The sequence below is a fragment of the Terrisporobacter mayombei genome (assembly GCF_020748465.1).
GTDB classification, from domain to species: Bacteria; Bacillota; Clostridia; order Peptostreptococcales; family Peptostreptococcaceae; genus Terrisporobacter; species Terrisporobacter mayombei.
The window spans coordinates 1-115,343 of sequence record NZ_JAHZMP010000006.1 but is presented as its reverse complement, the minus strand read 5'-3'; the positions used below and the strand labels follow the sequence as shown (position 1 = coordinate 115,343).

At 28.0% G+C, this 115,343-nt stretch carries 106 protein-coding genes, 1 rRNA gene, 1 pseudogene and 1 riboswitch (1 of these 109 running past the window's edge); of the genes and pseudogenes, 89 read left to right on the top strand and 19 right to left on the bottom strand.

Annotated elements, in window-relative coordinates:
- From K0039_RS16415 to K0039_RS16360, 12 genes are all read left to right on the top strand, one after another.
- Positions 1 to 109, top strand: the final stretch of a protein-coding gene (locus K0039_RS16415) for an ATP-binding cassette domain-containing protein (RefSeq protein ID WP_228106154.1). The gene continues 584 nt to the left of window position 1, outside the view; only the last 109 of its 693 coding nucleotides appear in the window; its start codon lies off the left edge, out of view; the stop codon is at positions 107 to 109.
- The gene (locus K0039_RS16410; RefSeq protein WP_228106153.1) at positions 102 to 929 is read left to right on the top strand and encodes a hypothetical protein; all 828 of its coding nucleotides are present in this window, start codon (positions 102 to 104) and stop codon (positions 927 to 929) included. The genes K0039_RS16415 and K0039_RS16410 overlap by 8 nt, the downstream gene beginning before the upstream one ends.
- Positions 930 to 938: 9 nt before the next feature.
- Positions 939 to 2,162 carry a hypothetical protein gene (locus K0039_RS16405; RefSeq protein WP_228106152.1) on the top strand — a complete coding sequence of 408 codons (1,224 nt, stop codon included), beginning with the start codon at positions 939 to 941 and terminating at the stop codon, positions 2,160 to 2,162.
- A 241-nt stretch (positions 2,163 to 2,403) separates the two neighbouring features.
- Entirely contained in the window at positions 2,404 to 3,000 is a 597-nt protein-coding gene (locus tag K0039_RS16400) for a hypothetical protein (RefSeq protein WP_228106151.1), read from the top strand.
- A 137-nt stretch (positions 3,001 to 3,137) separates the two neighbouring features.
- The gene (locus K0039_RS16395) at positions 3,138 to 4,850 is read left to right on the top strand and encodes a [Fe-Fe] hydrogenase large subunit C-terminal domain-containing protein (protein ID WP_228106150.1); all 1,713 of its coding nucleotides are present in this window, start codon (positions 3,138 to 3,140) and stop codon (positions 4,848 to 4,850) included.
- Complete coding sequence (locus K0039_RS16390) at positions 4,850 to 6,013, top strand: SpoIIE family protein phosphatase (RefSeq protein ID WP_228106149.1); 1,164 nt, start codon at positions 4,850 to 4,852, stop codon at positions 6,011 to 6,013. The genes K0039_RS16395 and K0039_RS16390 overlap by 1 nt, the downstream gene beginning before the upstream one ends.
- Before the next feature lie 285 nt (positions 6,014 to 6,298).
- Entirely contained in the window at positions 6,299 to 8,089 is a 1,791-nt protein-coding gene (locus K0039_RS16385; protein WP_228106148.1) for a hypothetical protein, read from the top strand.
- Between the two features lie 5 nt (positions 8,090 to 8,094).
- A complete protein-coding gene (locus K0039_RS16380; protein ID WP_228106147.1) occupies positions 8,095 to 8,727 on the top strand; it encodes a hypothetical protein in 633 nt (210 codons plus the stop codon).
- A gap of 17 nt (positions 8,728 to 8,744) precedes the next feature.
- The gene (locus K0039_RS16375; RefSeq protein WP_228106146.1) at positions 8,745 to 9,407 is read left to right on the top strand and encodes a hypothetical protein; all 663 of its coding nucleotides are present in this window, start codon (positions 8,745 to 8,747) and stop codon (positions 9,405 to 9,407) included.
- Between the two features lie 98 nt (positions 9,408 to 9,505).
- Positions 9,506 to 10,468 carry an ABC transporter substrate-binding protein gene (locus K0039_RS16370; protein ID WP_228106145.1) on the top strand — a complete coding sequence of 321 codons (963 nt, stop codon included), beginning with the start codon at positions 9,506 to 9,508 and terminating at the stop codon, positions 10,466 to 10,468.
- On the top strand, positions 10,446 to 11,228 hold the full coding sequence (locus K0039_RS16365; RefSeq protein WP_228106144.1) for an ABC transporter permease: 783 nt from the start codon (positions 10,446 to 10,448) through the stop codon (positions 11,226 to 11,228). Before K0039_RS16370 ends, K0039_RS16365 begins: the two co-directional genes overlap by 23 nt.
- Positions 11,216 to 11,905, top strand: a complete 690-nt coding sequence (locus K0039_RS16360; RefSeq protein ID WP_228106143.1) for an ABC transporter ATP-binding protein — start codon at positions 11,216 to 11,218, stop codon at positions 11,903 to 11,905. Before K0039_RS16365 ends, K0039_RS16360 begins: the two co-directional genes overlap by 13 nt.
- Positions 11,906 to 11,962: 57 nt before the next feature.
- On the opposite strand, the gene K0039_RS16355 is transcribed toward K0039_RS16360, so the two are convergent.
- Positions 11,963 to 14,122, bottom strand: a complete 2,160-nt coding sequence (locus tag K0039_RS16355; RefSeq protein WP_228106142.1) for a C40 family peptidase — start codon at positions 14,120 to 14,122, stop codon at positions 11,963 to 11,965.
- 248 nt (positions 14,123 to 14,370) lie between these two features.
- Between K0039_RS16355 and K0039_RS16350 the strand changes: the two genes are divergently transcribed.
- The 5 genes from K0039_RS16350 (at position 14,371) to K0039_RS16330 (ending at position 20,844) form a co-directional block, all read left to right on the top strand.
- Positions 14,371 to 14,931: an NUDIX hydrolase gene (locus K0039_RS16350; protein ID WP_228106141.1), complete on the top strand. Its 561-nt coding sequence runs from the start codon at positions 14,371 to 14,373 to the stop codon at positions 14,929 to 14,931.
- A gap of 15 nt (positions 14,932 to 14,946) precedes the next feature.
- The gene (locus tag K0039_RS16345; RefSeq protein ID WP_228106140.1) at positions 14,947 to 16,725 is read left to right on the top strand and encodes an aminopeptidase P family protein; all 1,779 of its coding nucleotides are present in this window, start codon (positions 14,947 to 14,949) and stop codon (positions 16,723 to 16,725) included.
- Between the two features lie 254 nt (positions 16,726 to 16,979).
- On the top strand, positions 16,980 to 18,533 hold the full coding sequence (locus K0039_RS16340; protein WP_228106139.1) for an alpha-glucoside-specific PTS transporter subunit IIBC: 1,554 nt from the start codon (positions 16,980 to 16,982) through the stop codon (positions 18,531 to 18,533).
- Positions 18,534 to 18,566: 33 nt separating this feature from the next.
- Positions 18,567 to 19,892: a 6-phospho-alpha-glucosidase gene (locus K0039_RS16335; RefSeq protein ID WP_228106138.1), complete on the top strand. Its 1,326-nt coding sequence runs from the start codon at positions 18,567 to 18,569 to the stop codon at positions 19,890 to 19,892.
- A gap of 172 nt (positions 19,893 to 20,064) precedes the next feature.
- The gene (locus tag K0039_RS16330; RefSeq protein ID WP_228106137.1) at positions 20,065 to 20,844 is read left to right on the top strand and encodes a MurR/RpiR family transcriptional regulator; all 780 of its coding nucleotides are present in this window, start codon (positions 20,065 to 20,067) and stop codon (positions 20,842 to 20,844) included.
- 163 nt (positions 20,845 to 21,007) lie between these two features.
- Here the strand turns inward: K0039_RS16330 and K0039_RS16325 are convergent, their stop codons facing one another.
- Entirely contained in the window at positions 21,008 to 21,943 is a 936-nt protein-coding gene (locus K0039_RS16325) for an alpha/beta hydrolase (RefSeq protein ID WP_228106136.1), read from the bottom strand.
- 299 nt (positions 21,944 to 22,242) lie between these two features.
- Here K0039_RS16325 and K0039_RS16320 point away from each other — a divergent pair, with 299 nt between their 5' ends.
- The 4 genes from K0039_RS16320 to K0039_RS16305 are packed head-to-tail and all read left to right on the top strand — an operon-like array spanning position 22,243 to position 26,333.
- Positions 22,243 to 24,177, top strand: a complete 1,935-nt coding sequence (locus K0039_RS16320; RefSeq protein WP_228106135.1) for a BglG family transcription antiterminator — start codon at positions 22,243 to 22,245, stop codon at positions 24,175 to 24,177.
- A gap of 19 nt (positions 24,178 to 24,196) precedes the next feature.
- Positions 24,197 to 24,481 carry a PTS sugar transporter subunit IIB gene (locus tag K0039_RS16315; protein ID WP_228106134.1) on the top strand — a complete coding sequence of 95 codons (285 nt, stop codon included), beginning with the start codon at positions 24,197 to 24,199 and terminating at the stop codon, positions 24,479 to 24,481.
- A gap of 9 nt (positions 24,482 to 24,490) precedes the next feature.
- Complete coding sequence (locus K0039_RS16310) at positions 24,491 to 24,937, top strand: PTS sugar transporter subunit IIA (protein WP_228106133.1); 447 nt, start codon at positions 24,491 to 24,493, stop codon at positions 24,935 to 24,937.
- A 28-nt stretch (positions 24,938 to 24,965) separates the two neighbouring features.
- The gene (locus K0039_RS16305; RefSeq protein WP_228106132.1) at positions 24,966 to 26,333 is read left to right on the top strand and encodes a PTS galactitol transporter subunit IIC; all 1,368 of its coding nucleotides are present in this window, start codon (positions 24,966 to 24,968) and stop codon (positions 26,331 to 26,333) included.
- Between the two features lie 49 nt (positions 26,334 to 26,382).
- On the opposite strand, the gene K0039_RS16300 is transcribed toward K0039_RS16305, so the two are convergent.
- On the bottom strand, positions 26,383 to 26,610 hold the full coding sequence (locus K0039_RS16300; RefSeq protein ID WP_228106131.1) for a (2Fe-2S)-binding protein: 228 nt from the start codon (positions 26,608 to 26,610) through the stop codon (positions 26,383 to 26,385).
- 155 nt (positions 26,611 to 26,765) lie between these two features.
- Here K0039_RS16300 and K0039_RS16295 point away from each other — a divergent pair, with 155 nt between their 5' ends.
- The 12 genes from K0039_RS16295 to K0039_RS16240 all read left to right on the top strand — a co-directional run bounded on the left by K0039_RS16295 (position 26,766) and on the right by K0039_RS16240 (position 39,851).
- Positions 26,766 to 27,158 carry a hypothetical protein gene (locus K0039_RS16295; RefSeq protein ID WP_228106130.1) on the top strand — a complete coding sequence of 131 codons (393 nt, stop codon included), beginning with the start codon at positions 26,766 to 26,768 and terminating at the stop codon, positions 27,156 to 27,158.
- Between the two features lie 137 nt (positions 27,159 to 27,295).
- Positions 27,296 to 27,874, top strand: coding sequence for a TerD family protein (locus tag K0039_RS16290; RefSeq protein WP_228106129.1), 579 nt, complete (start codon positions 27,296 to 27,298; stop codon positions 27,872 to 27,874).
- 52 nt (positions 27,875 to 27,926) lie between these two features.
- On the top strand, positions 27,927 to 28,505 hold the full coding sequence (locus K0039_RS16285) for a TerD family protein (protein WP_228106128.1): 579 nt from the start codon (positions 27,927 to 27,929) through the stop codon (positions 28,503 to 28,505).
- 17 nt (positions 28,506 to 28,522) lie between these two features.
- On the top strand, positions 28,523 to 29,152 hold the full coding sequence (locus tag K0039_RS16280) for a TerD family protein (RefSeq protein WP_228106127.1): 630 nt from the start codon (positions 28,523 to 28,525) through the stop codon (positions 29,150 to 29,152).
- A 3-nt stretch (positions 29,153 to 29,155) separates the two neighbouring features.
- On the top strand, positions 29,156 to 31,930 hold the full coding sequence (locus tag K0039_RS16275) for a calcium-translocating P-type ATPase, PMCA-type (protein ID WP_228106126.1): 2,775 nt from the start codon (positions 29,156 to 29,158) through the stop codon (positions 31,928 to 31,930).
- A gap of 72 nt (positions 31,931 to 32,002) precedes the next feature.
- On the top strand, positions 32,003 to 33,571 hold the full coding sequence (locus K0039_RS16270) for a YceG family protein (RefSeq protein WP_228106125.1): 1,569 nt from the start codon (positions 32,003 to 32,005) through the stop codon (positions 33,569 to 33,571).
- A complete protein-coding gene (locus K0039_RS16265; protein WP_228106124.1) occupies positions 33,571 to 34,710 on the top strand; it encodes a toxic anion resistance protein in 1,140 nt (379 codons plus the stop codon). Before K0039_RS16270 ends, K0039_RS16265 begins: the two co-directional genes overlap by 1 nt.
- A 59-nt stretch (positions 34,711 to 34,769) precedes the next feature.
- A complete protein-coding gene (locus K0039_RS16260) occupies positions 34,770 to 35,840 on the top strand; it encodes an HpcH/HpaI aldolase/citrate lyase family protein (protein WP_228106123.1) in 1,071 nt (356 codons plus the stop codon).
- Positions 35,821 to 37,014, top strand: coding sequence for a phosphoribosyltransferase family protein (locus tag K0039_RS16255; protein ID WP_228106122.1), 1,194 nt, complete (start codon positions 35,821 to 35,823; stop codon positions 37,012 to 37,014). Before K0039_RS16260 ends, K0039_RS16255 begins: the two co-directional genes overlap by 20 nt.
- Positions 37,015 to 37,026: 12 nt before the next feature.
- Positions 37,027 to 38,115, top strand: coding sequence for a cysteine protease StiP family protein (locus K0039_RS16250; RefSeq protein ID WP_228106121.1), 1,089 nt, complete (start codon positions 37,027 to 37,029; stop codon positions 38,113 to 38,115).
- 1 nt (position 38,116) lies between these two features.
- Entirely contained in the window at positions 38,117 to 38,905 is a 789-nt protein-coding gene (locus tag K0039_RS16245) for an HAD hydrolase family protein (RefSeq protein WP_228106120.1), read from the top strand.
- Between the two features lie 37 nt (positions 38,906 to 38,942).
- A complete protein-coding gene (locus tag K0039_RS16240) occupies positions 38,943 to 39,851 on the top strand; it encodes a hypothetical protein (RefSeq protein ID WP_228106119.1) in 909 nt (302 codons plus the stop codon).
- A gap of 62 nt (positions 39,852 to 39,913) precedes the next feature.
- Here the strand turns inward: K0039_RS16240 and K0039_RS16235 are convergent, their stop codons facing one another.
- Both K0039_RS16235 and K0039_RS16230 read right to left on the bottom strand, forming a co-directional pair.
- On the bottom strand, positions 39,914 to 40,855 hold the full coding sequence (locus tag K0039_RS16235) for an alpha/beta hydrolase (protein WP_228106118.1): 942 nt from the start codon (positions 40,853 to 40,855) through the stop codon (positions 39,914 to 39,916).
- A gap of 146 nt (positions 40,856 to 41,001) precedes the next feature.
- Entirely contained in the window at positions 41,002 to 41,940 is a 939-nt protein-coding gene (locus K0039_RS16230; protein ID WP_228106117.1) for an alpha/beta hydrolase, read from the bottom strand.
- 215 nt (positions 41,941 to 42,155) lie between these two features.
- Here K0039_RS16230 and K0039_RS16225 point away from each other — a divergent pair, with 215 nt between their 5' ends.
- From K0039_RS16225 to K0039_RS16215, 3 genes are read left to right on the top strand one after another with little or no spacing between them, the layout of a single operon-like run.
- Positions 42,156 to 43,625 carry an NAD(P)/FAD-dependent oxidoreductase gene (locus K0039_RS16225; RefSeq protein ID WP_228106116.1) on the top strand — a complete coding sequence of 490 codons (1,470 nt, stop codon included), beginning with the start codon at positions 42,156 to 42,158 and terminating at the stop codon, positions 43,623 to 43,625.
- On the top strand, positions 43,625 to 44,860 hold the full coding sequence (locus K0039_RS16220; RefSeq protein WP_265589513.1) for an NAD(P)/FAD-dependent oxidoreductase: 1,236 nt from the start codon (positions 43,625 to 43,627) through the stop codon (positions 44,858 to 44,860). The genes K0039_RS16225 and K0039_RS16220 overlap by 1 nt, the downstream gene beginning before the upstream one ends.
- On the top strand, positions 44,857 to 45,219 hold the full coding sequence (locus tag K0039_RS16215) for a DUF1667 domain-containing protein (RefSeq protein ID WP_228106115.1): 363 nt from the start codon (positions 44,857 to 44,859) through the stop codon (positions 45,217 to 45,219). Before K0039_RS16220 ends, K0039_RS16215 begins: the two co-directional genes overlap by 4 nt.
- Before the next feature lie 69 nt (positions 45,220 to 45,288).
- Here the strand turns inward: K0039_RS16215 and K0039_RS16210 are convergent, their stop codons facing one another.
- The gene (locus K0039_RS16210; RefSeq protein ID WP_228106114.1) at positions 45,289 to 46,071 is read right to left on the bottom strand and encodes an SH3 domain-containing protein; all 783 of its coding nucleotides are present in this window, start codon (positions 46,069 to 46,071) and stop codon (positions 45,289 to 45,291) included.
- Positions 46,072 to 46,575: 504 nt separating this feature from the next.
- Between K0039_RS16210 and K0039_RS16205 the strand changes: the two genes are divergently transcribed.
- A complete protein-coding gene (locus tag K0039_RS16205) occupies positions 46,576 to 47,376 on the top strand; it encodes an NAD(+)/NADH kinase (protein WP_228106113.1) in 801 nt (266 codons plus the stop codon).
- A gap of 85 nt (positions 47,377 to 47,461) precedes the next feature.
- Here the strand turns inward: K0039_RS16205 and K0039_RS16200 are convergent, their stop codons facing one another.
- Positions 47,462 to 47,791: a hypothetical protein gene (locus K0039_RS16200; RefSeq protein WP_228106112.1), complete on the bottom strand. Its 330-nt coding sequence runs from the start codon at positions 47,789 to 47,791 to the stop codon at positions 47,462 to 47,464.
- 1 nt (position 47,792) lies between these two features.
- A complete protein-coding gene (locus tag K0039_RS16195) occupies positions 47,793 to 48,089 on the bottom strand; it encodes a DUF2089 family protein (RefSeq protein ID WP_228106111.1) in 297 nt (98 codons plus the stop codon).
- Positions 48,090 to 48,583: 494 nt separating this feature from the next.
- Between K0039_RS16195 and rpsD the strand changes: the two genes are divergently transcribed.
- The 5 genes from rpsD (at position 48,584) to K0039_RS16170 (ending at position 52,223) form a co-directional block, all read left to right on the top strand.
- Positions 48,584 to 49,177 (top strand): 30S ribosomal protein S4, encoded by a 594-nt coding sequence (gene rpsD / locus K0039_RS16190; protein ID WP_228106110.1) that lies wholly within the window; start codon positions 48,584 to 48,586, stop codon positions 49,175 to 49,177.
- 117 nt (positions 49,178 to 49,294) lie between these two features.
- Positions 49,295 to 49,600 carry a DUF1540 domain-containing protein gene (locus K0039_RS16185; RefSeq protein WP_228106109.1) on the top strand — a complete coding sequence of 102 codons (306 nt, stop codon included), beginning with the start codon at positions 49,295 to 49,297 and terminating at the stop codon, positions 49,598 to 49,600.
- Between the two features lie 120 nt (positions 49,601 to 49,720).
- The gene (locus K0039_RS16180; RefSeq protein ID WP_228106108.1) at positions 49,721 to 50,455 is read left to right on the top strand and encodes an ABC transporter ATP-binding protein; all 735 of its coding nucleotides are present in this window, start codon (positions 49,721 to 49,723) and stop codon (positions 50,453 to 50,455) included.
- Positions 50,445 to 51,569 (top strand): ABC transporter permease, encoded by a 1,125-nt coding sequence (locus tag K0039_RS16175; RefSeq protein WP_228106107.1) that lies wholly within the window; start codon positions 50,445 to 50,447, stop codon positions 51,567 to 51,569. Before K0039_RS16180 ends, K0039_RS16175 begins: the two co-directional genes overlap by 11 nt.
- 9 nt (positions 51,570 to 51,578) lie before the next feature.
- Positions 51,579 to 52,223, top strand: a complete 645-nt coding sequence (locus K0039_RS16170; protein ID WP_228106106.1) for a TetR/AcrR family transcriptional regulator — start codon at positions 51,579 to 51,581, stop codon at positions 52,221 to 52,223.
- Positions 52,224 to 52,313: 90 nt separating this feature from the next.
- Here K0039_RS16170 and K0039_RS16165 read toward each other — a convergent pair whose 3' ends face one another.
- Entirely contained in the window at positions 52,314 to 52,775 is a 462-nt protein-coding gene (locus K0039_RS16165) for a DUF2628 domain-containing protein (RefSeq protein ID WP_228106105.1), read from the bottom strand.
- Between the two features lie 23 nt (positions 52,776 to 52,798).
- Complete coding sequence (locus K0039_RS16160) at positions 52,799 to 53,797, bottom strand: hypothetical protein (protein ID WP_228106104.1); 999 nt, start codon at positions 53,795 to 53,797, stop codon at positions 52,799 to 52,801.
- Positions 53,798 to 53,979: 182 nt separating this feature from the next.
- On the opposite strand from K0039_RS16160, the gene K0039_RS16155 reads away from it, so the two are divergent.
- A complete protein-coding gene (locus tag K0039_RS16155) occupies positions 53,980 to 54,894 on the top strand; it encodes a hypothetical protein (protein WP_228106103.1) in 915 nt (304 codons plus the stop codon).
- 112 nt (positions 54,895 to 55,006) lie between these two features.
- On the top strand, positions 55,007 to 56,608 hold the full coding sequence (locus K0039_RS16150) for a hypothetical protein (RefSeq protein WP_228106102.1): 1,602 nt from the start codon (positions 55,007 to 55,009) through the stop codon (positions 56,606 to 56,608).
- 83 nt (positions 56,609 to 56,691) lie between these two features.
- Here K0039_RS16150 and K0039_RS16145 read toward each other — a convergent pair whose 3' ends face one another.
- Complete coding sequence (locus K0039_RS16145) at positions 56,692 to 57,474, bottom strand: CotA family spore coat protein (RefSeq protein WP_228106101.1); 783 nt, start codon at positions 57,472 to 57,474, stop codon at positions 56,692 to 56,694.
- Positions 57,475 to 57,734: 260 nt separating this feature from the next.
- Positions 57,735 to 58,457, bottom strand: coding sequence for a hypothetical protein (locus K0039_RS16140; protein WP_228106100.1), 723 nt, complete (start codon positions 58,455 to 58,457; stop codon positions 57,735 to 57,737).
- An 832-nt stretch (positions 58,458 to 59,289) separates the two neighbouring features.
- Here K0039_RS16140 and K0039_RS16135 point away from each other — a divergent pair.
- From K0039_RS16135 to ybaK, 3 genes are all read left to right on the top strand, one after another.
- Positions 59,290 to 60,090 (top strand): hypothetical protein, encoded by an 801-nt coding sequence (locus tag K0039_RS16135; protein ID WP_228106099.1) that lies wholly within the window; start codon positions 59,290 to 59,292, stop codon positions 60,088 to 60,090.
- 310 nt (positions 60,091 to 60,400) lie between these two features.
- A complete protein-coding gene (locus tag K0039_RS16130; protein ID WP_228106098.1) occupies positions 60,401 to 60,676 on the top strand; it encodes a hypothetical protein in 276 nt (91 codons plus the stop codon).
- A 190-nt stretch (positions 60,677 to 60,866) separates the two neighbouring features.
- Positions 60,867 to 61,349, top strand: coding sequence for a Cys-tRNA(Pro) deacylase (gene ybaK, locus K0039_RS16125; RefSeq protein WP_228106097.1), 483 nt, complete (start codon positions 60,867 to 60,869; stop codon positions 61,347 to 61,349).
- 20 nt (positions 61,350 to 61,369) lie between these two features.
- Here ybaK and K0039_RS16120 read toward each other — a convergent pair whose 3' ends face one another.
- A complete protein-coding gene (locus K0039_RS16120) occupies positions 61,370 to 62,107 on the bottom strand; it encodes a LytR/AlgR family response regulator transcription factor (protein ID WP_228106096.1) in 738 nt (245 codons plus the stop codon).
- A gap of 18 nt (positions 62,108 to 62,125) precedes the next feature.
- The gene (locus K0039_RS16115; protein ID WP_228106095.1) at positions 62,126 to 63,058 is read right to left on the bottom strand and encodes a sensor histidine kinase; all 933 of its coding nucleotides are present in this window, start codon (positions 63,056 to 63,058) and stop codon (positions 62,126 to 62,128) included.
- Positions 63,059 to 63,285: 227 nt separating this feature from the next.
- Between K0039_RS16115 and K0039_RS16110 the strand changes: the two genes are divergently transcribed.
- The 4 genes from K0039_RS16110 to K0039_RS16095 all read left to right on the top strand — a co-directional run bounded on the left by K0039_RS16110 (position 63,286) and on the right by K0039_RS16095 (position 69,439).
- On the top strand, positions 63,286 to 65,859 hold the full coding sequence (locus K0039_RS16110; RefSeq protein ID WP_228106094.1) for an ABC transporter permease: 2,574 nt from the start codon (positions 63,286 to 63,288) through the stop codon (positions 65,857 to 65,859).
- Positions 65,860 to 65,869: 10 nt separating this feature from the next.
- Positions 65,870 to 66,541 (top strand): ABC transporter ATP-binding protein, encoded by a 672-nt coding sequence (locus K0039_RS16105; RefSeq protein ID WP_228106093.1) that lies wholly within the window; start codon positions 65,870 to 65,872, stop codon positions 66,539 to 66,541.
- 279 nt (positions 66,542 to 66,820) lie between these two features.
- Positions 66,821 to 68,236 carry an MBOAT family O-acyltransferase gene (locus tag K0039_RS16100; protein ID WP_228106092.1) on the top strand — a complete coding sequence of 472 codons (1,416 nt, stop codon included), beginning with the start codon at positions 66,821 to 66,823 and terminating at the stop codon, positions 68,234 to 68,236.
- 15 nt (positions 68,237 to 68,251) lie between these two features.
- Positions 68,252 to 69,439 carry a DHHW family protein gene (locus K0039_RS16095; RefSeq protein WP_228106091.1) on the top strand — a complete coding sequence of 396 codons (1,188 nt, stop codon included), beginning with the start codon at positions 68,252 to 68,254 and terminating at the stop codon, positions 69,437 to 69,439.
- 58 nt (positions 69,440 to 69,497) lie between these two features.
- Here K0039_RS16095 and K0039_RS16090 read toward each other — a convergent pair whose 3' ends face one another.
- The gene (locus K0039_RS16090; RefSeq protein WP_228106090.1) at positions 69,498 to 70,115 is read right to left on the bottom strand and encodes a DUF3267 domain-containing protein; all 618 of its coding nucleotides are present in this window, start codon (positions 70,113 to 70,115) and stop codon (positions 69,498 to 69,500) included.
- 110 nt (positions 70,116 to 70,225) lie between these two features.
- On the opposite strand from K0039_RS16090, the gene K0039_RS16085 reads away from it, so the two are divergent.
- Positions 70,226 to 71,125 (top strand): spore photoproduct lyase family protein, encoded by a 900-nt coding sequence (locus tag K0039_RS16085; protein ID WP_228106089.1) that lies wholly within the window; start codon positions 70,226 to 70,228, stop codon positions 71,123 to 71,125.
- A 42-nt stretch (positions 71,126 to 71,167) separates the two neighbouring features.
- Here K0039_RS16085 and K0039_RS16080 read toward each other — a convergent pair whose 3' ends face one another.
- Positions 71,168 to 71,986, bottom strand: a complete 819-nt coding sequence (locus K0039_RS16080) for an alpha/beta hydrolase (protein ID WP_228106088.1) — start codon at positions 71,984 to 71,986, stop codon at positions 71,168 to 71,170.
- Positions 71,987 to 72,236: 250 nt separating this feature from the next.
- On the opposite strand from K0039_RS16080, the gene K0039_RS16075 reads away from it, so the two are divergent.
- The 11 genes from K0039_RS16075 (at position 72,237) to K0039_RS16025 (ending at position 81,982) form a co-directional block, all read left to right on the top strand.
- The gene (locus tag K0039_RS16075; RefSeq protein ID WP_228106087.1) at positions 72,237 to 73,076 is read left to right on the top strand and encodes a fumarate hydratase; all 840 of its coding nucleotides are present in this window, start codon (positions 72,237 to 72,239) and stop codon (positions 73,074 to 73,076) included.
- 10 nt (positions 73,077 to 73,086) lie between these two features.
- Positions 73,087 to 73,641: a Fe-S-containing hydro-lyase gene (locus K0039_RS16070; RefSeq protein ID WP_228106086.1), complete on the top strand. Its 555-nt coding sequence runs from the start codon at positions 73,087 to 73,089 to the stop codon at positions 73,639 to 73,641.
- 45 nt (positions 73,642 to 73,686) lie between these two features.
- The gene (locus tag K0039_RS16065) at positions 73,687 to 74,874 is read left to right on the top strand and encodes an NAD(P)-dependent malic enzyme (RefSeq protein ID WP_228106085.1); all 1,188 of its coding nucleotides are present in this window, start codon (positions 73,687 to 73,689) and stop codon (positions 74,872 to 74,874) included.
- Positions 74,875 to 74,946: 72 nt separating this feature from the next.
- A riboswitch (TPP riboswitch) is annotated at positions 74,947 to 75,047 on the top strand.
- A 235-nt stretch (positions 75,048 to 75,282) separates the two neighbouring features.
- Positions 75,283 to 75,477, top strand: coding sequence for a sulfur carrier protein ThiS (gene thiS / locus K0039_RS16060; protein ID WP_228106084.1), 195 nt, complete (start codon positions 75,283 to 75,285; stop codon positions 75,475 to 75,477).
- A complete protein-coding gene (gene thiF / locus K0039_RS16055) occupies positions 75,470 to 76,276 on the top strand; it encodes a sulfur carrier protein ThiS adenylyltransferase ThiF (RefSeq protein WP_334302541.1) in 807 nt (268 codons plus the stop codon). The genes thiS and thiF overlap by 8 nt, the downstream gene beginning before the upstream one ends.
- 13 nt (positions 76,277 to 76,289) lie before the next feature.
- On the top strand, positions 76,290 to 77,060 hold the full coding sequence (locus K0039_RS16050) for a thiazole synthase (RefSeq protein WP_228106082.1): 771 nt from the start codon (positions 76,290 to 76,292) through the stop codon (positions 77,058 to 77,060).
- 12 nt (positions 77,061 to 77,072) lie between these two features.
- Positions 77,073 to 78,176 carry a 2-iminoacetate synthase ThiH gene (thiH, locus tag K0039_RS16045; protein ID WP_228106081.1) on the top strand — a complete coding sequence of 368 codons (1,104 nt, stop codon included), beginning with the start codon at positions 77,073 to 77,075 and terminating at the stop codon, positions 78,174 to 78,176.
- On the top strand, positions 78,176 to 78,664 hold the full coding sequence (locus K0039_RS16040) for a thiamine phosphate synthase (protein WP_228106080.1): 489 nt from the start codon (positions 78,176 to 78,178) through the stop codon (positions 78,662 to 78,664). Before thiH ends, K0039_RS16040 begins: the two co-directional genes overlap by 1 nt.
- Positions 78,665 to 78,957: 293 nt before the next feature.
- Positions 78,958 to 79,671 carry a rhodanese-like domain-containing protein gene (locus K0039_RS16035; protein WP_228106079.1) on the top strand — a complete coding sequence of 238 codons (714 nt, stop codon included), beginning with the start codon at positions 78,958 to 78,960 and terminating at the stop codon, positions 79,669 to 79,671.
- Positions 79,672 to 79,831: 160 nt separating this feature from the next.
- Positions 79,832 to 80,353 carry a hypothetical protein gene (locus tag K0039_RS16030; RefSeq protein ID WP_228106078.1) on the top strand — a complete coding sequence of 174 codons (522 nt, stop codon included), beginning with the start codon at positions 79,832 to 79,834 and terminating at the stop codon, positions 80,351 to 80,353.
- A gap of 531 nt (positions 80,354 to 80,884) precedes the next feature.
- Complete coding sequence (locus K0039_RS16025) at positions 80,885 to 81,982, top strand: NAD/NADP octopine/nopaline dehydrogenase family protein (protein WP_228106077.1); 1,098 nt, start codon at positions 80,885 to 80,887, stop codon at positions 81,980 to 81,982.
- A 112-nt stretch (positions 81,983 to 82,094) separates the two neighbouring features.
- Here the strand turns inward: K0039_RS16025 and K0039_RS16020 are convergent, their stop codons facing one another.
- Positions 82,095 to 82,937 (bottom strand): CvfB family protein, encoded by an 843-nt coding sequence (locus tag K0039_RS16020; protein WP_228106076.1) that lies wholly within the window; start codon positions 82,935 to 82,937, stop codon positions 82,095 to 82,097.
- Positions 82,938 to 83,155: 218 nt separating this feature from the next.
- Between K0039_RS16020 and K0039_RS16015 the strand changes: the two genes are divergently transcribed.
- The 12 genes from K0039_RS16015 (at position 83,156) to K0039_RS22050 (ending at position 96,175) form a co-directional block, all read left to right on the top strand.
- Entirely contained in the window at positions 83,156 to 83,755 is a 600-nt protein-coding gene (locus tag K0039_RS16015) for a GNAT family N-acetyltransferase (RefSeq protein ID WP_228106075.1), read from the top strand.
- Positions 83,756 to 84,308: 553 nt separating this feature from the next.
- Positions 84,309 to 84,506, top strand: coding sequence for a hypothetical protein (locus K0039_RS16010; RefSeq protein ID WP_228106074.1), 198 nt, complete (start codon positions 84,309 to 84,311; stop codon positions 84,504 to 84,506).
- A gap of 359 nt (positions 84,507 to 84,865) precedes the next feature.
- Complete coding sequence (gene udk, locus K0039_RS16005) at positions 84,866 to 85,480, top strand: uridine kinase (protein ID WP_018592883.1); 615 nt, start codon at positions 84,866 to 84,868, stop codon at positions 85,478 to 85,480.
- Between the two features lie 161 nt (positions 85,481 to 85,641).
- Positions 85,642 to 86,133, top strand: coding sequence for a PH domain-containing protein (locus K0039_RS16000; RefSeq protein ID WP_228106073.1), 492 nt, complete (start codon positions 85,642 to 85,644; stop codon positions 86,131 to 86,133).
- A gap of 14 nt (positions 86,134 to 86,147) precedes the next feature.
- The gene (locus K0039_RS15995; RefSeq protein WP_228106072.1) at positions 86,148 to 87,635 is read left to right on the top strand and encodes a PH domain-containing protein; all 1,488 of its coding nucleotides are present in this window, start codon (positions 86,148 to 86,150) and stop codon (positions 87,633 to 87,635) included.
- Positions 87,636 to 87,746: 111 nt separating this feature from the next.
- Entirely contained in the window at positions 87,747 to 88,226 is a 480-nt protein-coding gene (locus K0039_RS15990; protein WP_228106071.1) for a hypothetical protein, read from the top strand.
- 80 nt (positions 88,227 to 88,306) lie between these two features.
- Positions 88,307 to 88,981, top strand: a complete 675-nt coding sequence (locus tag K0039_RS15985) for an ABC transporter ATP-binding protein (protein WP_228106070.1) — start codon at positions 88,307 to 88,309, stop codon at positions 88,979 to 88,981.
- Positions 88,981 to 91,500 carry an ABC transporter permease gene (locus K0039_RS15980; protein WP_228106069.1) on the top strand — a complete coding sequence of 840 codons (2,520 nt, stop codon included), beginning with the start codon at positions 88,981 to 88,983 and terminating at the stop codon, positions 91,498 to 91,500. The genes K0039_RS15985 and K0039_RS15980 overlap by 1 nt, the downstream gene beginning before the upstream one ends.
- Positions 91,501 to 91,574: 74 nt before the next feature.
- Positions 91,575 to 92,258, top strand: a complete 684-nt coding sequence (locus K0039_RS15975) for a response regulator transcription factor (protein ID WP_331476770.1) — start codon at positions 91,575 to 91,577, stop codon at positions 92,256 to 92,258.
- 3 nt (positions 92,259 to 92,261) lie between these two features.
- Positions 92,262 to 93,296 (top strand): sensor histidine kinase, encoded by a 1,035-nt coding sequence (locus K0039_RS15970; RefSeq protein ID WP_228106068.1) that lies wholly within the window; start codon positions 92,262 to 92,264, stop codon positions 93,294 to 93,296.
- Positions 93,297 to 93,425: 129 nt separating this feature from the next.
- Positions 93,426 to 95,930, top strand: coding sequence for an ABC transporter permease (locus tag K0039_RS15965; RefSeq protein ID WP_228106067.1), 2,505 nt, complete (start codon positions 93,426 to 93,428; stop codon positions 95,928 to 95,930).
- A 110-nt stretch (positions 95,931 to 96,040) separates the two neighbouring features.
- The gene (locus K0039_RS22050) at positions 96,041 to 96,175 is read left to right on the top strand and encodes a hypothetical protein (RefSeq protein ID WP_265589512.1); all 135 of its coding nucleotides are present in this window, start codon (positions 96,041 to 96,043) and stop codon (positions 96,173 to 96,175) included.
- A 23-nt stretch (positions 96,176 to 96,198) separates the two neighbouring features.
- Here the strand turns inward: K0039_RS22050 and K0039_RS23905 are convergent.
- A pseudogene (locus tag K0039_RS23905) lies at positions 96,199 to 96,435 on the bottom strand (DUF2812 domain-containing protein); the annotation flags it as partial.
- Between the two features lie 283 nt (positions 96,436 to 96,718).
- Between K0039_RS23905 and K0039_RS15960 the strand changes: the two are divergent.
- From K0039_RS15960 to K0039_RS15935, 6 genes are all read left to right on the top strand, one after another.
- Positions 96,719 to 97,048, top strand: a complete 330-nt coding sequence (locus tag K0039_RS15960; RefSeq protein WP_228106066.1) for a hypothetical protein — start codon at positions 96,719 to 96,721, stop codon at positions 97,046 to 97,048.
- A 539-nt stretch (positions 97,049 to 97,587) separates the two neighbouring features.
- Positions 97,588 to 98,127, top strand: coding sequence for a helix-turn-helix domain-containing protein (locus K0039_RS15955; protein ID WP_228106065.1), 540 nt, complete (start codon positions 97,588 to 97,590; stop codon positions 98,125 to 98,127).
- A gap of 121 nt (positions 98,128 to 98,248) precedes the next feature.
- Positions 98,249 to 99,313, top strand: coding sequence for a spermidine/putrescine ABC transporter ATP-binding protein (gene potA, locus K0039_RS15950; RefSeq protein WP_228106064.1), 1,065 nt, complete (start codon positions 98,249 to 98,251; stop codon positions 99,311 to 99,313).
- A complete protein-coding gene (locus tag K0039_RS15945) occupies positions 99,303 to 100,151 on the top strand; it encodes an ABC transporter permease (protein WP_228106063.1) in 849 nt (282 codons plus the stop codon). Before potA ends, K0039_RS15945 begins: the two co-directional genes overlap by 11 nt.
- Before the next feature lie 98 nt (positions 100,152 to 100,249).
- Positions 100,250 to 100,930, top strand: coding sequence for an ABC transporter permease (locus K0039_RS15940; RefSeq protein ID WP_265589515.1), 681 nt, complete (start codon positions 100,250 to 100,252; stop codon positions 100,928 to 100,930).
- Between the two features lie 18 nt (positions 100,931 to 100,948).
- On the top strand, positions 100,949 to 102,004 hold the full coding sequence (locus K0039_RS15935) for an ABC transporter substrate-binding protein (RefSeq protein ID WP_228106062.1): 1,056 nt from the start codon (positions 100,949 to 100,951) through the stop codon (positions 102,002 to 102,004).
- Between the two features lie 158 nt (positions 102,005 to 102,162).
- Here the strand turns inward: K0039_RS15935 and K0039_RS15930 are convergent, their stop codons facing one another.
- Positions 102,163 to 102,924, bottom strand: coding sequence for an SGNH/GDSL hydrolase family protein (locus K0039_RS15930; RefSeq protein ID WP_228106061.1), 762 nt, complete (start codon positions 102,922 to 102,924; stop codon positions 102,163 to 102,165).
- 135 nt (positions 102,925 to 103,059) lie between these two features.
- Here K0039_RS15930 and K0039_RS15925 point away from each other — a divergent pair, with 135 nt between their 5' ends.
- From K0039_RS15925 to K0039_RS15890, 8 genes are all read left to right on the top strand, one after another.
- Positions 103,060 to 103,812, top strand: coding sequence for a MurR/RpiR family transcriptional regulator (locus K0039_RS15925; protein WP_228106060.1), 753 nt, complete (start codon positions 103,060 to 103,062; stop codon positions 103,810 to 103,812).
- 94 nt (positions 103,813 to 103,906) lie between these two features.
- The gene (locus K0039_RS15920; RefSeq protein WP_228106059.1) at positions 103,907 to 104,836 is read left to right on the top strand and encodes a 1-phosphofructokinase family hexose kinase; all 930 of its coding nucleotides are present in this window, start codon (positions 103,907 to 103,909) and stop codon (positions 104,834 to 104,836) included.
- A 3-nt stretch (positions 104,837 to 104,839) separates the two neighbouring features.
- On the top strand, positions 104,840 to 106,702 hold the full coding sequence (locus tag K0039_RS15915) for a fructose-specific PTS transporter subunit EIIC (protein ID WP_228106058.1): 1,863 nt from the start codon (positions 104,840 to 104,842) through the stop codon (positions 106,700 to 106,702).
- A 12-nt stretch (positions 106,703 to 106,714) separates the two neighbouring features.
- Complete coding sequence (gene fba, locus K0039_RS15910; RefSeq protein WP_228106057.1) at positions 106,715 to 107,566, top strand: class II fructose-1,6-bisphosphate aldolase; 852 nt, start codon at positions 106,715 to 106,717, stop codon at positions 107,564 to 107,566.
- A gap of 281 nt (positions 107,567 to 107,847) precedes the next feature.
- On the top strand, positions 107,848 to 109,788 hold the full coding sequence (locus tag K0039_RS15905) for a [FeFe] hydrogenase, group A (RefSeq protein ID WP_228106056.1): 1,941 nt from the start codon (positions 107,848 to 107,850) through the stop codon (positions 109,786 to 109,788).
- A 141-nt stretch (positions 109,789 to 109,929) separates the two neighbouring features.
- Positions 109,930 to 110,823 carry a DUF4846 domain-containing protein gene (locus K0039_RS15900; RefSeq protein WP_228106055.1) on the top strand — a complete coding sequence of 298 codons (894 nt, stop codon included), beginning with the start codon at positions 109,930 to 109,932 and terminating at the stop codon, positions 110,821 to 110,823.
- A 204-nt stretch (positions 110,824 to 111,027) separates the two neighbouring features.
- The gene (locus K0039_RS15895; RefSeq protein WP_228106054.1) at positions 111,028 to 114,630 is read left to right on the top strand and encodes an Ig-like domain-containing protein; all 3,603 of its coding nucleotides are present in this window, start codon (positions 111,028 to 111,030) and stop codon (positions 114,628 to 114,630) included.
- A gap of 505 nt (positions 114,631 to 115,135) precedes the next feature.
- Positions 115,136 to 115,343, top strand: a 16S ribosomal RNA gene (locus K0039_RS15890); the annotation flags it as partial.

Below are 115,343 nucleotides of genomic sequence, written 5' to 3'. Positions count from 1 at the left end.
AATACTTCATGAAGGAAAATTGGCATTTAATTTTGATGTAGAAGAAGTTAGACAAAATGAAAATAAGTCTATTATAGATAAGATGAGGGAGGTATATAGGGGTGAGTAGGATTTTAACACTCTATGATATAGAGTTTAAAAGAATCAAAAATATTTATTTCTCTATCTTAGGATTGCTTACAATAAGTAATCTTATCTGGTTTGCTTATAACTTACATTCAGTAGCCAGACAAGTTCAAGAAATTTTGAACGTAAGAGGGGGAGTAGGTTTACTTAAATCAGAAGAGGCATATATGATTATAAAAAATGGAGACTTAATATATTCATTGTATGTTTTATCTTTATTTTTTATGATTTTAGCACTCATATGGTGTTTATATTACACATTAGTAATATGGTATAAAGACTTTTCAAATAAAACAAAGGTAGTTTATACTTTGTTTACTTTACCTTATAATAAGTTTAATATATTCACATCAAAATTAATAACAGCAGTGTCATTTATATACGGTGTATTAGTAACACAGCATATATTGTGGCTTATAGAAATATTCATAATTAAAAGTTTTACTGGTATTAATATTAGTGAAATTATTCATATTATAAATTACAACAACTCAATGAGCTTTCTATTTATGGGATTGCCTATATACCCATTAGAAATATTTATGTACTATGTATTAGGACCTATTTTAGCAGTTATTGTTTTGTTTACAGGAGTATTGATTCATAAATCTTTTGATAAACTAGGTGGATTTTTAGGTTTATCTTATATTACAATTGCTGGATTTGTATATATGTTTATTTCGACTACTTCTATGATATTTGCAGATGAATTGTTAAAAAATCATATTTTATACTATGTAATTATGGGGGCATTATCCCTTATTATTTCTTATAGATTATTAAATAAAAGAATACATGTTTAGGGGGATATTATGAATAAAAAAATTTCAAAGATATTTTTAATTATTGTATCATTAGCCATGATATTAATTATTTTCTCCTTAAGTTTTATTACAAAAGATAAGATAGATATAGAAGATGTATCTGGAGATAGAAGTGCTCTTGGGGATATGAATATTGTTTATCAAAAAAGAAAAGGTATGTATGAAACAGATAATATTATCATATCTAAAGATAAAGAAAAAGTTGAAAAGAATGTAAAAGAAGGTATTACAAGTTTCACCATATCAAAGGAAAATATAGGTAATAGAGAATTATTGCAAATGTCCAATGATAAAAGTAATATTTGTGAAACAGATGATGAAATTACTAATGTGTCTCTTTTAAATACTTATTCACCTTATAGTGGTGATGAAATGACAGTATATATTGATAAAAAAGATAAAAAAAGTTCAAAGATTAAAAATTATGAAATAATAATAGATGATACTATTAATGTAAATGGAGACAGTGTTTATAAAGCTTTACCAATGAGAGATAATGATAATATTTATTTGGCTATTATTTCATCAGTTTATGATGATAGTGATCAAGATGAAAATAAATCACAAGATAGTGAACACGATGTGTATAAACAAACTTATTTAAGTTTATTTAAATTAAATCTATCTTCACAACAATCAAAATGTATTTTAACTAAGTCATATGATCCTAATGAAATGTATACAAATGGTGACGTGGGATTTGTAAAAGATAATGTAGCATATTTTGTTACTCATGTAAAAGATGAAGTAAGTAAAGAAATAAATACATGCTTATTTGGTTTTAATATTATTACTAAAGAAATAAATATAATTAATTTAGGAGTTGAAAATCAAAATATAACTAATTATTCTATTGATGGCAATGAGGTATTGCTTTCTTGCGATGTAGATCCAATAAGTAAAAGAGTCAAGACTTTAGCAGTTGATTTGGATAATAAAAAAATAATAAGCACAAATGAAATAGACGCCAAGTCCAAAGACGATTATAATAGATATATTTTAGAAATGAGACGCTATAATGATAAAACATACCTTATAATGTGTGATTATAAAGAGGATGATTATGTAGATGGTGGAAATGGGTCTCCAGACATGGACTATTATATTTATGTTATAAATGAGAAAAATAATGAAATTTTATACACTGGCAAAATAAAAGAAAAAATTATGTATAATATAGCTTTTGGAATTGTAAAAGATGAAGAACTATAACATAAAAATCCCTTAGAATAATCTAAGGGACTTTATTTTATATGGATAAATAAAGATTATTTTACATATTATTGAAATTTGGTAACATTTCTGTAATTACCTATGTTACTATTTTGTAATTCAAAGTAACAAGTATGTAACTGTAATTTTTCAAGGGGTAATGATATTATAATAGTATAAATAAAAGAAAAAAGAAGAAATCTTAGATATCTTAAAATATATTAGAAGGAAGTGTTGAAAAATGAAAAAAGGAATTATAGCAATAACTTTATTATTAACAGGAGTATTATTAGTAACTCCAATAGCAAATGCAATATCACAAAATGATGAACAAGTAAATGTAAATCCAGTAAAAGTTGAACAAACTTCAAATATTGAAAAAACAGAAGTTGTAAAAGACAATGAATACAAAACAATACAAAAGGAAGAAACTAAGAAACCAGTAAAAGTTGAAACTACAGTTGTAGAAAATAAAAAACCAGTAAAAGAAGAAATGAAGGTAAATAATAAAAAAGAGGAAACTAAAAAAGAAGAAACTACTAAGCCAGCTGATAATACAGTTGTAAAAGATGATAAAGATAAAGAAGAAGTTAAAACAGGAATGACAAAATCACAAGCTGAAGTAATCTTAAATAAATACATAAAAGATGTAGAAAAAGCTGACTTTACATATACATACCAAGGTGACGAAAATGCTTTTAAAGCAATGCAAGAAAAAGGAATAAGAGGATATGTATTTTTACCAAATATAGAAACTGATTTAGCATACTTAGTAGACAAAGATAGTGGATCAATATATTTCTTCCATCCATCAGGATACTTTGAAATATTACAATAAAAGAGATTAATATAAGTAAGAACTTAGTACTAAATAAAGTACTAAGTTCTTTTTTTGTTAAATATGTGAAAATTATATTTATGTTTGCTATAATTTTAGTATGATTTTAGACTAATATTAATCAAGGGGGAGAGCGTATGTGGTTTGATAAATTTAGTAAGAAAAATTGTAAAAATTGTTATGCCTGTGTAAGAGTATGTCCAGTTAATGCCATAGAAATAAAAAATGAACAAGCAAGAATTAGAGAAGAAAGATGTATAGTTTGTGATGCATGCTATTTGGCATGTCCACAAAAAAATAGATTAAGCACATCAGAGGTACCAATTGTAAAGCATTATATAAAAAATAAAGAAACAGTAGTAGCTTCTATTGCACCAAGTTTTGCGGCTATTTTTGGGAACAACAGCCATAAAATACCTGGAGTATTAAAACATTTGGGATTTTCTTATGTAGAAGAAACATTAGTAGCAGCTCAACCTATAATAGATGAATATTTTAAATATATTAATAAAAATGATGGTGAAAATTATATAACAACTCTTTGTCCATCCATAATCAACTTAGTAGAAAAACATTATCCTAATTTAATTGAAAACTTAATACCTGTTATATCAGCTTTTGCTTGTCATGGAAGAATTATTAAAAAAAAGTACGGAGAAAATGTAAAAGTTGTATTTATAAGTCCTTGTCTTGGAAAAAAGGATGAATCAAGATTTGAAAATAGTGTTGATGCAGTGATTACACTAGAGGAACTAAGAAGATGGATAAAACAAGAGAATATTTCTTTTGAAGATATTGAAGAGAGTTCATTTGATGCTATTAGTCATTATAACAGGGTTTTTCCATTTGTGTCTGAAAATACAGATTACTTTTTTGACTCTAGTAAAAATAAAGAAGTAGTATCTGTAGATGGCCCAAATGATTGTAAGAAGACGATAGAGGCAATGGTAAATAAAAGAGTAAGCAATGTAATATTTGATATGAATTTCTGTGAAAGTGGTTGTCTTAGAGGTTCTGGAATTGCAGATGATGGAGCGAGTTCTTATGAAAGAAGAAAAAATATAGAGAATTATAGTAAAAAGTGCGAAAAATTATATAATGATAAAATAGACAACTCTTATGATGAAATACTATCAAAAATAGATTTACATAGAAATTTTCAGTCTAAATATAGTCCTTTAAAAGAGCCTAGTGAAACAGAGCTTAGAGAAATTTTAAAGTCTATGGGTAAATTCGCAAGAATGGATGAGATAAATTGTAAGGCATGTGGTTATAAAACATGTAGAGATAAAGCCAAGGCAGTGTTTAATGGTTATGCTGATACTAGTATGTGTGTTCCATATATGAGGCAAAAAGCGGAAAATAAGGCAAATGTGATTATATCAGCTACACCTAATTTAATTGGCATAGTGGACAAGGACTTATGTGTGGAGGAATTTAATCCAGCTGCACAAAATTTCTTTCAAGTTAGTAATGACGAAGCCAGAGGAGTACCTGTCATTATGTATTTGGATGAAGATAAATTTCAGCAAGCAAGGGATACAAGGAAAAATATTATTGGGGATAAGATAGAACTTCCAGACTACAATGGTGTATTAGATCAAAATATTATATGGCTAGAGGAAAATCAAATTTATATATGGATAGCCAATAATATTACAAAAGAAGAGAATAAGGAAAAAGAATTACAGACAATGAAAATAAACTCAATAAACATGGTTCAAGATGTTATAAATAAACAAATGATGGTGGCGCAAGAAATAGCAAGTCTTCTTGGAGAAACAACAGCAGAGACAAAAGTTACCTTGACTAAGTTGAAAAAACTTATTGAGGAAGAGGGGCATAGATAATGAAATATTATATAGACTTTGCTTATGGGAGCTTATTAAAGTATGGAGAAGAGTTATGTGGAGATAAGGTTGAGTTTTATGCTGATGATGAACAATTTATTGCAGTACTTTCTGATGGAATGGGAAGTGGTGTAAAGGCTAATATTTTAGCAACTCTTACATCAAAAATAGCTCTTACAATGCTAAAGGAAGGAATGAGAATAGAAGATGTAGTTGATACTGTTAGCCAGACACTGCCTATTTGTTCACAAAATAAAATAGCTTATTCTACGTTTACTATGGTAAAAGTGGCGAAAGATGGTATAGCTTATATTGTTGAATTTGATAATCCTACATTATTTTTTATGAGAGGAAAAAACATACTTTCATTAGATTGGAATGAGATAATAATTCATGATAAAAAAATAAGAGAATGTAAGATACAACTCACAGAAAGAGATAGGATAGTGCTTATTAGCGATGGTGTAGAATTTGCAGGAGGAAGAAAAACTTTAAATTATTCTTGGCAATGGAAAGATATCTCAAAGCATTTGTTGAAATTTACTAATGAAAACATGAATGCAAAAACTATTACAAACAACCTGTTAGGAGTTTGCAATCAATTATATTACTTTGAACCAGGAGACGATACTACTGTAGCCACTATAAAGGTCAGCCATGATAGCAATGCAGTTTTATTTTCTGGGCCACCTATCAATAAAAGTAAGGATAAGGAAGTTGTATATGAAATGATGGGAAGTGCAGGAAAAAAAATAGTTTGTGGTGGAACTACGGCAAATATTGTTGCAAGAGAGTTAAACGTAAAATATCGATCTAGTACAGATATTATAGATGAAGATGTTCCGCCAATAGGATATATAGAAGGAATAGATTTGGTAACAGAGGGAGTATTAACACTAAGAAAATCATGTGAGATATTAAGACGATTATTAACTACTAATGATGATAGTTTTTTACATAAAAAAAAGGATGGAGCCACAATGCTGTCTAAAATGTTGTATGAAGATTGTATTCATATAAAAATGATAATAGGAAGATGTATAAATCCAGAAAATATGATGTCAGATATACCAGATGATTTAAGTGCAAGACTTTATGTTTTAAATGAAATGAAAAATATTTTAGTTAAACTTGGTAAGATTGTTGAAGTTGAATACTATTAAAATAATGTGAAAAGTGCTATTTTTAATGATTTAATATCTTTGAAGATAGCACTTTTTTAATGAAGAAACGGATGTTTTAAAAATTAGATATAAATTTTTTCATAGATTAAAAATAATAAGTAATAATAATCAAGTTAATTAAATATAAATTAATATGTGTGTGGTGCTAGCTCAAAAAGTGTCAAAACCTCCAGGAATATATTTGCACCATGCACGCCGATTATTTAGGAGGTGATAATAATAAGAAAATTACTAAAGATAAGTATAGTAGTCCTGTGTTTATTAATGATTAACTTAGTTTACATTAATAAAATTCATGCTCTTCCTCAGGGGGTGGATAGAGTTGAAATTGGTAATTGGACTAAGACGAGAGAAATTAATGAAATAAAGGAGGATGAAAAGAAACTTAACAGCGAGGATTTTAAAAATATCAAAAATATTAATTTTGATGATACTTTAAATCCATTAGAGATATTCACTAATCTTTATACTCCAGGGGACAAATCAATGAGAACTGTAAACATTGTAAATTCATTTAAGCCTGAAGATGAAAGTAAAATTAAGGGAAATAAAGTTCTTAGAACGAGAGTAAGAACTTTTGAACCTATTTACTCATTCAATTATAATACAATACAAACCTGGCTTGAAAGTAGTGTAAGTCCAATTTGGAAAGAAGGATATTTAGAAAGTAAAATTATAACGTGGCCATGTTATGTTGAAGTTTTAAAATATGAGCTTACTGGAGAAGCACCCATAGAATGGAGAATGCTAGAGGGGGAATTTAAGTTAAATAAGGAGCAATTGGAATTAATAAAATCAAAAAAAGTACAACCTGTTATAGGTATTAAAAGTAAAGAAGATTGTCATCTAATATTACCATTTTGTGATTTATTAAATGTTTTTATTAATGGTGAAATAACAGATATTAATTACAGGGCATCATCAGAATCTTATAAATACAAAATAGATAAAACTATTGGTAATTATAACCTTACAAACACTGCAGAGCATAGTAAGTACTGCAATAAGGAAGAAGATAATATTTTGTCTCAGCACACGCGCAATAGACATATCGATTGTAATATTCTAAAACCAACTACTAGTGATAATTATTATAAAATGGTTGGAGATATATCTCAGTATATAAAATCAGGAGTTCGTGATTATAAAATATCCTTATTAATAGGACAACTTGGTAGAATGGGAGAAGACGTTCTTAATTATAATGGTGGGACAAGCCAAATATCATTATTTCTAATTGAAAATCCTCAATTTAAATTTAAAATTAAGCCATATTTATTAAATGAAGATAATGAAAAAGAATACATAGATTCAGATTATAAATTTTCTTACAACGAGAAAGTATTATTTGATGTGGAAATTATAAATGAAAGTAGTGCTTATGACTATAATAATTTAGATATTCGTATGGATTTAATAAAAGAGATAAAAGAAGGAGGAGCAAAGGTTAGTGATGTACTGCAGATAAATAAGAGTGATGCAAAATACAAAGGTATTAATATAAAAGATAGTGTTAGTTTATATTTGAATGATGAAAAATCACCTTGTTCAATCGCTAAATTATCAAATCTAAATAAAGGGGACAAGTTAACTATAAGTAGCTATAAATTTGCTTATACTGTTACAGAGTACAACGCTTTAAAAGAAAAAATTGATTATGATTGCATTCTTCAGTTAAATTATTTAAATAATCACACCCTTTACAAATACACCAATACAAGTAGATTGCAAGTAAAGCCCTTAGAAGGAAGGCTAATAGTTACAGTAAATGGAGATATGGAGAATTACTTTTATTTAAAGCTAAATGGAGAAACAAATTCATCAAATATCAAAGTTAAAAGTAATAAACAATATACTATTTGTAATTTGGATTATGATAAGACATATGAATTGTCCTTGATTAATTCATCTTCATATAAACCAGTTAGTAATCAAAATTTTGTATTAAAAAATGCACCAGGACTTAATACAAAATCCATAATAATAAATACAAATGTAAAATCTAATAATTATTTTACACAAAGGAAGATTGATGAAATTATTATAAACAGGTGATAAATATGAGTAGAAGTAAGAAAAGAAAAAATAAGAGAAGAAATAAAATTAAGAAATCACTATTATTATTAATTGTTATTATTGGAGTGTTTTTTTGCTCTCTTATTGTTTATGGAGAAGATGCTTTTCATGCTATGAAAACTTTTCTTTATGAAGATAAAGCCTTGGAGATAAAAATAAAAATTGAGAAGAACGATGATTTAGAAGATGTAGATTTAAACTTTATAAATGAAGGTAGTTGTAACGTTTATCTGAGAGGCTTTGTTTTTGTTTATCCCAAAATTGAAGGAGATAATGGGACAACTTTAAGCAATTCATCTGTGAAAATTAATTATGGTAATGAGGATAGCTGGTTTGTTAATGAAGATAATTATATTTATTATACTAAACCATTAAAGGTAGGAAACAGAACGGAAAAACCTATGGTTGAAAGTATAGAGATTAATTTAAGTGAAGAAGATAAAAGGATGCTAGGAAGTGGGAAGTTAAGTATAGATGTTGTGATGGAATCTGTTCAAGTAAATAATTTTGCTTATAAACATGAATGGAATATGGAGGATACTGATTTGGAAAGTTATTTTAATAATAAAAAAAATGAAACCTATGAAGGCGATGAGATAATAAAAATAATTAATTAAATAGAGGGGAGATTAAAATGGAAAATAAAAGAAAAACGAAGAGAATTGCTATAGCATTAGCATGTATATTAATACCACTTGGAGCACTTGGATTTGGGTACTTTGTTGGAGGAGATAAGGCGACTGACAAAGAAGTAGCTAATACTTTAACTGTAGATGGTAAAATAGAGGGGACTGTAGTTAATACACAAGATGCAAATACAGATGGAATTGTACCTGGTGACACCATTTCTAAAACTATTAATATTAAACCTAATTCTACTGCGCCTAGTTTACTTAGAGTTAAAATAGAACCAAGTTGGTATAATGGAAATAATAAAACGGAACTTCCAGTATCAAATATTAAGTTTATTTATACTAATAATATTGTAAAAGATGATTTTACTACTAGTGGAAAAGACTATTGGTATAAATGTGATGATGGCTATTTATATTATATGAATTCTGTCACAACAACAGAAGCGATGGAATTAGTTGAAGGAATTAAATTTCTAGGTGGAAGCGATGACACAGATGCAAAAGAGTATCAAGGTAAAAATTTGAAAATAACAGTCACTATGGATATGATTCAATGTAAATATGCTCCATATAAGACAAGATGGGAAGTGCCATCAAGTAGTGAGCTTTATACTAAGCTAAAAGCTTTATGTCCAGAATCAGATAAATATGTTGAAGAATAAATAACTAAATATCATGACTAAAACAAGCCTTATTGAATAATACTACCAATTGTAGTACTATAAAAATAAGGCTTAATAAGTTTTTGAGGAGTGATATTTTGAAGAAAATCTTAATGTTAATACTTTCTATAATTTTAGGAGTAAATGTAACAGGATGTAATATAAATATTTCATCTAAGAATGTTAAAATAATAAGCGCCAGTGGATTACCAGCAGTAACTATGTGTAAACTGGCGAAGGAAGAAGATAAAATTGAAAAAGGATATAAAACTACATATACTTTTGGAAGCGATGAAGAAACTGAAAAAGTTTTATATAATGAAGAATATGATATCGCTTTAGTACCAACGGATATGGCCGCTAAAGTTTATAACAAAAACTCAAACTATGAAATTTGTGCAAGTATAGGACAAGGTTCATATTACTTAGTTACAACAGATTCGAGTATAACAGGTTTTAATAATACACTAGTCAATAAAGACGTAGCTATTTTAGAAAAAAATTCAATGATAGATACTACAGTAAAATCAATATTAAAAGAAAATAATGTGAATGAATCCTTAGTAAATTATAGATATGTGAATAGTGCACCAGAACTTGTTACAGCATTAGCATCTGGAACAGTAAGAACAGGTGTTGTACCAGAAACATATCTTACAACTTTATTATACAAACATAGTGGATTAAAAATTTTAACTTCTACAAATGATGCTTATGATAAAACATTTAATACACAAGGAGGATACCCACAGTTTAGTGTAATAGTTAAAAAAGATTTTGTAAAAAATAATAAAAAATTTGTGGACAAGTTTCTATCAAAAATAAAGGAAAGTATTGACTTTGTAAATACAAACCCATTGCAAGCAGGTGCTTATGGAGAAGAATTTAAAATATCTGTAAAGCCACAGGTATTATCAAAAGCTATAAAGAGATGTAATCTAAAATTTAAAGAAGTTGATGAATTTAAAAAGAACTATGAAGAATTCTTTGCTATACTATATGATTACAATAATGAAGTTGTAGGGGGAAAAGTTCCTGATGATTCAATTTACTACAAATAAGAAAATAAAATTACATCAAGATAAAAATAAAATGCAGGTAGCACTTTCATGTGTTATCCTGTTATTTTTATGGGAGATAATAGCTTTAAGAATAAATAATGATATATATTTACCCACATTGGCACAAGTTTTTGCAAGTATAAAAGAAATTGTATTAGAGGATAGATTTATTTTAGATGTGTTTTCAACTATATCAAGATGTATACTAAGTTTTGTTATGGCATTAGTAGTAGCATTTGTATTAGGAATAATTTCTTATAGTTTTAACATATTTAAAAATTTTTTAACGCCAATAACATCTCTAGCTCGTTCCATTCCGAACATGGTTTTAATAGTTTTAGCATTAATTTGGTTTAATAAAGAAAGCGCACCTTATATTGTTGTATTTATTATGGTGTTTCCAGTTTTATATGATGCAGTTTTAGGCTCAATGAAAAATATAGACAAGGGAATTTTAGAAATGGCTGATTTATATAAAATTAGTAGAAAAGATAAAATACTAAAAATATATTTGCCAGCAATAAAATTTTCGCTAATATCAATTTTATCATCAACCATATCCCTTGGATTTAAAATTGTAATTGCAGGAGAAGTTTATGGACAACCTTTATATGGAATAGGGGCAATGATTCAAAATGAAAAAGTTAATTTTAATACTACAGCTATTTTTGCTTGGATAATAATTATTGTAATAATTTCATCCTTATTAAATCTTATTGAAAAATTACTGTTAAGGAGAGCTTTTATATGGAGACGATAAATAAAGAAGATTTAATATCAATTAATAATATAAACAAAAAATTTAATGAAAAAGTTGTATTTAAGAATTTTAATATAGATTTTTATAAGAATAAAGTTAACTGCATTATTGGAAAATCAGGATGTGGAAAAAGTACATTATTAAACATAATTAGTGGGATTATACCCAATGATAATGAGAATTTTGAAACAATAGAAAAGTATGGAGTAAGTTATATATTTCAAGAGGATCGATTAGTTGATTGGTTAACGGTAGGTGAGAATATTACACTTGTAGTAAAAAAACTTTATAATAAAAAGATGTCAGATGAACTGTGTGAAAAATATTTAGATTTAGTAGGAATAAAAGAATATAAAAATTATTATCCTCAAATGTTAAGTGGAGGACTTAGGCAAAGGGTGAATATCGCAAGAGCTTTTATTTATCCATCAAAAATTGTCATAATGGATGAGCCTTTTAAATCTATTGATGTAATTAATAAAGAAATAATAATGAATAACTTTAAAAAAATCCTAGAAAGAGAAGAAAGAACAGTATTGTTTGTAACACACGATATAGATGAAGCGCTTTTATTGTCGGATAAAATTTATGTCCTGGGAAACTCTCCTATTAATATTAAGAAAATAATAGATAAAAAGGATAATATAGGGAAAATAGATATTTATAAATTAATTTAAAATATAAAAAACTTCTGCAAATAATGCAGAAGTTTTTTAATTAAGATTTATATATTATTAGTCAATTAGATTACCATATAGTACAGGATAATAATTAGAATTAGTTGTATTAGGATTGAAATCGGATACCTTAACGCGTCCAAAACCTTCTGAAACAGAGTCTGTAGACTCTATAACTTTACCTTCACCAATATATATTGCAATATGGTGAACATGATATAAGACACCATCAATAATTTCTTCCCTGCTACAGTGACCATTATTTTCTACACTGTTGCATTTTTCATTGTTAAAGAAAATTAAATCTCCAGGTTCTATGTTATCAAAATCTATATTTTTATTATTATCTAAGACATATTTAGCTTGTCTATTAGAAGTCAAATCATTTATATCACTTACGCCAATAGAGTCATAGCAATAAGCTGCAAAAGTATTACATCTATATTGATCAGGGTTTGTACCATAAGTAATTCCTAATTTACCTAAACCATTATATATTAACTGAGTTCTAATATCATCCTCACGACCATCTATGATTTTCATATCATGTGCTACACCATCTTCATTAAATGTAAAGTTAATATTTGCATAAGTTATAGAATCATTGTTTAACATTTTGTAGCTTTCTTTATTGAAATAGTATAATTTATCCTCAAATGACTGTAATCCAGCTAAAGCATAGGCATATTTGTTGTGGAAATAATATGTATCATTATCAACAGTTTTAAATCCAGAAATAGCTTTATGAGTTATTTCATCATAGTAGTATAATTTTCCACTCATTTCTTTAAGTCCAGAAATTGCAGCACCTGTTGAGTTGTCAAAATAATATCTTTCGTTGTTGAAATTTCTATAACCTCTAGCCATCAAACCATCTTCTTCAAAGTAGTAAAGCTTATTTTCTATAGTTTTAAATCCATTTTTAAATATTCCTCCATCTTCAAAGAAGTAATAACCAGTTTTCTTACCATCTAGATTAAAGATTTGAAGGCCAGTTTCTTGTTGACCACATTTATTGAAGTAATAAAGCTTATTATTTATGCTGGTAAGACCTTTTGCCATGACACCATCTTCTTTAAAATAATAAGTTCTATTATTAATTGTTTTAAACTTATTCTTTAAGACATCTCCATTGTCCAAGAAATAATAAGTATTCTTATCTGAAGTTTCTCTAAGACCGGTTAACATTCTACCAGTAGTTTTAGAAAAATAGTATTTGATGCCATTGATTTCTTTAAGTCCATCTTTGAAAACGTCTCCATCATTTAAGAAGAAATAAGTATCATCCTTATTAACTTTAATAAGACCAGTCAACATTTCACCTGAAGTACTAGAGAAGTAGTATTTTTGATTATTAGCCTCTCTAAGGCCAGTTAACATTCTACCAGTAGTTCTAGAAAAATAGTATTTAGAGCCATTAATTTCTTTAAGACCATCCTTGAAAACGTCTCCATCATCTAAGAAGAAATAAGTATCATCATCATTAATTTTGATAAGGCCAGTTAACATTTCACCTGAAGTACTAGAGAAATAGTATTTTTGCTTATTAACTTCTCTAAGGCCAGTTAACATTTTACCAGTGGTCTTAGAGAAATAGTATTTTTGCTTATCAACCTCTCTGATACCAGTTAACATTCTACCAGTAGTTCTAGAAAAGTAGTATTTAGAGCCATTAATTTCTTTAATCCCACCTTTAAAAACATCTCCCTCATCTAAGAAGAAATAAGTATCATCGCCATTAACCTCTCTAAGACCAGTTAACATTTTACCAGTGGTTTTAGAGAAATAGTATTTTTGCTTATCAACCTCTCTAAGGCCAGTTAACATTTTACCAGTAGTTCTAGAAAAGTAGTATTTAGAACCATTTATGTCCTTAATCCCACCTTTAAAAACATCTCCCTTATCTAAAAAGAAATAAGTTAATTTTTCATCATTAACTGTAATGCTTCTAAGACCGTTTAACATAGCGCCGGTAGTTTTAGAAAAATAATACTTTTTACCTTTGATTACTTTATATCCTGTAATTTTTTCACCTGTTTCTGGACTATAATAATAAGTTTTACCGCCTACATTTACAAGGGCAGAGTATGATGATTCTAAGATTAAGTCAGATTTTGTAGCAAAGCTAGTTACAGTTTCTATACCGATTAATGAAATACTAAGTACTGAAATAGATATTCCTAGAAGTAATATTTTTTTATTTGAAAATTTAGCCATGTACACCTCCATAGTTCATATATATACGAAAAATTCTTATCTAAAAATATTTTACCATATATATTTATTAATGGTAATAAAGTGTAAATAAAAAGTATATTATGTACTAAATAAAATGTGTTTTATAAAAAAATTATATTAATAACCATTTTAATTTAAAAATTTGTCATTATAGTATTATACAGTTGATAATTAATAAATAATATTATAAAATTTGAAAGAGGGTCATTATTAATGGGGAGGTAAACATGGATTTAAGAATAAAAATAGAAAATTATCTACCATGCAACTGTGAAGAAGAAAAAGACAAGGAAATAATGATAAAATATATTAATACTTTTGATGATGTGCTTACTAGAAATAATGAGATAGGTCATTTTACTTCATCTTGTTGGATAGTAAATAAAGATAAAACAAAAGTACTTATGATTTATCATAACATTTATGACTCATGGTCATGGACTGGTGGACATGCTGATGGTGATGATGACTTACTTTATGTTTCGTTGAAAGAAGCAAAAGAAGAAACTGGGATTAAAAATGTAACGCCTTTATCTGAGGAAATTTTTTCTTTAGAAGTTCTTGGAGTAGATGGTCATATGAAAAAAGGTAAATATGTGGCATCTCACATGCATCTAAATGTTACTTATTTACTTTGTGCTGATGAAAATGAAATGACACACATTAAAGCCGATGAAAATAGTGGAGTCAAATGGTTTGACTTAGATGAAGCAGTTGAAGCTAGTAATGAGCCCTATATGAAAAAAATCTATGGCAAACTTAATAAGAAGCTAAAAGATTTAAAATAATAAAGGTGGTTTAATATGATTAATGACAGAATTTCAAAATTAAGAAGTGTTATGAAAGAAAAAGGCATATTTGCTTACATAATTCCATCAGCAGATTATCATCAAAGTGAGTATGTTGGGGAATTCTTTAAAGGAAGACAATTTATATCAGGATTTACTGGTTCAGCTGGTACAGTAGTAATAACTCTAGAAAAAGCTATACTTTGGACAGACGGAAGATATTTCTTACAAGCTGAAAAAGAATTATCAACTTCTTGTGTTGAACTTTACAAAATGGGAGAAGAAAACGTTCCTACAACTTTTGAATACATAGAAAATGTAGTTCCAGAAGGTTCTAAAATAGGATTTGACGGAAGAGCTATAAGTGCAGCTATGGGAGCTGGATTAGAAGCTAGTTTAGCTAAGAAAAATATAACTATATCTTATGAAGGTGACTTATTAGACGAAGTATGGGAAGATAGACCAGCTTTATCTGATGCAAAAGCATTTTTATTAGATGTTAAATACAGTGGAGAAGATTTCACAAGTAAAATAGCTAGAGTTAGAAAAGCTATGCAAGATACTGGAGCAACAACTCATATATTAACAAGCTTAGATGACATAGCTTGGTTATTCAATATGAGAGGTGGAGATGTTAAATATAATCCAGTTGTACTTTCTTATGCAGTAGTTACTTTAGACAAAGCTATATTATTTGTTGACGAAAATAAATTAAATGATGAAATAAAAGCAAGCTTTGGTGAAGAAGTAGTTGAAATAAAAGGATACTTCGAAATAGATGAGTTTGTTAAAACTATAGAAAAAGAAGATGTAGTTTTAGTTGATAGTAATAAAATAAACTATACAATATTAAAAAATATACCAGAAGGTGTAAAAGTGTTAAATGCTATGAATCCTTCAACTATATTCAAAGCAGAAAAAAATCCTGTGGAAATAGAAAACACTAAACAAGCTCATATAAGAGATGGTGTTGCTGTAACTAAGTTTATGTACTGGTTAAAAAATAACATAGGAAAAATAGAAATAACTGAAATAAGTGCAGCAGATAAAATGACTGAACTTAGAAAAGAACAAGGACAGTTTATAGAGCCGAGTTTCGCTTCTATAGCTGGATACGGTGCTAATGGGGCAATAGTTCACTACAGTGCTACGGAGGAAAGTAATACTACTTTAGAGCCAAAAGGATTATTCCTATTAGATTCAGGTGGACAATACTTCGATGGTACAACTGATATAACTAGAACTTTTGCTTTAGGAGAGCTTACAGAAGAAGAAAAATCTAACTTCACATCAGTTGCTAGAGCAATGGTAAGATTATCTGGAGCTAAATTCTTATATGGTGCAAATGGATATTATTTAGATATATTAGCTAGAGGAATCATGTGGGAACAAAATCTTAATTACAACCACGGAACAGGACATGGTATAGGTCATGTACTAAATGTTCACGAAGCTCCAAATGGTTTCAGATGGGATAATAGAAACTTAGCTACATTAGAAGAAGGAATGATAACTACTAATGAGCCTGGATTCTACAAAGCTGGTTCTCATGGAATAAGGTTAGAAAATGAAATGCTTTGCAAAAAAGGTGTTAAAAATGAATATGGTCAATTCATGGAATTTGAATCGATAACAATAGCTCCAATAGATTTAGATGCTATAGATGTTGATCTTATGAAAGAAGATGACAAAGCATACTTAAATGAATATCACAAAATGGTATTTGATACAGTTAGCCCATTCTTAACTGCTGAAGAAGCTGAATGGTTAAAAGGATACACTAGAGCTATATAGCGTTCTATAGATAAATTGAATTTATATGTTAAGAATAAGTCTCTTTAATTAGAGGCTTATTTTTTATACAATAAAATAGGTTATATAATTCAATATTTAAATGTGATAAGTTTCATAAAAAGGGACAAATTCCTACATTTATACCATATACCTAAATACAATTAAAATATTGTATGTAAGTCTATAAAAAGTTAAAATGCTTTAACAAGGGTAGTTTTAAGAATACGAGAACAAGTTTAAAGGAGAATAAAATCATGAAACAAAAAATCCAAAGATTTGGTGGAGCAATGTTTACCCCGGTATTATTATTTGCTTTTGCAGGTATAATGATAGGATTAGCTACAATTTTCAAAAATACTCAAATTATGGGAACTATAGCAGAACCTACAACAATTTGGTATAAAGCTTGGTTTATGATAGAACAAGGATCATGGACCGTATTTAATCAGTTGCCACTATTATTTGCAATAGCGCTTCCAATAAGTCTTGCAAAAAAACAAAATGCACGTGCCTGTATGGAAGCATTCGTAATTTATTTAACATTTAATTATTTTTTAAGTGCATTGCTTCTACAATTTGGACCTGAGTTTGGAATAGATTTCGCTGCAGAAGTTGGGGGAACGAGCGGTCTTGCAATGATAGCAGGGATTAAAACACTAGATACAGGTATGATGGGAGCAATATTAGTATCAGGTATAGTTGTACTTTTACATAATAAATTTTATGATATAGAACTACCAGATTATTTAGGAGCCTTTAAAGGATCAGCATTTGTTGTAATGATAGGATTCTTTGTGATGATACCAGTAGCACTTGGAGTAGCAATAGTATGGCCTAAAATGCAATTTGGTATGATAGGATTACAAGAATTCTTCAAAAACTCTGGAACCATTGGTTTAGGTGCATATGTATTATTACAAAAGTTATTACTACCACTAGGTTTACATCACTTTATATATGCTCCAGTTTTATTTGATTCAGTAATAGTTGAAGGAGGAACAATCGCTTATTGGGCAAATCATTTGAATGAATTTGCGAACTCAACTGCTCCATTAATTCAGTTATACCCTATGGGAGGATTTTCAAATGGAGAATTAGCTAAGGTATTTGGAGTAATCGGTGTTGCTTGGGCATTTTATACAACAGCTAAACCAAGCAAAAAGAAGATAGTACTTGCTTTAATGATTCCAGCAACATTAACATCAATAATGACTGGTATAACAGAGCCATTAGAATTTACATTCTTATTTGTAGCTCCAGTTTTATATGTTGTTTACTCAATATTAGCTGCAATTATGGCTATGGTAATGCTTGCTTTTGGTGTAATAGGGAACTTTGGAACAGGGTTACCAAATATAATATTTATGAATATAATACCTTTATTTAAAAATAGAGAAATGATGTATTTAACTATGTTAATTATAGGTATAGCTTTTACATTTATACATTATTTTGTTTTTAAATTTATGATACTTAAGTTTGATTATAAAACTCCAGGTAGAGAAGATGATGAAGATGAAATCAAACTTTACACAAAAGATGATTACAAGTCTAAAAGCTCATCTGCAAAAGGAATAGATGAAGATTTACTTGTAGATGCATTAGGAGGATTAGATAACATAGTAGAAATATCTAACTGTGCTACAAGACTTAGATTAGCTGTTAAGGATGAAAATCTTGTTAAAGATTTAGATACATTTAAAAAATTAGGAGCAGTTGGCTTAGTTAAAAGTGGTAAATCAATACAAGTAATAATTGGACTTAATGTTCCTAAAGTAAGAGAAAATATAGAAATTTTAATTAGTTAATATTTTTAATAATTATATATAAGGAGTGACAACATGAAAAAATTTTCAATTTTAGTAGCAGGTGGAGGAAGTACATACACACCTGGAATAGTATTAATGTTATTAGATAATTTAGATAAATTCCCAATAAGACAAATAAAGTTTTATGACAATGATAAAGAAAGGCAAGATATAGTTGCTAATGCTTGTGAAATCTTAATAAAAGAAAGAAATCCAGAAATTGACTTCTTAGCGACAACAAATCCTGAGGAAGCTTTTACAGATGTTGATTTTGTAATGGCCCATATAAGAGCAGGAAAGTATGCTATGAGAGAATTAGATGAAAAAATACCTCTAAAACATGGTGTTGTAGGTCAAGAAACTTGTGGACCAGGAGGAATTGCATATGGAATGAGATCTATAGGTCCTATGATAGAATTAATAGACTATATGGAGAAATATTCTCCAAATGCATGGATGTTAAACTACTCTAATCCAGCTGCTATAGTTGCAGAAGCTACTCGTAGACTAAGACCGAATTCTAAAATATTAAATATATGTGATATGCCAATAGGTATAGAACGTCATATGGCTACTATATTAGGATTAAAATCAAGGAAAGATATGACAATTAAATACTATGGTTTAAATCACTTTGGGTGGTGGACAAGTGTTACAGACAAAGAAGGAAAGGACTTAATGCCTAAGTTGAAAGAACATATAGCTCAGCATGGATATAATGTAAATCTTCAAATGTATCAACACAATGATGCAAGTTGGAACGATACATTTATGAAGGCTAAAGATATATATGCGATAGACCCAACAACTTTACCAAATACATATTTAAAATATTACTTATATCCAGATTATGTTGTAGAACATTCAGATATAAACTATTCTAGAGCTAATATGGTTATGGACGGACGTGAAAAGTTTGTATTTGGTGAATGTAAAAAAATAGCAGAAGCTGGAACTAGTGAAGGATGTGAATTACATATAGATGAACATGCTTCATATATAGTAGACTTAGCTAGAGCTCTTGCTTACAATACTAAGGAAAGAATGCTATTAATAGTTGAAAATAATGGAGCTATAGAAAACTTTGATAAAACAGCTATGGTTGAAATACCTTGTTTAGTAGGATGTGAAGGTCCAGAACCATTAACAGTGGGAACAATACCACAATTCCAAAAAGGATTAATGGAACAACAAGTCTCTGTTGAAAAATTAGTAGTAGAAGCTTGGATAGAAGGGTCATATACTAAATTATGGCAAGCAATGACAATTTCTAAAACTGTACCAAGTGCAAAAGTTGCAAAAGAAATATTAGATGATTTAATAGAAGCTAATAACGAGTTTTGGCCAGAGCTAAATTAATAGTGTAAATTTAATAATATATACAATGTAGGACTATCTTAAATTACTAAATAATTATTCATTTATATGATATAAAAATTAGTAATCAAAAGATAGTCTTCTTTATTTTACTATTTAATATATAGTAACTTATTTAAAAATGATATAATCTATATGATAAGAGGTGATAAAAATGAAAATTGATGAACTTATAAATAAATATTATGATAGATTATCTCAAAATGACTTACATATTTGGCAATATATAAATAGTAATAAGGAAGAATGTTGTAATTTGAGTATTCATGAGTTGGCATCTAGATGTAATGTATCAAAGACTACTATTTTAAGATTTGCGAAGAAGTTATCATTAAAAGGGTACAGTGAACTTAAGGTTTATTTGAACTGGGAGAAAAATTCCATAAATGACGAAAATTTAGATGATTTATTTATAGACAATATATGTGAAGGCTGGAAATCATCTATTGATGAGATAAGAGAGAAAGACTTTACAGAGATAAACGAAATGATTTATAAAAGTAAGCGTGTATTTCTATATGGAACAGGAACTTTACAGGTTGGTGTTGCTAAAGAACTAAAAAGGATGTTTTTATATTGTGGCGAGGTTTTTAATATTGTTGAAGGCGGAAATGAGACTGAAATGATTTTAAATAATATAACTTCAAATGATTTACTTATATTAATCTCATTAACAGGAAATTCTGAAAGGGCTGTCAAATTGGCGAAGCAACTATTAGTAAAAAATATACCTTTTGTATCTATTACAAAATTAAAAAATAATGAACTTGCTAGAATGAGCACGAAGAGTATATATATAGCAACTTCTATAGTTGAATTTGGCAATGGAATATTCCATGAAGCTTCAAATTTATTCTTTATATTAGCAGAAATCTTATTTTTAAGATATGCATCTTATAAGAAGAAAATGGATGTATCATTATTGAAATTATAATATTTTAAAATTGATTAAGTGAATTACACAGAAAATAAAGGATATGTTTATTTAGGGGAGAAATGAATATTTTTTTAAAACTAATCTTTAATTAAATATGGCTATGATTTTATAACCATAGCCATTGAGGTTAATTATCAATTTGTATAATTCAAATTGATAATTAAGGAATATATTGTGCTAAAAAATCATTTATTGTAAGCCAATAAAGATAAGGTGCAATTAAATCTGAATTTGCATGTTCAGCACCTTCAACAGTTAATTTTTCCTTTGGAGAATTAGTGGCATTATATAGCTTATCCATCATAGAATAAGGGACAAATTTATCACTATCACCATGAATATAAAGAATAGGTACAGTGGATTTTTTTACTGCATCTAGTGCAGAGGCTTCTTTAAAAGAATATCCAGCTCTTAACTTAGTAACAATATTAGTAACATTTAGGACATAAGAAGCTGGTACGTTTAAATAAGTTTCTAATTCATAACTAAATTCATCCCAAACGGATGTATATGCACAATCAGCTACAATAGCTTTGACATTAGAAGGTAAATCTTCTCCTGAAGCCATTAAAACTGTGGCAGCACCCATAGAAGTACCGTGAAGAACTATTTTAGAATTTGAATTATTTTTAATTATAAAGTTAATCCAACTTATTATATCTAGTCTGTCTTTCCATCCCATACCAATATATTCACCTTCACTTTTTCCATGACCTCTTAAATCTGGAATTAAAACATTATATCCCATTTCATAAAAATATTTTGCTTTAGCACTCATTAATTTACCGCTACCACCATAACCATGTACAACAATTGCCCATTTATCCGTATTATTATTCTGATTTACTATATAAGCATGTAAATTCAAGTTATCATAAGACTCAATATAATTCTCCTTATAATTAGATTCTTTTTCAAGCCATTTTTCATCATCTCGTAATTTATCACCATTATGATCTGCATATACTATATCTTTTGAATAATTTGCATTCACTGCTAGATTATAAAAGAATATTCCTACCAAAGAACTAACCCCTATGGTTCCAATCAACAAGATAAGCGAAAGGGCTATTATTATTTTCTTAATTCTTTTCATACATAATACCCCCATAAAGATTTAAGAAATATATTATCATATGTTGACTAGATTTTGACGTAGTATCATTTGGTATAAGTGATAAATAATGTAATATGACATAGGATATAGGCTTTATCTTTGATTTTCCAGATGATAAAAATCAATTTCTAATCTATTAATTACATGTATAAAAGTAGTAGAATTATAAAGGACATTATTTTGCAAAGTGAGACGACAAATGTCCTTTTATAAGAGAAATATAAAGACTATTTAAAAAAAATACTTATTGATATTATATAAGCATGAGGGAGATAAGAATGATAAAAGCAACAAGTAGACAAAGAGGGATAATAAATGCAGTTATAAGTGCTGATGGGTATATAAATGGAAATGATTTAGCAAAAATAAATCAAATATCTGCAAAAACAGTACAAAGGGAGATAAAGGATATAAATGACTTTTTACAATCATATAACTGTGAAATAATTTCTAAAAGAAGTCATGGATATAAGATAAAATATGACAACTATGATGACTACAAAATGTTAAAAAGTATAGTTGGAGAAATCGATTGTAATTGTGTATACACCTTGGAAGAAAACAGAGTAGAGTGGCTAATTAGAAAACTAGCTTTTCTATATGTGGACAGTGAAACAGAATCAATAAAACAGGATGAGTTATGTGATGAGTTATTTATAAGTTTATCTACTTTAAAAAATGATTTGAAAGTTGTAAAAAGTATATTACATAATTATGATTTAAAATTATCACGTAAAGGAAACTCAGGTGTTTATATTAGTGGTGATGAAGCTAAGTTTAGATATTTTTTATCTGATTATATTGTGCATAAAATAGGCCAAGAAAAATCAGGAACTATTTTAGAAATGATAGATATAAAATCTTCAGAAAGTATTAAATCTATAATAATTGATGTAATAAACAAATACGACTTAAATATTACTGATTTAGGATTTGATAATTTATTCAACCATATAGTTATTACTATTACAAGAATAAAAAATGACAAGATTATCAATGAAGAAAAAGTAAAGCATATACCAGAAGATGAGATTGAATATGAAGCATCATTAAATCTTTGTAGACAAATATGTAAGCTGACGGAAATTGAATTTCCAACAGCAGAGGTTGTGTATATATATCAGCATTTAAAATCTCAAAACAGATTATTTAAAGATGATAATTATTCCATAGATGAAGAAGATAGTAACAATCTAAAAACTATAAGAAAGTCTTTAAAAGAGATTTACTTACAAATAGGTATAGATTTTACTCATGATGAAATCCTGGAAAACGGTCTTCTTGTTCATTTAAAAAGTGTCCTACACAGAATACAATACAAAATGAAAATAAGGAATAATCTGCTAGACCAAATAAAGAAAAACTATGTACTAGCTTACGAGCTAGCAAACTTCTTGGCTAAAGCTATAGAAGAAGATATGAATGTAGAAGTAGATGAGAATGAGGTTGGATTTTTGGCACTACATTTTGGTGGAGCTCTAGAAAGGATGAACATAAAAGGAAGAAAAGATAGACTTCGAGTAATCGTTATATGTGCATCTGGTATGGGAACATCCATACTTCTAAGAAGTAAGTTATCAAATAGATTTGGATCTAAAATTCAGATTTGTGGAGTATATCCATCTTATAAATTAGAGGAGTTAGATTTTAAAGATATTGACCTGATAATATCAACTATTAATCTACAGTACAAAAACTTACCTATTATAAATGTATCACCTATTTTAAGTGATACAGATATGAATAAAATAAATCATTTTATAAGTAAAGGAAATGAAAATTACAAACTAGATATAAAATCATACTTTAAAGATGAAATATTCTCATCAAACTTAAATAAGGATAATTACTTAGATGTGGTAGAATACATGTCCAATAAAATGTATGAATTAGGATATATAGATGAAGTAATGAAAAATTCCTTTATGGAAAGAGAAAAACTTTCATCAACAGAAATAGGAAATATGGTTGCCATTCCTCATGCCATAGTTGGAGAAGTGAAAAAGCCTGGAATTTATGTGGCAATTTTGGAAGAGCCAATAAAATGGGTGTATTCAGAAGTTCAACTAGTAATGATGATAGCCATAAATAAAGATGTGTTTCTAGAACATGAAAATTTATTCCTGGACATATACAACCAAGTTGATGAAATGTATAAAGTAGAAAAAATAATTAATAAAAAAGATTTAAATTATATTAAGAAATTATATTAATTAGAAGGAGATAAGGATTATGAAAAAAATAGTAGTAGCATGTGGAGCAGGAATAGCAACGTCAACAGTGGCAATACAAAAATTAAAAGCTGGATTTGAAAAAAGAGGCTTAGGAGGACAAGTTTCATATACTCAATGTACAGTAGCAGAACTACCAGGAAAAGTTGCAGGACATGATATGGTTGTTACTACAGCTCAATTTAGCCAAAGTGTAGATATACCAGTTGTATCAGGATTACCTTTTATAACAGGATTAGGAGTAGATAAATTAATGGATGATATAGTTGCAAAACTAGGAATGTAGGTGGAATGAATGTTAAGCAAGGACCTAGTATTTTTAGATGCAGATTACAAAACTAGTGATGAATTTTTAAATTCTATAGCAGATGAACTATTAGAAAAAGGATATGTAAAAGAGTCTTTTAAGGATGCAATTTTAAAAAGAGAAGAAGAATATCCAACTGCTATAGGAACTGAAAAATATAACTTAGCTATACCTCATACAGATTCAGAACATGTAAATAAGCCAGGAGTAGCATTTGTAAGATTAAAAAATGAATGTGAATTTAAAGAAATGTGTACTAATAATGATATTAATGTAAATATGGCATTTGTATTATTAGTTACTCAAAAGGAAGAGCAAGTAAGTCTATTATCAAAATTAATGGGATTATTTGGAGAAACTGAATTTTTAGAGAGTTTATATAAGGAGCAAGACTCGTCAGTAATAGTAGAAGTTTTAAATAACAAAATATCATAAATCACAATAAATAGGGGGAATAGTAATAATGGATATATTACAAAGGTTAGTTGACTTAGGTCCTTCAGTAATGATGCCAATAATATTTGCAGTATTTGCAGTATGCTTAGGTGTCAAGTTAGCAAATGCTATAAAATCAGGACTTTTAATAGGAATAGGATTTATAGGATTAAATGCAATAATAACAATATTAACAGAAAATTTAGGACCAGCAGCTGAGGCAATGGTTAAAAACTTTGGGCTAAACTTAAATGTACTTGATGTTGGTTGGCCAGCAGCTTCAGCAATAGCATTTGGTTCAACAGTTGGTGTTTTAATAATACCTTTAGGAATAATAATAAATATTGTAATGTTACTTACAAGAACAACTAGAACAGTAAATATAGATATATGGAATTTTTGGCATTTTGCTTTTACTGGTTCTTTAGTTTATATGCTAACAGGAAGCTTACCAATAGCTTTAGTAATGTCAGCAGTAAATATGATAGTTACAATGGTTCTTGCGGATAGAACTGCTCCATTGGTAGAAAAAGAATTAGGGCTTCCAGGGATATCAATTCCTCATGGATTCTCAGCATCTTATGTGCCAATAGCATGGTTAGCAAATAAAATATTAGACTTTATACCAGGAATAAATAAAATAAAGTTGGATGCAAATGATATACAAAAGAAATTTGGTGTATTTGGAGATCCAGCAATATTAGGAACATCAATAGGTGTAATACTTGGATTACTTGCAAAATACAATGTTAAAGATACTTTAAATTTAGCAGTAGTAATGGGTGCTGTACTTGTGCTTACTCCAAAAATGGCAGCAGTATTAATGGAAGGTTTAATGCCAGTATCTGAAGCAGTACAATCTTTAATTCAACGTAAATTTGAAGGAAAAGCTAAGCTTTACATAGGATTAGACTCAGCAGTAAGTGTTGGTCATCCAGTTACACTAGCGGTTTCACTAGTTTTAGTACCAGTAACATTAATATTAGCTTTAGTAATACCAGGTAATCAATTCTTACCATTTGCATCATTAGCTGGACTACCATTTATGTTTGTTTTAATAACTCCACTTGTAAGAGGAGATTTCTTCAGAGCATTTATAGTAGGTATTATAGTTGTAGGAGCCGGGTTACTAATAGGAACAAGCATGTCTCCATTATTTACAGAAGCAGCATTAGCAGCTAAGTTTGCTATACCAAATGGAGCTACAATGATATCAAGTATTGACTACGGTTCAAGTCCACTTCCATGGTTAATAGTTAAATTAACTGAGTTCAAAACAATAGGAATAGGAGCATTAATAGCTTCAACAGTTGGAATTATGTTATGGAATAGAAAATTAATATTAAAAGAAGATCAATCAACAGAAGAAGTAAATAATTTAGATCAAGCGAATTAATTTCCTCATTTTGATAGAATATAAAAAGTAAGTCTCTTTAATAAGAGACTTACTTTTTTAATGCTTTATAAACTTCATATTCAAGTGAAGCATTACATTTTCCACAAGCAGTTCCAGCTTTTGTAGTTTTTCTAATATCATTTATTCCACTACATCCATTATTTAAAGCATCCATAATGTCATAATTATAAATATTATAACAAGAACAAATCTTTTTAGGTTTATTAGAATTTATTATTTTAAATTTCTTATATTTTTTTATTAATTTACTGAACATAAATTTATCCTCCTAAAGTTTATATAGATATTAAATTTTATACCCAATTATAGTTTTAAACATCAAATTAAATAAATTGTAAATGCATATAATATATATTTCTGCTACATTTATAAATATATTCTATATAAATATTATTAAATGGGAGGGATAATATGAAAAATAGAAATATGGTGATTAATACTGTATATTTTCTTATAGGAGTACTAATAGTATTGGCTATGGGTGAGTTAAGTGAAATTTGTATTAATTTAAAACAAACTTCTTATGATTCTATATATGACTATTTAATAATGTTGGTAGAATTTGGGGGATACATAATTTTAGGTTTTTGGATAGGGATTAAAGATATTTATACTGAGTTCAAGAAAGATGGAAAATGGAAGTTATTAAATTATAGGTTTATTATAATATTCATTTTTGCTATGATATCAATTTCTTCATATTTTATATACTTAAATTTCACTATATTAAATAGTTTAACTTTAGTACTTTTTGCTCTTTCAGGATATATTTTATCTCAATCATTTAAAAAAGTTGAGGAATAGTAAAAAATATTTTTATTTTACCTTATTATTATTTTTTATATAAAAAACTGATAAAAATTCCTAAATTATTTCAAATAACTTATTACCAATGGTATAATAATATTGGTATTACTTACTGAATGAAAGGGGTAGATATTATGGGAATAACATTAGCTAAAGGTCAAAAAGTTAGTTTAACAAAAGGAAATCCAGGACTAAAAAATATTATGGTAGGTTTAGGATGGGATACTAATAAATATGATGGTGGATTTGACTTTGATTTAGATGCATCAGCATTTCTATTAGGAAGTAATGATAAAGTAACACAAGATACTGATTTTATATTTTATAATAATCCAAAGCATTCTTTAGGAGCTGTGGAGTATTTAGGAGATAATAGAACTGGTGAAGGTGATGGAGATGATGAAGAAATATTACTAAACTTATCACTAGTTCCAGAAAATATAAATAAGATTGCTTTTACTGTAACAATTCATGAGGCAATGGAAAGAAGACAAAATTTTGGGCAAGTAAGTAACTCGTACATTAGAGTTATTAATAAAGACAATAATGAAGAGTTATTAAAATTTGACCTTGGAGAAGATTTTAGTATAGAAACAGCAGTAGTTGTAGCTGAAATATATAGACATAATGGAGAATGGAAGTTTAATGCACTAGGGTCAGGATTTGAAGGTGGATTAGAAGCTTTATGCAAAAACTTTGGTATTAATTTATAGAAAGATACTTATTAGATATATAAAATGTATTCGTTAACATGGAGGTTATATAATGGGAATAACTTTAAAAAAGGGAGAAAAAATTAATCTTACAAAAGGAAATCCAGGATTAAAAAATATTAAATTAGGATTAGGATGGGATATTAACAACTTTGATAGTGGTTACGACTATGATTTAGATGTAAGTGTATTCATGGTAGGAGAATCAGGTAGAGTAGAAAGAGATGAAGATTTTGTATTCTATAATAATTTAAAACATATATCTGGAGCAGTAGAACATTTAGGTGACAACAGAACTGGAGAAGGTGATGGAGATGATGAAGAAATCTTAGTTGATTTAAAATTAATTCCTAATCATATACAAAAAATAGCTGTTGCCGTAACAATTTATGAAGCTAAAGAAAGAAGACAAAATTTTGGGCAAGTAAGTAATTCATACATAAGAGTTTTAAATTCTGAAAATGACGAAGAAATACTAAGATATGATCTTGGAGAAGAATTTAGTATAGAAACTGCCATAGTAGCATGTGAATTATACAAATACAATGGAGAATGGAAATTTAGCGCAGTAGGATCAGGATTTGAAGGTGGTCTAGAGGCTTTATGTAAAAATTACGGATTAAACGTATAAAATAGGGGGAAATACTTATGTCAATTAGTTTGAAAAAGGGAGAAAAAATAGATTTAAAGAAATCTAATCCAGGGCTTAGTTCTTTACTAGTTGGGCTTGGATGGGACCCAGTTACTCAAAAAGGAGGAGGGTTCTTAAGTAGTTTATTTGGTGGAGGATCAGCAGATGTAGATTGTGATGCATCAGTTTTTATGCTAAATGAAAAAGGACAAATGAACAATAGCAAAGACTTAATTTATTTTGGAAACTTAAAAAGTACTTGTAAATCTATTGTTCATACAGGTGATAACTTGACTGGAGATGGCGATGGAGACGATGAACAAATTTTAGTGAATTTGAATAAAATCCCATCTAACGTTGATAAACTTTTATTTGTAGTTAATATTTATGATTGTGTAAGTAGAAGACAACATTTTGGTATGATAAAAAATGCCTTTATAAGAGTGGTAGATAGCGATACAAATAAAGAAATAGCAAAATACAATTTAACAGATGACTATAGCGACAAGACAGCTCTTATAGTAGGGACAATATATAGGTACAAAGATACTTGGAAATTCTCTGCAATAGGAGAAGGAACTAGAGACACATCTTTAAGAGATATAAGAGAGAATTTAGCTAGAGTAGAATGTGCATATGGGGTATAAAAAATGAAATTTTTTAATGAAAAACAAGATAAAGTACTAAAAGAACTAGCAGTTACCGTAGAAACAGGGATAGAATCCAAAGAGATTGATTCTAGAAGAAATAAATATGGTTTCAACGAATTTACACCAAAAGAAGAAGGTAGTTTCTTTGATGACTTAAAGGAAGCTTTAAGTGAGCCAATGATAGTAATATTAATTGCAGCAGCAATAATAAGTGCAGTTGTTGGTGAAACGCATGATGCTATAGGTATAATATGTGCCATAGCTATAGGTGTAGGAATAGGAATGGTTACAGAAGGCAAATCTAAAAAAGCGGCAGAGGCACTTTCAAAATTAACAGAAAATATAGAAGTTAAAGTGCTTAGAAACGGAAAAGTACAACAAATTCCTAAAAATGAATTACTTCCTGGAGATATAGTTTATATTGAAACAGGAGACATGGTACCAGCAGATGGAAGACTTATAGAAGCCGTAAACTTAAAAGTTAGAGAAGATATGTTAACAGGAGAGTCTGATGATGTATCTAAAAATGCTGATATTACAATACCAATGGAAAAAATAGAATCAAAAGGTCAAATAATAGAACAAGAGCCTATACCTGCCAAACAAATAAATATGGTATTTGGTGGTACACTAGTTGCTTATGGTAGAGGAACTATGGTAGTTACGTCTATTGGAGATAATAGTGAAATGGGTAGAATTGCTCAAAACCTAAGTGATGAAGATGAAGAAACACCACTACAATTAAAACTTGGAAATCTTGGTGCTATGATTGCCAAAGTTTCTAGTGCAATAGCAGGTTTACTATTTATCTTCATGATTTTTAAAATGGTTATGAACAATACATTAAATATTGATATGTCAGGATTTATGCAATTCTTAGAATCAATAGGACCAGCTAAAACAGCATTTACAGTATGTGTTGCTTTAATAGTTGCAGCAGTACCAGAAGGTTTGCCAACTATGATAAATATGACATTAGCAATAACTATGCAAAAAATGGCTAAAATAAATGCCTTAGTTACTAAAAAAGAAGCTTGTGAAACTATAGGTTCTGTTTCAGTAATATGTTCAGATAAAACAGGAACATTAACTCAAAATAGAATGACTGTAGAAGTAGCATATGTAGACGGAAGATACATAGAGGGAAATGATGGAAATATAAATAGTTTCTTCGAAGAAAACTGTTTAATAAATTCCACAGCTGATATTGAACATAGTGATGGAGAAGTCAAATATTTAGGTAGTGCAACAGAATGTGCTCTGCTTTTATATAATAAAGACAAAGATTATAGACCAATAAGAAGTAATGCAGATGTAACATCTCAAAAACCATTTACTTCAGATACAAAAAGAATGAGCTCATTACTTTCAAATGGTGATTCTCATCTATTGTTAACAAAAGGAGCACCAGAAGTATTATTAGATTTATGTACATTTGTTCAAAAAGGTGAAAACATAATACCTATAACTGAAGAAATAAAAACAGATATATTAAAAGAAATAGAAAAACTACAAGTTAAATCAATGAGAACTTTAGGATTTGCTTATAAGCAAATTTCATCAGGTGATGAAGAGGCTGAAGTAGCTTTAACACTTGAAAATGAAACGATAGATATATCTTTAGAAGAAAACAATCTAGTATTTAGTGGATTTGTAGGTATAAGGGATCCACTTAGACCAGACGTTGTAGAATCAGTAAAAGTAGCTAATCATGCTGGTGTTGCTGTAAAAATGCTTACAGGAGACAACATAATCACAGCAAAATCAATTGGTGAAGAACTAGGATTATTAAAAAATAATATGAGGGCTGTTGAAGCTTCTTATATTGACACATTAAGTGATGAAGAATTAAGAGAAGAAATAAAAACAATATCGATAGTTGCTAGAAGTAAACCAGACAGCAAAATGAGAATAGTATCAGCACTACAATATAACAATGAAGTTGTAGCGGTTACAGGAGATGGAATAAATGATGCTCCAGCTTTATCTAAAGCAGACGTTGGTATAGCAATGGGGATATCTGGAACAGAAGTTTCTAAAAGTGCTGCAGATATTATATTAACTGACGATAGTTTCTCAACAATTGTTAAAGGGATAAAATGGGGTAGAGGAATATACGATAACTTCCAAAGATTCGTTCAATTCCAATTAACAGTAAACGTGGTTGCTTTTTTAATAGCAATAATATCTCAAGTATTAGGTCAAGAGATGCCATTTACAACTATTCAATTATTATGGGTAAATATAATAATGGACGGACCTCCAGCATTAGCTCTTGGACTAGAGCCAGTAAGAGATTTTGTTTTAAATAGAAAACCTGTAAACAGAAATGCTAATATAATATCTAAATCAATGATAAGAACAATAATTTTAAATGCATTATTTATAACAGGTTTATTGCTTGCACAATCTACATTTAATATATTAAATGTAACGCCAGAAGAAAATGAAACAGTAATGTTCTCATTATTTGCATTCTTGGCTTTATTTAATGCATTTAACTGTAGAGAATTTGGAAGTGATAGTATAATACCAAACTTCACAAAGAATAAGCTTGCACTGCAAATAATATCTGTAACAGGAATAGCACAAATTTTCTTTGTACAAATATTCCAAGACTTCTTTAACTCTGTATCATTAAGTTTTGGATTATGGATAAAAATAATACTAGTTGCTGCATCAATAGTAGTAGTTAATGAAATAGTGAAATTAGTAATAAGATTGTTTAACCCAAAAACAGAGAAAAGTGAAGAACTAGCAACTGAAAATGCTTAAAAATAATAATATCCCCATTCTTTTTAAGGATGGGGATAATTAAAAATAATAATTAAATTTGAGGAGGATAAAATGAGTGATTCTAAAGTCTTTGAAAAAATATTCTCCAGCCAAATAGATAGGGAAAATTACACAATTACTAGTGGATATACGAATTATTTTATTTCATATATAGGATTAGAAGATGAAGATTTGTACAATTTAGAAATCTTCAAAACAAAATATAATATTGATAATAGGAAAGATATAGCCTTATTTAGCAGTAGTTTGCCAAATCCTAGTGATTTTGATATGATAAATTATTTCAAAAATAAATTAAGTAATTATAGAAATAATTTAGAACATATGGACATTAGAATAATTTCAAATGAAAAAATAAACAACAATATAAAAAGATCATTTAATAAGGTTTTAAAAGAGGAAGAAAAGCAATTTAATAATGAAAGAGTTAAGGAAAATTTTATTATTAAGGTTATGTCATGGATAAAAACTTATGTAGAACACTTAACTATAAATAAAGATGATGCACCTAAAATTATTTTTTATGGAGAAATAAAAAAACATGAAGCATATTTCTTAGGAATATTATATTTAGCAGGTTTCGATGTATTATATCTAAATCCTATCTCATCAAGCAATATAGTAGTTTTAAATAAAAACTTATATAAAATAGAAGAAATTGTGAAAGAAAATGTGGAAGATATGCTTACTTTTGAAGAGAGAGTTGCTCTTGGAGAAAAAGTAAATAAAGGATCTATAAAAAAAGCAATGACTATAGGTGCACAGGCATCACAAAGAATAAGTAATGAGTTATTAAATGAATCTGGATTTATTAAGCCGTGGCAGCTACAAGATAGAAAGATAAAAAACGTTTTACTAACTTCAACTATGGAGGAAATATCTATTTATTGGAACCAACCTTTAAAGCTAAGACCTGGTTTTAATTTTGATAATAATTATATAGAGGTGTCTGTATTCTTTTCTAAAATAAATGGAGTATACAATGATAAACATGAATATCGAAACTTTGTAAGAATATTAAAAGGACCAAGAGAATATGTTAATTTGATTGATTTAAAAGATGGGTTTGAACAATTGGCTAAACCATTTACAAATGATGCTTTTAGCTTATCTTTTATACTTGATTCAAAGGGAATAATAGATAAAAAATCTGTTTTACAAGAAAAAGGTTATTCAATATCAACTTTAAGCAAACCTCAACAAACTATGATTTTAGAAAAAGTAGAAGAAATTATAGCAAGTAATGTATTTATTGATGAATTAAATCGAGAAGATAGGATAAAAGGTTTATTTACAGTCTTAAACATGGATAAAAAATTTGTACATATGATAAACAATTTTGATTATGCTTTAATTAATCCAAAGTTAATTATTTATATGGAAGAAGCCACAGTATTTGATAAGGAAATTGGATTTTTATTACTTTTACTATCAAAAATAGGATTTGATATTATTATATTATCACCAGGGGGAGACAATTGTATTGAAAATGTAATATCTTCTAAAGTAATAGATATTCATAGGCTGGATAAAATGATTTATCAATTTGATTTAGATGAAAAAGAAGAAGAGGAAAAAAGTATATTTAAAAAATTATTTAGTAAAAGGGGATTATTTTAATGGGAATAAATCTTAATAATTTATCTAGGGATAATAAAAACACACCACAGGTTATTAATAATACAGAAGTAAATAACACTGAAGAAAATTTTGATATAGTAGAATATACAAATAAGAAAAAACAAGAACTTAGACAATCTAGAGAAGTAGAAGCTTTAACATCTCTTATAGAAGTAGAAAATCCAAATACAATTCTTGAGTTTGGTCGTCCAGCAGCAGAAGGAATCGCTAGAATATCAAATAGTTTACTAAATACTATTAAAATGAATAAGAACGAAGAAAATTCAAAAATGATAGAACAGTTAGCTAAAATAATGGATAGGTTTGATTTAGATGACTTTCAAGAAACTAAAGAACCATCATTCTTCCAAAAAATATTTAAAAAAGCTAGTAATGCCATAGAGCTTATGTTCCAAAAATATGATACTTTAGGTGGAGAAGTTGAAAAAATTCAAATAGAATTAGAAAAATATGAGAGAGAAATACAAACATCTAACAAGCAATTAGGGGCTATGTTAAATGAAAACTTTAATTTCTATGAAGAACTTCAAAAGTACATAGTTGCTGGTGAAATGGCAATAGAAGAAATGGATAATGAAATTTTACCTCATTTCAAAAACTTGTCAGAAACTAGTGGGAATCAAATGGATGTAGTTAATTTCCAAGAACTTACTAAAATATATGATATGCTAAATCAAAGAATTTATGATTTAAGAATAGCTGAAAATATAGCAATACAAACTATACCAATGCTTAGAGGAATGCAACATAATAACTACGGTTTAATAAGAAAAATAAATAGTGCCTTCGTTGTTACTTTACCAGTATTTAAACAATGTTTATCTCAAGCAATTTTATTAAAGAAACAAGAATTACAAATAAAATCTTTGCAAGCTCTTGATGATAAAACAAATGAACTGCTTATAAGAAATGCTCAAAATGTAACATCACAAAGTATACAAATAGCTAAAATGGCAAATTCAAGTTCTATACAAATAGAAACTTTAGAAAAAATGCATAGTACAATTAAAAGTGGTATAGAAGAAACTCTAAGAATAGAAGCTATGAACAGAGAATCAATAAAAGATAATACTAAGAGATTAGAAGAACTTAACACATCTATAATTTACAATAAATAAATTGACAGAAATACAAAGGACGTTAGTTCTTTGTATTTATCTTTTTGGGGGAGTGAAAATTGAGATACTTTGATTTTATAGATAAAAAAGATAGAAAGAGACTATTTTTTAAAGAACCAGAAGAATTTAATAAAAATACAGATATAAATATATTGAAGTATGCTCTAGGAGCTTTTTTATATATACCAGCCACGCAGTATAACATGATGTATAAAAATATTATGGGAAATGTAAAATGTTCTAGACCCTTGGCTATATGTTTAGAAGATGCAATAGGTACAAATGGAGAGGAAGAAGCAATTCAAAATTTATCCTTAGTACTAAACAATATAAAAGAAGAAATAAAAGACAGTGAAAGACCACTTATTTTTATTAGAATAAAAAATCCTACACAACTAGAAAAAATAAAAAATATTATTCATGAAAACAAAGAAATGTTAACAGGGATTCTTGTTCCAAAAGCAAATAGTATTATTATCAAAAATTGTATTGGAGTACTAGATACTATAAATCTAGATAAAATTTATTTGTTACCTATAATTGAAAGCAAAGAATTTATATATAAAGAAAGTAAAGAAAAATCATTTTTAGATTTATACAATACTTTGGTTAAACATAAATCGAGAATACTTAATATTAGAATGGGGATAACGGATATTCTTGGTATTTTTGGAATAAGAAGAAGTAAGAATTTTTCTATATATGAAAATATCATTTGTACTAACTTTATCAATGATATTATTACATATTTATCTAGAGAAGAATTAGATATACCTATTAGTGGTGGTGTATCAGAATTTTATGATATAAATAATGAAAAGATCAAAGAAGAATATATTAAAGAAATATTGTTAGATAAATTCCATGGATTAGTTGGAAAAACAGTAATACATCCAAATCAAGTAGCAATAGTACAAGCGCTTTGTGCAGTAAGTTATGAAGATTATATGGATGCAAAGATGATTTTAGAAAGTGCAGGAAGTAAATACGGTGTTAGTAGAAGTATATCCGGGCAGCGCATGAATGAAATTAATCCGCATCAATTATGGGCTAAAAAAATCATCTTGTTATCTAAAATATATGGAGTATTAAATGAGGGGATAGACTATAATGACTTACTTAAATTTTAACTGTGATTTAGAAATTAAAGAAAATGTACTAGGATTAAATCTAGAGGACTTTCTAGAAATAGCAGTAAGAAATAATGAAAAAAGAAGATTTTTATTTGTATCTAAAGTTCTTGGTAAGCATATTGCTTGCAGAGCAAAAGACATGGACAACTTAGGAAAATTAATAGTGAAAGCTTATAATAAAAAAAGAAATCCATCTAGTGGAGTTGTAATCTCTTTTGCAGAGACAGGAACTGCCATAGGACATAGTGTATTTAATTATATGGAAAATGATTATGAATTTTTACATACTACTAGGGAAAATGTGGAAGCCTTTGAAAGCTTAGACTTTTTAGAGGAACATTCTCATGCTACTAATCATAATCTTTATTTTAATAAAATGAAAAACCTTGAAGATGGACAAGAAATTATACTTGTAGATGATGAAGTAACTACGGCAAATACTTGTATAAATCTTATTAAAAAAATACATAAATTGTATCCAAAAGAAAGATATACAATTTGTTCTATATTAAACTGGGTGGAAGGCGAGAACTTAAAAAGAATAAAACAATTAGAGAAAGATTTAAACTGTTCTATAGAATTTGTATATTTATTTAAAGGTGAATTTGAATTTAAATTGAATGATTTAAATCTCAGTGACGATAAAATTAAAAATGATAAATTTGTTGAAGATAAAAATGAAAATCTTCAAATAAATTATATAAACCTAGATATGGATGATTATATTGGTGAAAAAAAATATATAAAATATACTGGTAGATTTGGACTGAATAAAATAGAACAGAGAAAGCTAAAAGACACAGTAAAAAGAGAATCTAAGAAACTTAATATAGAAGATAAAAATGCTGAAGTATTATTTTTAGGAACAGAAGAATTTATGTATATACCTATGTTATTTGCAAAATACTGCCAGGGAAATATATATTATTATTCGACAACAAGAAGCCCAATAATTAATATTGATAAAAATGACTATCCAATCAAATCTAAATTTGAGTTAAATAGTCTTTATAATAAAAACGTGAAAAACTATTTATACAATATAGATAAAAAAGATTATAATGAATGTTTTTTATTTATAGAGCTTAATGAAGATAAAAAAGTTTTTGAAGAAATAATTAATATATTTAAACAAACTTCAATAAAGAAATTAAATATAGTTTGCTGTTAAAAGGAGAAGTTTATGGGGGAATTTGGCACATATTCAAAAGATGATGTGATTTTTTTATTAAAAGATATTTCTAATTTAATAAAAGAAGAAGGCAATAAAGAAAGAGAAATGAAAATTCAAAGTGGGACTCATTACTCGGAAATGATACCTATTGAATATAATGTAAGTGAAAAATATTTAAATTTATATTATGAAAAACTAAAAGATACAAAGGATAAATTAGCTTTTGCAGTAGGAGTAATGAGTGAAAAAATAGTGAAAAAAAATGGATTTGATGTAGTTTTAGTATCTTTAGCAAGGGCTGGAATTCCCATAGGAATTTTAGCTAAAAGATACTTAAAAGAAAAGTATAATATGAACCTGCCTCATTATTCTATATCAATAATAAGAGATAAAGGAATTGATATGAATGCAATTGATTATATATTAAAAGTTCATCCTAATTCAAAAATTCAATTTATAGATGGATGGACGGGAAAAGGAACTATTTGCAAAGAACTAGACAAAGCCTGTGAAGATTTAAAATTAAAATATAACATGGAATTTGATGCAACACTAGCAGTACTTGCGGATCCTGCTGGATATTCTGGATTATATGGAGTTAGGGAGGATTTCTTAATTCCAAGTGCATGCTTAAATTCAACTGTTTCAGGCCTTATAAGTAGAACAGTACTTAGAAATGATATAATAGGAGAAAATGATTTTCATGGAGCAAAGTACTACAAAGAATTAAAAGAACATGATGAATCTATAAAATATCTTGATACAATCTGTGATTGCTTTAAAAATCAATATGAAAATATAGAAAAGGGAATAAAAAATTGGCAAGAAGATATAATAACAAAACTTGCTGATGAAGATGTTAAAATAATAAAAAAAAGATATAGTATAAAAGATATAAACTTAATAAAACCAGGAGTAGGTGAAACTACAAGAGTTTTACTTAGAAGAATCCCATACAAAATACTAGTGAGAGATATGACTGATGAAAACTTGGATCATATATTTGTTCTTGCAAAGGAAAAAAATGTTCCCATAGAAGAAGTTCCTTTAAAAGGATATAGTTGTTGTGGAATAATAAAAAATATGAAGGATGTATAAAATGGTTATTTTTTCAGATTTAGATAGAAGCATAATTTATTCAAGTAAGTTTTTAAAAGACATAAATGAAAACTCTTATGAATGTATAGAGCTAAAAGATAATAAAGAGATATCTTATGTGTCTTTTAAAACAATGGAAATTTTAAAAACAATAAATGAAAATACTTTATTTATACCAACAACAACAAGAACAAGAGAACAGTTTGAAAGAATTAACTTTAACAAATATAATATAAATTTTGACTATGCAATTACTAGTAATGGAGGATGTATATTAAAAAATAATAGACCACTTTTAGGTTGGCAGGAAGAAGTAGAAAAAATAAAAAAATCATCTGAATCTATTAATGTAATGTTAGACTTATTTGAACCATATACAAAAATGAATGGTGTCACGAATTTTAGAGTAGCAGAAAATTTATTTTTTTATATTGTTGTAGACTTTAAAGAATTTGACATAATGAGCATATATAATTATATAAGTATATTAAATAATAAAAATTGGATTTATTATGTTAGTGGCAGAAAAATATATTTGCTACCAAAAGGAATTACAAAAGAAAGTGCAATTGAGTATATTTGCAAGGTTGAAAATATAGAAAGTTTTGCAGTTATTGGTGATTCCAATATGGATAGGGGTATGTTAAATATAACTGATAATGCTTATGTGCTAAAACATGGAGATTTAAACACTAATGATATAAAAGGTGAATTTATTAGAAGTATGGAAGAAGGTATAAAAGGAACAGAAGAAGTACTTTTAAATTTATTAGAAAAAATATCATTATAAAGTTAAAATATTATGGGTTTGGTATATGGAGGGGAAAATGGATTTTATTTTAATAATGAGTATTATGCAACTAGTTATTGGGATAGCACTATTTACAGTGGGGCTTGTGGCTAGAAACTCTTCAGGTCATGAAAATAAAAAAAGATTTTTTAACAAGATAAAAAATCAAGGTATACTAAATCTTATCCTTAGTATTGTTGCAATAATAATGCAAGTAATAAATGAAGAGCTTGGGCTTATATCCATGGCTATGTATGCTATAGGAATTTTGTTTACTACAGTATATTTACTAATTAATTTGATTTTTCTTGTGAAAAACAGTACCATGAGTAAAAATAATAGAATCATAATTATTATAGGAATTCTATTATTTGGTATATTTATATTTTTAGGTGACACTATATATGACAAATTTGCCGTTGGATACAGAAAACTTAATGAACCAATTAAAATTGGAAAAGAATTTTTACTATATGAATGTAATGACAAATCTCATGGTAATGAAAAAGTGTATATGACTATAAATAAAATAGAAAAAGATAATGGGCTGTGTGTTGGAGATGATGAATCACAGTGTACTGTTATGGACTTTGACTTAAGATATGAGGGAAAAAAGCCAATAAAGCTTGTTAATGAAAATAGAAGTTTTAGTGATTTATGCAGTTTTACTACTATTGCATCATCGGATAAATTAAAAGATAATAAGTGTGAATATGAATTTCTTATAGAAGATGACATGGACTCTGAGGTTATACATAGTGAATACACAAAAAATCTACCTAAAGTAATTAAGGCAGGAGCTAAAATGAAAAATATTGTTTACCCCATAACAATTATGGGGGATGGATATGATGATATTTCTGTTAAAGATATGAATCTACAAATTGAGACAGGGTTTAAGATGCAACATGAAGGTAAGAATATAAGAGAAAGTATAAATAAATAATAAAAGAAACTGTTGTATATTAATATAACAGTTCTTTTTTAATACTATGAGCTTTACTTTTGTTATTTGCTTATATATTTATCTAAAAAATCACTTACTGTATTCCAGTAAAGACTTGGATTAACTAAATCAGCTTTTCCATGGCCAGCATTTTTTATGGTAAGTTTGCTTTTTTGTGAACTTGTAGCATTATAAAGTTCATCCATCATATAATATGGAACAAAATCATCTTTGTCTCCGTGAATATAAAGAATAGGAGTTTTTGATTTAGCTACTTGTTTAATTGGAGAAGCTTCTTTAAGGGAATATCCAGTTTTAACCATTGTAACCATATTAGAAAGATCCATTACAGGAAAAGATGGTAAATTAAATAAAGCTTTTAACTGATAAGTAAACTCATCCCAAACTGAAGTATAGCCACAATCTGCAATTATAGCTTTAACATTAGAAGGCAGTTTTTCCCCTGAGGTAGATAAAACAGTAGCAGCCCCCATAGATGTGCCATGTAAAATTATCTTAGAATCTGGATTATCTTTAAGTACACTATTAATCCAGTCAATTATATCAAGTCTATCATACCAACCCATACCAATATAATTACCTTCACTTTTTCCGTGGGCTCTTAAATCTGGAACTAAAACATTATACCCCATTTCATAAAAATGTTTAGCTTTAGAACTTACAGTTTCTCCTTTAGAAGTATAACCATGAACTACAATGGCCCATTTATTAGTTTTAATTTTATTTTTTATTTCATAGCCATGTAGCTTCAGATCATCAAAAGAATTTATATATTTATCATTATAATTTGAATCTTTTATTAGCCAATTAACGTCTTCTTCTATTTCTCCCTCAGTGTCATCATCACCAAATATCATATCCTTTGATGTAAGTGGATTAATAGCTAATTCATAAAAGTAATTTCCTATAAAAGCGCCTGCACCAACAGTTATTAATAATATCATTACTATTAAACTTATTATTATTTTTTTCTTTTTAGTCATATTCAATCTCCTTGTGTTTTAAACCTAGAAAATATACTACCATAAAAATAAATACTTTGAAATGATAAATATATGTAAATGAAACTAAAAAACCTAAAAATATTGCTGAGATTAAAATTTTCAACAATATTTTTAGGTTAAGTAATTTATGATTTAATATATTCTTTTAAATACTTTTTAATAGTTGACCAATAAAAGTCAGGTTGAGCTAAATCTGAATTACTGTGTTCGCCATCTTTTATACTTATTTTTTTCTTTTCAGAGCTAGTGGCGTTGTATAATTCATCCATCATAGAAATAGGAACAAATTTATCTTTATCACCATGAAGATAAAGAATAGGCGTTTTTGATTTTTTTACTGAATCAATGGCAGAGGCATTCTTTAAAGAGTATCCAGCTCTTATTAAAGTTACCATATTAGTAAAATCAATTATTGGAAAGGAGGAAGTATTAGAGTAACTTGCTATTTCATAATCAAAAATATCATATACAGAAGTGTAAGCGCAATCGGATATTGTAGCTTTAACATTGGATGGCAAATCCTCTCCAGAAGTCATCAAAACAGTGGAACCTCCCATAGATGTACCATAAAGTACTATTTCGGATTTACTGTCATCCCTTATTATACTGTTAATCCAACCAATTATGTCTATCCTATCATCCCAACCCATTCCTATATAACTTCCTTGGCTTTGTCCATTACCCCTTAAATCTGGTATGAGAACATTATACCCCATCTCGTAAAAGTGAAGAGCTTTTCTACTAATAAATTTTCCCTCTTCTCCGTATCCATGAACAACAATAGCCCATTTTGATGTTTTTTTAGGTTGTTTAACTACATATGAATGCAACTTTAAGCTGTCGAAAGAAGTTATATATTTATCTTTATAATTAGATTTTTTTATTAACCAGTTTTCATTATCATAGGAGCTTTTATATGTATAGTCAGCATAAATTGCGTTTTTAGGAGAATTGGCGCTTATTACTACATTATAAAGTAGATTACCAACAAAAGTACCAATGCTAATACCTGCAATTAAGATTACAACTAGAATTGATAATAAAAATTTTTTAAACTTTTTCATAATATATTGTCCCACCTTGAAATTATAAAATAATCAATCTGAATATATAGTTAATTGTAGTAATGATACTATGTTTTATCAAGCAAAATAAATTTAATTGATATTGTGATTAAAACTAGCTATTTTTCTAATATATAAAAAATACCTAAACTATAAAGACTAAAAATAAAATTGTGATACACTTATATCAATAAGTTAAAAATGGGGTGAATAAAGTGAAGAATACATATGACGTTGCAATTATTGGAGGCGGAGTTGTGGGAAGTTCCATTGCGAGGGAACTTTCAAAGTACAAATTAAGTACCTGTGTATTAGAGAAGGAGTTGGATGTATGCTGCGAAACTAGTGGAAGAAATTCTGGAGTTTTGCATGCAGGATTTAATAATAAACCAGGCTCTTTAATGGCAAAATTTTGTGTAGAAGGAAATCAAAACTTTGATGAAATTGCCAATGAACTTGATATCCCTTTTAAAAGAAGTGGAAAGCTGGTAGTTGGTTTCACAGATGAGGATAAAGAGAAACTAATAAAAATGAAAGAACGAGGTGAAGCAAATAATGTTGCTGGCCTTGAGATTATAAACAAAGAAAAAATTAAAGAATTATCACCATTTGTGGAAGGGGAATTTGCATTGTATTCTCCAAGTACAGGAATCTTAAATCCTTTTATTTATACCATTGCCATGGCAGAAAATGCTGTTGAAAATGGGGTGAATTATTTCCTAGGCAATGAAGTTTTGAATATAAAAAGAGCATTATGTGAAGATAAGGATATTTATGAAATTAAAACAAATAAAGGAACTTATAAATCTAGATGGATAATAAACTCTGCAGGATTAAATAGTGACAAAGTAGGTAGAATGTTGGGAATTAAAGAATACAATATACATCCTTGTAGAGGAGAATATTTTATATTAGATCAAAAGGTAGGACAATTTTTAAATATGCCTGCATATCCAGTGCCAAACCCTAAGGCGGGAGGACTTGGAATACACTTAACGCCTTCAATTGATGGTAATGTGTTTATTGGACCAAGTAGTGAATATATAGATGAAAAAGATGATTATTCTGTAACAAAAGATGTTATGAATTTATTAATAAAAGATGGAGGAAGAATTTTTCCACATATTAAAAAAGAGCATTTTATAAGAAACTTCTCAGGAATTAGACCTAAATTAGTAGGAAAAGATCAAGGTGGATATGATGACTTTAAAATTGAATTAAGAGAGGATATACCAAATTTAATAAACTTAACAGGAATAGAATCCCCAGGGCTTACAAGTGCAGTTCCTATTGCAAAATACGTAGTAAGTTTATTATCACAAGAAGAATCTCTGAAAGAAAATACACATTTTAATAAATATAGAAAAGGAATTACATGCTTCAACGATCAACCTTTAGAAATAAAAAGAAAGCTAATTGAAGGAGATGGAAACTATGGAGAAATAATTTGTAGATGTGAAACTATAACAAAGGCTGAAATATTAGAAGCTATTAATAATCCTTTGGGAGTGGACACTGTGACAGGAATAAAATACAGAACTCGTGCAATGATGGGAAGATGCCAAGGTGGATACTGCCAAACAAGAATAACTAATTTAATTAAAGAAGAAAAGAACAAGAAGGAAGAAGAAATACTCTACTGTAGAAAAAATTCAAACATGTTTGTTGGGAAGGTGAGAGTATAATGGCTATAAAAAAAGATGTGATAATAATAGGTGGAGGCCCAGCAGGCCTAGCTGCAGCAGTAAAATTAAAAGAATGTGGAATAGAAGATATAGTAATAATTGAAAGAGAGAAAAAGCTAGGAGGAATTCTTCGACAATGTATTCATGATGGTTTTGGATTAACTAGATTTAAAGAAACTTTAAGCGGACCAGAATATGCACAGAGATTTATTGATGAAGTAAGAGAAAAAGATATTGAGTGTATTGTGGATACTACTGTAATAGATTTAACTCATGATAAAAAAGTAATTGCTGTAAATAAAAATGGATTACTAGAGTACGAAGCTAAGGCAGTTATTTTGACAATGGGATGTAGAGAAAGAACTAGGGGGGCCATAAGTATTCCTGGTAGTAGACCAGCAGGAGTGTATACTGCAGGTGTGGCTCAATCTTATATAAATTTACAAAATACTATGGTTGGGAAAAAAATTATTATTTTAGGTTCTGGTGATATAGGCTTAATAATGGCAAGACGTATGACTTTAGAAGGGGCAAAGGTGGAAGCTGTATTTGAGATACTTCCTTATGCAAGTGGACTTCCTAGAAATATTCAACAATGTTTAAATGATTATAATATTCCTTTATATTTAAGTCATACAGTTACTAAGATTAAAGGCAAATCAAGAATTGAAGGAATAAGAGTAAGTGAAGTAGATGAAAATATGCAAATAATTGAAGGAACAGAAAAAAATTACGACTGTGATACTTTAATTTTATCAGTAGGTTTAATTCCAGAAAATGAATTATCTTTAAAAGCTGGAGTTGAGTTAGACAATAACACAAAGGGATCTATAGTAAATGAAAATTATGAAACAAGTGTAGAGGGGATTTTTGTAGCAGGAAACGTTCTTCATGTTCATGACTTAGTTGACTTTGTTTCTTTGGAAGGAGAAAGACTGGCTGAATCAGTAGCAAATTATATAAATAATAACAAGCTTCCAAAGTGTGAAATAAATATAGTAAAAGATAAGAATATAAGCCATACAATACCTCAAAAAATTAGTGGAGAAAATGACTTTGTTTTATCTATGAGAGTTAGAAAACCTATTAAAAACGCTGTAATAGAAATATTGCAAGATGATAATATTGTAAGAACTATGAAAATGAAAAAAGCTATTCCAGCAGAAATGATTCAAATTGAAATTAATAAAGATAATATAAAATCTAAATCAGATTTGAAGGTGGTAGTAAAATGAGAAAAATATTTACTTGTATAGTTTGTCCCAATGGCTGTGAGATAGAGGTAGATTTAGATGATAATAAAATAATTAAAATTGAAGGGGCCACTTGTAAAAAAGGAAAAGAATATGTAAATCAAGAACTAACTAATCCTCAAAGAAATATAGCAACTTCAGTTAAAGTAATAAATGGAGATTTGGAAATTGTAAGTGTAAGACTAAGTAACAGCATACCCAAAAATAAGATATTTGATGTTATGGATGAGGTTAAAAATATTAAAGTTGATGCACCTGTAAAAATAGGTGATGTGATAAAATCTAATATTCTAAACTTGAATGTAGATCTTATTGCTACGAAGAATATTGATTTAGTATAATAATAAGATAAAAATAGGATTCCCAAATTTCCAGGAATCCTATTTTTATAAAGAAAATTTTATTATATTTTATTTTTGATTAGAATTAACCTCTATATATTGGCTATAAACGTAGCCAGTTCCATTTTTATATTGGACTTTGTACCAACCATAAGTAGTTTTAGATAAAATAGCTACCTTAGTATTTTTGTTTAAAATACCTAATTTAGCGTAGTTTGTAGAAGCACCTTTTCTAACATATACAGCATGATTTACAACACCAGTTTGAGGATATTTATCTTCTTTATTGTCACTATTATTAGTAATAGTTATATATTGGGAACAAACATATCCGTATCTACCATTAAATTTAATTTTATACCAATTATTAGAAGACTTAGCTACAATTGTTACTTTAATATTTTTATTTAAAGTTCCTAGTTTAGTAGAATTAGTAGAAGTACTCTCTCTAACATATACAGCACTTTTAGCTATTCCAGTTGCAGAGTAAGCTACATCTTCTTTTTTATCATTATTAGATTTTATTGTTACATATTGACTGTAAACATAAGCATAATCTTTATTATTTTTTATTTTGTACCAATTATTAGAAGATTTAGCTACTATTGTTACTTTCGTACGTTTCTTCAAAGTATCAAGTCTAGTATAGCTAGTGCCAGGACCTTTCCTCATAGATACATTACTATTTATTGTACCAGTTGCGCTGAAAGCACTGTCTTTAATTGTGTCAGCATAAACATTTGTAATAGTATTGCTGTTATAGTTTGATAAGTCGGCCATAGATACTCCGCCTAAACAAAGCATAGAAGCTAATCCAGTTACCATAAATTTTTTTAATACATTGTATTTCATTTCAAGTACCCCCTCTAAACTTATTAGATTTGTTATTATCTTAAACAATATAATTCTAACACTAAAATAAGAGGTCAGGTAAAAAATAATTAGATTGTAAATTAATAGTAACTATATGGACTAGGAGAAGAAACAAATAGTAACAGTTGACTTGATCTTTATTATTAATTGCAGGCTTATTTTTATAAAAAAGTAACAATAATAGAACGATAATAGATAAAACACAAGTTGTTAAATAAGCATTTTTAAATCCAATATTAAGAATCTTACATTATTTTATTTAATGTATTTGCTTTTGCACCTAAAAATATGTTAAATTTTATGGTAGTGATATAATAAATGTATTTAAAATAATTTAATAATATTTATATAATAAGAATTATTGAAAATACTTAAATTAGGTTATAATATTATTTACATTATTATAGATAAATTTTTATTGGATTTTTATTAGTAGGTAAATAAAAAATAAAATTCTAATCAGGATTATAGGAAGGAAATGAAATGAAAGGTGTAATCACAATTTCTTATAATGATTTACCAAAATCAATAGAAACTAAAGGAATTTTAGTAGAGAAATTAACTAAAGCCGGTTTTAAAGTAACTGAAGAAATAGAAAAAGAAACAGAGCTGTTAATATCAATAGGAGGAGATGGATCTTTTTTAAAGGCAATACATAAATTTGATTTTGTTGAAGTTCCAGTAATAGCTATAAATACTGGTCACTTAGGATTTTTTGCTGAGCTTTCTCCAGACAAAATCGATGAATTTATAAATAGATACATAAACAAAGAATATTCTATTCAGCAAGTATATGCAATAGAAGCAAGTATAGTAACTAAGAAAAAGTATATAAAGATAAATGCTATTAATGAGATTGTAATAAAAAATATACAATCAAGAACAGTACACTTAGACTTACAAGTGGATGGAATAAAAATAGAGCATTTTAGTGGAGATGGTATGCTTATATCAACACCAATAGGTTCAACAGCATACAATTATTCAGCTGGTGGAAGTATAGTTGATCCTAAACTTGATTTAATTCAATTAACACCTATAGCACCAATGAACACAAACGCTTATAGATCATTTACATCAAGTATTATACTGCCAACAACGTCAGTTATATCCATAAGTCCAGAATATGACTTTGAAAATTCTATTCTTATTGTAATAGATGGTAAGCAGTATAAGTTCAGTCAAATTGAGGAAGTGAAAATATACAAATCTAATTACAAATTAAAACTATTAAGACTAAATGGATATGAATTTTGGAACAGAGTAGCGGAAAAATTTTTATAAGTTAAAAGCTTATAAAGTATTAAATAAGTATAGTAAATAGACGCCATAAATAATTTGAAATTATGGCGTCTATTTTTATTTAAAATTAATCTAAATCTTGAATATTCATTTTATTTATATCATGTTTTTTATTATATTTATTACGGCAAGCATAGTAAATTGCCACAAGAATAACTGTAGGAACATTATAAGCTATAAAAACAATCATAATTCCGATAAATATAGAAACATCAAGCAAAGTTACATTTAAAAGATAAATTAATGCTACTAAAATTGACACTACGAAATTTATACCAGGTAGTATAAATCCTAGCTTTTTATTTTCCTTGCTTGATAAAAATATTTGTAAAATAGCTATACCAACTAATATTCCTAAGAATAGGATACTATTTGATACTAGAAAAATTGGTCCCATATTATTTTTCCACATCCTTCATTTTTTTATATTCAGTTATTAAAAGCTTTGCAGTTTCAAAATCTAATTTATCCTTTAGAGCTAATTGCTTTATAAGAGAAATATATGGTTCACTAGGAACTTTATCATTTAATTCAATTTTTTGTATAAGCTTATCAAGTCTAAGTCTAACTGTAGGATAAGTGACATTATAAATTCCTGCGATTTCCTTAAGAGATCCTGAAGCTAAGATAAATTTTTTAATAAAATTTATATCTTCATCGTCTAAATTTTCTAGCCACTTTGGAATATTATCCATAATTAATCCCCCTTATAATGAAGATGTACTTTAATATTATTAAAGTATATTTTAATTATATTAAAAAATAACTTAAAAAACAATAAATAAAATTCAAAATAGAAAAAGTGAATAAATGATAATAGTTATCATTTACAAAGTGATATCATTGTGGTAAAATATAATCAAAGTTGAAAAACAAAAGATTTTTAGTAAAAGATAAAAATTTATAATAAAAGCCATAAAAACACCTTAATAAATATTATGTGAAATATTTTGCTATTGATTTTTTAACTTTTTAAAATTACTCTTAATTGTAAAAAAGAATCTGGGAGTCTGCACCTAGATTCTTTTTATATGTAGAAATTTATATAATAAGAGAAGTAAATAAGTATCTATAAAATGATGAATTAATTGTTAATGAAAATCATTTACAATTAATCTGTTGAATGATATAATTATCTTGGCTTTAAAAATTATCGCGGCAAATAATAATTTTTAAGGAGATTAAAGCAATGGCAAAAATGATGGGACCAAGATTTAAACAATGTAGAAGATTAGGACTAAATGTGTGTGGGCATCCTAAAGCAATGGACATATCAGTGAAAGGAACTTCTAGAGCAGATAAAAAACTTTCAGCTTATGGATTACAATTATTAGAAAAACAAAGACTTAGAGCTTATTATGGAGTATTAGAAAAACAATTTAGAAATTACTACAAAAAAGCAGAAAAATCTAAGGTATCTACAGGTATAGCATTAATTCAAATGTTAGAGTGTAGATTAGACAATGTAGTTTATAGACTAGGTCTAGCAAACTCTATAAGACAAGCTCGTCAAATGGTTGTTCATGGACATATATTAGTTAATGGGAAAAAAGTAGATATACCATCATGTGCAGTAAGTGTAGGGGATACTGTTTCACTAAGAGAAAAATCTAGAAACAATGAAATGTTTAAAAATAACTTCCAAGAAAGATCACTAGTAGTATATCCTTATTTAGCAAAGAATGAAGAAAGCTTTGCAGGTACACTTATTAAAATGCCTGAAAGAAATGAGGTACCAATAGAAATAAATGAAATACTAATAGTAGAGTTTTACTCAAAATAATAAGTAAGTGAAAGACTCAATAAGGTATTATACTGCCTTTTTGAGTCTTTTTTAGTGTTTTAAATATTTTCATTTATATTGGTAATAATAAGAAATATATATTTAAGGAGGTAAAAGATGCAAAACACAAACTTAAAATGTAATGCTACAAATTGTGCTTTTAACCAAAGAATGGAGTGTAGCGCAGGAGCTATAAATATTAGAGGAGCTGAAGCAGTTACAACTGATGGAACTACTTGTTCTTCATATGTAGATAGAAATGCTAATTCTTTTACAAATAGTGTGAATTCTGTAAGAACAAATACTCATAATATAAGTTGTGAAGCTTGCAAATGTAAATATAACAAAAAGAAAAACTGTACAGCTAAGGGTGTAAGTATAGGTGCAAATAAAGCATCTTGTGATACATTTATTCGTAAGTAAAATTAAATCAAACTAAGGTCTATCTTTTAACTATTTAAGATAGACTTTTTTATTGCTATAGAAAACAAATTGTGGTATCTTTATATAAAGTGAGTAATCACTCATTTTAGGAGGGTAGATATGGAAGATAACTATTGTATAAAAATAAAAAATATTAATAAATCATATAAAAAACAAAAGGTACTAAAAGATGTATCTTTTGATATTGAAAAAGGAGAAATATTTTGTTTGTTAGGGCCTTCAGGGGCAGGAAAAACAACTTTAATAAGACTTATTATGGGTATGGAAAAAAGTGATAAAGGAGATATACTTATTTTAAATAAAAAAGTACCTAATCTTGAAACTATAGAGAGCATAGGATATACAGCACAAGCGGATGCCCTTTATACAGACTTAAGTGCAGAAGAAAATATGAAATTTTACTGCAGATTATATAAAGTGCCTAAAAAGGAAAGAAAAAATAGAATTGAAAAATGCCTGGGAGTAGTAAACTTAAATACAGATGCTAAAAAAATAGTAAGTAATTTTTCTGGAGGTATGAAAAGAAGGTTATCTCTTGCAATATCATTAATTCATAATCCAAAAATATTGATTTTAGATGAACCTACAGTAGGAATGGATCCCCTACTTAGAAAACAAATTTGGCAGGAACTATACAGGTTAAAAGAAAATGGAGTAACTATTCTTATTACTACTCATGTTATGGATGAGGCATCTTATTGTGATAGATTGGCGTTACTTAGAAATGGAAGATGTATTTGTGTGGGAGAACCTCAAAATATAATCGAAGAAAATGAATGTAATACTTTAGAAGAAGTCTTTTTAAAACTAGGGGGCGATGTATATGAGGATTAATGCTATGGTTTGTAGAATAATAAGACAGTTTTTGAGAGATAAAAGAACATTAGCATTATTAATTGTTGCTCCTATGCTAGTTTTAACTTTAATGAGTTTTGTTTTTACTGATGAAGATGCTAAATTAAATATAGGAGTGGAAAATTCTAATGTAAAAGACATATTATCATCTATGGAAAAAGACAATGATATAAATATAATGAGTAAAAAAGAAGCTGAAGGGAAATTTGAAGATAAAGCATTAGATGCATATATTTATGGAGATGAAAAAGAGCTTAATATTTTATTAAATGGTGCTGATAATTCTGTAATTAATCAATTAAATAAAAATGTTCAAGAAGCAGTTAAAGACTATATGACTAAAAAAGGTGAAGATAATAAAAAAATAATAGAAGATTTAGCAAGTAATTCTATGATTAATATGATGAATAAGGATCTTGCTAATAAAATTGATTCTATAGATATAAACTCAACAGAAATAGAAACATACAATTATTTTGGTGATAATGATATGAGTACAATAGATTATATAGGACCACTTTTAATAGGATTATTTATATTTTTCTTTGTATTTTTAATTTCAGGAGTAAGTTTTTTAAGAGAGCGTACAACAGGAACATTAGAGAGGCTTTTGGCTACTCCAATTAAAAGATATGAAATAGTATTTGGATATTTAATTGGGTTTGGGATATTTACCATAGTTCAATCTGCCATAATTTCTGCTTTTTCCATAGGCATATTAAAGATATATAATGGTGGAAATATAGGTCTTATTTTATTAATAAGTACCGTAATAGCTCTTTGTGCTCTAAGTTTTGGTATGTTTGTATCATCTTATGCACATAATGAACTTCAAGTTATGCAATTTATCCCTATCGTTATTGTTCCTCAGGTATTTTTCTGTGGATTATTCTCCATAAGAAACATGGCAGAACCTTTACAAATTTTATCGAAATTTATGCCACTAACTTATGCCAGTAATGCTCTAAGAGGTGTTATGACTTGCGGTTACAATTTACAACAAATTAGTTTTGACTTACTAGTGCTTATAGGATTTACAGTGGTATTTGCAATATTAAATATAATAACATTAAAAAAACATAGAACTTGGTAAGGTGACAAAATGAGCAAATGGATGAATTATATTATTAAAGAAGGTAGTAAAGAAAATAAACTTACAAAAAAACAAGAAAATATTCTAATAGCTGCCGTAGAGCTGATTAGTGAAAAGGGATACGAAAAAGTATCAACTGCGGAAATTGCAAAAAGAGCTGGAGTAGCTGAAGGAACAATTTTTAGGAAATATAAAACTAAGAGAGATTTGTTAGATGCCATATTTATTCCCTCTTTTATGAGATTTGTAAAACCAATAGTCATAAAAGAATTTATATCTACTGTTTTAGATAAAGATTATAATACACTGGAAAGTTTTATTGAAGTTATAGTAAGAGATAGATATGAATTTGCAAAAGATGAAACACCATTATTTAGAATTATCATTCAGGAAATCATATCTCAAGATTATATAAAAGAAGAAATAAAAGAAATGTTCTTAATTGATGCATATCCTGTATTTACAAAATTAATTAAGAGGCTTAAGGATAAAAATGAAATTATAGATGTAGATGAGATTACCTTTTTCAGAATTATTATAACCAATGTTTTGGGATTTTTAATACCAAGATTTGTTTTATTTCCTGATTTACAGTGGAGTGATGAAAAAGAAATTAATATGACAATTAAAAATATAATAAAGTCTTTAAGTTAAAATAAGCAGTATATGTAAGCTTTACATATACTGCTTTAAATTAAGGTGATTCGTCTACACAGTGGCATAAGCGAAGCAAATTTTTATGAATTACCAGATTTTATATGTACCCTTAGTGTAGTAATTATAATACATATAGTTGGCTCTAAATCCCATTAGTGTTCCAAAGAGCAAGGAAAAAATGCCATGAATATAACTAGTTAATACCCCCACTACAATAATATATACTACAGCTCCAACATACATTTTTTTAGTTAACATCCAAATCCAAGAAAATAAAAAAGGAAAGAAATTAAACTTACCTTTATAAGTTTCATCACTATCTTTTATTCTTGTGAATTCTAGTTGATAATAAGGCCTTAGATTAGCATACTCATCGTAAATGCTATTGCTTGTTTTGCCATTTCTATAATATTCTTCTTGACTACTTCTATTATAAGAACTAATAATTATTTTTTCTTCTTCTTTATTATTCGTATATGTTTTTTCACCGCATTCAGGACAGAATTTATCTTCTTTACTGTACTTAAATCCACAGTTTTTACAAAGCATAACTTATCTCCTTTAAAATACATTTATAATATAATACTGTAATTTTTCAGTGCATAAATAGTAGAAGTATTATAAATATTATTATTTGACCTAAATTCATATCTTTGAAAAGGAAAATCTGATGCTGAATAATTTAATTTTGGCTTTGACCATGATTTTCCGAAATCTAAAGACTCACTGGTATATAAATCGAAATACTCAATCCATTGAATATATATTTTTGAACAAGTAGAAATTAAATTAGGAAATACACACATGGAATTTTTGCTGATATATTTTTCTGATGAGATGGTAAAATTATTATTCATAAAGTTTCCTTGTATGTATTTACAATAGTACCTATTTTTATTATTTTCTGCAAAAACTATATGATAGTTATTTTTATTATCTTTTATTGCAGATAAATAAATTTTATCTTTTTTAGAATTAGTTATTTGTTTAGGGCTTGACCATGTATAAAGATTTTTATCAAATGTAGATGAAAATAGTTCCTCATGATGATTTACTAATTTAAAGTAAAATATGGTTGGAACATTGTTATTATAAGTAATAACGAAGTTAGTTAATATGTTATAATTTATAAAATCAATTCTAGTTTTTTTACAAATATGAGGTGATTGATATAAGTGAATTATATATGCACAGTAAGGAAACTTTTTATTTATAGAGTAATATAATATATGATTTTCATCGCTTACTTTTTTTATATAAGTAAATTTTATAAAAAAATTTTTATAATCATATTTAATAATCGTATTCAGATCTACGTTATCACTATTTGTAATTAAATTTTGAAGTTTTCCTTTTTTATCATTAAGTATACCGTAAATATTATCCTTATTATCTATATCTAGCCAAATATCTATAAATGAGTACTCGCCGTTAAGTAATATGTGTGAACTTATATTATTTAAATCAGAATCTATATTAGTAGAGACAATATTTTTACCAAGTTCAAATAAGGTTAGTCCTTTATTAATAGAACTTTCAACTAAGATAGAGGTTTTATCTATAAAAGGCATAATATCCCTCCTTAAAAATATTCATATTAATATTTATATTAAAATACAGTTTTTTATACATAAATTATCGAAAATAATAAATATATTAATCTGATAGTAACATGTGCTCATTAAAATCATATATTTTATATAAGAAGAGAATATGGTCTTTTCTAAAAAATAATCAGGAGAGGATATATGACATGAGTGAAGTAAAAGACAATTTAAATCAAGATTGTTGTGGCTGTGAAAAACCAGGTCCAGTTGAAAAGCCAAACAGATGCCAAGAAGGATGCTGCTCTCCAAAAGAGATAGCAGCTCCGTTGGATATATGTACAGCGAAGGGGATTCCAGTACTATCTGATAGAATATACGACTGTGTATATTTAGAAGATAAGCAGAGAAAATATTTAAAAGATATTGAATTTACTATAACATCAAATGGCGATTATAAACAAGGTGATGAAATATGTATAGAAACTATTATAGTTAAGTATAAATGCATAGGACTAATAGATGAAGAGATAGAAGTAAGAATCGATAGTTTAGAGAATGAAGTATCTTTCCATTCATCTGATGAATCTGAAAGCTGCAAATGTGAATTTGATTGCGATGGAAGCTCTATAAAGAAAAAATTATATAACATATACAAAGGAAGTAAGACAATAGATATTGAATGCTGTGAAGAAGGAAGAAAAACTATAATAGGTGAAGATTGTTTAGATTTTTATATTTGTAAAGCGAAACTTATAGTTAAAGGTAAAATAGGTTGTGAAAACTTCAGAGCAGAAACTGAAGAATTTAGTGGACCATTAAGCGCAGGGTTTGGATTTAATAAAGCAGATTTCTTTGGAACAATATGTTTACCAACAGGTAGAAATAGAGTACACTTTGAAGAAATTTTTGATGCGTGTCTGTCAATAGATTGTATAAGAGCAACAAAAACTTATAATGAATCAACAAAAAAATTCTGTGCAGATGCTTTTTCAACTTTATTAATAAGCAAGACAATATATGCTATAGTAAAAGAAGAGCTTATAGTATATACAAATACGAATCCAAGCAGTATTACTTGTACAGATGGAAGAATTGGTTCAAACTGTCACCACAATGGATAAAAATATGTATAGGACTAATCACTAATAATTTAGTCCTTGTCTTATGTAATAAAATCTCCTCATTATACATAGGTATAATGAGGAGATTTGTTTTTGAAAAGGAGTGTAAAAAATGAGTAAAAAAAATGATAATAAGATATTTGCAAAAGTTTTTGATCTTATAAATGATATAGTAAATACGTTATCAAATAAAAGGAATAATATAATTAATATGGAAATAATTACGATAGATGGAGTAAGAAAAGAAATAAAAATTACTAGTAATAATGTAGACTTAATTAAAATAAATAGAAACATAATAATAATAGATAAAGAAGCATTACGTTTAGAAGATATAGTAAAATTAAAAATATTAGATACTAATTTGGATGATAAGATTAAAAATATATTCATAACAGAAGTAGAAAATATTATTGAAAAGGAAATAATACAAGATTATAAAAAGGCAGGGTATTATAGAGGTGGTAATAATTTATCAAAGGAAAAGAATATAGAATGGTATATACAAGAAAATAAAAATAATATAAATACAATTTATTGCAAGGGAACAAAATATGATAGTTATATGAATAATATTAGATCTGTGGATAAAAAGGAAGCTTTAAGTCATGATACATCGTTAGATATAAAAAGAAAAGGTGTTTTGGAAGATTTTAAAGTAAATGTGGAAAAAAATAATGTACTAAGTTCCATAGAAGACAATAAGGAAAAAGTAATAAAAGAGATTGAAACTGAGGAAATGCTTGTTTTAACTAATAACTCTAATGAAGTTGAAGTGGCAAAACCTATAAAAATAAAAGAAGTAGGAGTAGTAACAGATATACATATGGAGGAGTGCAAAGTAATTACAAATCAATCGTCTACAAAAGTAGTTAAAGATATTATAGAAAAAAAATCAAAAGCAATAATAGATATAAATCCTGTTTATGAAGAAAAAATAATAGGAAATGTTAATACAGATATTCAGCTAATTAAACCTCAAACTGTTGATATTTTGATTGTTGAACCTAGTAATAAAAATATTAATAAAGAAGAAATAAAAGATAGATACCTAACTTTTGATCCAACAGGAGACAATTATATAGGTATAGTACTGGATGACGGAACATTTGAACCATTAAAAGTATCTATGGAAACTATAACAGTAGTACCTAATAATATAAAAAATATATTAGTTAATATAGATGAAAATAAAAATATAATAAATCAAGTAGTTAAAGATATAAATTATTCTAAGGATAGTTTTACAAATTCTGTAGATATTGAATATGATGATAACATACTAGAGAAAAAGGAAGAAAATGAAACTTCCATAAATAATATTATTAATGTTTCAAATAGTACTATAAATAATATAGTGAATAAGCATGAGACGGCTTTTGTTGCTACTAAAGAAAATGCAGAATCAATAAAGAGTATAAAAGATGTTCAATATGACTCAGTATCGAAAATAGATAAGATAGAAAAAATAGATATGGTTAAATCAGTTAAAACTATTGAAAATAAAAATTATGTTGTGGAAGATGTGAAATTGGATAAAAAACCTACCAGTCTAATAAGCAGTGTGGAAATGAGTAAGGAAAATATATCAACACCGTTTGAAGAAGATATAAACGGTATTATTAAACAGGTCGGTAGCGGGGTTATGTTAGTGGATAACAATGATTCAGGTATAACAATTTACTCCACATCAAAAATAAGTTCAGTATTATAAAATAATAGTTAGGTGTGCACCTTTTTTTAGAAGGTGCACACCTAACTATTTAATTAGAAAAATTTTAATGGAATTCTCATAATCTATTCTACATCAGGTTCAGCTACAGGTTCTACATCAGGTTCAGCTACAGGTTCAGCTACAGGTGAAGGCCCATAGGAAGGACCATAAAATCCAACAGATTCTAAGCAAACATAGCTAATTTTATTAGAACTTGTATCAGAAAGAACCAATATATTACCTACTCTACCAAGTACTTCAGCATCTGTTAAAGCTAACCAGCCAGCAGTAAGATTTACATTGCTGCTCGTAAAAGATAGATTTCTAAATGTAGTATCACCACAGCAGCAATCATTATCCTTACAGCACTTGAATGGACGTTTTTTATCTAGTAATGACATTAGTCTTTCTTTAAAAGACCAACCAGATCCATATTGATAGTATTCAAATTGAATAGCCTCTAAATCACATAGTGATGCTTTATCAACTGGATATGGTACAAAATATTTATATTTATAATTATAATTAGTAGGAATTGGATAATAGAAGCCATCTGCCCATATATTTATATAATCAGATTGACAAGGGTCAATAGATTTTAATTTAGCGCAAGGTGCTGCAGTATTATCATGATCATATGGATTAAAATACTCTAAAAAAGTACCTACTAAATACTTTCTGCCAATAAATGAAAATTTATCGAAACATACAAATTCTTTTACCTTTGGATTAAATAATAATTCTAAAGCTTTTAGAATATCTTTTTTGCAACAACATTCGTCTTTTTTACAAGAACATTCATCTTTTTCTGGACAATGTTCTTGATTTTGGCATGGTTTTGAAACCATCCAACTATTATTACTCATAACATCTACTCCTTAAAATATTATATTATAAGCCTCCGAAGCTTATAGTATAATATATTTATAAAATAAGATAATGTTACAAAATAAGTATAAAAAACTAAAATTTTGTTAAATATTGATGTATTTTAGGAATAATAATGGATTCTTAAATTTACTACTAAAGAATTAATCTTAATATATTTAGAAAGAATTTTATGTTACAAAATAAGATATCATTTAAAAGCTTTTATATTAAAATAAAAAACTGACAAATATAATTGTCAGTTAAAATACATATATTTTTTATGATAAATATCTCCAGTATTATAGGGAGTATTATAAAAACATTTTCTTATTTTTTTATAACACATTAAATCCATCAGAATTTCATAATTAATAAACACCCTTCCTAAAAGACCGTCAATATTAGAATGGCAATCGTATTTAGGGGATATAAATATATAATCTGGATTAACCTCAGCATTCAAGCAGTGGTCCACATCTATAAAATTATTATCTAAATCACAATTGGCAGGTATGCAACATTTGTTCATTAAAAGAATCTCTATACGATCTTTAGATTTTCCAGTGGCTTCAAAATATATTTTTTTACAATTATCAATATGAGCTATAGCCTTAAATTCTAATATAAGTGAAATTTCTAATTTAAGCTTTTCTATGATACCAAATAAGATTTTATTATAGTTATCTTTTGGTAAGTTAATAAATACGTCCTTTATATTTATACAATCATTAAGTAAAGATTTATCTAAATCTACAGATTTACCATTGATTAACAATTCTTTTTCTGTTTTAGAAATATTATATTGTAATCTTGTTTCTAGGATTTCAATTTTGCATTTTTCAGGTAATTTTAAATCTTCACATAAAGTAAAATGCATTGGGAAACTTGAATTTGCAGTAATTGTAGCAATATCAGAATCCAAAATTTTTTTTATCGTTGATGGACATATTATGTTGCTATGACAGCAATAATTTTTCATAAAGATTCCCTCCTATAAAGTATATCTTATACTATGAAAAAAAAATAATTTGGTGATGGATTTTTATGTAAAAATATGAATTCTTATAAATAAAAATACTAAAGTTAGTGCCATTTTTTAGTAATATTCATATATATAGGGAAAGAAGATAATTCTTTTGAAAAAATATTTAATGAGTGATTAGCTTTTTATTTGATTGTGAAAATCAAGAACCAGCATAAAATTGTGGCAAATATATATAAGAATATATAGGAAATATAGAGTGGGCAGCTAATGAAATATTGAATATTGTTAAGTATGATATCTATGGAAAGATTCCTATGTTTATGTGAATTTTTTTGCTCTAGGGTAGAAAGTATTTGCTGTACTAATAACTGTCCAGAAATAATAGGGGGATTTATTATGCTTATTAATTCAAATATTAACTAAATCTATATCAGCTATAATTAAGGCACAACTTTAATTTATTACAATGATTGTGATATGAAAACAAATGCAGGGAACAAAGTGGTTAAATCTTTCTTTGATTGTGTGGTATGTGATTTTGTAAATGATATCTACAATCTTGAAAAACTATTACAAAAATTAATCTATAGCATGCAGTTTGTGATTTTCACCAATGTGCACATCAGAATCAGTACCAAGAAAAATTAGATCGAGTGTCCTCATAACAGTATGAATTATAAAAAGGAGGCTATGGGGTGGTTATCCATACCAATAGGTGGATGTAATTGTGGTTAAAAGAAATAAGTATTATAAAAATTTTTATAAAATAGTCAAAGAGCTTGTATATAAAAAAGTTCATTCTTTGACTAGAAAGGTGGGATAAGTAGTGTATTATATGTTTAATTTGAAATTTGTTTATAAAATATTAAATGAGATGAAGTTTGACTTATTTTGTGATAAAAGATGCTATCATAAGGAGTTTGATGACTGTCAAAAAGAATTTAGAACTTGTGAAAAAGGCAGCATAGATGATATGTATAAGACTAATGAACATGATGATGATTGTGAGTGCAATGAAAATCATGATAAAAATTGTCATGGATGTAATCATTGTGATGATAAATGCCATCCAAAAGAAATTGAAATAATAAGAAATATTACCAATAACTTTTTAGAAGAAGACTTGTGTATTGATAAACTACAGGAATGGAATAAGGATTGTAATTGTATTAACTTGCTAGATGTATTAACAATAACACTTTTTGATATAGAGGAATGTACTTGCTGTAAGAAAAACTATGGATATCTACTACAACTAGATAAATTTGAATGTATATTAAAGAATTTTAAAAATTTACTTTGTCAATTAAGATGCCTATTTAGTAAAAAATGCGATTTGATATCAGATGTATTATGCACTTTATTTAAAATCATAGATTTAATAGCAAGTATAATTTCAAAAATAAGTAACATAGAGTGCTTATGCAAGTCACATATGAATTGTAAGTGTGAATTAATAGAATGTATGGTTTGTGAATTGGAAAATGAAATAAACTTATTAGAGAAGGTAGTATCAGAATTTGCATGTACAGTATTTGAACTGGCATCAGAAGAAATATTAAACTGTACAACTTGTGGAGTATCAGAGTGCGAAAAAAATAGAAAAAGAAATTATTTGAAAAATTAATGTGAAGTAGATCGCTATAGAGATGAATAAACTTATAATAACAAATATTAAATAAGTAGATATTAGAATTAATGATTATGATGTATATTGTGATTCTTGTGATGGAGATTATGCTCAAGGTTGCAATATAGGCTATGATGGTTGTGATTTCAATGATAATTGCTGTTATAAAAATAGTGTAGCAGCATATTTGCAAGATAAATATATTTTATTTAGTTCTATTATGTCAGATATCTGGATTTAAAGTTATTTAACTATATTTAACTAAGAAAAATATAAATAATTAAATTGGATAATTGGGGGGATTATAATGAAATGTTGTTCTTATAAAATAGGAGTAATAGTAGAAATAATGGATAGTAATGATGAAAGATATAAGTTAGTCACTATAGGAGAGAATCCGAAGGATATTTATACATTTACAAGACTTGTTGTAAGTGATGAAACTTTAATATTGGATCGTGAGTACAATGAAATTACTGTAGAAGATTTAAATATAGGCGATTTAGTTGTGGCTTACCATTCTAATATTATGACCATGAGTATACCGCCACAAACAAATGCTTATATTATAGAAGTGAAATAAAATTTGATTTGCTTAAGCCACTACGTGTGCGAATCACTTCATATGGCCAACGATATATCATCGTCACCACTTCGGATAAATATATTACTCAAAATTCACTTTTTTATGACAAATGATGTATCCGTTTAGGAAATTATATTATAATAAAAGAATAGTATTAATTTGGAAAAATTAACAAGGAGATGATGAAATGGCAAAAAAACAACAAAAGACTAACGCCATGAGAATATTAGATGCTAATAAAATAGAGTATAGTATGTATACTTATGAAGCTGATGATAATCATATAGATGGAATAAGTGTGGCCCACAAGTTAAATCAAGATGAAAATATGGTATTTAAAACTTTAGTAGCTCAAGGAGCTAGTAAAAACTTTTATGTTTTTGTAATACCTGTGGCAGAAAGTTTAGATATGAAAAAAGCAGCAAAATCAGCTGGAGAAAAAAATGTGGAAATGATTCATGTTAAAGATATAAATAAAGTAACAGGATATATTAGAGGAGGATGTTCACCTGTAGGAATGAAGAAATTATATCCTACATTTGTACATGAAAGTGGTAAGGATTTAGAAAAAATAATTGTAAGTGGCGGTAAAATAGGATTTCAAATTGAGTTAAATCCTGAAGACTTACAAAAAACTATAAACTTTAAATATGTAGATATTATAAAATAAGGCATACCATATGGTACGCCTTAGAATCTTTTTGTTCTATAAAATCTATAAAGAAAATCTTTTTCCAGTGATTTACTTAAGGTTGCTGTTTCTTGAAAATTAATAAATCTTATTTCAAGAGAAGACTTATTAATAGGTATAACCTTATGTATTAATTTTAAATTAACTATATATTGTTTATGAGAAGTGAAGAAGTCTGGTGGCAATCTTTTAGATAAATCCTCAATACTTTCATAGAACTTTATCACATCATGGTCTTTAGTATAAAGATTAATAGCTCTAGAATTTTTTTCAAACATAACAATATCATCAAAGTTAAGCATATGAACTTGTTTTCTTACCTTATATACAAATAAGGTGTCTTCAATAAAGTTACTTTTAGCTAATTTATGGGAATTAATATGATCTATAGCAATATTTAAAGAATCTAAAATCTTGTCCTTTGTAAATGGTTTTACTATAAAATCTACAGGATGGACCTTGAAACTCTCCAAACTATAATCAGCAAAACCTGTTACAAAGATTATATGAACATCTTCATCTATTTTTGTAATTTCCTTTGCACAATCAATTCCATTTTTATGAGGCATATCTATATCTATTATAAGCAAATCTATTTTTTCAGTTTTAATAAACTCTATGGCATCAATACCGTTTTTTACTTTTTTCACATAGTCCACATAGCCAGAATATTTTATTATATTTTCTATATCATCTCTTATAGCTTTATCATCATCACATATTAAAACTTTTATCATTAGAATTATCTCCTCTTATCAGTATTTCGGTATTAAAATTGTAAATTCAGTTAAAAATTCATCACTACTTGCAAAAATATGATAACCATACTTGTCTAGAATATTTTTAACAAGATAAAGGCCATACCCTCTGTTGTCTCCATCTTTGGTAGAAAATCCTTCTTCAAAAATACTCTCTGTGTTGTGAATTTGTGGACCGTTATTTTTTATTGATATAACATATTGGAACTCATCTTCGTAGACTAAGAGTTTTATATATTTATTATCTTTCTTAATAGTAGACAAAGAATCAATTGCATTGTCAATTATGTTTAAAATCACGGAATTCATATCACTTGGTTCAATAACCAAGTTATCAATAAAATCTTGGATATAAACATCAAATGTAATATTTTTCATAAGACACTCTTCGTATTTTAGTGAAGCTATAGCATCCAAATAAGACACTTTTCCATATCTAGAAGTTTTAGATCTAAAACTATTAGATATATTTGTTATATAGTCTTTTGCATCCTTATTTAAATTATTATTAAGTAGGGAATAAACTACCTGTAAATGTTTAAGATAATCATGTTTTTGACTTCTAAGTTTAGCTATAATACTGTCCTTATGCTCTATTTTGTTATTTGATTTATTTAATTCACATTTGTATTCAAACTTCGTATTCAATGCTTTTGAAAATTCGTAGCCCAGATATAAAGAAAAAATCATTAATATAAAGGCTAATACTGATACAAAAATACCTTTTGTCAGTAAACTATCATTTAATTTATATAATGCAAAAATAAATATTTTATAAGCTATTAAAAATAATATTGAAGAGATACATAAACTAAAAATATTTCTTTTTCCCAAACTCATCTTTTTATAAAAGTCATATCTATAAAAAATTAGATTACTACCCACAAAAACTACCAAAATACCCATTGTAAATATAAAAATGTTGTACATATTTAACTCCTTAGTTATCCATTTATATTAGAAGTATATCATTTATAAAAAAATATGTAAAAAGTTGAAATTTACATAAATGAACTTAAAATGTGCAATTATATCTATGGAAGTGAACAAATAACTATAAAAAAATTGAAAAAACTTGATTTGATAGAATTATTTTTCGCATATATAATGAACTTATTCAAGAAGAGAATTTATTTAGATGGAAGGGAGTAAAACAAATGAGGGAAGATTTTAATATAGTAATAAAATATATAAAAAATTTTAAATCAAGATCTATCGCAATAATGCTTAGTATAATCTTAGGAACAGCACTTATAGTAGGGGTAGGGACTTTATCAAAGAGTGCACAACAAGCAGATGTAAACAGAACTAAAAGGGAGATGGGGACTTATCATGTTTATTACAAAGATATAGATAAGAATCAGTTAGAAATAGTAAAAAAAGGTAAGGACATAAAGAATATTGGGATAACTTCGTATTATGCATCTACAGATGTAAGTGAGAAGTTGTCAATTAACATTTTATATGCTGATAATAATTATCTTAATGACGAGTCGAACATAGTTAAAGGTAGATTACCAAAAGAAAAAAATGAAGTAGTCTTAGAAGCTTGGATACTAAATAGTATGGGGCTAAAGCCTGAGGCTGGACAGGAGCTGACTTTTAAACTTTACAATAAAGAAAAATCAGAGACTTTCAAAGTTGTAGGAATTCTTAAAGATAGATATAAGGATAAAAGTGTTGGAAGATGTGAAATGTTTTTACACCTTGATGAGAATGATATGAGTCAGTTTACTGCAAATGTAGAATTTAATGAAGGAAGTCCAATAAGAAATGATATAGAAGCTATCGCCAATGCAGCAAATATAGATCTAAAAGAACAGGTGGGAGTAAATAAATCCCTAGTACAAACAGTTGAAGATAACGGTGGAATAGACGTGGCTAGCAAAAGTACAGCGTTTGCAATGAGCATATTTGCAGGTCTTGTAATTTATAGTATTTATTCCATATCTGTATACCAAAGAATCAAAGATTATGGAATGCTACGAGCTGTGGGAGCTACTAATTTTAGAGTATTTAGACTTATGATTTATGAGTTATTAATTATTGCTGTAGTATCACTACCAATTGGAATATTGCTTGGTATGGGAGGGGCACAGTTATTTAATAAGTTGGGTGGAAATATAACTGTTGAAGGTAAGTTAGAATCAACGCCTTTTGTTATACCAACAGAAGTGATTTTACTATCTATAGGATGTACTTTAGTTGTAATATTGATAATTAGTATATTTACTTATTTTAAAATAAAAAGAATCTCTCCAATTGAAGCCATAAAAGGAAACTATGGATCAAATAGTAAAATTAAGAAAAGTAATTTTATAATAGCTAAAATAAGTAATCATATATCACAAACTAAATCAATTTCAATGAAGAATATATTTAGAAATAAGAAAGCCTTCATTTTAATAATGTTATCTATGAGTATAGGTGGTGTATTAGTAATAAGAAACAATTATGCTTACACAATATCTGATGCTATGTATGAACAGCAGACAAAGGGAACGTATTTAAATGGTGACTTTATTATGCAAGTAACTTCAGCTAATGATGAAAGAGTTGGTTTGAGTGATGGAGATATCAAAAAAATTAAAAATATAGATGGTATAAATGAAGTAAAAGCAGCTAGGATCTTGGAAAGTAGATTAGTTTTACCTAAAAAAGATTTACTAGAGAAAGATTTTAATAAACAACTTGATTCAGAAATATATGTAAGAGATGTTTTAAATGGAAGCTTAATAGATGATAAATCCAGTGATACTTATTTAATGAAGCAGAAGTTAAAGGGATATAATGATGAGATGCTAAAATCACTAGAGGATTATTCAATAAGTGGCAAGATTGATATAGAAAAGATGAAGAAAGAGAATTTGGCAGTAGTATATATGCCTTATATATATGATGATAATGGTACGAAAAGTAAAGTACTAGGTGGAAATACGGGCTCACCTCTTGCTGATATAAAAGTAGGAGATATAATTACAATTAAATATCCTAAAGGTAAAATAGAAGATACTCAGAAGTATTGGCAAGGAAAAGATAATTGCCAATATGAAGACTACACTTTTAGAGTAGGAGCTATAGTTAATTATCCTTATGCAGATGACAATATGTATACTGGGGACGATGGAATAGATGTTATAGTAAGTGATAAATATTTAGATGGATTGGTGGGCAACAGTAATTATGATGTTGTATATGCAAATATGAAAAATGGAGCAAATCACAATACTATAAATAAAAAATTAGGGGAAATTGGGAGTAAAGTACCAGGAATTGTAACTACAGATATGACTGAAGATAAAAAAATGGATGAGCAAATATTAAAGCAGAAAAGACTTTTAGACTTTGGTGTAGTAGCAGTTATGTTTGCTATAAGTGTGTTCAATATAATTAATAATGTGAGCTATAACTTAACTTCTAGAACAAGTGAATTTGGAATGTTAAGGGCAATAGGTATAGGTGAAAAAGACTTTAAAAAAATGATAACTTATGAAGGGTTATTCTATGGGGTGATTTCAAGTGCAATAGTTGTAGTAACTTCATTATTGATGCAAATAAGAATGTATAAAACCTTTGGTTTTGAAGCTTATGGCATGGATTTTGTAATAAATTACAAGTTATATGTAGCAGTTGTATTAGCCAATATAATTGTTGGATTATTGGCAACTTATCTACCAGCTAGAAAAATAAAAGAAAGTAGCATAGTAGAAGCTATAAATATTATAGAATAGAGGGATTGTTATGGTGATATTAGAGACTATTAATTTAGGTAAAATATATGGGAAAAAACAAACAAAAGTAGATGCACTTAAGGATGTTAATTTAAAAATAAATAAGGGCGAATTTGTGGCAATAGTGGGACCAAGTGGAAGTGGAAAAAGTACTTTTCTTCATTTAATAGGAGGACTTGAGCGACCAAGTAATGGAACTATAAAAGTTGATAATAAAGATATATGTTGCTTATCTGACAACGAACTAGCTAAATATAGAAGAGAAAAAGTTGGATTTGTATTTCAACAATATAATTTAATACCAGTCCTTAACGTCAAAGAGAATATAGAACTACCACTAAAACTTGATAAACAAAAAATAGATAAAGATTATATAGAAGATCTTATGAAATTGCTTGGCATAGAAGAGAGAAAAGATCACTTACCAAATCAATTATCAGGAGGTCAACAACAACGTGTTTCTATAGCTCGTGCTCTTGCAGCTAAACCAAGTATTATTTTAGCAGATGAACCTACGGGAAATTTAGACAGCAAGACTACAGAAGAAGTTATGGATTTACTTAAAAAATCCATAAAAAAATACAATCAAACTTTAATAATGATAACTCATAATAATGAAATTGCAAAAAAAGCAGACAGAATTATATCAATAATAGACGGAAAATTAAATGATATTAGATAGTCAAAGTTTATAATTTTCATAAAAGCTATGAAGTTGAGATAAAAATTAATTTCATAGTTTTTTATATTGTGAGAATTTGGTAAAGGTTATTGTTTGAATCTGTAATGAATTTTTTATAACAAATTTATAACAAAAATTACATTTTATTAAATCTTTATAACAAAGAATGCACAATACTTCTAAATATGATATTTTAATGATTTTTTTAGTTATATTTATATAGAAGAAAATTAATAGATGGAGGGGAAACAATTCTCATATTGAGAGTTGAAAATAATTATGGTTTTTAGCAGTTTAATTTTTTTATTTTTATTTTTACCTGTAGTACTTATTTTTTATTATTTATCTAATGAAAGACTTAAAAATGTAGTATTACTATTGGCCAGCTTGTTCTTTTATGCATGGGGAGAACCTAAATATGTGTTTTTAATGATTGCATCTATTATTTGCAATTATATATTTGGAATTAAGGTATCTTCAGAGGATACAAAGGAGAAGAAGTTGTGGCTTATAATAGCGGTGATTTTTAATATTTCACTATTAGGAGTATTTAAATATAGCAATTTTTTAATAGATAATATTAACAATATATTACATCTTAACATAAGTATTCCCACAATACCTTTACCTCTTGGAATATCATTTTTCACTTTCCAAACAATGAGTTATGTAATTGATGTGTATAGAAATAGCAACAGGCTTCAGAGGAATATTTATAATTTAGCATTATATATAAGTTTGTTTCCACAACTTGTGGCAGGACCAATTGTTAGATATGAAACAGTGGATGAGCAAATAAATAGTAGAGTTCATACCATAAATAAATTTTCCATAGGAATAAATAGATTTGTCATTGGTCTTGGAAAAAAAGTGATTTTCTCAAATAATTTAGGTTTAGTTGCTGACAGTATATTTGCAACTAATATGTCAGATTTGTCTACTATGGAAGGCTGGCTGGGAATAATATGTTACACTCTACAAATTTATTTTGATTTTAGTGGATATAGCGATATGGCCATAGGACTTGGAAAAATGTTTGGTTTTGATTTCTTAGAAAATTTCAATTATCCATATATTTCTCAAAGTGTATCTGAGTTTTGGAGAAGATGGCATATATCTCTAGGAAGTTGGTTTAGAGATTATGTTTATATTCCCTTAGGTGGAAATAGAGTTTCTCCTATTAAACAGTATAGAAATTTATTTATAGTTTGGTCATTAACAGGTATATGGCATGGGGCTGACTGGACTTTTGTAACATGGGGAATATATTATGGTTTTCTAATTGCACTAGAAAAAGCCTTCTTACAAAAATATTTGAATAAGCTACCGAAGTTCTGTAGACATATTTATTTAATATTATTAGTAATGATAGGATGGGTATTCTTTAGAGCGGAAAATATTGTACAAGCATATGAATATCTAAAAGTTTTAGTTGGACTGGGAGCAAATTCTATGTGGAATATTTCATTTATTAATTACATAAATGAATCAGGATTTATTGTAATTTTGGCAATTATTTTTGCTACACCAATTTTACCTAAGATTAAGTCGAGAATTGAGTTAAGGAATAAGAAATTAATTGAGAATAGATTTACTTATACACTTCATTCAATTTCACTAATGTCAATTATGTTTATAGTTGTTGTGATTTTAATAAATTCCACATACAATCCATTTTTATATTTTAGATTCTAAGAGGAGGATATGATAATGAATAATAAAAAAGCTAAATATATAGCTATACCATTTTTAATTTCAATAATAGCTATATTATTTATTCATACAATAAGTAAAGATAAAGAGATAAGCGCATCTGAAAATAGAGCATTAGCACAAATACCAACAGTGGAAGATGTGAAAAAAGAAGACTTCACCACAAAGTTTGAAAACTACTTTTCAGATCAATTTCCTTTTAGAGAGGAGTTGTCACAGCTTTATAATAAAGTAGAATTAATGCTTGGTAAAAATAAAATTAAAAATTACTATGTGCTCGAAAACAATTGGGTTATGCCAACACCAATAGACGTATTTTCAGAGGAAGATTTAAAAGATTCAGCTGAAAAAATAAATGAATTGTCTCAAGCAGCATTAAAGTCTAACAAGAAAGTTTATTATGCATCAACACCACATAAAGAAAGTATGTTAACTCATTTGTACCCTAAATTTACAAAAGGTTTAAATAATGCTACTGAAAATAAAAATAAATTTAAAAGTTATTTAGATAAAGATAAGATAGATTTTATTGACATAGATGAAGATTTTTTAAGTAAATTTAATGAGAAAGAAAGAGAAAAATTATATTTTAAAACAGATCATCATTGGAATGGTATAGGGGCATATGAAGGTTTTAAAACTATTATGGAGGAGATGAAAAAAACAGAAAGTATTAAAAACATAAATTGGGATAATTATATTAAAACAGATTTAAAAAAAGGATATTTCCTAGGAAGCTATAATTTAAATTTAAATAATTTAGTAAAAGAAGATGAAGATATTCCTTATGTTCACTCAAAAAATAAACATAAATATGAATATTTTAAATATGATGGAAAAAAAGAAACTAAAGGAAAAGAAGAAGATTTTGTAGCCACAAGGATACATGAAGATGAAATATTATATGGTGGAGCCTATATGTTTGGTAATGCTTGTAATATATTAAAAATTAAAAATAAGGATGCTTTAAATGATAAGAAAATACTAATAATAAGGGACTCTTATCAAGCTCCTACTTCATGGCTGTTTGCAGACATGTTTTCAGAAGTACAACTAGTTGATCCAAGATATACGGAAAAACTAGATTTATCTATAAAAGAAATAATTGAAGATAGTGATGCTGACATAGTTATGTTTATGTACAATTCAACAGATTTTAAATCTATGATTGATGAAATAAAATAAATAAAAAACAGATACAAGTTTTGAATTTGTATCTGTTTTTTATTGAAATTTTGTCTTATTATTTTGTGAATGCAACAAAACCGCAGTCTGTAGGATGATCTATAAAAAGAGCATCCTTATATTTGCATAATAATAGAGCAATAGTAGTATCCCCACCTGCGCATAAAATATTAATCAAACTTAAAATCATTAATGAAGAATTCTCCATAAAGAAAGAAATTATAAATAGTAAAATACCTAAAATAAGTAAAGGCATAAGTCCGCCAGTAATATAAGCTTTAAAGTTAAGTGGTTCTTTGCAATGACAATAAGGAGTAAGTGATTGCCACATAATACCAAAACTTATACTTTTAAATCCTTCCTTACAAAATAAACTCCAAGTAAGTCCGTGTAAAAGTTCATGGATAACAATACATGCAATTATTGAAATAAAAAATAACATAAGAGTAGCTGGAGTAAACTCAAAAACAATACTTCCCCATTTATTTATATAAATGAAAAAACAAATAAGAGCTATTGGTCCGGCTGTAAGTAGTGCATAAATGTTAGCTTTTACAACAGTAATTACTCCTAAATTCTCTTTATATCCATTGTTTATCATTTCTTCTTTAATTTTTTCGAATCTTTTTATTTTATCTTGTTCCTTTAAATTTTTTTCATTAATGCTTTCAGACATAGTAAACCCCTTAAATATTATTTTTATTGAAATTATAACATATAATTCCAATTTGTCCTTGAATTTTTAAGTATTAATTTGGAAAAATAGAATCAAAGGAAGGTGAAGTAATGTTTGTTCCTCAAAGAATTATATTTGAAAAAGGTGCCCTAAACTATGAAATAGGAAAAAATATTTATCAAGAATTTAAAAACAAAGAAAAAACAGAAATAATAAATTTAACTAATAATAAAGATAAAGAACATATACCGGGAGATAATATTAGAGATTTTTACAAAGAAGGGAAAAACACTTTAGTTGTAGGAGTTAAAAAGGGCTATAAATTTCAAAGTTGTAAACCATCTGCTCATTGGCAATTACCTTTATTTAGTGGTTGTCTGGGGAATTGCCAATACTGTTATCTGAACACAAACTTAGGTGATAAACCTTATATAAAGGTTAATGTAAATATTGATGATATCTTAGATAGATCAAAAGGATATATGGATGAAAGAAAGCCTAAGATTACAATATTTGAAGGTTCAGGCACATCTGATCCTATACCTGTTGAACCATATACACATTCTTTAAAAAGAGCAATTGAATTTTTTGCAAAAAGCGAATATGGAAGATTTAGATTTGTGACAAAGTTTGACGATGTAGACACATTATTAGATATTGAACATAGAGGAAAAACAGAAGCAAGATTTGCTATTAATACAATAAAAGTTATAGAAGATTATAGAAACTTATTAATTTATTTAAATGAAAAAATACCTAATAATTTAGAGCATCCAATTACTTTTGAAGTAATATCTCACAGATATACAACAAGAGCAAAAAATATTATAAATGAAGTTTTTCCAGATAATATTTTGCCAATGAAAGATGATGATAGAACTTATAAATATGGCCAATTTGGCTATGGAAAGTTTGTTTATCCAAAGGAAAATTTAGCTTATATGAAAAAAATTTTTACAGAAAATATAGAAGAAATTTTTCCAGATGCAGAGATTAAATATATTATTTAATTAAAAAAGGAGAGCTGAATAATTTTAACCCTCCTAAATTAACTATATTCTATTTTCTATCCATCTACTTATTTCAGCGATTATATCATCTTTGATTAATTCATCCAAAAGCTTATGATACAAACCATTCAAAATCCTAATTTCCTTATCTGTAGAAATTATATTATTAAATAAAAACCTACTATCTTCACAATCTGTTACTGCATCCATTGAGCCATGAAGTATTAAGCAAGGATATTTAAATTTATATAAATATTCAAGAATATGTGAACAGCTTTTTTTCAACGCGTGATAAAGACCTACAGTAACTTGTTTTAAAACTAATTCGTCTTCATCATAAGATTGAATAAAATCGTAATCGTGGCTTAGATTATGAATACTTCCAACAGAAACAAAGTCAAAATCACTATCATATTCATCAGAATTACATTTTGTATAATTACCATAATCACAAATTAAAGGGCTACAAAATATCATACCATCTGCTAGGTTATCATATTGTCCGCCTAGAATACTCATTATTTGTCCTCCCATGCCTTGACCTAAAATAAATAAAGGAAGATTTGGGTTTTCTTCTTTAACTACATCAATAACAATTTTTAGATCTTTTGCGAAGGTATGGGCATCATCAACATATCCTCTTTTTCCATCAGAATCTCCGTGCCCTCTGTGGTCATATCTATATACATTAAAATTATCTGAAATAAATTTTCTAGTGATATAATCATATCTTCTATAGTGCTCTGCTAATCCATGTAGGATTAAGATAGTAGCTTTAGGACTATTTACTAAGTCTTTTGCGCATTTTAAATAAGTATTATCAAATGATTTAACCCAAAAATCTACTGTTGCAACACTCATATATTTCACTCCCCAAGTTTTATAATGAATCCTAAAAAAGCATAGGACTGACATATATAGTTATTCTATATAGAGGAGCGAAAATCCTTTTTTAAAAGTTGTGATTTATTTTTTTATAACTGATACAATTTATATATAAACATAATTACCATAAAAATTATACTTTAAAATATTGTTTATATTGAAAAAAAGTGGTACAGTTAAAATGTAAACACGAATAATTATGAGATTGTTTGGGAGGTATGTTCGTTTGAGAGAAATTGATTCAAAAGTAATAACTAAAGAGGTTAAGAAACTTTGTATTGAAGGAAATATATACCTTGGAGATGATGTAATAAAATCCTTTAAGGAAAATTTAGAAAAAGAAAAAAGTGTTTTAGGAAAAGATATATTAAGTATTTTAATAGAAAATGCTCAAATAGCTAAAGAAACACATATACCTCTTTGCCAAGATACAGGAATGGCAGTATTTTTTGTTGAAATTGGCCAAGAAGTTATGATAAAGGGAGATACCTTAACAGATGCTATTAATAAAGGTGTAAGTGAAGGTTATACAGAAGGATATCTTAGAAAATCTGTAGTAAGTCCAATAACTAGAATAAATACAAAAGACAATACTCCTGCCATAATTCACTATGAAATGGTGAAGGGAGATAAAATAAAAATTCAATATGCACCTAAAGGTTTTGGAAGTGAAAATATGAGTCAATTAAAAATGTTAAAACCTTCTGATGGAATTGAGGGAGTTAAAGAATTTATAGTGAAAACTGTAAGTGAAGCTGGACCTAATCCATGTCCACCTATAGTTGTGGGGGTGGGAATTGGTGGTACAGTAGACAAATGTGCTCAAATTTCTAAAAAAGCTTTATTTAGGGATATTGGAACGCATAGTGAAGATGAGATGATAGCAGACTTAGAAAAAGAAATGATTAAAAAAATAAATGATTTAGGAATAGGGCCTCAAGGTCTTGGAGGAAATACTACGGCTCTTGCTGTAAATATTGAAACTTTCCCAACACACATAGCAGGGCTTCCTGTTGTAGTTAATATAAATTGTCACTCTGCTAGACATAAGCAAGTTATTATATAGGAGGGAAAATATGATAGAGTTAAAAGCACCTTTTAAAAATGAAGATATAGAAAAATTAGTTTGTGGAGATGTTGTTAAACTTAGTGGTGTGATTTATACTGGTAGAGATGCAGCCCACAAAAGAATGATAAATGCAATATATAATAAAGAAGAATTACCATTTGATGTAAATGGAGCAGGAATTTACTATGTGGGGCCATCACCTAGTAAGGATAATCAAATAATTGGTTCAGCTGGACCAACTACAAGTTATAGAATGGATGACTTAACAGTACCTTTATTAGAGCGAGGGCTAAAAGTTATGATTGGTAAAGGGAAAAGAAGTGAAGAAGTAGTAAATTCTATGATAAAAAATAAGGCTGTATATTTGGCAGCTATTGGTGGAGCTGGAGCATATATTTCTCATGCCATTAAAAAATGTGAAGTAATAGATTATGAAGATTTAGGACCAGAAGCAGTGAGAAGATTAGAAGTTGAAGACTTGCAATTAATTGTTGCTATAGACTCTTATGGCAACAATATATATGAAAAAGGAAGAGCAATGTTTGCAAAAGAGTCACAATAAATTTAAAAACTAATAATTTGTCAAATGTTATAAAGGAGAAGTAAAATGAGTAATAAAAATTTTGCGCAATTAGCATTAGAAATGCACGAAAATCATGGAGGAAAGGTTAGCATACAAAGTAAGATTGAAGTAAAATGCAAAGATGATTTATCTACTGCATATACTCCAGGTGTTGCAGAGCCTTGTTTAAAAATAAAAGAAAATCCAGAAGATGTTTATAAATATACTTGTAAAAGTAATATGGTGGCAGTAGTTAGTGATGGAACTGCAGTTTTAGGTCTTGGAAATATAGGTGCTGCTGCTTCAATCCCTGTAATGGAAGGTAAATCAATATTATTTAAAGAATTTGGTGGAGTAGATGCTTTTCCAATATGTATAAACACTATGGATATTGATGATATAGTAAAAACAGTGAAATTATTAGAGCCTGTATTTGGTGGAATTAACTTAGAAGATATAAATTCTCCTAGATGTATAGAAATAGAAAATAGATTGAAAGAAGAATTAGATATTCCAGTATTCCATGATGATCAACATGGTACAGCAATAATTGTTTCTGCAGGAATCTTAAATGCAGCTAAATTAGCAGGAAAGAAAATTGAGGACTTGGAAATAGTTATAAACGGCGCAGGATCAGCAGGTATGGCAATAGCTAAAATGTTACTTAACTTAAATGTAAAAAATGTAGTTTTATGTGACAGAAAAGGTGCTATAAGCAAAAACTCAGAAAATATAAACTGGGCACAAAAAGAAATGTTAGGAGTTACTAATAAATACAATGAAGAAGGAACTTTAGTAGAAATTATAAAAAATAAAGATGTATTTATAGGAGTTTCTGGACCAAACATGGTTACAAAGAAAATGGTAGAAACGATGTCAGACAAACCAATAGTATTTGCTATGGCAAACCCAACTCCAGAAATATTCCCAGATGAAGCTAAAGCAGGAGGGGCATTTATAGTAGGTACTGGTCGTTCAGATTTCCCTAACCAAGTGAACAATGTTCTTGCTTTCCCTGGAATTTTTAGAGGAGCTTTAGATGTTAGAGCAAGAGAGATAAATGAAGAAATGAAAGTTGCAGCAGCTTATGCCATAGCAAATGTAGTTAGTTACGAAGAGTTAACTACAGATTATGTACTTCCAGATGCGTTCAATAAAAATGTAGTAGAAAATGTGGCAAAAGCAGTAAGAGAAGCTGCTATAAAAACAGGTGTGGCAAGAATAGAAATATAAATTAGTATAAGCATAAAAATATTTTGATTTGAAAAAATGAAATCTAAGTACTACAATTAAAGTAAATTGAAAAGTTTTACCTAGGGGTGCCCTAAAAGGCTGAGAGATGGAAACATTAACCCTTATACCTGATCTGGATAATACCAGCGTAGGAAAGAGTAGAGTGTTATATGATGAAATATGTAATTTTTTACATATGATATGTGATTACTACAAGCTTTACCTACGGGTAAGGCTTTTTTTATTGTAAGGAAATTATATGTTATCTATTCTTTGGATAACATATAATTTTCAACTTTGTGACTTGAGCAACGGGCGAAGCCGTTTGCTACATGAAGTATTTCGCTGACGCTGACGCTTAGGCGAAGCGAATTTTTTATTGAAATAAAAAAGTGAGGAGGTGTAACGATGAAGGTAAATGGAAAAGTAGTAGAATTCCAAAATAATAAAACTGTATTAGATTTATTAAATGATTACAACTTAAACAAAGATAGAGTTGCTGTAGAGATAAATTTAGAAATAGTAGAAAATGATAAATATGAGACCTATGTATTAAAAGAGCATGATGCAATAGAAATTATTAGCTTTATTGGTGGTGGTTGATTTGAAAATATTTGTTAATGAAATAGAAAGAGAAGTGGAGAAAGATATAAGTGTTTTTAAAATTAAAGATATTTTTAATAAGTGTAGTGATGTTGTAGTCTTGAATGGATTTCCTATTAAAAAAGATGAAATATTAAAAGAAAATGATAGAGTAACTTTAATAGAAAAAGGAAAGAAACCATCTATGAATGAACTAGAAAGTCTTATGATTGCAAGGCATACACCAAAAGTATATGAGAAATTAAAAGTAGGAAAGATAGCTATTTTGGGCCTTGGTGGCCTAGGTTCTAATATAGCCATCTCTCTAGCTAGAATAGGTGTAGGTAAGTTAATTTTAGTTGATTATGATGTTGTAGAACCTTCCAATCTAAATAGACAGCAATATTTTATTGATGATATTGGAAAGTACAAAACAGAAGCAATGAAAGAACACTTAGATAAAATTAATCCTTTCATAGATGTTGAAATACATAATTCTTATATTACTAAAGAAAATATAAATTTTTTACATGAAGTAGATATAATAATTGAAGCTTTTGATGATCCAAATTGTAAAGCTGAAATAAGCAATTTTGTTTTACTTCATATGAGAGAAAAATATTTAATAGCATCTTCTGGCATGGCAGGATATTATGACTCAAATATTATTGTAACAAAGAAAATAAGAGAAAAATTTTATATATGTGGTGATTTTGTACATGAAGCAAAAGAAGGTGAGGGGTTAATGGCACCTCGTGTGGCTATTTGTGCAAATCATATGGCTAATTTAGCAAGTAAAATACTTATAGATTATATTTAGGGGGGATAAATTAATGGATAAATTGATATTAGGTGGACATGAATTTGATAGCAGACTTTTAATTGGTACAGGAAAATATGGATCGAATGAAATACTTCCAAAAGTAATAGAGGAGAGTGGCAGTGAAATAATAACAATGGCACTAAGAAGGGTAGATTTAGATAATTCTAATGAAAATATTCTTACATATGTACCTAAAAATATGACAATTCTTCCAAACACATCAGGAGCAACAACAGCTGAAGAAGCTGTAAGAATAGCAAGAATATCTCGTAAAATGGGATGTGGAGATTTTATAAAAATAGAAGTAATATCAGACACTAGATACTTATTACCAGACAATGAAGAAACAATAAAAGCAACTAAAATTCTTGCGGATGAAGGATTTGTAGTACTTCCTTATATGAGTCCAGATTTATATGCAGGTAGAAGATTAATAGAAGCTGGGGCTGCAGCAGTTATGCCACTAGGAGCGCCTATTGGTTCAAATAGAGGTCTTAAAATGAAAGAGATGATAAGAATAATGATAGAAGAGTTGGATATCCCTATTATCGTTGATGCAGGAATAGGTAAGCCATCACAAGCTATGGAGGCCATGGAAATGGGAGCTGCAGCGGTTTTAGTAAATACAGCTATATCATCAGCAGGTGATCCTATAGCTATGGGAAAAGCATTTAAAATGGCAGTAGAGGGTGGTCGCGCTGCACTCCTTGCAAAAACTGGATTTGTATCAGAATTTGCTAATGCATCTTCTCCTCTTACTGGTTTTTTAGGGAACTTATAGGAGGTATATAAAATGAGTTTTTATGATGTAATTGAAAAATATAAAGATTTTGATTTTGATGGATATTTTGATCAAGTAAGTGATAATGATGTACTAAGAAGTTTATCGAAGGATAAGCTAGATCACAAAGATTTACTTAATTTGCTTTCACCTATAGCAAGAAAGCATTTAGAAGTAATGGCTCAAAAGGCTAGTAAGCTAGCATTACAATACTGTGGGAAAACTGCCACTTTATACACTCCTATTTATATTGCAAATTACTGTGAAAATCACTGTGTTTATTGTGGTTATAATTGTCATAGTGGAATAAAAAGAAAAAAATTGTCTTTAGAAGAAATAGAAAAAGAAGGAGACTGTGTTGCAGCTAAAGGTTTTAAACATATTATTGTTTTAACTGGAGAAAGTGAAACAAAATCAAGCATTGAATATATAGGTGATGCTGTGGGAATTTTATCTAAAAAATTTCCATCAATAGCTATAGAAGTTTATCCTATGGACGTGGAAGGATATACACACTTAGTTTATAAAGGTGCAGATTCACTAACTATATATCAAGAAACTTATGATGAGAAAGTTTATAAGAAAGTGCATATAAAAGGACCTAAAGCCAATTATAGATTTAGATTAGATGCACCAGAAAGAGGGGCTATTGCTGGTATGAGATCCTTATCCATAGGAGCATTACTTGGTCTTAGTGATTTTAGGAAAGACGCATTTTTCTCAATCTTACATGGAGAGTATTTAAAAACAAAATATCCACATATAGAGCTATCATATTCTGCTCCTAGAATAAGACCTTTTAAAGGAAGCTTTGAAGATGTATTAGAGGTGGACGATGTTACAGAGTTTCAAATTTTAACTGTTATGAGGTTGTTCGATCCTCATGCAGCATTAAATGTATCGAGTAGAGAAACTTTAGACATGAGAAAGCATTTAATGCCCATTGGTGTTACAAAATTAAGTGCAGCAGTATCAACAGATGTTGGCGGACATTCTCAAGGAGAAGAAAATACAGCTCAATTTAAAACTAATGATGACAATAGCATAGAAGAAGTAGCTAGTATGCTGAAATCAATTGGATATCAATATGTATTTAAAGATTGGGTGAGATTTTAATGTATCTGATAACAAATAGACATTTATGTGATGAAAATAATTACTTGTCGGTTATTGAAGATGCTGTAAGTAGCGGAGTAGAGAATGTTATTCTAAGAGAAAAAGATATGAATGATAAGGAGCTAACTGATCTGTACAATAAGATTGTAAGTAAAACAAGTTACTTACATGATAAGTTTAATTTAATTATTAATAGTAATATAAACTTATATAAAAAACTTAATTTTAGTGGTATTCATTTGCCTTTTGAAATATTTGTACAACTTGTTAAGGAAGGATTTATTTTTGAAGATAATAAAATTTTAGGCTTGTCCCTTCACAATACAAGTGAGATTAACAAACTAGAAAAAATTATTAAAGAGAACAATATAAAAGTAGGCTATATAACCTTATCGCATATATACGAAACTAAGTGTAAGGAAAATTTAAAACCTAAAGGAATAAATCTTTTGAAAGAAGGGAAAAAATCACTGATATTAAAATCGTAGCACTAGGCGGTATATTGCCTGAAAATGTTAAAGAAGTTTTAAAGTATGCAGATGATTTTGCTATTATGAGCACTTTATTTACATGCAAAAATGCAGAACTAAAAATAAAGGAATATAAAATATAAATGTTATAACTTATAGAAAAAAATTATATATAATTGTAAATTATTGATTATTTCTATATTAATTTACCTAAATGAGTCGAATTTGTTATAATAAAACGGATTAAAAAGTTTAATTATTAAAATATATTATAGTAAATTATAATATGGAATTTAACTGGAGGGATAATCATGAAATTAAACAAAAAATTTAAAGTTTTATCATTGGGGATGTTATTAGTTGTGACATTAAGCTCTGCAATAGGGTGTTCTTCAAAGGAGAGCGAAAAAACATATAACAAAATAGACTCAGCAAAAACAGTAGAATTAGCAAATGAAACTAAAGAAACATTAGTAATAGACGTAAGAGGTGCTGACGCATACGAAAAAGGACATTTAGCTAATGCTATAAACATACCATTTGAAGATTTTGAGGGGAAAATAAGTGAGTTAGAAGGCTATAAAGATCAAACAATAGTGCTAATATGCAATACAGGAAATAAAAGTGGTAAAGCAGGACAAATGTTAGTTGATAAAGGGTTCACTAAAGTATACAATGCAGAAGATGGCATGGAAGAATATGATTATGATACAGTTAAATATAATAACGTGACTGGAAGTGAATTTGAAAAATTAGCAACAGGAGACAAAGATACTGTTATACTAGATCTTAGAGATGCTAAAGATTTTGAAAAAAGCTCATTAGAAAATGCAGTGAATATACCAATAGATGAATTTGAAGCAAAAGCTAAAAAAGAATTAAAAAATAAAGATCAAGAAATATTATTATATTGCAATACAGGAACAAGAACTTCTGAAGCATCACAAATTTTAGAAAAAGATGGATACACAAATATTATTAACTCAATAGATGGTGTAAAAGAATATGAATTTAAATTAAAATAATATACATAATTTTGAAAAGACTAAATTAATAGATAATTTAGTCTTTTTTTAAACCGTGAAATATAGGAGATAAAGTCACTTTATTTTTACAATGATTTAAAAGGATATTTATTTAATTTGTATAAATATACTTAGTATTACAAATAAAGGAGCGAATCAAATGAAAAAGAGCGGTATTTTTATGGTAATAATATCTATAGTATTTTTATTTTTTGTAAATGAACATTATAGATATGATGGATATAAAGAGGTTGAAATACCCAATATAGGCATAGCTAAGGTTCCGGAAAATTGGTATTGTGGAAAAACAAAGGATGGGTTGCTCTATTTTGCAAATATGCCTATAGAAAATGAAGGTTGTAAAGTTTACTTTATCCAGCACTCTGTTCAAGATTACTCTTTAGAGAAAAATCAGTCAGAATCAGGATACTTCTTGGACAACTATTATTTAGAAGATGTTCTTTCAATTGAAAAAATATTTGTATCTCCATATGGCAATAGTAATGTTTACTCTAATGGTTGTAGATATCAATCATGCAATTTTTATTTAAATAATATTAAAGTGGATAGTTATTATATAGATTTTGTAGGAAATACTAATAGCAGCATATTTTTTATTGTTGATGACTCCATTGATATTAAGACCATGGAGGATATAACAAAATGGTTTAAAAAATTTTGAAATTTACGTTATTGAAATTTTTTGAAAAATGAGTTATTATATAAAATATTATGAAGAATAACCTATTAAAATACCTTAATAGGTTATTTTTTGAGTAAATTAATAATAGATACCTAATAAATGAATTAAAACAAAATTGCAAATGTAAGTAGAAGAGGGATTGTAGTAAAATATTCAAAGTACCAACTTCAAAGAAAGTGTCAGTCATAGAACTTTACTTAAAATAGATTTTTTAGTTTGATTATATATGTTTTAAAAGTTAGAAAGAAGCAATATGAATAGTTAGTAAGGTTTGATTACTAATATTTTAATAATAGAAAATGTAAAAAGAAGTGCTATGGGAATAATAAGTATAGCACTTCTTTTTTAAAAAAGAATAAAGTAACAAGTATAAGGCATGGCAAAAACTTGCCTAATTTATGTAGAATTACTATATATTATGAAGTATTTTATAATAATTATGCAAAATTCATAAAATTATTTTTATGTATTATAAATCACAACAAAACACGAAGGGGGAAATCATATTATATGAAAGTAGAAAAAGTAGCAATATTAGGTGGAGGAAATGGAGGAATTACTGCAGCAGCAGATTTAACTCAAAAGGGATTTTTAGTAAATATATTTGAGTCGCAAAGATTTTGTAAAGACTTGCAATTTATTAAAAGAAATAATGAAATAGCTATGGAGTACAAAGGTAATAAATCAGTAGAAAAAATTAATTTAATAACTGATGACTTAGAAAAATCAATTGAAGGTTGTCAAATTATTATGATAACAGTACCAGGAATGGGAATAGAGTATTTTGCAGAAATACTTGCTCCAGTAGTTAAGGAAGATCAAATAATTTTAATAAACTCTGCACCAGCCATGGCGTCTGTTAGATTTATAAAAAAAGCAAGAGAAATGGGAATAGAAAAAGACTTTAAAATTGGAGAAACTAATTCTTTAACATATGCTACAAGAGCATATGTGAATGAAGGAAGAGTAGATATTTCTTTAAAAGCAGGAAAAGTTTATTTAGCAGCTTATCCATCATGCAACACAGACGAAGTATTCAATGCCTGTGTACAAATATATGATTGTTTTGTAAAAGCAGATAATGTAATTGTAGTGAATTTAGAAAACCCAAATCCTTTAGTTCATCCAGGACCGACTTTATTAAATGCAGGAAGAATTGATTACACTAAGGGAGAGTTTTGGCTATATAAAGAAGGTATAACTGAACATACAGTAAATATAGTTAAAGCAGTAGAAAATGAAAGAGAAGCTGTGGCAAAAGCTTTAGATATTCAATTAGAAGATACTAAACAGGCTCGTATAAATAGAGGTTACTTTGCAAATGAAGATAAACCTTTGCATGAGCTTTTTAATACAAGTCCAGTTTTCCAACATATAAAAGGTCCAGCAAGTGTAGAAGGAAGATATATGGTAGAAGATATATCAACAGGTCTTGTACTTTGGTCTGATCTAGGAAAAGTTTTAAACGTACCTACGCCTAATATTGATTCTATAATAGTTCTAGGTGGAACATTAATAGGAAGAGATTTTTATAAAGAAGGATTAACTTTATATAGCATAGGTCTTGGACATTTAAAGAATAAAGAGGATATTTTAGCCAACATATAATAAATTTTTAATAAAATAAAAGGGATATTAACATGGATAATTAAAAGAGGAGTAATAGAATAGCTATTACTCCTCGTTTGTTTTTGTTAAAATAAACTTAATTTCATTAAGTTTACTTTAGGTAAGTTCCTTCTTCATTTTGTATTACTAATCCTTTTTTCATAAGAACGCCTAAAGCTCTTTTGAAGTTTTTCTTACTTGAATTAAATACAGTAGTTATTTCTTCTGGAGAAGATTTATCATTAAATCTCATAAATCCGTCATTTCCTTCCATATAGTTCATTATAGCTAATTCTAACATATCCAACTCGACTTTTCTTTCTCCTCTAGGAGTAAGTCCAAGTCTTCCATCTTCATAAATCTTAATAACTTTAAGATCCTCTAACTTGTCTCCTATGTTAAGTTCTGTAAAGTATTCGTTCTTTAATATAACTCCATCATACTTATTGTCTACACATATAGTTGCAGAATTGTTAGTTTGGAATCCGTAAACTATACCATCAACACTGTCACCAACTTTATATGAATGCTCCACAGATAAGTAAGGGAATATATCAGTAGTAGCAGCAAGTCTACCAGTTTTATCTTCGTAGATATAGAATAAATATCTATTTCCTTTAGTCATTTCGTATTTTTGTGCTTTAAAAGGAACTAAGATATCTTTTGGAAGACCAATATCCACAAAACTTCCTATTTTTGTGTGAGCTACTACATTTAAATAAGCTATTTCTCCAATCTGAGCTTTTGGGTATTCCATAGTAGCAGAAAGTCTTCCTTCAGAGTCTTTGTATATAAATACCTCTACTTCGTCACCAACTTCAATTTTATTTTTATTAAGTAGTCTATTGTGAAGAAGTACATCATCGCTAGTATGTCCAGTTTCAGCATCTAAAAAATATCCAAATTCAGCTTTTCTTTTAACTTTAAGCTTGTTATACTGTCCTAATTTAATCAAATTTTCATCTCCTTATTATGTTTGTAATATATATATCATAATTAAATATAATAACATATTTAGCCTTAATTATACTTAAAACTTATAAGAATTTAAAAAAATTATTCTAACCATAGTAAAAAAATAAAATAAATATTGCATTAACCTTCAATTGTATTATAAAATTACTTGTGGACTATATTTTACTATGCCAACAACAATAATTAAGGAGGAAGATAGTGAGCAAGAAGATACGCCTAGCAACAGTAGAAGATTTAGCGAGAATACAAGAAATATATAGACCTTATGTTGAACAAGAAGATATTGTTGTAAACTCGGAGCATAGAGTACCGACCATGAAGGAATTAGAAGAAAGATTTGATTTAGTAACTAAAGAATTTCCCTGGTTAGTATGTGAAATAGATAATGTAGTTGTAGCTTATGCATATGCAGGAAAACCATTTAAAAGAGAAGGATACAAATGGAATGCAGAAGTTTCCGTATATGCTGATGAGAAATATCATGGAAGAAGATTAGCATCTGCCCTATATGAAAGTTTATTAGAATTATTAGAGGCACAGGGGTATTACAATATATATGCTTGTATATTATCTATAAATGAAAAAAGCATAAAATTCCATGAAAAGTATGGATTTAAAGTAATGAGTATTTTTCCAAACTCAGTGCATAAACATGATAAATGGATGGATGTAATTTGGATGAATAAGGTATTGCAGGAATTTAAACATGATGTAAAAAACCCTGTATCAATATGGGATTTAGATAAGGAATTAGTGGATAATATATTAAATAAAAATGGGGATATAATAAAAGGGTAATAATATGGACACCAATCGGTTTAAAAAAAGATATATAAAAATAAAGCTATCTTGATGAATGATATGATAATCATTGCAAAAAGATAGCTTTTTTTAATTTCTAACCACTTGACTTGAGCAATGGAGTTGCCTGAAACTTCATGTCATCCACACAGTGGCTTAAAGTGGTAACGAAGGCATCTCATTGGCGAAATGAAATGCTTCGCCGACACGTCGTTCAAGCGAAGCAAATTTTTTATTCATACATAAGAGTTGTTAAATGGTTAAATTTAACCATTTTTAAAGCAACTCTTTTTAGGGAAATTCAAAAAGATGTATTGTATTATCACAGCTATTTGGGGGAGCTGTGATTAGTATTTTGATATAAATATAATTTCTATTATATTTGTAAAAATCCTTCAATGATAAAAAAAATTATACTTAAAGAATTGATACAAAAAAATAAAAAATTTAAATTTTGGAAATGACTTCTTGGTTTTATTAGTAATAAAAATATGTGCATGTGGAAATCTATAATAAATCTATAATTTGTAGAAGAAAAAAGGAGGCAAAAATGCGAAAAGTAAATCAAAGTAGAAAAGAACTCCATGAAAGTGATATAAACAATTTTGTTAATCATGCAAGCAATTTTGAAGAATTAAGTGATTTACTAGAAGATGAGAATGAAAAAGTAAGTAAAAAAATTAAGAAAGAAGGAAATTTTAAATTACCTTCTTATGAAGAAGTACATTATAGTAATGACAAATTTTAATATAAAAAAACTACTGGAGAAATAATTCCAGTAGTTTTTTTAGTATTTATGAATTATTACAAATATTTGTTTATGTGTAAAAAAATGGTAAAATATTATACTATTATGTTATAATGAGTTGAAATAATAACTATTAATACACAGATAAAGCTAAAAATGTTAAAATGATTTGATAAAAATTTATAAGATACATAACATAAATAGGATGGAGTTATTTGTATAATTAAAATCATATGGTTATTTTTCCCATGTTAATTATCCATAAAAATATGATAAAATATTTCAGATATAGATAATTAACGGACTTTTACGGTTGGGTAAAAGTAAGTGTAAAAATATATGAGTAGGTGGAAGATAATATGAAACAAGTGAGTGTTGTTGGTATAGCAGGTGGAACTGCATCAGGAAAATCAACTATAGTAAATTACATTAAAGAGTTTTTTAAGGATGATATAGAGTTAATTTGCCATGACAGCTACTACAAAGCAAATGATGATAAAACTCTTGAAGAAAGAAAAAATTTAAACTACGATCATCCATCATCTTTTGAAACAAAAAGAATGATAGAAGACATAAAAAAATTAAAAGCAGGAAATGAAATAGAAGTTCCTGTTTATGATTACACTAAACATACTAGAGCTAAAGAAACAGTGCTTGCTCACCCTAAAAAAGTTATTATAGTAGAAGGAATATTAATATTTGAAGATCCAGAACTTAGAGACCTTATGGATATAAAGGTATTTGTTGATACAGATGCAGATGAACGTTTAATGCGCCGTATACTAAGAGATACAAAAGAAAGAGGAAGAAGCGTTGAGTCAGTATTATCACAATATGTTAATACTGTAAAACCAATGCATGAGCAATTTGTAGAGCCTTCTAAAAAACATGCGGATATAATAATACCAAGAGGTGGAGAGAATACTACAGGTATACATATCTTACAAGAACATCTAAAATTAATATTAGGATAATTACTAAAAGCAGTTTATTATGAATTTAATAAGCTGCTTTTTTATAGTTCCTTAACAAATTGTAATCATAACTTTATGGGAATTATTTACCATTTATAATATAATAAAAAATGAGTTAATAACTTTACAATATTTAATTTATTTTGAAAGGGGGAAATTAAATGAAATATGAAAAATTAAATAAAAAATCTATAAGTTGTATGTTTGTAGCCTCATTAGTACAATTTTTAGTTAGTAGTAGTATTCTATTTGTGATTTGGTTTATATTTGGGCATCACTTTCCACAAATTGTTGTAAATATTATGATAGGTTTAGTCTTATTAGATTTTTTATATTTAATAGTATCACCAAAAATAAGATACGAAAGATATAGATATTCTATTACAGAAGATGCCATTGATGTTAAAGAAGGATTTATCTTTATAGAAAGAAGTATAGTTCCCATAGAAAGACTTCATAAAATAGCTATAGAAAAAGGCCCTATTGATAGAGTATTTAAACTGTCAAAAGTAATTGTTACTACAGCTGGTGGAGATGTTACAATTAAATTTTTAGAAGATGAAAAGTCTGAGTTTATAGCAGATACCCTTAAGAAAAAAATAAATGAAGTAGCTATAGAATCAAGATTAGAGAAACTAGACGATTTATTATAAGGGTGGTGACATTTATGAGTGAAGAAAAGTTTAGGTGTCATCCAAGTATTATTGTTGAAAAAACAGGCGGAGTTATTATAGCATTGTTTTTTATATTTTTTAGAAACTTAGATGATTTGGAAGAAATGGCAAAAGAAGGATTTAGCAGAGGAAACTTATTAATTTTAGGAATTATTCTGGGAGTTTTAACTCTAATTTTAATTTACAATATTATGGTTTGGAAAAAAACTTTTATAACCATAGAAGAAAATACAATAGTTATTCAAAGAAATACAATTAATTCTAAGGAGAATACATTTGGAATTAAAAATATATCAAATGTAAATTTAGAGCAAAATATTTTTGAAAGAATAATCGGAACTTATAAAATAAAAATTGATACAGATAGCTTATCTACAGCCAATTCAACAGATATAGAAATTGTACTTTCCAAAAAGCATGCTTATAATTTTAAAAATAGAGTTTTATATCTTATGAATAATGAAAAATTAAAGAATGTACAGAGTGATGAAAACAATATAAATAGAAACTCATTAGGAGATGAAGTATATTTTGATGATGAAAATATAGAATATGATATAGTTTATTCTGTAAATGATGTGCTTAAGCATTGTTTTTACAATTTATCACTATTTGGTTTTATATTTAACTTAGCCATGATAGGATTTGCAGTATTTGTTTCAGTAAAGTTTGATGGTGCTAAAAGCTTTTTTGCATTGGGTATAGTATTAATTACTTCTTGTTTTTCTGTTTTTCAGCTATTTTTTGGTGATTTAATTAGATATTACAATTTCTCAATTAAACGTGAAGAAGACAAGCTTTACATAAGCTATGGATTATTAAAAATAAAAAAGTTTGCTGTGCCAATAAACAGGATTAATGCTTTAAATGTTAAACAATCTTACATATCTAGGGTATTTAAGAGATATCAAAGTGATATAGTAACTATTGGTGTAGGAGATGATGATTCTGAAGGCTCCCAAATTTTACTATCTAGCAATAAAGAAGATTTTATAAAAAATATGAAAATTTTGCTTCCAGAGTTAAATTTAGAGGAATACTTAAATTTAGAAAGAGAATCTAAAAATCATCATATAATAAAAATTATTGATATTATACTTGGAACAATATTTTCTTCTGTGATTTTATATTGTATTTACAAGTTTGATACAGGCCTTTCACCATTAATATTTGTGGGAATTGATTTTGTAATATTTTTAATTTCAGTATTATTTTATTATATGATCTATATAACTCGTGGATTTTATATGGGCGATGACAATATGGCTATGTCCTGGGGTATTTTTGCTAAAAAAATTAGTATTATAAAATATGAAAAGGTTCAGTATATGGATGTTAAAGAAGGACCTGTAAGTAGTAAGTTAGGGCTGTGTAGTGGTGAACTTCATATTCTAGCTAGTTTTGGCAATAATATAAGGACTTTGGGATACTATAACATTAGTTTATTTGAAAAATTGAAAGAGAAAATTTTATTTAATTAATAAAAGGAGTTATAACACAAATTTTGTGTTGTAACTCTTTTTTTCTGTCAGAAGTTTGTCAGAAGTAAAAGATATTATATAAGTATAAAATTTATACGGAGGTAAATAGCTATGAGAATAAAAAACAAAATCATTGTGGTCTTATTAATATTAATATCAATTTTTCTCTGTTTTAACTTATACATTAATTATCATAAAAAAGTAACTAAGATTGATAAATATTTTAAGAATGCTATTATGGTTGAAGATAATAGACTGGTAGACAATGTAGATATAAAAATTAAAGGTACTTTATCTGATACACACTTCATATATAGATATTTGCAATTTAGCAAGGAGTTAAAAGGTACTGTGAGCATAGGAGGTAAAAGATATTATGTGAGAGCCTCTAGTGTAGCAAAAGATGGAATTATGCAAGGAATACTAACAAAAGAAAAAGATGAGCTTATATCTGATTATGAAATTAGTTTTTCGAAAGATTTAGATAAAATTTGCATTTATAAAGGCAATTATATAATTTCAGCTCCAGCAAAATCATTAGACGAAGCTATAAATGTTTATAAATCAATTGTGGATATACCTATAAATTAAATATTTATATTTATGTCAGGATATTGTAATAAGTGATTATTAATATATAAATTATAAAAATAAATAAAGAGGTGGATGAAATGAGTATATTAGAAGGAATAAATTTAGTTAAGATATATGGTCAGGAACCAAATATAGTAAGAGCCTTAGATCATGTAAATATCGAAATAAATGAGGGAGAGTTTGTTGCTATAATTGGGACATCAGGAAGTGGAAAATCTACACTGTTAAATATGTTAGGTGGTTTAGATAAGTTAACTGAAGGAGACGTAATTATAAGTAATAAAAAATTAAGTGAAATGAATGATGAAGAAGTAACTATTTTTAGAAGAAGAAATATAGGTTTTATTTTTCAAAATTACAATTTAGTACCTATACTAAATGTTTATGAAAATATAGTTCTTCCCATAGAATTAGATGGTGTGAAAATAGATACAGAGTACGTAGATTCCATAATAAAAACTTTAGGATTAAGTGATAAACTTACAAATATGCCAAATAACTTATCAGGTGGACAACAGCAACGTGTGGCAATAGCAAGAGCCTTAGCTACCAAACCAGCTATAATTTTAGCAGATGAACCTACTGGAAATCTTGATAGTAAAACAGGAATGGATGTAATAGGTCTTCTTAAAATGACTAGCCAAAAATTCAATCAAACAATGGTAATGATAACTCACAACGAAGAAATAGCACAATTAGCAGATAGAGTTATAAGAATTGAAGATGGCAAGGTGGCGAGAGGTGATAAATAATGAAAATAGAAAACAACAATACAAATATAATAAAAAGAATTACAAAATCATCTCTTAAATCTAATAAGACTAGAAATATTTTCGTAATAGTAGCAATTATTTTAACTACTTTTATGATTTCTTCTGTATTTACTTTAGGCATAAGTTTTGCAAAAAACTATGCCATAATGAATTTAAGAGATCAAGGAACAACAGCAAGTACTTTTTTACCAAATCCAACAGATAAACAGATTAAAGAAATTATAGATTTAAATGTGGCTAAAAATATTGGAAAGGAAATAAATGCAGGTGTTGTAAGTTCAAAAGAGTTAAGTAAAAGTAAAACTACTATATCACTTAAGTATTTAGATAAAACAAACTGGGAAAAACAGCTAAGTCCTTGCATAAGTGATATAAAAGGAGATTATCCTACTAAAGAAAATGAAATTATGATATCTAAAATATCATTAAAATTTTTAAATAAAGAAGATGCTAAAATAGGAGATAAAATAAAAATTCCTTGTGATATAAATGGGAAAGTGTCAGAAAAGGAGTTTGTGATAAGTGGATACTTTACTTCTTATGCTTATATCCAAGATAGTGGAGATATATTTGTATCAGAATCTTTTATAAAAGATAACAATTTAACCTTAGAGAAAAATGGACAATTATTAATTACTTTACAAAAAAATGGAAAAGCTAAGGCACCAGAGCTTTTAGAAAAAGAAGTATCTTTAAAGAAAAATCAGAAATTTGAGTATAACTATGATGTGGAACAAGATTCAGAGGGTATCTTACTTGCATCCATAAGTATTGTATCTATTATAGGTGGATTTATAGTATTTAGTGGTTATTTACTTATTTACAACATTTTATATATAGCAGTTACTAAAAATATTCAATTCTATGGATTACTTAAAACTATAGGAACATCACCAAAACAAATTAAAAAAATAGTAAGAGGACAAGGTCTTAGATTAGCAGTTATAGGTATACCAATAGGAGTAGCTTTATCAGTATTAGTTTCTTATTTAATTGTGCCATCTGCTATTGAAGGAATGAGTAGTGGAACTTACTATGCATCTATGATGCCAAGCGAAATATATTTTACTCCGCTAGTTTTTCTAGGGACTATATTATTTGCACTAATTACAATATTAATAAGTTGTAAAAAACCTGCTAAAATTGCCAGTAATATTTCACCAATAGAAGCTATGAAATTTAGTGGCAAAAAATCAAAAAAAGAAAAGAAAAATAGAAACTCTACTAAGGGTGGGAAACTTTATAAAATGGCTTGGTACAATGTTTTTAGAGATAAAAAACGTGCTATATTAGTATTTATATCTTTATTTATGGGAATCATGACATATTTAAGTGTAAACACTTTTATGAATAGTATTAGTTTAGAAAATTATGCTAATAGATATTTACCTAATGATTTTGAAATGCAAAATTATTATGATGATAATTCAACCTTAGATAATAAAGTTATAGAGGAAGTCAAAAATATAAAAGGTGTTAATTCCGTAGAAGTTCTAGTATCTTCATTTATACAAATGGACATGAATGAGAAAGTGCTTATGCCTGCTCTAGAAGGAGGATATAGCATGCATGGTGGAGATTTAGAAGAATTAGACCAGTATTTAAAGAATATAGAAAAAGATCCTAGCAAATTAGTGCCAATGGTAGTTGGATTAGAAGATAAAACTATAGAAAGATATAACAAAGCAATTAATAAAAAAATAGATATAGAAGCTTTTAAAAAAGGAGACTTGGTTCTAATTGATGGATTCTATTACAATGATGAAGCAAAATTAGATTTCTCAAAAGAAAAAATAACTTTTAGAAATTCTAAAGAAAATAAATCTAAGGACTTTAATATAGAGCTAATGCCGAATGAAAATGCAATTTTGCCTATACATTCAGATCAAACAGGTATACCAGTAATATATGTTAGTTCTTCTACTCTAAATAAATTGACTAAAGATACTAGAAATTATTTAGTATATGTTGATGTGAAAGATAGCTACGATAGTTCAGTAAAAAGTAAACTAAAAACACTAGCTAGTAAAAATCGATTCTATCTTACATCTAAAACGGATACTATGAATGATTTTGAAAAAAGTTCAATGATGATGAATTTAGTAGGTGGGGGAATTGCCATAATTTTAATACTTATAGGTCTATTAAATTTCATTAACGTAATGGTTACCAATGTAAATGTAAGATTAAAAGAACTTGCAATAATGGAAAGTATAGGTATGACTAAGAAACAAATTATAAATATGTTAACTTTAGAAGGTGCATATTACGCAGGAATAACTACTTTAATCACATGTACTTTAGGTATGGGAGTAGTGTATTATATTGCAGAGCTTACTAAAAAAATTGTTGATTATGCAGAATTTGTATTTCCTACTATACCTTTAGTTTCCCTAGTTACATTAATATTCGCTGTATGCTTAATAACTCCAAGTATAGTTTATAAATACAGTAGTAAAGCAAGTGTAACAGAAAGATTAAGAGAAATAGAAAATTAGAAAATAAGTAATAGTGGTAGGTATGAAAAATCTACCACTATTGCTATAATTAGATAGGACAGTTGATTAAAGGGGTGATTATTATAGCTACAATTTTAATAATAGAAGACGATAAGGTATTAAATAAGGGAGTCGCCTTTGCATTAAAAAAAGAAGGCTACAAAATTATAAGCGCATACAATATGGAAGAAGGGAAAAATGCTATTTTACAAAATGAAATAGATTTTTTACTTTTAGATATTAATTTACCTGATGGAAGTGGGCTTGGTTTGTGTAGAAATATAAATGATAAGATGGATTTTCCCATAGTGTTTTTTACAGCTAATGATACAGAAGAAGATATGATTCAGGGGTTTGAATGTGGATGTGATGATTATATTTCAAAGCCTTTTTCTATGGATGTCTTAAAATTAAAAATAAGTGCTATTTTAAAAAGAAATACTTCTTCAAATAAGGATATTTTTAAATACAAAAATATGAAAATCGATTATATCAGTAGAAAAGTTTATAAAAATGATGAAGAAATTTATTTAACAGTTACGGAGTATAAATTATTGGAAGTGTTAAGTAGAAATAAAGGTAGGGCCATGACCAAGGAGATTTTATTAGACAAGCTTTGGGATAACAATGGAAACTACGTAGATGAAAACACTTTATCTGTAAATATAAGAAGACTTCGTAAGAAAATAGAAGATGATGGGAAAAATCCTGAATATATAGTTACCTTATTTGGTATTGGATATATTATGGGAGAATAATTTATGGATAAAAAATTTGATAGAAAAAATAATATATTTAAAATATGTATTATAATTATTTGCTTAATTTTTAATATGCTAATTGGGTTTTTAAGTAAAAGTTTTAAAATTATTTTAATTGTTTTAGTATTTAATTTAATTATAATTTTCATGTTTTTTATTTATGAAAGAATGTTTCACAATTATATGAAAGATATACTAATAAAACTATCAGATATGTTAGCTACAATATCTGATATGAAGGAAACTGAAGTATTTTCTATGATAGATGATTCTCTATTTTCAAAACTACAACATCAGACTTTAAGATTAACTAATATTTTAAAAACTCAAAATAGTAAAATAGAAAACGATAAAAATGAAATAAAATCATTAATTTCTGATATAGCTCATCAGTTAAAAACACCTTTAACAAATATGAAAATGTACAGCGAATTTTTACAAGATGAAGATTTGACAAAAGAAGAGAGACAAGAGTTTAATGAAATTATTCTTTTGTCATTAGACAAACTTTGTTTTTTAGCGGAAAGTATGATAAAAATGTCTAGGCTGGAAAGTTCAGTAATTAGTATAAATCAAAAATATGAAGATTTAAACGATACAATTTTAATGGCTATTACACAACTTTATAAAAAAGCTGAAATGAAAAATATAGAAATTGATTTTAGACAAAAAGATAAAGTTAATTTATATCAAGATAAAAAATGGACATGTGAAGCTATTTTTAACATAATTGAAAATGCAATAAAATACTCGAAAGAAAATAGCAAAATAAATATAGCCATACAAAAATATGAGATGTTTACACGAATTGATATTGAAGATTATGGAATTGGTATAAAAGAAGAAGAAATACCAAAGATATTCTCTAGATTTTATAGAGGTCAAAATGCACAAGATGAAGATGGAATAGGAATAGGTCTTTATTTAAGTAGACAAATAATTACAAAACAAGATGGATATATAAAAGTGAAATCACAAGATACTGGTAGTACTTTTTCCGTATTTATGTTAAATGATATAAAGAATAAAATATAATAAATAAAAATCAGATTAGAAGTAAGAAAATATTATAATCTGATTTTTTTATGTCAGAGGATTGTCAGAAGTGTTTATTATTATATAACTATAGCATGATGAATAGATAGAGGAAAAAGGGTGGCAAAGATGAAGTTTAAAAATAATAATAAAAATATAGTAAAAAAGATAACAAAATCATCACTAAAGTTTAACAGAGTAAGAAATATATTTGTAGTCCTTGCTATAGTGCTTACTACATTTATGACGTGTTCAATATTTACTATAGGAGTTAGCCTTGTAAATAATTATAATACTATGAATATTAGAATAAGAGGAACAACATCAGATGCAATGTTGTCAAATCCTAAAAAAGATCAAATTGAAGCTATAAAGAATTTGGGTATAACCACATCAATTGGTGAGGAAATTTTAGTAGGAAATGTTATTAATCAAGAACTAGAAAAAGACAATCATGAGATATTTTTAAAATATTATGATAAAGAAAACTGGGAAAAACAAATTACACCCACAATAAGTAATGTAGAGGGGAATTATCCAACAAGTGAAGATGAAGTTATGGTATCTACGAAAGCATTAGAGTTTTTAGGAAAAGAAGATGCGAAAATAGGAGAAAAAATTAAGCTTGAATATATAGATGCAAAAGGAAATAAAAATAAGAAAGAGTTTGTATTAAGTGGTAAATATAAGACTTATTCAATTACTGAAAAAATAGGTTACTTAGCATTATCAAAAGATTATATAAAAAATAATGATTTTAATGTAGGCGATGATGGCTCAATTACTATTTGTTTTAAATCTGGTAAAAAATATAGTGCACAAGCAATTTTAAAGTCCAAGGTTAAATTAGATGATATGCAAGAATTTGATTACTATAACGATGTCGATGAAGATGGAAAAGAAATAAAGCAAAAATTCATTATTGTTATGGGAACCATAGGATTATTTATAGCATTTAGTGGATACTTACTAATATACAATATAATGTACATATCAGTTAGTAAAGATATACATTTTTATGGACTAATAAAGACTATAGGTGCATCTCCAAAACAAATTAAGAAAATTGTAAATGGGCAGGCGTTTAGATTGTCTATTATAGGTATTCCAATAGGACTGTTTTTAAGTGCAACGGTATCATTTGGAGTTGTACCTATGATTCTTGAAAATTTTTCTGTTAATGTTAATACTAATGCAATGCCAGGTGATATATCCTTTAATCCCGTAATATTTATATCAGCAACGATATTTTCAATACTAACAGTAAGTATAAGTTGTAGAAAACCAGCAAAAATAGCAAGTTCCATATCGCCAACAGAAGCTCTTAAATATTCAATAGGAAATAAAGAAAAGAAAAATAAGAACAATAGTTATAGAAAAAGTACTAATGGTGGAAAGATTTATAAGATGGCATATCACAACGTATTTAGAGACAAAAAAAGTGCGATTTTAGTATTTTTATCTCTTTTTATGGGAATTATGACATATTTAAGTATTTATACTTTTACTAGCAGTTTAAGTGTGGATAATTATATTGATAAATATATAAGCAATGATTTTAGAGTACAAAATATTCAAGCTATAGACGAAAAAATGAACGATGATTTTATAAAAAAAGTAGAAAATATTAAAGGTGTCGAGTCAGTTAGTAAATTTAAATTTTCTAATTTACAAAGTGATACAAATGAAATACCGCGTTTATTAGGCAAATTTATATATGATAAAGATGATATGCAAGAAATAATTGATTTTCAAGGAAAAATGAAAATTGGAACACCTATGTATCATAGGTCTTTTATAATTGGAGTGGATGATTTAGCAATAGAAAAATTCAGTGAAATGAGTAATGTTGAAATGAATTTAGATGATTTCAAGTCAGGAAAAGTTGCTTTAATAGATACTTTATGTTATTCAAAAGAAGAGAAAAATAACCTAAATGATACAATTACTTTAAAAGGTAAATATAGCAACTCTTTGACTTTTAAGATAGTAAAATTTGAAAATGATTCTAATTTATTACCAGATATAGGATTGCCTGTTATTTATATTAGCTCATCTCAGATAGAAAAGTTAGATAAAAAAGCTGTTAATAGTATGCTGTATATAAACGTAGATAAGAAATGCGAAGAAGAAATATATTCTAGGCTCAACGAAATGATAGACTCTGAGTATTTATTTGTAGAGTCAAGATCACAACTAGTTAAGGATTTCAGCGGCAATGTAACAATCATGAATATTATATCTACTAGTATGTCTGCAATATTGATTTTAATAGGAGTGTTAAACTTTATCAATGTTATGGTTACAAGTATCAACATGATACGAAAAGAATTGGCAATAATGGAAAGTATAGGAATGACAAAGAAACAAATTAAGAATATGTTAGTGTTTGAAGGAGGATATTATGCAGGAATAACTACTTTTCTTATATCAACTTTTGGTATGGTAATTATATTTGAAATAGCAAAAGCAACTAAGAAAATTGCTAGTTATGCAAAATTTGTATTTCCTATATTACCATTTATATGTTTACTAGTTTTTATATTCATAATCTGTTTAATAATTCCATTGGTAATTTATAAATATTCCAGTCTAAAAAGTGTTACAGAAAGGCTTAGAGAAATTGAAAAATAAAATAAAAAATATATACAAAATAGATGAATCCTAAGGTTATCTTAGGATTCGTCTATTTTTTTAATTTACGATATTTTATAAAAGTTGGTATATTTACAGCACAAACTATTATGGCTATTAAAATTAACAACAATGCAAAAGTTTTATCTGTAGACCCTACAGGAGAATATAAAATATTTAGTATTGAAAAAGAAATTAAAAATATAAATGCAAAAAGCCTAAATAATAATATTCTTCTAAAATAATCAATCTTAGACTCTAAATTAGAAAACATACTGAATTTACCTAACATTTTTTTCCGTCTAAAAAATACCCAATTTCTATAGTGGCATACATATTCAACACTCCACTCATCTTCTAAATAATTGAGAAAGTCCTCTTGATTAGGAGAAGAAGAAAGATTTTCAAACAATTCAAGAAAGTAATGATACTCACCAGGATTACATTTTTCAAATTTATATTTGCAAAAGCTGCAACTTTTTAAAGCGTAGCCCTTTGAACACATTATATTTATCCATTCTTCCTTTTTCTCATATTCACCAAGTGCAAAAAAATTTATAAATAATCATAAAAATCCTCCAATTAAAGTTTAAGAATAGCTAAATATGTTATATTTATATGATTTTTTTTCGTTTTATACAATAAGTATAGAGCCATATTTAGGATATGTTAAGCATAAATAATTTAATTTCCAAATTAAATTAAAATAAAGACTTTTTACATATAATGATTTAAAATTATAGTATAGATAAAGAGTGGAAAATTAATAAATGAAGTGAGGTATTGTAATGATTTGTAAAGAATGTGGTGCTATGATTAAACATGATGAGGAGTACTGTAGAAAATGTGGCGCTTTAGTAATTAATTTTAAAAAAAATGAAAACAAGAGTTTGAAAAATATATGCATTGAAAATAACGTAAGAGGAAAATGGCAAGGTTTTATAAATAAAATTAGTAATAAAGATACAAGAGATCATAGCGTTAAAGAAATTAATAAACACAATTTAAATATAAATGACTTAGGTAGCTTAGTTAATAAATATAATAAATATAATAAATCAGTAAAAAACATATTATCTGAAGAGTATTATACAAAAGAGAATAAGCTAAAAAAATAAGGAATTAAAATTGAGAATGATTTAATTTATAAAAATAGAGAATAATAAACTAAAAGTATTGATAAGACAATCAATACTTTTTTTGAGTCAAAAAAGGACAAAATCTTGCAATACACTTAAGATATATTGTTTAGGAAAAATTATGAAAGTTTAAATTTATATTAAATGAATTTATTATTAATATAAGTATATTTCATTAATAAAAATCATAGTAAATAAGAAAACAGTTAGACATACTAAACTTTTAAATAATTAATATAAACATTTGTTAATATGAAAATGATAAAAACAAGCTATTTACACGTTTTTAAAGTTAATCAAAAAAAACAAAAAAACGAAAAAACTATTGAAATATAGTTTCAAATTTTATATAATATCTATTGTTGTTTAGAAATTATAAACTTAATGTTTATATATAATAACATGAAAAGTAAAAAATTAAGTTCAATATACTAAACTAAAAATTTACTAATAATAAAAACAAAAATCGACATAAAATGAACGAAACGAATTTTATATGATAAAAAGGAGGTATCGCTATGGATATAGGTGGAAAAATTAAACGCATGAGAATAGAAAAGCAACTGACCCAGGAGGAATTGGCAAATAGATGCGAACTATCAAAGGGATTTATATCTCAACTTGAAAACAATTTAACTTCACCCTCTATTGCAACCTTAATAGATATACTAGATATCTTAGGAACAAATTTAAGAGAGTTTTTTAATGAAATAAGCGATGAAAAAATCACCTTTACAAAGGATGATATGTTTGAAACGGAAGACGAAGATTTAAAATATACATTAAAATGGTTAGTTCCAAACTCACAAAAAAATGATATGGAACCTATAATAATAACTTTACAACCAGGTGGACAATATAAAGAAGATAAGCCACATGAAGGAGAAGAATTTGGATATGTTCTAGCAGGTTCAATATTTCTTCATTTAGGAGATAAGAAAAATAAAGTAAGAAAGGGAGAAAGTTTTTACTTTAAACCTAGAGCTAATCACTATATTTCAAACCCAGGTAAAAAAGAATCAAAAGTGGTTTGGGTAAGTACGCCACCAATGTTTTAAGCAACGGATATATCTGTAGCGAAGCGAATTTTAAGTAACTGAGTTGTTTGAAGCGATAGCGAAGACATCTCGTTGACGCTATGAGTAAAGCGAATTTTTAGAATAAAAGAGGTGTTTACATTTGAAACAAGAGAACATAATTGAATTAAAAAATATATCAAAAAAGTATGAAGATAATGAGGTATTAAAAGATCTTAATTTAGATATAAGAAAAAACGAATTTTTAACTTTATTAGGACCAAGTGGGTGTGGTAAAACAACTACTTTAAAAATAATAGCTGGTTTTGAATTTGCTGATGATGGAAGTGTTTTATTCCAAGGCAAAGATGTAAATGAAATACCTCCATACGAAAGACCAGTAAATACAGTTTTCCAAAAATATGCTTTATTTCCTCATATGAATGTATATGAAAATATAGCTTTTGGATTAAAAATAAAAAAAATGGATCAAAAGGCTATAAATGAAAAAGTTAAAAAAATGCTTAAACTTGTGGCACTACCAGGATTTGAAGGTAGAGGTATTGATTCATTAAGTGGTGGGCAACAACAAAGGGTTGCTATAGCTAGAGCTTTAGTAAACGAGCCAAAAGTACTTTTATTAGACGAGCCTTTAGGAGCATTAGATTTAAAATTAAGACAAGAAATGCAAAGAGAACTTAAAAATATACAACAACAATTAGGAATAACATTTATATTTGTTACTCATGACCAAGAGGAAGCCCTATCAATGTCAGATACTATTGTTGTTATGAATAAAGGTAAAATACAACAAATGGGAACACCACAAGATATATACAATGAGCCTGAAAATGCTTTTGTTGCCAGATTCATAGGTGAAAGTAACATAATAGATGGTGTAATGCATGAAGACTTTTTAGTAGAGTTTTGTGGAAAAAGATTTGATTGTGTGGATAAAGGATTTAAAAAAGACGAAGAAATTCAAGTAGTAATAAGACCTGAAGATATAAAAATGGTTAAACCAGAGGATGGTATGTTAAAAGGAGAAGTTACTTCTTGCGTATTTAAAGGAGTTCATTATGAAATGACAGTTAAATCTAGTGGATTAACTTGGTTACTTCATAATACTAAATCAGCAGAAGTTGGATGTGACTTAGGCTTAGATATTTATCCAGAAGACATACATATCATGAGAAAAACAGGGGATGATGAGTCAAATGAAGAATAAAAACAAATTAGGTTTAAAAATATCTTCTCCGTATATAATCTGGAGTGGATTATTCATTGTAATTCCTTTATTCTTAATTGTATTCTTTGCTTTCACAAAAAGTACCAGCGAAGGCTACACTTTTACGCTACAATATTTTGAAGAATTAATGCAACCTATGTATTTTAGAATATTCTTTAGATCAATTAAACTAGCAGTATTATCAACAATACTATGTTTACTAATAGGATATCCAACTGCTTATATAATATCTAAAACAAAAGCAAGCAGACAAAATACATTGCTTATGCTTGCAATAATTCCTATGTGGATGAACTTCTTACTTAGAACTTATGCATGGTCAGCAATTCTAGGAAGAAACGGAATATTAAACACAATAATTACAGGGTTAGGATTTAGTCCTGTCAATATACTTTATACAGATACAGCGGTAATGCTAGGTATGGTTTACAACTTCTTACCGTTTATGATACTGCCAATATATACAATCTTATCAAAGATGGATCAAGATTTAATAAATGCAGCTAAAGACTTAGGTGCTAACGGCAGACAAGTGTTTACAAAAGTGATATTACCACTTAGTATGCCTGGTGTAGCGTCAGGAATAACAATGGTATTTATGCCAGCAGTATCTACCTTCGTAATTTCAAAATTACTAGGTGGTGGACAATTCATGTTAATTGGTAACTTAATAGAACAACAATTTATGTCAGTTGGTGACTGGCACTTTGGTTCAGCAATATCAATCTTCATGATGATAGTCATTTTAATTTCAATGGCAATACTTAATAAATTTAGTGACGAATCAGACAAGGAAGGCGGTGGATTACTATTATAAAGAAATTCACATCAAATATATATTTAACTCTTGTGTATATATTTTTATATGCACCAATAATATCACTAGCAGTGTTTTCATTTAATGATTCTAAATCCATGGCAAAATGGAATGGGTTTTCACTTAGATGGTATCAAGAGTTACTACAAAATGAAAGAATACTAGATGCACTTTATTACACAATTTTCATTGCCGTAGTAGCATCAGTAATAGCAACTATAGTAGGAACAATTACTGCTATAGGTATTCACAAAATAAGACAAGGAAAAGTAAGAGGATTACTTTTAAACATAAACTACTTGCCGGTATTAAACCCTGATATAGTAACAGGGGTGGCATTAATGTCACTTTTTGTTTTCATAAGACTGGAGTTTGGTTTTACTACAATGTTATTAGCGCATATAGTATTCGATATACCTTATGTAATTTTATCAGTACTTCCAAAATTAAAACAATTACCAGCAAACATAGAAGATGCGGCAATGGACTTAGGAGCAACTCCTTGGTATGCTCTTAGAAAAGTTGTTCTTCCTCAAATAAAACCAGGGATAATATCAGGTATGCTTATAGCATTTACCATGTCTATAGATGACTTTGTAATAAGTTTCTTTACAACAGGAAATGGTGTAACAAACTTAGCTATAGAAGTTTACTCAATGACAAGAAGAGGATTAACTCCTGAAATAAATGCCTTATCAACATTAATGTTTGCTGCTGTTTTAATATTATTACTTTTATCAAATATAACAGCAAACAAGAAGGCAGCACAAAGATCATAATTAAAGGGAGGACATAAAATGAAACTTAAAAAAATAATTTCAATAGCTTTAACAGTAGTCATGTCATCCACTTTATTAGTAGGTTGTGGTCAATCTAAAAAATCTGCTGAAGTTTTAAACATATATAATGTGGGTGATTATATTGATCCAGATTTAATAACAAAGTTCCAAGAAGAAACAGGAATTACAGTTGTATATGAAACTTATGACACTAATGAAGCGATGTATCAAAAACTTAAAAGTGGAAGTACTAAATATGATTTAATATTCCCATCAGATTATATGGTGGAGAAATTAATTGACGAAGATTTAGTATCAACAATAGATTATTCAAAAATACCTAATTACAAATATATAATGAAGGACTTTAGAAACCCTGATTATGACCCAGGAAACAAATTCTCGGTTCCTTATTTATGGGGTACTTTTGGAATATTATATAACAAAACTATGGTAGATGAAAAAGACGTGCAAAGTTGGGATGTACTTTGGAACCCTAAATATAAAGGTGAGATTCAAATGTTAGACTCAGTTAGAGATACAATGGGAATATCTTTAATAAGACTTGGACACTCAATTAATACACACAAAACCTCAGAAATAGAAGCAGCTAAGAAGGAGTTAATAAAACAACTACCTCTTGTGCAAGCTTATGTAAATGATGATGGAAAAGATAGACTTATAGTTGGAGATGCTGCTATGGGTATAGTATATAACGGAGATGCTTTAGTTTTAATGGACGAAAATCCTGACTTAGCTTATTCTGTTCCTAAGGAAGGTACTAATAGATGGGTTGATGCTATGTGTGTTCCTAAAATAGCAGAAAATAAGGATTATGCAGAAAAATTTATAAACTTTATATTAGATCCAGAGAATGCCCTTAAAAATGTAGAGTATATAGAGTATTCAACACCAAACCAAGGTGCTTATGATCTTTTAGATAATGAAACTAAAAATGATCCAACTGCTTATCCAGATGAAAAAATATTAGATAAGTCAGAAGTATTCTTAAATTTACCACCAGATGTACAAAAAAAATATGAAGATGCTTGGACAGAAATAAAATCACAATAATTTGTTCTTATAATAGCTAACACTTACAAGATATAAAGTCTTATAAGTGTTAGCTATTTTTATTTTAAGCAACGGATATATACGAGGTGAAACGAGGATATATCGTTGGCGATATATGAAAATCATATTTTAAGCAACGGATATATACGAAGTGAATTTTAGTTTGACTTATTAATAGCTGATACAATATTTTCATAAAATGTTTCTTGCTTATTTCCAGCTATATGAAGACCATCACGTGTAAATTTCAAATATCCATCTTTAGTAATTAAATTGGTAGTTGCATTTATATAATAAACATTATCATAACTGTCGCAATATTTCTTAGTCTCTTTATTATGATTTTTTATAGCCTTATTAAATGATTTTGGGTTTGCATTTGAAAATTTTTTACCCACAGGAAAAACTTCTTGAACATAGATAGTTTTATTTTTATACTTTTTTACTAAGGATGAAATTAGCTTTTCTTTATTCGAAACATTATTGGAATAAGTAGCTCCATTAACGCCAATTAACAAAACTACACCTTTAACATCATCATTATTAGGTAAATCGTTAAAGTTGTCTATCCAATAATCGGGTTGAACTCCTTCTACAGCTTTTATAATAGCATTTTCATTGTGTTTTTTTATAGTATCTTTAAGCAGCACTGTATAAGAGTCACCTAAAAATAAATAACCATCTAAATCAATTTTTTCTGGAGCTTTTTTAGTTTGCTCAGATATTACATATTCCATATCATCAAGATTACTATTATTAGATAAAACTGTCCAATTTGTTTTAGAAATGCTGACACAATTACTTATCTCAGGAAAGATAATTATACTTAAAATTAATATAGCTATTATTGCAGACGAAGAAATTATAAAAACTCTTTTTTTCTTTTTTTGTTGAAATTTATGTTTATTTAACCTACTCAACTTTATCTACCCCCTTTTGCTTTACTTTACTAATATATTAATTATAATATAATTTATAAGTATTAAATTAAAAATAGAGAAGTTTTTTGCTAGTATACTATAATAAAAAATACTTATGGTGAGGAGGGAAATCCTGTGCTAATAGAATTAAATAAGGAAATAATGCAAAGTCTTACAAAGACAGAAAGTGAAATTATAAAATTTATAAACGATAATGAAGAAAGAATGTCAGAGTTATCTATTGTAGATATTGCTTTTGATACTTATTCATCACCTGCCACTGTTTCTAGAGCTATCAGAAAATGTGGTGTAAATGGATTCAATGAACTTAGATATAGAATTACATCTAAAAATAATGATGATGAAATTCACAATATGGGAGAAATTATCAACAAATCTTTTGTGGAAGCTAGGCAAGTTGTAGATAGAATATCTATTACAAATGTATTAAATATTATAAATTGCTTAGCAAATTCTAAAAGAATTTATGTATTGGCTAGAGGCCTTACTGAGTATGTAGGAGAAGAATTTACTCTAAAACTTCAACTACTGGGGTGCAATGCTATTTTCATAGATGACCCTAATATTATGCAAATAAAAACTAAAAGTTTAAGATCTGATGAAGTGGTTTTCATATTTTCATTAAATGGAGAAACTAGTGAACTTATAGAATCTGCAAAAAATACAAATTTATGTGGAGCTAAAGTTATAACATGTTGCTGTAGCGAAAACTCGCCACTTTTAGAGCACTCACATTACAATCTAATAGGATTTAAACATAATCATGTTTCTATTAAAAAGTTTGAAGTATCTTCTAGAGTTTCATTGTTTATGATGTCTAGAATTATAATTGATTACATGGCTGCAAATATAGAATTAGAAAAATAATGAAAAGGGAATGAAAAAGATTTTCATATTATGAAAAGATTTTCATTCCCTTTTTTTTTATAATGAATTTATAAGATAGAGGGAGGAAAGATGAATGATTTACACTTTAACTACAAATCCTGCCATAGACATGAATATATGTACTAATTCAATAGAAAGAAAAATCGTAAATAGAACCCATGATGCTGTGTACTCGGCGAATGGAAAGGGATTAAATGTAAGTTTTGTACTTAAATATTTTGGAGTAGATTCGAAAGTACTTGGATTTTTTGGTGGATTCTCAGGGAAGTATATAATTGAAGAAACTAGAAAGAAAAATATAGAAATATTTCCGGTAGAAGTAGAAGATACAACAAGAATAAATATTTTTCTTAATGATGCTGAAGGAGAATTTAAATTTGTTAACTCAGGCTCTTTTGTTGAAAAAGCACAACAGGAAGAAATGTTACAAATGATGGAAAGTTTTGATGATCTTGAGTATTTATCCATAAGCGGAAGTCTTCCACCAGGAATAGACTCTTCATATTATGAAGAAATACTAGAGATTTGTGAGAAAAAGAATATAAAGGTAATTTTAGACATTAGTTCACCAAAACTAAAATGTCTATTAAAATATAAACCATTTTTAATTAAACCAAATGATGAAGAAATAGCAGGTATTTTTGGGATTATTGTTAGAGATGAAGAAGATATAAAAGACGTTCTGAAATATTTACATGAACAAGGAGCACAGAATATTTTCTTAACACTAGGTGAAAAAGGGTCTTATTTTTATAATGGAAAAAATATCTACTATGCAAGTGCTTACGAAGTAAAGCTTCTAAGTTCGGCTTGTGCAGGAGATTCAGCACTGGCAGGGTTTTTAAGTATTTGGCTTGAGGATATCAATAATGAAGAAAATATTGAACAAGGGTTAAAAAGAGCATCAGCAACAGGTGCCAACGTGGCAGAAAGTAATGCTATTGGTGATTTAAAAAAGGTTGAAGAATATATGAATGAAATTAGAATCAGGAGGGTGGAATAATCTATGAGCAAAAAGATATTAGCAGTTACAGGTTGCCCAACAGGAATTGCACATACTTTTATGGCTGAAAAAGCCTTAAAGTTAGCAGCACTGGAGTTAGGCTGTGAAATAAAAGTAGAAACAAATGGAGCAATAGGTGTTGAAAATGCTTTAACACCAAAAGAAATACAAGAAGCAGATGCAATAATAGTGGCTTGTGATAAAAATGTTGATATGGACAGATTTAATGGAAAGCCAGTAATAGAAGTTTCAGTAAGTGAGGGAATAAACAAAGCAGAAGAATTAATACAAAAATGTTTAGAGAATAAAGCTCCTATAAGAAAAGGAGATATGAGAAGAAACAATGAAGCTGAGGAAAAGGTTTCTATTGGGCATCAAATTTATAAACATTTAATGAATGGTGTATCTCACATGCTTCCACTAGTTGTAGCTGGTGGTGTACTAATAGCAATATCTTTCTTATGGGGAATATACTCAGCAGAACCAACTCATGAACAATATAATACAGTAGCTGCAACAATAAAATCTATTGGTGGATTCTCAATGGGTCTTATGGTTCCAGTTCTTACAGCTTTCATAGCTCAATCAATAGCAGGAAGACCAGGAATGCTTGCAGGTTTTGTTGCAGGTATGATGGCAAATGATAATGGCTCTGGATTTATTGGTGGTATAATCGGTGGTTTCTTCGCAGGTTATTTCACATTATTAATAGTTAATAGTTTAAGAAAACTTCCAAGACAACTAGAAGGTCTAAAATCCATATTTATAGTTCCAATAATAACAGTATTTGCTTCTGGGTTATTGATGGTAGCTTTAGGTGGGCCTTGCGCATCTCTTAATGAAAGTATGATGAAATTCTTATCAGGAATGCAAGAATCAAGCCCAATAGCTTTAGGATTAGTAATAGGATGTATGTCGGCATTTGATATGGGTGGTCCAGTAAACAAAGCAGCTTATGTTACAGGTACTATGTTACTTGCTCAAGGTAACTATTTATTCATGGCTGGAGTATCTGCAGCTTGTATAACTCCTCCATTAATAATAGCTCTTGCAGCAACATTCAAAAAAGACAGATTCTCAAATGATGACCGTACAGCTGGTTTATTAAACTATGTACTTGGATTTACTCATATAACAGAAGGTGCAATACCGTTTGCCGCTAAAAATCCATTAAAAGTTATACCAGTATTAATGATAGGTTCATCAGTATCAGCAATACTAACTTATATGATGAAAATAGAAGTTCCAGCTCCTCACGGTGGATTTTTAATACTAGGATTAGTAAACAAACCAATGATGTGGGTAGCATGTATATTAGCAGGTTCTGCAGTAGGTGCTTTACTTTATGTATTAGTTACACCAAAAGTAGAAGTTAAGGAAGATAAAAAAATAAAAGAAGCTGTAACTAACCAAGGAATAGATAGAGTTGTAGCATCTTTATACAATGAAAATACAGTAGCTTTAGAATTAAAAAGTAATTCAAAAGAAGAAGTTTTAATAGAAATGACTGATTTATTATATAAAGATGGTATTTTAACAAATAAAGAAGAATTCTTAGCAGAAATAAAGAAAAGAGAAGAAAGTGGATCAACTGGATTTGGAAATGGTGTAGCAATACCTCATGCTAAAACTAAATCAGTAGTAAAACCAAGAGTTGCAGTAGGTATATCTAAAAAAGGTTTTGAATTTGATTCCCTTGACAGAAAACCAGTACACTTAATATTTATGATAGCAGCAGGAGAGGGAGATAATGACTTGCATTTAAGAACTTTATCTTCATTAGCTCAAAACTTAATGGAAAAAGAATACGTAGATCAAATATTAGCAAGTAAAGATGCAAAAGAAATAGTTGGTTTATTGGCATAAAGGAGAGAGGAAATGGCTTTAGTTACTACAAAAAAAATGTTATTAGATGCTCAAAAAAATGGATATGCAGTAGGAGCATTTAATGTGGAAAATATGGAAATGGTAATGGCAGTTGTAAGTGCAGCTGAAGAAACAAAATCTCCAGTTATAATGCAAACAACTCCATCAACAGTGAAATATGCTGACTTTGATTACTTTTATGCAAATGTGAAAGTAGCAGCTGAGAAAGCTAATGTTCCAGTGGCAATACATTTAGACCACGGAAATAGCTTTGAATTGGCAATGAAAGCATATAGAAATGGATATACATCAATAATGATAGATGGCTCACATGGTAGCTTTGAAGAAAATATATCTTTAACAAAATCAGTAGTAGATGTTTGTAAAAATGGAAATGTTCCAGTAGAGGCTGAACTTGGAAAAGTTGGTGGAAAAGAAGACGACTTGGACGGTGGAGAGGGAGGATATACAGACCCTTCACAAGCGAAAGAGTTTGCCCAAAGAACTGGAGCAGATTCTCTAGCAATTTCAATTGGGACAGCTCATGGTGTATATAAGGGAGAACCGAAGTTAGATTTAAATAGATTATCACAAATAAGAGAAGTAGTAGATATTCCTCTAGTGCTTCATGGAACATCTGGAGTACCTGATGAGATAGTTACAGAATGCGTAAACAGAGGAATTTGTAAAGTAAACTATGCAACAGATTTAAGAATAGCTTTTACTAAGGGAGTAAAAAAAGTATTAGATGAAAATCCTGATACTATAGATCCTAAAAAATACAACTCTCAAGGTAGAGAAGAAGTAAAAGAATATGTTAAGTCAAAAATGTTAGTTGTAAAAAGCGCAGAACAAGCTAATTAATAATATCTAAATCCATATAAAGGCTGATGTAAATAAGAACGTGAATTCTTATTTACATCGGCATTTTTTATTTTAGCTCATTGTTTGAGTAAAGTTTTTTGTTGAGATGTAGAAAAGGTATACATTTGTCTATATTAAGTATTTTATTTAAACGTATTCAATAAGTCTATAAATACACAATTTTCCAACTATTTTGGAGGCAATTGTAAAAAATATATTTAGAGTATATAATGTGGGAAAGTAGCATAATTTAAGCATAAGTGTAAAAAGGAGTGGATTATATGACAAATACTAAGCCAACTATGTTACATAGTAATAGAGGATCTGTTTTTTCTGTATTTAGTGAAGATGAATTAAAAAACATGACCCAAAGCAGCACAAGAAAAGTGGCTATATGTGGAAGAGTAAACAACAGTGGGATTGTTGATGTTCCAGAAGGTGCCACACTTGCAGATATTATTGAATTAGCTGGGGGCATATTAGATAAAAGAGCTTTCAAAGGAGCACATATTGGGGTTCCGCCATATGGAAGATTTTTATGTAAAAAAGATTTAGATAAAGAATTAGATTTTGCATTATTTGATAACTATATTAGGGCAATCAATGTATTGTCAGAAGAAGATTGTATAGTTCAATATTCCAAATTCTATATGGATTCTGTAATAGGGTCAATGCAAAATGGAAAATCCTTAGAGGATTATGCCAAAGTAAAAGATCAAATTGAAAGAGTTTGGAGAATTCTAGATAGAATAAGTAAGGGAAAATCAAATATGCGCGATGTTTACTTACTTAGAACTATAGCAGAACAAATAAAAGAAGATTTAAATCAAGAACACAATATTATGGAAGAAATTTTACAAAATTTCTACGATGAAATTAGTGAACATATAGAGGAAGACAAATGCTACACTATGCAGTGTAATAACTTAATAAAACTTACTATTACAGACAAATGTATAGGATGTGGAGCTTGTAAAAGAGTATGTCCAGTAGATTGTATAGCAGGTGAGCGTAAGCAAAAACATAAAATTGACTATAATAGATGTACTCATTGTGGTAGATGTGTATCAACATGCCCAGTGGATGCTATTACAGCTGGAGACAACACTTTAAAGTTTATAAGAGACTTATCTACTCCTAATAAACTTGTAATTACACAAATGGCACCTGCCATAAGAGTTACCATAGGTGAAGCTTTTGGTTTTGAGCCAGGAGATAATGTGGAGAAAAAACTTGCAGCAGGTCTTAGAAAATTAGGTGTAGACTATGTATTCGATACAAACTGGGCAGCTGATTTAACCATTATGGAAGAAGCGGCAGAACTACAAGATAGATTAGAAAGACATTTCGCAGGAGACGAAAGTGTAAAATTACCAATGCTAACATCATGCTGTCCAGCGTGGGTTAAATTTATAGAGCAAAACTATGGTGACATGCTTGATGTACCATCAACTGCAAAATCTCCAATGCAAATGTTCGCAACAGTAGCTAAAGATATTTGGGCAAAAGAAAAAGGTCTAATAAGAGATGAGGTAACATCTGTTGCTATAATGCCTTGTATTGCGAAAAAATACGAAGCATCTAGACCAGAATTTTCTCGTGGATTAAACTACGACGTTGACTATGTAATAACTACAAGAGAATTAATAAAAATATTCCAAGATTCAGGAATAGATTTAAAAGAGATTGAAGATGAAGATATAGACCAAATACTTGGTGAATATACAGGGGCAGGTGTAATATTTGGTAGAACTGGTGGAGTTATAGAATCAGCTCTTAGAACTGCTCTTGAAAATATGACAGGCGAACAAATTGAAAATGTAGAATTCCACTCACTTAGAGGATTTGATGGATTTAGATCTTGTGATGTGGAAGTTGGAGATATTAAACTTAGAATAGGTGTAGCCCACGGATTAGAAGAAGCAGGAAAAATGCTTGATAAAATAAGAAGTGGAGAAGAATTTTTCCACGCTATAGAAATTATGGCTTGTCCTGGTGGATGTGTTGGTGGTGGTGGCCAACCTAAAGTTAGGAAAAACAGAGATGAAATTTTACAAAAGCGTGGAGAAGGACTAAATAGCATAGATAGAAGTAAAGATATGAGAGTTTCTAAGGAAAATCCAGCAGTACAAGCTATTTATGACAAGTATTTAGATTATCCATTAAGCCATAAAGCTCATGAATTACTTCATACTAGATACTTTGTAAGAAGAAAAAAATAAAATTATAGCAAACATAAGATAGGGTATTTAATATCCTATCTTTTTTGTAATGCAAAATTATATAAATTGGTAAAAATTAGGTGAATATGAGAGATTGTGGTATTATATATGGGGAATAATTACAATTGTGAGGAGGGGTCTATGAAAAAATCATTACGAATTGTTTTATTAGTAATAGTGTTAATTGGTTTACCTTTATTGTGGAAAAATATATCTAAACAAGCAGGAACAAGTCAAACAACAGAAAACAAAACATCTAGCAAAGATATATCAACTTACAATTATATTAATAAAGATGGTAAAATTTTAGAGAGTAGAATAAATACTCCAGAAGGATTTACCCGAACTTCATGTGATAAAAACAACTTGGTGGAATTTTTACGTCAATATCCATTAAAAAAAGATGGCTCGCCTGTATTACTTTACAATGGTAAAGAAAAGGCCAATCAAAGTGCTCATACAGCTGTCTTTGACATGTATCTTGGGGATAGGAACTTACAACAATGTGCTGATTCCGTAATTAGAGTATATGCGGAATATTTTTATGAACGCAAACAGTTTGATAAAATCAAATTTCACTTTGTAGATGGTTTCTTATGTGATTATGAAAAATGGAGAAATGGATACAGAGTTAAGACTAATGGAAATAGCTCATCATGGGTAAAAACAAGCAAGTTTGACGATTCCAAAGAATCATTTGAAAGTTATCTTAATATGGTTTTTGCTTATGCAAGTACTTTATCCCTTGAAGAAGAATCAAAAAAAATTAAATTGGATGAAATGCAAATAGGAGATATTTTTCTTACTGGTGGAAGTCCAGGACATGTGGTAATAGTTGTTGATATGTGTGAAAATGATAAGGGAGAAAAAGCGTTTTTATTGGCTCAAGGATATATGCCTGCTCAAGAATTTCATATATTAAAAAGCAATAGAGGAGACAACAACCCTTGGTATTATGTGTCTGATATTAAATATCCATTTAAAACTCCTGGATATACTTTTGAAAAAGAATGTTTTAGACGATTGAATTATTAAAAAATAAATAATAAAAAAGTAGTATATCTATAAATTTAGATGTACTACTTTTTTTATAAGAAAATAACTGAGCCTTAAAAAGTAGTAGTTTAATAGTATTACTACCTTAGTGCTACCCTAAAATCATACTGAATAGACATGAAAATACAATTACAATTAAATAGTAACAAAATAGTAACAAAATTAGTAGAAGGGGGAGAATATATGAAGAGGGTATTAAAAAGGTTTATATCAGTATTAACAGCGCTAATACTTACAATTTCGGCATGTTTTATAAAAGTACCTACTGCCTATGCAGATGAAAAGAATCCTATAGGAAATGTTACTGTAAGTATGGAAAAATTCACTCTAGGCCTTGGTTATATTATTGAACCAGTTTTGGTGCCTATATATGAAGGCGATACAGGAGCAACAGTAATAACTAGAATGATTGAGGAAAATTTGGGGAAAGGTAGCTACGAATACACAGGAAGTATAGGTGATCAATCAGGAGTATTAGGACAATCATTCTATCTGGCAAGTGTTAAAGATAAAGATCATAGGGATGCTAAAATACCAGAATATATTCTTAAAGAATGCAATGAACCAGGTGGAAGAAATAGGGAAGACTGGCTAGGAGAGTTTGACTATACTTTTATGTCAGGTTGGATGTATGCCGTGAACAATTGGTTCCCAAATTACGGAGCTGGACAATATAATTTAAAAGATGGAGACGTAATGAGATGGCAATACACAGTTTGGGGATATGGTAGTGATTTAGGATCAACATTTATGGGTGGAGGAGATGCATTAGTAAATCCACCAGTTAAAGATAAGTTAACTACGGCTATAGCAACAGTTAATAGTTCAGAAGAAAAAGAAAAACTACTTCAAAATAAAGAAGTAAAAAAGGCATATGATGAGGCAATGAAAGTGCTTCAAGATATGGAAACTACTGAAGCAAAAGTAAAATCTGCAACTGAAAATCTACAAGCTAGTATAAAAAAATATGAAAAAGATAAAATAAACCAATCTGTTTCTAATGCAATAAAAGAAACAGGTGCTTATTTATTGAAAACTGTACCAGAAGCTGGATTTGGAACATTTAGTGGTGAATGGACTGTACTAAGTTTAGCAAGAGGTGGAATAGAAGTACCTAAAGGATACTACAAAACATATGAAGATAATGTTGTTGAGTATGTAAAAAGTAAAAATGGAAAACTTCATGCAGCTAAATACACAGAATATTCTAGGCTTATTTTAGGATTTTCTTCAATAGGATTAGATGCTACTGATGTGGGTGGATATAGCATGGTAGCACCACTTGGAGACTTTAATGGTGTCAAAAGACAAGGTATAAATGGACCTATATTTGCTCTTATAGCTTTAGATACTAGAGGATATGACATAGCAAAAGCACCAGAAGGTAAAACTCAAACTACGAGAGAAATGCTAATAGATTATATATTAGATAAAGAAATAACTCAAACATCAGGAGAAATTGGCGGATGGGCATTAACAGGTAATTCACCAGATCCAGATATAACAGCAATGGCTATTCAATCTTTAGCACCATACTATAAAACTAATGAAAAAGTAAAATCTGCAGTAGATAGAGGATTAACTCAACTTTCAAAATTACAATTAGATAACGGAGCATATAATAGCTGGGGATCAATGAATAGTGAATCTACAGCACAAGTTATAGTGGCTCTTACTGCACTTGGTATAGATCCATTAGAAGATGAAAGATTTATAAAAGTAAATAGTAAAACAGGAAAAGAAAGTAATTTATTAACGGGAATAATGCAATTCTATAGTGAAGGTGGCGGATTTAAACACGTACTAGATATGAACACAGATGCTATGGCTACAGACCAAGGAATGTATGCTTTAGTTGCTTATCAAAGATTTTTAGATGGTAAATCTTCACTTTATGATATGCAAGATCAAATCAATTATACATTAGATGATGTAGAATTATATGATGATGAAACTAAGCAATTAGAAGTTAAAGGCGCACCAGGTTGTTCATTAGGTAAAGTAACTTGGTCAGTAGAAGATAAAAATGTAGCTACTATATCAGAAGGTGGACTTTTAACAGCTAAAAAAGCAGGAACTACAAAAGTAAATGCAAAAATAGGAAATAAAACAATAATAGCAATAGTAACTGTAAAGAAAAACCCTGCTAAAATAGTAATGGAAAAAATAGATGCTTTGGGTGAAATTACTTTAGAAAAAGAAGAGCAAGTTAAAGAAGCAAGAAAGGCTTATGAAGCTTTAAATGATGAATTCAAACAAAAAGTTACTAACTTAGATATATTAATTGATGCTGAAAAAACAATAGCTTCAATGAAAGACGAAGATCAAAAAGTAGTCGATGAATTTATTTCAAAAGTTAACGATATTGATTTATCTGGAGGATTTTCACAAGAAACTAAAGGCTATGTTCTAGGATTGAAAGAACTATATGATAGCTTAAATGCTTATCAAAAATCATTAGTAGCTCAAGCGATATTAGACAAATTAACGAGTAGTCTAAATGAAATTGATAAATTAGAAGTTGAAAATCTTTTATCTATATTAAACAGCATTCCAAGTCCTGCAACGGAAGATGATTTAGATAAAGTAACAGCATTTTTAGCAGCTTATGATGCTATGAGTGATTCTCAAAAATCTAAAGAAGAAGTTAAAAATGCAAAAGCTAAGATTGATGAAATATTATTAGGAATCGATGAAGAAAAAGCTTATGAACAAATGGCAAAAGAGCTTGCATCAGATGTGAAAAAACTTAAAACATCAATAGATAGAAAGGAATTAGAAACTGCTAAATCTTTAGTTAAAAGACATAAAGCGTTAAATGATAGATCTAAATTCTATTTTAGTGAAGATGAAGAAGCAGTAGGAAATTTTGATAAAATAAAAGCTAATATAGAACAAATAGCTATAGCAGATAAATTTGATAACTATATAAGAGATTATGTTGTAGAAAATATTAATAATAAAGAAAAACTAGAAGCTGCTAAAGATAAATTAGGTGCATATAATAAATTAAGTGATGAAGTAAAATCATATGTAACAGAAAAAGAAAAAGTTGAATCATTAAAATCTGCCATATCTAAGGCAGAAGAAAATTTAGCAAAAGCTAAGGAAGTTGATGAACTAATAAATGCATTACCAGAAAAAATAACTGAATCAGATCATGAATCTGTATTATCTGCAAAAGAAAAATATAATGCATTAACAGATGCTCAAAAAGGATTTGTAGAAGGTATTGAAAAATTAAACGATGCATTAAGTCAAATACTAGAAAAATTTGAAAAAGACCTAGAAGTAAATGACATAAAAACTACAGATAAAGTAGTAACAGGTAAAGGTGAAACCGGGGCAAATATAGAAATTTATGTTGATGGAACATTAGTAGGAAATGGCTCAGTAGATGAAGATGGAACTTTTGAAGTAGAAATACCTGCTTTAGAAAAAGGAAAGACCGTATCAGTTAAAATGACAAAAGAAGGATATGAAACTTTAGAAGTTACAAAAACAGTTGTAAAAGGTAATGAATCAACAAATCCTGGAGATGGAGATCAAGACGATGATCAAGATCAAGACGAAGACCAAGATGTAGATGATGACCAAGATCAAAACTTAGGAAATGATAACCAAGATCAAGATGGAAATCAAAATAATGATAATTCAGATCAAAATTCATCTGGAAATGGCAGTAATGTACAAACAGGAGATCCTTCATCAGTTGGATATTTGATAATGGGAATAACGGCAATAGGTGGATTATTCTTTATTATTAGAAAAAATAAAAACGACTAGAAATTAATATATCTTAAAAATAAGCTGAAGCATACATTTATGTTTCAGCTTATTTTATGAAATCAAAATGTTTGTCTAAAGTAAAATTTGGTATTTGTATTATTCGCAAGAAAAATAGTGAGTAGTTAGAGAAGAGAATTTATGTGAATTAGTGTTTTATTTTTATTAGCAATAGTAATATTGATTTTTGGGTTTATGGAATATGTGACTATAAGGTACCCAAAAGAGGTTTTAAATATTTCAGAAAAAATAAAAAAAGCCTTGACCAATAATTATTATGATGGTATAGTTATACATGTCCTCAATGAGAGGCAAACACTGAAAATAAAATATAAAAAAAGGTGTTGACATGAACTTTTGATTTTGTTAAAATTAAAAAAGTTGAAACAAAAAGAACTTTGAAAATTAAACAGTAGGTTAATAATAAATTAATTCTTTAAGAATTAAACACAAACAAACCAAGCCAGATATTCAGATAATGATTAGCTGAGCAATTGGACAACTTTTATTTGAGAGTTTGATCCTGGCTCAGGATGAACGCTGGCGGCGTGCCTAACACATGCAAGTCGAGCGATTTACTTCGGTAAAGAGCGGCGGACGGGTGAGTAACGCGTGGGTAACCTGCCTCATACACATGGATAACATACCGAAAGGTATGCTAATACAGGATGATATAAGAGATTCACATGGATTTCTTATCAAAGCTCCGGCGG

Coding starts and splice junctions, on each gene's coding strand:
- K0039_RS16405 (WP_228106152.1), top strand. CDS start 939: ATGAATAAAAAAATTTCAAAGATATTTTTAATTATTGTATCATTAGCC.
- K0039_RS16400 (WP_228106151.1), top strand. CDS start 2,404: ATGAAAAAAGGAATTATAGCAATAACTTTATTATTAACAGGAGTATTA.
- K0039_RS16395 (WP_228106150.1), top strand. CDS start 3,138: ATGTGGTTTGATAAATTTAGTAAGAAAAATTGTAAAAATTGTTATGCC.
- K0039_RS16390 (WP_228106149.1), top strand. CDS start 4,850: ATGAAATATTATATAGACTTTGCTTATGGGAGCTTATTAAAGTATGGA.
- K0039_RS16385 (WP_228106148.1), top strand. CDS start 6,299: ATGATTAACTTAGTTTACATTAATAAAATTCATGCTCTTCCTCAGGGG.
- K0039_RS16380 (WP_228106147.1), top strand. CDS start 8,095: ATGAGTAGAAGTAAGAAAAGAAAAAATAAGAGAAGAAATAAAATTAAG.
- K0039_RS16375 (WP_228106146.1), top strand. CDS start 8,745: ATGGAAAATAAAAGAAAAACGAAGAGAATTGCTATAGCATTAGCATGT.
- K0039_RS16365 (WP_228106144.1), top strand. CDS start 10,446: ATGATTCAATTTACTACAAATAAGAAAATAAAATTACATCAAGATAAA.
- K0039_RS16360 (WP_228106143.1), top strand. CDS start 11,216: ATGGAGACGATAAATAAAGAAGATTTAATATCAATTAATAATATAAAC.
- K0039_RS16355 (WP_228106142.1), bottom strand. CDS start 14,122: ATGGCTAAATTTTCAAATAAAAAAATATTACTTCTAGGAATATCTATT.
- K0039_RS16350 (WP_228106141.1), top strand. CDS start 14,371: ATGGATTTAAGAATAAAAATAGAAAATTATCTACCATGCAACTGTGAA.
- K0039_RS16345 (WP_228106140.1), top strand. CDS start 14,947: ATGATTAATGACAGAATTTCAAAATTAAGAAGTGTTATGAAAGAAAAA.
- K0039_RS16340 (WP_228106139.1), top strand. CDS start 16,980: ATGAAACAAAAAATCCAAAGATTTGGTGGAGCAATGTTTACCCCGGTA.
- K0039_RS16335 (WP_228106138.1), top strand. CDS start 18,567: ATGAAAAAATTTTCAATTTTAGTAGCAGGTGGAGGAAGTACATACACA.
- K0039_RS16330 (WP_228106137.1), top strand. CDS start 20,065: ATGAAAATTGATGAACTTATAAATAAATATTATGATAGATTATCTCAA.
- K0039_RS16325 (WP_228106136.1), bottom strand. CDS start 21,943: ATGAAAAGAATTAAGAAAATAATAATAGCCCTTTCGCTTATCTTGTTG.
- K0039_RS16320 (WP_228106135.1), top strand. CDS start 22,243: ATGATAAAAGCAACAAGTAGACAAAGAGGGATAATAAATGCAGTTATA.
- K0039_RS16315 (WP_228106134.1), top strand. CDS start 24,197: ATGAAAAAAATAGTAGTAGCATGTGGAGCAGGAATAGCAACGTCAACA.
- K0039_RS16310 (WP_228106133.1), top strand. CDS start 24,491: ATGTTAAGCAAGGACCTAGTATTTTTAGATGCAGATTACAAAACTAGT.
- K0039_RS16305 (WP_228106132.1), top strand. CDS start 24,966: ATGGATATATTACAAAGGTTAGTTGACTTAGGTCCTTCAGTAATGATG.
- K0039_RS16300 (WP_228106131.1), bottom strand. CDS start 26,610: ATGTTCAGTAAATTAATAAAAAAATATAAGAAATTTAAAATAATAAAT.
- K0039_RS16295 (WP_228106130.1), top strand. CDS start 26,766: ATGAAAAATAGAAATATGGTGATTAATACTGTATATTTTCTTATAGGA.
- K0039_RS16290 (WP_228106129.1), top strand. CDS start 27,296: ATGGGAATAACATTAGCTAAAGGTCAAAAAGTTAGTTTAACAAAAGGA.
- K0039_RS16285 (WP_228106128.1), top strand. CDS start 27,927: ATGGGAATAACTTTAAAAAAGGGAGAAAAAATTAATCTTACAAAAGGA.
- K0039_RS16280 (WP_228106127.1), top strand. CDS start 28,523: ATGTCAATTAGTTTGAAAAAGGGAGAAAAAATAGATTTAAAGAAATCT.
- K0039_RS16275 (WP_228106126.1), top strand. CDS start 29,156: ATGAAATTTTTTAATGAAAAACAAGATAAAGTACTAAAAGAACTAGCA.
- K0039_RS16270 (WP_228106125.1), top strand. CDS start 32,003: ATGAGTGATTCTAAAGTCTTTGAAAAAATATTCTCCAGCCAAATAGAT.
- K0039_RS16265 (WP_228106124.1), top strand. CDS start 33,571: ATGGGAATAAATCTTAATAATTTATCTAGGGATAATAAAAACACACCA.
- K0039_RS16255 (WP_228106122.1), top strand. CDS start 35,821: ATGACTTACTTAAATTTTAACTGTGATTTAGAAATTAAAGAAAATGTA.
- K0039_RS16250 (WP_228106121.1), top strand. CDS start 37,027: ATGGGGGAATTTGGCACATATTCAAAAGATGATGTGATTTTTTTATTA.
- K0039_RS16245 (WP_228106120.1), top strand. CDS start 38,117: ATGGTTATTTTTTCAGATTTAGATAGAAGCATAATTTATTCAAGTAAG.
- K0039_RS16240 (WP_228106119.1), top strand. CDS start 38,943: ATGGATTTTATTTTAATAATGAGTATTATGCAACTAGTTATTGGGATA.
- K0039_RS16235 (WP_228106118.1), bottom strand. CDS start 40,855: ATGACTAAAAAGAAAAAAATAATAATAAGTTTAATAGTAATGATATTA.
- K0039_RS16230 (WP_228106117.1), bottom strand. CDS start 41,940: ATGAAAAAGTTTAAAAAATTTTTATTATCAATTCTAGTTGTAATCTTA.
- K0039_RS16220 (WP_265589513.1), top strand. CDS start 43,625: ATGGCTATAAAAAAAGATGTGATAATAATAGGTGGAGGCCCAGCAGGC.
- K0039_RS16215 (WP_228106115.1), top strand. CDS start 44,857: ATGAGAAAAATATTTACTTGTATAGTTTGTCCCAATGGCTGTGAGATA.
- K0039_RS16210 (WP_228106114.1), bottom strand. CDS start 46,071: ATGAAATACAATGTATTAAAAAAATTTATGGTAACTGGATTAGCTTCT.
- K0039_RS16205 (WP_228106113.1), top strand. CDS start 46,576: ATGAAAGGTGTAATCACAATTTCTTATAATGATTTACCAAAATCAATA.
- K0039_RS16200 (WP_228106112.1), bottom strand. CDS start 47,791: ATGGGACCAATTTTTCTAGTATCAAATAGTATCCTATTCTTAGGAATA.
- K0039_RS16195 (WP_228106111.1), bottom strand. CDS start 48,089: ATGGATAATATTCCAAAGTGGCTAGAAAATTTAGACGATGAAGATATA.
- rpsD (WP_228106110.1), top strand. CDS start 48,584: ATGGCAAAAATGATGGGACCAAGATTTAAACAATGTAGAAGATTAGGA.
- K0039_RS16185 (WP_228106109.1), top strand. CDS start 49,295: ATGCAAAACACAAACTTAAAATGTAATGCTACAAATTGTGCTTTTAAC.
- K0039_RS16180 (WP_228106108.1), top strand. CDS start 49,721: ATGGAAGATAACTATTGTATAAAAATAAAAAATATTAATAAATCATAT.
- K0039_RS16175 (WP_228106107.1), top strand. CDS start 50,445: ATGAGGATTAATGCTATGGTTTGTAGAATAATAAGACAGTTTTTGAGA.
- K0039_RS16170 (WP_228106106.1), top strand. CDS start 51,579: ATGAGCAAATGGATGAATTATATTATTAAAGAAGGTAGTAAAGAAAAT.
- K0039_RS16165 (WP_228106105.1), bottom strand. CDS start 52,775: ATGCTTTGTAAAAACTGTGGATTTAAGTACAGTAAAGAAGATAAATTC.
- K0039_RS16160 (WP_228106104.1), bottom strand. CDS start 53,797: ATGCCTTTTATAGATAAAACCTCTATCTTAGTTGAAAGTTCTATTAAT.
- K0039_RS16155 (WP_228106103.1), top strand. CDS start 53,980: ATGAGTGAAGTAAAAGACAATTTAAATCAAGATTGTTGTGGCTGTGAA.
- K0039_RS16150 (WP_228106102.1), top strand. CDS start 55,007: ATGAGTAAAAAAAATGATAATAAGATATTTGCAAAAGTTTTTGATCTT.
- K0039_RS16145 (WP_228106101.1), bottom strand. CDS start 57,474: ATGAGTAATAATAGTTGGATGGTTTCAAAACCATGCCAAAATCAAGAA.
- K0039_RS16140 (WP_228106100.1), bottom strand. CDS start 58,457: ATGAAAAATTATTGCTGTCATAGCAACATAATATGTCCATCAACGATA.
- K0039_RS16130 (WP_228106098.1), top strand. CDS start 60,401: ATGAAATGTTGTTCTTATAAAATAGGAGTAATAGTAGAAATAATGGAT.
- ybaK (WP_228106097.1), top strand. CDS start 60,867: ATGGCAAAAAAACAACAAAAGACTAACGCCATGAGAATATTAGATGCT.
- K0039_RS16120 (WP_228106096.1), bottom strand. CDS start 62,107: ATGATAAAAGTTTTAATATGTGATGATGATAAAGCTATAAGAGATGAT.
- K0039_RS16115 (WP_228106095.1), bottom strand. CDS start 63,058: ATGTACAACATTTTTATATTTACAATGGGTATTTTGGTAGTTTTTGTG.
- K0039_RS16110 (WP_228106094.1), top strand. CDS start 63,286: ATGAGGGAAGATTTTAATATAGTAATAAAATATATAAAAAATTTTAAA.
- K0039_RS16105 (WP_228106093.1), top strand. CDS start 65,870: ATGGTGATATTAGAGACTATTAATTTAGGTAAAATATATGGGAAAAAA.
- K0039_RS16100 (WP_228106092.1), top strand. CDS start 66,821: ATGGTTTTTAGCAGTTTAATTTTTTTATTTTTATTTTTACCTGTAGTA.
- K0039_RS16095 (WP_228106091.1), top strand. CDS start 68,252: ATGAATAATAAAAAAGCTAAATATATAGCTATACCATTTTTAATTTCA.
- K0039_RS16090 (WP_228106090.1), bottom strand. CDS start 70,115: ATGTCTGAAAGCATTAATGAAAAAAATTTAAAGGAACAAGATAAAATA.
- K0039_RS16085 (WP_228106089.1), top strand. CDS start 70,226: ATGTTTGTTCCTCAAAGAATTATATTTGAAAAAGGTGCCCTAAACTAT.
- K0039_RS16080 (WP_228106088.1), bottom strand. CDS start 71,986: ATGAGTGTTGCAACAGTAGATTTTTGGGTTAAATCATTTGATAATACT.
- K0039_RS16070 (WP_228106086.1), top strand. CDS start 73,087: ATGATAGAGTTAAAAGCACCTTTTAAAAATGAAGATATAGAAAAATTA.
- K0039_RS16065 (WP_228106085.1), top strand. CDS start 73,687: ATGAGTAATAAAAATTTTGCGCAATTAGCATTAGAAATGCACGAAAAT.
- thiS (WP_228106084.1), top strand. CDS start 75,283: ATGAAGGTAAATGGAAAAGTAGTAGAATTCCAAAATAATAAAACTGTA.
- K0039_RS16050 (WP_228106082.1), top strand. CDS start 76,290: ATGGATAAATTGATATTAGGTGGACATGAATTTGATAGCAGACTTTTA.
- thiH (WP_228106081.1), top strand. CDS start 77,073: ATGAGTTTTTATGATGTAATTGAAAAATATAAAGATTTTGATTTTGAT.
- K0039_RS16040 (WP_228106080.1), top strand. CDS start 78,176: ATGTATCTGATAACAAATAGACATTTATGTGATGAAAATAATTACTTG.
- K0039_RS16035 (WP_228106079.1), top strand. CDS start 78,958: ATGAAATTAAACAAAAAATTTAAAGTTTTATCATTGGGGATGTTATTA.
- K0039_RS16030 (WP_228106078.1), top strand. CDS start 79,832: ATGAAAAAGAGCGGTATTTTTATGGTAATAATATCTATAGTATTTTTA.
- K0039_RS16025 (WP_228106077.1), top strand. CDS start 80,885: ATGAAAGTAGAAAAAGTAGCAATATTAGGTGGAGGAAATGGAGGAATT.
- K0039_RS16010 (WP_228106074.1), top strand. CDS start 84,309: ATGCGAAAAGTAAATCAAAGTAGAAAAGAACTCCATGAAAGTGATATA.
- udk (WP_018592883.1), top strand. CDS start 84,866: ATGAAACAAGTGAGTGTTGTTGGTATAGCAGGTGGAACTGCATCAGGA.
- K0039_RS16000 (WP_228106073.1), top strand. CDS start 85,642: ATGAAATATGAAAAATTAAATAAAAAATCTATAAGTTGTATGTTTGTA.
- K0039_RS15995 (WP_228106072.1), top strand. CDS start 86,148: ATGAGTGAAGAAAAGTTTAGGTGTCATCCAAGTATTATTGTTGAAAAA.
- K0039_RS15990 (WP_228106071.1), top strand. CDS start 87,747: ATGAGAATAAAAAACAAAATCATTGTGGTCTTATTAATATTAATATCA.
- K0039_RS15985 (WP_228106070.1), top strand. CDS start 88,307: ATGAGTATATTAGAAGGAATAAATTTAGTTAAGATATATGGTCAGGAA.
- K0039_RS15980 (WP_228106069.1), top strand. CDS start 88,981: ATGAAAATAGAAAACAACAATACAAATATAATAAAAAGAATTACAAAA.
- K0039_RS15970 (WP_228106068.1), top strand. CDS start 92,262: ATGGATAAAAAATTTGATAGAAAAAATAATATATTTAAAATATGTATT.
- K0039_RS15965 (WP_228106067.1), top strand. CDS start 93,426: ATGAAGTTTAAAAATAATAATAAAAATATAGTAAAAAAGATAACAAAA.
- K0039_RS22050 (WP_265589512.1), top strand. CDS start 96,041: ATGGCTATTAAAATTAACAACAATGCAAAAGTTTTATCTGTAGACCCT.
- K0039_RS15960 (WP_228106066.1), top strand. CDS start 96,719: ATGATTTGTAAAGAATGTGGTGCTATGATTAAACATGATGAGGAGTAC.
- K0039_RS15955 (WP_228106065.1), top strand. CDS start 97,588: ATGGATATAGGTGGAAAAATTAAACGCATGAGAATAGAAAAGCAACTG.
- K0039_RS15945 (WP_228106063.1), top strand. CDS start 99,303: ATGAAGAATAAAAACAAATTAGGTTTAAAAATATCTTCTCCGTATATA.
- K0039_RS15940 (WP_265589515.1), top strand. CDS start 100,250: ATGGCAAAATGGAATGGGTTTTCACTTAGATGGTATCAAGAGTTACTA.
- K0039_RS15935 (WP_228106062.1), top strand. CDS start 100,949: ATGAAACTTAAAAAAATAATTTCAATAGCTTTAACAGTAGTCATGTCA.
- K0039_RS15920 (WP_228106059.1), top strand. CDS start 103,907: ATGATTTACACTTTAACTACAAATCCTGCCATAGACATGAATATATGT.
- K0039_RS15915 (WP_228106058.1), top strand. CDS start 104,840: ATGAGCAAAAAGATATTAGCAGTTACAGGTTGCCCAACAGGAATTGCA.
- fba (WP_228106057.1), top strand. CDS start 106,715: ATGGCTTTAGTTACTACAAAAAAAATGTTATTAGATGCTCAAAAAAAT.
- K0039_RS15905 (WP_228106056.1), top strand. CDS start 107,848: ATGACAAATACTAAGCCAACTATGTTACATAGTAATAGAGGATCTGTT.
- K0039_RS15900 (WP_228106055.1), top strand. CDS start 109,930: ATGAAAAAATCATTACGAATTGTTTTATTAGTAATAGTGTTAATTGGT.
- K0039_RS15895 (WP_228106054.1), top strand. CDS start 111,028: ATGAAGAGGGTATTAAAAAGGTTTATATCAGTATTAACAGCGCTAATA.